The sequence below is a fragment of the Ruegeria sp. CH8 genome (assembly GCF_056536985.1).
Map to the genome: position 1 here is coordinate 55,851 of NZ_JBQFQR010000004.1, position 112,276 is coordinate 168,126.

114 protein-coding genes (1 of these 114 running past the window's edge) are annotated in these 112,276 nt (G+C 59.1%); 47 read left to right on the forward strand and 67 right to left on the reverse strand.

Annotated elements, in window-relative coordinates:
• Window positions 1-24: 24 nt before the first annotated feature.
• From ACR0ER_RS05615 to ACR0ER_RS05625, 3 genes are all read right to left on the reverse strand, one after another.
• Window positions 25-510 (reverse strand): hypothetical protein, encoded by a 486-nt coding sequence (locus ACR0ER_RS05615; RefSeq protein ID WP_480768069.1) that lies wholly within the window; start codon window positions 508-510, stop codon window positions 25-27.
• A 115-nt stretch (window positions 511-625) separates the two neighbouring features.
• The gene (locus tag ACR0ER_RS05620) at window positions 626-805 is read right to left on the reverse strand and encodes a CTP synthetase (RefSeq protein ID WP_170332614.1); all 180 of its coding nucleotides are present in this window, start codon (window positions 803-805) and stop codon (window positions 626-628) included.
• Between the two features lie 112 nt (window positions 806-917).
• Window positions 918-1,238 (reverse strand): hypothetical protein, encoded by a 321-nt coding sequence (locus tag ACR0ER_RS05625; protein ID WP_170332616.1) that lies wholly within the window; start codon window positions 1,236-1,238, stop codon window positions 918-920.
• A gap of 187 nt (window positions 1,239-1,425) precedes the next feature.
• On the opposite strand from ACR0ER_RS05625, the gene ACR0ER_RS05630 reads away from it, so the two are divergent.
• Window positions 1,426-2,373 (forward strand): aldo/keto reductase, encoded by a 948-nt coding sequence (locus ACR0ER_RS05630; RefSeq protein ID WP_480768070.1) that lies wholly within the window; start codon window positions 1,426-1,428, stop codon window positions 2,371-2,373.
• 28 nt (window positions 2,374-2,401) lie between these two features.
• Here the strand turns inward: ACR0ER_RS05630 and lepA are convergent, their stop codons facing one another.
• On the reverse strand, window positions 2,402-4,201 hold the full coding sequence (lepA, locus tag ACR0ER_RS05635; protein WP_480768071.1) for a translation elongation factor 4: 1,800 nt from the start codon (window positions 4,199-4,201) through the stop codon (window positions 2,402-2,404).
• Between the two features lie 162 nt (window positions 4,202-4,363).
• Here lepA and ACR0ER_RS05640 point away from each other — a divergent pair, with 162 nt between their 5' ends.
• From ACR0ER_RS05640 to ACR0ER_RS05650, 3 genes are all read left to right on the forward strand, one after another.
• A complete protein-coding gene (locus tag ACR0ER_RS05640; protein ID WP_480768072.1) occupies window positions 4,364-5,470 on the forward strand; it encodes a Hint domain-containing protein in 1,107 nt (368 codons plus the stop codon).
• On the forward strand, window positions 5,467-5,778 hold the full coding sequence (locus ACR0ER_RS05645) for a hypothetical protein (protein WP_480768073.1): 312 nt from the start codon (window positions 5,467-5,469) through the stop codon (window positions 5,776-5,778). The genes ACR0ER_RS05640 and ACR0ER_RS05645 overlap by 4 nt, the downstream gene beginning before the upstream one ends.
• Window positions 5,779-5,844: 66 nt before the next feature.
• Window positions 5,845-6,786 (forward strand): LysR family transcriptional regulator, encoded by a 942-nt coding sequence (locus ACR0ER_RS05650; protein WP_480768074.1) that lies wholly within the window; start codon window positions 5,845-5,847, stop codon window positions 6,784-6,786.
• On the opposite strand, the gene ACR0ER_RS05655 is transcribed toward ACR0ER_RS05650, so the two are convergent.
• Window positions 6,783-7,226: a low molecular weight protein-tyrosine-phosphatase gene (locus ACR0ER_RS05655; RefSeq protein WP_480768075.1), complete on the reverse strand. Its 444-nt coding sequence runs from the start codon at window positions 7,224-7,226 to the stop codon at window positions 6,783-6,785. The genes ACR0ER_RS05650 and ACR0ER_RS05655 overlap by 4 nt on opposite strands.
• A gap of 28 nt (window positions 7,227-7,254) precedes the next feature.
• Here ACR0ER_RS05655 and ACR0ER_RS05660 point away from each other — a divergent pair, with 28 nt between their 5' ends.
• Window positions 7,255-7,944, forward strand: a complete 690-nt coding sequence (locus tag ACR0ER_RS05660; protein ID WP_480768260.1) for an NAD-dependent deacylase — start codon at window positions 7,255-7,257, stop codon at window positions 7,942-7,944.
• 75 nt (window positions 7,945-8,019) lie between these two features.
• Window positions 8,020-8,628, forward strand: coding sequence for an HdeD family acid-resistance protein (locus ACR0ER_RS05665; protein WP_480768076.1), 609 nt, complete (start codon window positions 8,020-8,022; stop codon window positions 8,626-8,628).
• Between the two features lie 88 nt (window positions 8,629-8,716).
• Here ACR0ER_RS05665 and ACR0ER_RS05670 read toward each other — a convergent pair whose 3' ends face one another.
• From ACR0ER_RS05670 to meaB, 5 genes are all read right to left on the reverse strand, one after another.
• Window positions 8,717-9,196 carry a copper chaperone PCu(A)C gene (locus tag ACR0ER_RS05670; RefSeq protein WP_480768077.1) on the reverse strand — a complete coding sequence of 160 codons (480 nt, stop codon included), beginning with the start codon at window positions 9,194-9,196 and terminating at the stop codon, window positions 8,717-8,719.
• 44 nt (window positions 9,197-9,240) lie between these two features.
• Window positions 9,241-9,636, reverse strand: coding sequence for a hypothetical protein (locus ACR0ER_RS05675; protein WP_480768078.1), 396 nt, complete (start codon window positions 9,634-9,636; stop codon window positions 9,241-9,243).
• Window positions 9,637-9,994: 358 nt separating this feature from the next.
• On the reverse strand, window positions 9,995-10,282 hold the full coding sequence (gene rpmB / locus ACR0ER_RS05680; RefSeq protein ID WP_170326827.1) for a 50S ribosomal protein L28: 288 nt from the start codon (window positions 10,280-10,282) through the stop codon (window positions 9,995-9,997).
• Between the two features lie 119 nt (window positions 10,283-10,401).
• Window positions 10,402-11,586: a Hint domain-containing protein gene (locus tag ACR0ER_RS05685; RefSeq protein WP_480768079.1), complete on the reverse strand. Its 1,185-nt coding sequence runs from the start codon at window positions 11,584-11,586 to the stop codon at window positions 10,402-10,404.
• 112 nt (window positions 11,587-11,698) lie between these two features.
• On the reverse strand, window positions 11,699-12,676 hold the full coding sequence (gene meaB, locus ACR0ER_RS05690; RefSeq protein WP_480768080.1) for a methylmalonyl Co-A mutase-associated GTPase MeaB: 978 nt from the start codon (window positions 12,674-12,676) through the stop codon (window positions 11,699-11,701).
• A gap of 129 nt (window positions 12,677-12,805) precedes the next feature.
• On the opposite strand from meaB, the gene hrpB reads away from it, so the two are divergent.
• The 3 genes from hrpB (at window position 12,806) to ACR0ER_RS05705 (ending at window position 17,425) form a co-directional block, all read left to right on the forward strand.
• Complete coding sequence (gene hrpB / locus ACR0ER_RS05695; protein ID WP_480768261.1) at window positions 12,806-15,259, forward strand: ATP-dependent helicase HrpB; 2,454 nt, start codon at window positions 12,806-12,808, stop codon at window positions 15,257-15,259.
• A gap of 137 nt (window positions 15,260-15,396) precedes the next feature.
• Window positions 15,397-15,855, forward strand: a complete 459-nt coding sequence (locus ACR0ER_RS05700) for an NUDIX hydrolase (protein ID WP_480768081.1) — start codon at window positions 15,397-15,399, stop codon at window positions 15,853-15,855.
• A gap of 91 nt (window positions 15,856-15,946) precedes the next feature.
• Window positions 15,947-17,425 (forward strand): inorganic phosphate transporter, encoded by a 1,479-nt coding sequence (locus ACR0ER_RS05705; RefSeq protein ID WP_480768082.1) that lies wholly within the window; start codon window positions 15,947-15,949, stop codon window positions 17,423-17,425.
• Window positions 17,426-17,431: 6 nt separating this feature from the next.
• Here the strand turns inward: ACR0ER_RS05705 and ACR0ER_RS05710 are convergent, their stop codons facing one another.
• The 3 genes from ACR0ER_RS05710 to ACR0ER_RS05720 form a co-directional block, all read right to left on the reverse strand.
• Complete coding sequence (locus tag ACR0ER_RS05710) at window positions 17,432-18,406, reverse strand: 2-dehydropantoate 2-reductase (protein ID WP_480768083.1); 975 nt, start codon at window positions 18,404-18,406, stop codon at window positions 17,432-17,434.
• A 66-nt stretch (window positions 18,407-18,472) separates the two neighbouring features.
• A complete protein-coding gene (locus ACR0ER_RS05715; RefSeq protein WP_480768084.1) occupies window positions 18,473-19,435 on the reverse strand; it encodes a pirin family protein in 963 nt (320 codons plus the stop codon).
• A 113-nt stretch (window positions 19,436-19,548) separates the two neighbouring features.
• Window positions 19,549-20,379 (reverse strand): phytanoyl-CoA dioxygenase family protein, encoded by an 831-nt coding sequence (locus tag ACR0ER_RS05720; protein ID WP_480768085.1) that lies wholly within the window; start codon window positions 20,377-20,379, stop codon window positions 19,549-19,551.
• Window positions 20,380-20,559: 180 nt separating this feature from the next.
• On the opposite strand from ACR0ER_RS05720, the gene ACR0ER_RS05725 reads away from it, so the two are divergent.
• Together ACR0ER_RS05725 and ACR0ER_RS05730 are read left to right on the forward strand one after the other, a co-directional pair.
• Window positions 20,560-21,048 carry a twin-arginine translocation pathway signal gene (locus ACR0ER_RS05725; protein WP_480768086.1) on the forward strand — a complete coding sequence of 163 codons (489 nt, stop codon included), beginning with the start codon at window positions 20,560-20,562 and terminating at the stop codon, window positions 21,046-21,048.
• 6 nt (window positions 21,049-21,054) lie between these two features.
• Window positions 21,055-21,651 carry a ferric reductase-like transmembrane domain-containing protein gene (locus ACR0ER_RS05730; protein ID WP_480768087.1) on the forward strand — a complete coding sequence of 199 codons (597 nt, stop codon included), beginning with the start codon at window positions 21,055-21,057 and terminating at the stop codon, window positions 21,649-21,651.
• Here the strand turns inward: ACR0ER_RS05730 and argF are convergent.
• Window positions 21,648-22,574 carry an ornithine carbamoyltransferase gene (gene argF, locus ACR0ER_RS05735; protein ID WP_480768088.1) on the reverse strand — a complete coding sequence of 309 codons (927 nt, stop codon included), beginning with the start codon at window positions 22,572-22,574 and terminating at the stop codon, window positions 21,648-21,650. The genes ACR0ER_RS05730 and argF overlap by 4 nt on opposite strands.
• 61 nt (window positions 22,575-22,635) lie before the next feature.
• Entirely contained in the window at window positions 22,636-23,823 is a 1,188-nt protein-coding gene (locus ACR0ER_RS05740) for an acetylornithine transaminase (RefSeq protein WP_480768089.1), read from the reverse strand.
• A 292-nt stretch (window positions 23,824-24,115) separates the two neighbouring features.
• On the opposite strand from ACR0ER_RS05740, the gene ACR0ER_RS05745 reads away from it, so the two are divergent.
• Entirely contained in the window at window positions 24,116-25,006 is an 891-nt protein-coding gene (locus ACR0ER_RS05745; protein WP_170332653.1) for a DMT family transporter, read from the forward strand.
• On the opposite strand, the gene ACR0ER_RS05750 is transcribed toward ACR0ER_RS05745, so the two are convergent.
• Window positions 24,988-25,791, reverse strand: coding sequence for an ABC transporter permease (locus ACR0ER_RS05750; protein ID WP_480768090.1), 804 nt, complete (start codon window positions 25,789-25,791; stop codon window positions 24,988-24,990). The genes ACR0ER_RS05745 and ACR0ER_RS05750 overlap by 19 nt on opposite strands.
• Window positions 25,792-25,916: 125 nt before the next feature.
• Here ACR0ER_RS05750 and ACR0ER_RS05755 point away from each other — a divergent pair, with 125 nt between their 5' ends.
• Both ACR0ER_RS05755 and ACR0ER_RS05760 read left to right on the forward strand, forming a co-directional pair.
• The gene (locus ACR0ER_RS05755) at window positions 25,917-26,492 is read left to right on the forward strand and encodes a GcrA family cell cycle regulator (protein ID WP_480768091.1); all 576 of its coding nucleotides are present in this window, start codon (window positions 25,917-25,919) and stop codon (window positions 26,490-26,492) included.
• Between the two features lie 5 nt (window positions 26,493-26,497).
• A complete protein-coding gene (locus ACR0ER_RS05760; RefSeq protein WP_480768092.1) occupies window positions 26,498-27,142 on the forward strand; it encodes an NUDIX hydrolase in 645 nt (214 codons plus the stop codon).
• Window position 27,143: 1 nt separating this feature from the next.
• On the opposite strand, the gene ACR0ER_RS05765 is transcribed toward ACR0ER_RS05760, so the two are convergent.
• Both ACR0ER_RS05765 and ACR0ER_RS05770 read right to left on the reverse strand, forming a co-directional pair.
• Entirely contained in the window at window positions 27,144-28,220 is a 1,077-nt protein-coding gene (locus tag ACR0ER_RS05765) for a DUF2235 domain-containing protein (protein ID WP_480768093.1), read from the reverse strand.
• Entirely contained in the window at window positions 28,198-30,489 is a 2,292-nt protein-coding gene (locus ACR0ER_RS05770; protein ID WP_480768094.1) for a xanthine dehydrogenase family protein molybdopterin-binding subunit, read from the reverse strand. Before ACR0ER_RS05770 ends, ACR0ER_RS05765 begins: the two co-directional genes overlap by 23 nt.
• A 140-nt stretch (window positions 30,490-30,629) precedes the next feature.
• Between ACR0ER_RS05770 and ACR0ER_RS05775 the strand changes: the two genes are divergently transcribed.
• The 3 genes from ACR0ER_RS05775 (at window position 30,630) to ACR0ER_RS05785 (ending at window position 35,464) form a co-directional block, all read left to right on the forward strand.
• Window positions 30,630-33,791, forward strand: a complete 3,162-nt coding sequence (locus ACR0ER_RS05775; protein ID WP_480768095.1) for a valine--tRNA ligase — start codon at window positions 30,630-30,632, stop codon at window positions 33,789-33,791.
• 137 nt (window positions 33,792-33,928) lie between these two features.
• Complete coding sequence (locus ACR0ER_RS05780) at window positions 33,929-35,092, forward strand: benzoate/H(+) symporter BenE family transporter (protein ID WP_480768096.1); 1,164 nt, start codon at window positions 33,929-33,931, stop codon at window positions 35,090-35,092.
• 39 nt (window positions 35,093-35,131) lie between these two features.
• A complete protein-coding gene (locus ACR0ER_RS05785) occupies window positions 35,132-35,464 on the forward strand; it encodes a DnaJ family domain-containing protein (protein WP_480768097.1) in 333 nt (110 codons plus the stop codon).
• Here ACR0ER_RS05785 and ACR0ER_RS05790 read toward each other — a convergent pair whose 3' ends face one another.
• Complete coding sequence (locus tag ACR0ER_RS05790; RefSeq protein WP_480768098.1) at window positions 35,465-36,247, reverse strand: crotonase/enoyl-CoA hydratase family protein; 783 nt, start codon at window positions 36,245-36,247, stop codon at window positions 35,465-35,467.
• A 132-nt stretch (window positions 36,248-36,379) separates the two neighbouring features.
• Between ACR0ER_RS05790 and ACR0ER_RS05795 the strand changes: the two genes are divergently transcribed.
• A complete protein-coding gene (locus ACR0ER_RS05795) occupies window positions 36,380-37,483 on the forward strand; it encodes a pyridoxal phosphate-dependent aminotransferase (protein ID WP_480768099.1) in 1,104 nt (367 codons plus the stop codon).
• Between the two features lie 7 nt (window positions 37,484-37,490).
• Here ACR0ER_RS05795 and ACR0ER_RS05800 read toward each other — a convergent pair whose 3' ends face one another.
• The 6 genes from ACR0ER_RS05800 to ACR0ER_RS05825 all read right to left on the reverse strand — a co-directional run bounded on the left by ACR0ER_RS05800 (window position 37,491) and on the right by ACR0ER_RS05825 (window position 46,289).
• Window positions 37,491-38,681, reverse strand: coding sequence for a pyridoxal-phosphate-dependent aminotransferase family protein (locus tag ACR0ER_RS05800; RefSeq protein ID WP_480768100.1), 1,191 nt, complete (start codon window positions 38,679-38,681; stop codon window positions 37,491-37,493).
• Window positions 38,682-38,732: 51 nt separating this feature from the next.
• Window positions 38,733-39,365, reverse strand: coding sequence for a bifunctional 4-hydroxy-2-oxoglutarate aldolase/2-dehydro-3-deoxy-phosphogluconate aldolase (locus ACR0ER_RS05805; RefSeq protein ID WP_480768101.1), 633 nt, complete (start codon window positions 39,363-39,365; stop codon window positions 38,733-38,735).
• A gap of 5 nt (window positions 39,366-39,370) precedes the next feature.
• A complete protein-coding gene (edd, locus tag ACR0ER_RS05810; protein ID WP_480768102.1) occupies window positions 39,371-41,176 on the reverse strand; it encodes a phosphogluconate dehydratase in 1,806 nt (601 codons plus the stop codon).
• Window position 41,177: 1 nt separating this feature from the next.
• Window positions 41,178-42,623 (reverse strand): glucose-6-phosphate dehydrogenase, encoded by a 1,446-nt coding sequence (zwf, locus tag ACR0ER_RS05815; protein ID WP_480768103.1) that lies wholly within the window; start codon window positions 42,621-42,623, stop codon window positions 41,178-41,180.
• Window positions 42,624-42,761: 138 nt separating this feature from the next.
• Complete coding sequence (ptsP, locus tag ACR0ER_RS05820) at window positions 42,762-45,005, reverse strand: phosphoenolpyruvate--protein phosphotransferase (protein WP_480768104.1); 2,244 nt, start codon at window positions 45,003-45,005, stop codon at window positions 42,762-42,764.
• Window positions 45,006-45,050: 45 nt separating this feature from the next.
• Complete coding sequence (locus ACR0ER_RS05825; RefSeq protein WP_170332687.1) at window positions 45,051-46,289, reverse strand: aspartate kinase; 1,239 nt, start codon at window positions 46,287-46,289, stop codon at window positions 45,051-45,053.
• A 163-nt stretch (window positions 46,290-46,452) separates the two neighbouring features.
• On the opposite strand from ACR0ER_RS05825, the gene ACR0ER_RS05830 reads away from it, so the two are divergent.
• Window positions 46,453-46,806 carry a hypothetical protein gene (locus ACR0ER_RS05830; protein WP_480768105.1) on the forward strand — a complete coding sequence of 118 codons (354 nt, stop codon included), beginning with the start codon at window positions 46,453-46,455 and terminating at the stop codon, window positions 46,804-46,806.
• Here the strand turns inward: ACR0ER_RS05830 and ACR0ER_RS05835 are convergent.
• From ACR0ER_RS05835 to ACR0ER_RS05855, 5 genes are all read right to left on the reverse strand, one after another.
• Complete coding sequence (locus ACR0ER_RS05835) at window positions 46,800-47,438, reverse strand: SDR family NAD(P)-dependent oxidoreductase (RefSeq protein ID WP_480768106.1); 639 nt, start codon at window positions 47,436-47,438, stop codon at window positions 46,800-46,802. The two genes, ACR0ER_RS05830 and ACR0ER_RS05835, sit on opposite strands and share 7 nt — an antisense overlap.
• A 3-nt stretch (window positions 47,439-47,441) precedes the next feature.
• Window positions 47,442-47,897 (reverse strand): DUF1178 family protein, encoded by a 456-nt coding sequence (locus tag ACR0ER_RS05840; RefSeq protein WP_170332693.1) that lies wholly within the window; start codon window positions 47,895-47,897, stop codon window positions 47,442-47,444.
• Between the two features lie 72 nt (window positions 47,898-47,969).
• A complete protein-coding gene (locus tag ACR0ER_RS05845; protein WP_480768107.1) occupies window positions 47,970-48,434 on the reverse strand; it encodes an NUDIX hydrolase in 465 nt (154 codons plus the stop codon).
• Between the two features lie 119 nt (window positions 48,435-48,553).
• Window positions 48,554-49,297: an EcsC family protein gene (locus tag ACR0ER_RS05850; RefSeq protein ID WP_170332696.1), complete on the reverse strand. Its 744-nt coding sequence runs from the start codon at window positions 49,295-49,297 to the stop codon at window positions 48,554-48,556.
• 53 nt (window positions 49,298-49,350) lie between these two features.
• The gene (locus ACR0ER_RS05855; RefSeq protein WP_367646848.1) at window positions 49,351-49,845 is read right to left on the reverse strand and encodes a GNAT family N-acetyltransferase; all 495 of its coding nucleotides are present in this window, start codon (window positions 49,843-49,845) and stop codon (window positions 49,351-49,353) included.
• Between the two features lie 72 nt (window positions 49,846-49,917).
• Between ACR0ER_RS05855 and ACR0ER_RS05860 the strand changes: the two genes are divergently transcribed.
• Window positions 49,918-50,523: a flavin reductase family protein gene (locus ACR0ER_RS05860; protein WP_480768108.1), complete on the forward strand. Its 606-nt coding sequence runs from the start codon at window positions 49,918-49,920 to the stop codon at window positions 50,521-50,523.
• Between the two features lie 64 nt (window positions 50,524-50,587).
• Here ACR0ER_RS05860 and ACR0ER_RS05865 read toward each other — a convergent pair whose 3' ends face one another.
• Window positions 50,588-52,222 carry a SulP family inorganic anion transporter gene (locus ACR0ER_RS05865; protein WP_480768109.1) on the reverse strand — a complete coding sequence of 545 codons (1,635 nt, stop codon included), beginning with the start codon at window positions 52,220-52,222 and terminating at the stop codon, window positions 50,588-50,590.
• A gap of 206 nt (window positions 52,223-52,428) precedes the next feature.
• Between ACR0ER_RS05865 and ACR0ER_RS05870 the strand changes: the two genes are divergently transcribed.
• On the forward strand, window positions 52,429-53,301 hold the full coding sequence (locus ACR0ER_RS05870) for an S-methyl-5'-thioadenosine phosphorylase (protein WP_480768110.1): 873 nt from the start codon (window positions 52,429-52,431) through the stop codon (window positions 53,299-53,301).
• Window positions 53,302-53,306: 5 nt separating this feature from the next.
• On the opposite strand, the gene ACR0ER_RS05875 is transcribed toward ACR0ER_RS05870, so the two are convergent.
• Window positions 53,307-54,170 carry an alpha/beta hydrolase gene (locus ACR0ER_RS05875; protein WP_480768111.1) on the reverse strand — a complete coding sequence of 288 codons (864 nt, stop codon included), beginning with the start codon at window positions 54,168-54,170 and terminating at the stop codon, window positions 53,307-53,309.
• Between the two features lie 204 nt (window positions 54,171-54,374).
• Between ACR0ER_RS05875 and ACR0ER_RS05880 the strand changes: the two genes are divergently transcribed.
• On the forward strand, window positions 54,375-55,004 hold the full coding sequence (locus ACR0ER_RS05880; RefSeq protein ID WP_480768112.1) for a LysE family translocator: 630 nt from the start codon (window positions 54,375-54,377) through the stop codon (window positions 55,002-55,004).
• Between the two features lie 3 nt (window positions 55,005-55,007).
• Here the strand turns inward: ACR0ER_RS05880 and ACR0ER_RS05885 are convergent, their stop codons facing one another.
• The gene (locus ACR0ER_RS05885) at window positions 55,008-55,181 is read right to left on the reverse strand and encodes a hypothetical protein (protein WP_170332706.1); all 174 of its coding nucleotides are present in this window, start codon (window positions 55,179-55,181) and stop codon (window positions 55,008-55,010) included.
• Window positions 55,182-55,288: 107 nt separating this feature from the next.
• Here ACR0ER_RS05885 and ACR0ER_RS05890 point away from each other — a divergent pair, with 107 nt between their 5' ends.
• From ACR0ER_RS05890 to ACR0ER_RS05900, 3 genes are all read left to right on the forward strand, one after another.
• Window positions 55,289-55,423, forward strand: coding sequence for a hypothetical protein (locus ACR0ER_RS05890; protein WP_302477135.1), 135 nt, complete (start codon window positions 55,289-55,291; stop codon window positions 55,421-55,423).
• 80 nt (window positions 55,424-55,503) lie between these two features.
• A complete protein-coding gene (locus tag ACR0ER_RS05895; RefSeq protein ID WP_170332709.1) occupies window positions 55,504-56,043 on the forward strand; it encodes an adenine phosphoribosyltransferase in 540 nt (179 codons plus the stop codon).
• 168 nt (window positions 56,044-56,211) lie between these two features.
• Window positions 56,212-56,691 (forward strand): fasciclin domain-containing protein, encoded by a 480-nt coding sequence (locus ACR0ER_RS05900; RefSeq protein WP_480768113.1) that lies wholly within the window; start codon window positions 56,212-56,214, stop codon window positions 56,689-56,691.
• A gap of 31 nt (window positions 56,692-56,722) precedes the next feature.
• Here the strand turns inward: ACR0ER_RS05900 and ACR0ER_RS05905 are convergent, their stop codons facing one another.
• From ACR0ER_RS05905 to coxB, 11 genes are all read right to left on the reverse strand, one after another.
• Window positions 56,723-58,138 carry an FAD-binding oxidoreductase gene (locus tag ACR0ER_RS05905; RefSeq protein ID WP_480768114.1) on the reverse strand — a complete coding sequence of 472 codons (1,416 nt, stop codon included), beginning with the start codon at window positions 58,136-58,138 and terminating at the stop codon, window positions 56,723-56,725.
• Between the two features lie 38 nt (window positions 58,139-58,176).
• Window positions 58,177-58,995, reverse strand: coding sequence for an MBL fold metallo-hydrolase (locus ACR0ER_RS05910; protein WP_480768262.1), 819 nt, complete (start codon window positions 58,993-58,995; stop codon window positions 58,177-58,179).
• A 92-nt stretch (window positions 58,996-59,087) separates the two neighbouring features.
• Window positions 59,088-59,672, reverse strand: coding sequence for a GNAT family N-acetyltransferase (locus tag ACR0ER_RS05915; RefSeq protein WP_170332716.1), 585 nt, complete (start codon window positions 59,670-59,672; stop codon window positions 59,088-59,090).
• The gene (locus ACR0ER_RS05920) at window positions 59,672-60,934 is read right to left on the reverse strand and encodes a M16 family metallopeptidase (protein ID WP_480768115.1); all 1,263 of its coding nucleotides are present in this window, start codon (window positions 60,932-60,934) and stop codon (window positions 59,672-59,674) included. The genes ACR0ER_RS05915 and ACR0ER_RS05920 overlap by 1 nt, the downstream gene beginning before the upstream one ends.
• Window positions 60,931-62,319 carry a threonine synthase gene (gene thrC, locus ACR0ER_RS05925; RefSeq protein WP_480768116.1) on the reverse strand — a complete coding sequence of 463 codons (1,389 nt, stop codon included), beginning with the start codon at window positions 62,317-62,319 and terminating at the stop codon, window positions 60,931-60,933. The genes ACR0ER_RS05920 and thrC overlap by 4 nt, the downstream gene beginning before the upstream one ends.
• Window positions 62,316-62,993, reverse strand: coding sequence for an SURF1 family protein (locus ACR0ER_RS05930; RefSeq protein ID WP_480768117.1), 678 nt, complete (start codon window positions 62,991-62,993; stop codon window positions 62,316-62,318). Before ACR0ER_RS05930 ends, thrC begins: the two co-directional genes overlap by 4 nt.
• A 155-nt stretch (window positions 62,994-63,148) precedes the next feature.
• On the reverse strand, window positions 63,149-63,964 hold the full coding sequence (locus ACR0ER_RS05935; protein ID WP_480768118.1) for a cytochrome c oxidase subunit 3: 816 nt from the start codon (window positions 63,962-63,964) through the stop codon (window positions 63,149-63,151).
• Between the two features lie 22 nt (window positions 63,965-63,986).
• Window positions 63,987-64,562: a cytochrome c oxidase assembly protein gene (locus ACR0ER_RS05940; protein ID WP_480768119.1), complete on the reverse strand. Its 576-nt coding sequence runs from the start codon at window positions 64,560-64,562 to the stop codon at window positions 63,987-63,989.
• Window positions 64,562-64,723 carry a hypothetical protein gene (locus ACR0ER_RS05945; RefSeq protein ID WP_480768120.1) on the reverse strand — a complete coding sequence of 54 codons (162 nt, stop codon included), beginning with the start codon at window positions 64,721-64,723 and terminating at the stop codon, window positions 64,562-64,564. The genes ACR0ER_RS05940 and ACR0ER_RS05945 overlap by 1 nt, the downstream gene beginning before the upstream one ends.
• Window positions 64,720-65,676, reverse strand: coding sequence for a heme o synthase (gene cyoE / locus ACR0ER_RS05950; RefSeq protein WP_480768121.1), 957 nt, complete (start codon window positions 65,674-65,676; stop codon window positions 64,720-64,722). The genes ACR0ER_RS05945 and cyoE overlap by 4 nt, the downstream gene beginning before the upstream one ends.
• 73 nt (window positions 65,677-65,749) lie before the next feature.
• Complete coding sequence (gene coxB, locus ACR0ER_RS05955; RefSeq protein ID WP_480768122.1) at window positions 65,750-66,661, reverse strand: cytochrome c oxidase subunit II; 912 nt, start codon at window positions 66,659-66,661, stop codon at window positions 65,750-65,752.
• A gap of 176 nt (window positions 66,662-66,837) precedes the next feature.
• Between coxB and tldD the strand changes: the two genes are divergently transcribed.
• From tldD to ACR0ER_RS05980, 5 genes are all read left to right on the forward strand, one after another.
• On the forward strand, window positions 66,838-68,259 hold the full coding sequence (gene tldD / locus ACR0ER_RS05960) for a metalloprotease TldD (protein ID WP_480768123.1): 1,422 nt from the start codon (window positions 66,838-66,840) through the stop codon (window positions 68,257-68,259).
• A gap of 228 nt (window positions 68,260-68,487) precedes the next feature.
• Complete coding sequence (gene dprA, locus ACR0ER_RS05965) at window positions 68,488-69,615, forward strand: DNA-processing protein DprA (protein WP_480768124.1); 1,128 nt, start codon at window positions 68,488-68,490, stop codon at window positions 69,613-69,615.
• 155 nt (window positions 69,616-69,770) lie between these two features.
• A complete protein-coding gene (gene topA, locus ACR0ER_RS05970; RefSeq protein WP_480768125.1) occupies window positions 69,771-72,389 on the forward strand; it encodes a type I DNA topoisomerase in 2,619 nt (872 codons plus the stop codon).
• A 99-nt stretch (window positions 72,390-72,488) separates the two neighbouring features.
• Complete coding sequence (locus ACR0ER_RS05975; protein WP_480768126.1) at window positions 72,489-73,193, forward strand: CoA transferase subunit A; 705 nt, start codon at window positions 72,489-72,491, stop codon at window positions 73,191-73,193.
• Window positions 73,193-73,819: a CoA transferase subunit B gene (locus ACR0ER_RS05980; RefSeq protein WP_170332740.1), complete on the forward strand. Its 627-nt coding sequence runs from the start codon at window positions 73,193-73,195 to the stop codon at window positions 73,817-73,819. The genes ACR0ER_RS05975 and ACR0ER_RS05980 overlap by 1 nt, the downstream gene beginning before the upstream one ends.
• A 46-nt stretch (window positions 73,820-73,865) precedes the next feature.
• Here the strand turns inward: ACR0ER_RS05980 and ACR0ER_RS05985 are convergent, their stop codons facing one another.
• Complete coding sequence (locus ACR0ER_RS05985; protein ID WP_480768127.1) at window positions 73,866-74,732, reverse strand: lytic transglycosylase domain-containing protein; 867 nt, start codon at window positions 74,730-74,732, stop codon at window positions 73,866-73,868.
• Between the two features lie 354 nt (window positions 74,733-75,086).
• On the opposite strand from ACR0ER_RS05985, the gene ACR0ER_RS05990 reads away from it, so the two are divergent.
• From ACR0ER_RS05990 to pdeM, 15 genes are all read left to right on the forward strand, one after another.
• Window positions 75,087-75,263, forward strand: a complete 177-nt coding sequence (locus ACR0ER_RS05990) for a hypothetical protein (RefSeq protein ID WP_480768128.1) — start codon at window positions 75,087-75,089, stop codon at window positions 75,261-75,263.
• A gap of 141 nt (window positions 75,264-75,404) precedes the next feature.
• The gene (locus tag ACR0ER_RS05995) at window positions 75,405-75,581 is read left to right on the forward strand and encodes a hypothetical protein (protein WP_480768129.1); all 177 of its coding nucleotides are present in this window, start codon (window positions 75,405-75,407) and stop codon (window positions 75,579-75,581) included.
• Window positions 75,582-75,753: 172 nt separating this feature from the next.
• Window positions 75,754-76,626 carry a Flp pilus assembly protein CpaB gene (cpaB, locus tag ACR0ER_RS06000; RefSeq protein ID WP_480768130.1) on the forward strand — a complete coding sequence of 291 codons (873 nt, stop codon included), beginning with the start codon at window positions 75,754-75,756 and terminating at the stop codon, window positions 76,624-76,626.
• A gap of 194 nt (window positions 76,627-76,820) precedes the next feature.
• A complete protein-coding gene (locus ACR0ER_RS06005) occupies window positions 76,821-78,227 on the forward strand; it encodes a type II and III secretion system protein family protein (RefSeq protein WP_480768131.1) in 1,407 nt (468 codons plus the stop codon).
• Window positions 78,228-78,244: 17 nt separating this feature from the next.
• Window positions 78,245-78,874 (forward strand): OmpA family protein, encoded by a 630-nt coding sequence (locus tag ACR0ER_RS06010; RefSeq protein ID WP_170332751.1) that lies wholly within the window; start codon window positions 78,245-78,247, stop codon window positions 78,872-78,874.
• Window positions 78,875-79,074: 200 nt separating this feature from the next.
• Window positions 79,075-80,307: a CpaE/TadZ family protein gene (locus tag ACR0ER_RS06015; protein ID WP_480768132.1), complete on the forward strand. Its 1,233-nt coding sequence runs from the start codon at window positions 79,075-79,077 to the stop codon at window positions 80,305-80,307.
• Window positions 80,308-80,332: 25 nt separating this feature from the next.
• Window positions 80,333-81,766, forward strand: a complete 1,434-nt coding sequence (locus ACR0ER_RS06020; protein ID WP_480768133.1) for a TadA family conjugal transfer-associated ATPase — start codon at window positions 80,333-80,335, stop codon at window positions 81,764-81,766.
• An 11-nt stretch (window positions 81,767-81,777) separates the two neighbouring features.
• On the forward strand, window positions 81,778-82,746 hold the full coding sequence (locus tag ACR0ER_RS06025; protein ID WP_170332757.1) for a type II secretion system F family protein: 969 nt from the start codon (window positions 81,778-81,780) through the stop codon (window positions 82,744-82,746).
• A 10-nt stretch (window positions 82,747-82,756) separates the two neighbouring features.
• Entirely contained in the window at window positions 82,757-83,737 is a 981-nt protein-coding gene (locus ACR0ER_RS06030; RefSeq protein WP_480768134.1) for a type II secretion system F family protein, read from the forward strand.
• 7 nt (window positions 83,738-83,744) lie between these two features.
• A complete protein-coding gene (locus ACR0ER_RS06035; protein WP_480768135.1) occupies window positions 83,745-84,326 on the forward strand; it encodes a tetratricopeptide repeat protein in 582 nt (193 codons plus the stop codon).
• Window positions 84,327-84,355: 29 nt separating this feature from the next.
• Window positions 84,356-85,207 (forward strand): tetratricopeptide repeat protein, encoded by an 852-nt coding sequence (locus ACR0ER_RS06040; protein WP_170332760.1) that lies wholly within the window; start codon window positions 84,356-84,358, stop codon window positions 85,205-85,207.
• A gap of 3 nt (window positions 85,208-85,210) precedes the next feature.
• The gene (locus ACR0ER_RS06045; protein ID WP_480768263.1) at window positions 85,211-85,756 is read left to right on the forward strand and encodes a prepilin peptidase; all 546 of its coding nucleotides are present in this window, start codon (window positions 85,211-85,213) and stop codon (window positions 85,754-85,756) included.
• 116 nt (window positions 85,757-85,872) lie between these two features.
• Window positions 85,873-87,180 carry a P-loop NTPase family protein gene (locus ACR0ER_RS06050; RefSeq protein WP_170332764.1) on the forward strand — a complete coding sequence of 436 codons (1,308 nt, stop codon included), beginning with the start codon at window positions 85,873-85,875 and terminating at the stop codon, window positions 87,178-87,180.
• 40 nt (window positions 87,181-87,220) lie between these two features.
• On the forward strand, window positions 87,221-89,632 hold the full coding sequence (locus ACR0ER_RS06055) for a ligase-associated DNA damage response DEXH box helicase (RefSeq protein ID WP_480768136.1): 2,412 nt from the start codon (window positions 87,221-87,223) through the stop codon (window positions 89,630-89,632).
• Window positions 89,633-89,673: 41 nt separating this feature from the next.
• Window positions 89,674-90,336: a ligase-associated DNA damage response endonuclease PdeM gene (gene pdeM / locus ACR0ER_RS06060; RefSeq protein WP_480768137.1), complete on the forward strand. Its 663-nt coding sequence runs from the start codon at window positions 89,674-89,676 to the stop codon at window positions 90,334-90,336.
• 6 nt (window positions 90,337-90,342) lie between these two features.
• Here the strand turns inward: pdeM and ACR0ER_RS06065 are convergent, their stop codons facing one another.
• From ACR0ER_RS06065 to ybgC, 14 genes are all read right to left on the reverse strand, one after another.
• Window positions 90,343-91,041 carry a LytTR family DNA-binding domain-containing protein gene (locus ACR0ER_RS06065; RefSeq protein WP_480768264.1) on the reverse strand — a complete coding sequence of 233 codons (699 nt, stop codon included), beginning with the start codon at window positions 91,039-91,041 and terminating at the stop codon, window positions 90,343-90,345.
• 250 nt (window positions 91,042-91,291) lie between these two features.
• Window positions 91,292-92,182: a bifunctional methylenetetrahydrofolate dehydrogenase/methenyltetrahydrofolate cyclohydrolase FolD gene (folD, locus tag ACR0ER_RS06070; RefSeq protein ID WP_480768138.1), complete on the reverse strand. Its 891-nt coding sequence runs from the start codon at window positions 92,180-92,182 to the stop codon at window positions 91,292-91,294.
• A gap of 52 nt (window positions 92,183-92,234) precedes the next feature.
• Window positions 92,235-92,540, reverse strand: a complete 306-nt coding sequence (locus tag ACR0ER_RS06075; RefSeq protein ID WP_170332774.1) for a chorismate mutase — start codon at window positions 92,538-92,540, stop codon at window positions 92,235-92,237.
• 58 nt (window positions 92,541-92,598) lie between these two features.
• Window positions 92,599-94,275 carry a formate--tetrahydrofolate ligase gene (locus tag ACR0ER_RS06080; RefSeq protein WP_480768139.1) on the reverse strand — a complete coding sequence of 559 codons (1,677 nt, stop codon included), beginning with the start codon at window positions 94,273-94,275 and terminating at the stop codon, window positions 92,599-92,601.
• Between the two features lie 165 nt (window positions 94,276-94,440).
• Entirely contained in the window at window positions 94,441-95,016 is a 576-nt protein-coding gene (locus tag ACR0ER_RS06085) for an MOSC domain-containing protein (RefSeq protein ID WP_480768140.1), read from the reverse strand.
• A 100-nt stretch (window positions 95,017-95,116) separates the two neighbouring features.
• A complete protein-coding gene (ftsH, locus tag ACR0ER_RS06090; RefSeq protein WP_170332780.1) occupies window positions 95,117-97,033 on the reverse strand; it encodes an ATP-dependent zinc metalloprotease FtsH in 1,917 nt (638 codons plus the stop codon).
• 76 nt (window positions 97,034-97,109) lie between these two features.
• The gene (gene tilS / locus ACR0ER_RS06095) at window positions 97,110-98,363 is read right to left on the reverse strand and encodes a tRNA lysidine(34) synthetase TilS (protein WP_480768141.1); all 1,254 of its coding nucleotides are present in this window, start codon (window positions 98,361-98,363) and stop codon (window positions 97,110-97,112) included.
• Complete coding sequence (gene ybgF / locus ACR0ER_RS06100) at window positions 98,360-99,184, reverse strand: tol-pal system protein YbgF (RefSeq protein ID WP_480768142.1); 825 nt, start codon at window positions 99,182-99,184, stop codon at window positions 98,360-98,362. Before ybgF ends, tilS begins: the two co-directional genes overlap by 4 nt.
• A 4-nt stretch (window positions 99,185-99,188) precedes the next feature.
• Window positions 99,189-99,686, reverse strand: a complete 498-nt coding sequence (pal, locus tag ACR0ER_RS06105) for a peptidoglycan-associated lipoprotein Pal (protein ID WP_480768143.1) — start codon at window positions 99,684-99,686, stop codon at window positions 99,189-99,191.
• Window positions 99,687-99,774: 88 nt separating this feature from the next.
• Window positions 99,775-101,094: a Tol-Pal system beta propeller repeat protein TolB gene (gene tolB / locus ACR0ER_RS06110; protein ID WP_480768144.1), complete on the reverse strand. Its 1,320-nt coding sequence runs from the start codon at window positions 101,092-101,094 to the stop codon at window positions 99,775-99,777.
• Window positions 101,091-102,188 (reverse strand): energy transducer TonB, encoded by a 1,098-nt coding sequence (locus ACR0ER_RS06115; RefSeq protein WP_480768145.1) that lies wholly within the window; start codon window positions 102,186-102,188, stop codon window positions 101,091-101,093. The genes tolB and ACR0ER_RS06115 overlap by 4 nt, the downstream gene beginning before the upstream one ends.
• A 9-nt stretch (window positions 102,189-102,197) precedes the next feature.
• A complete protein-coding gene (gene tolR, locus ACR0ER_RS06120) occupies window positions 102,198-102,674 on the reverse strand; it encodes a protein TolR (RefSeq protein WP_170332792.1) in 477 nt (158 codons plus the stop codon).
• Between the two features lies 1 nt (window position 102,675).
• Window positions 102,676-103,371: a protein TolQ gene (gene tolQ, locus ACR0ER_RS06125; protein ID WP_170332794.1), complete on the reverse strand. Its 696-nt coding sequence runs from the start codon at window positions 103,369-103,371 to the stop codon at window positions 102,676-102,678.
• Window positions 103,372-103,478: 107 nt separating this feature from the next.
• Entirely contained in the window at window positions 103,479-103,904 is a 426-nt protein-coding gene (gene ybgC / locus ACR0ER_RS06130; RefSeq protein WP_480768146.1) for a tol-pal system-associated acyl-CoA thioesterase, read from the reverse strand.
• A 180-nt stretch (window positions 103,905-104,084) separates the two neighbouring features.
• Between ybgC and ACR0ER_RS06135 the strand changes: the two genes are divergently transcribed.
• Window positions 104,085-105,791, forward strand: a complete 1,707-nt coding sequence (locus ACR0ER_RS06135) for a SulP family inorganic anion transporter (protein WP_480768147.1) — start codon at window positions 104,085-104,087, stop codon at window positions 105,789-105,791.
• Window positions 105,792-105,794: 3 nt separating this feature from the next.
• Here ACR0ER_RS06135 and ACR0ER_RS06140 read toward each other — a convergent pair whose 3' ends face one another.
• From ACR0ER_RS06140 to ruvC, 4 genes are all read right to left on the reverse strand, one after another.
• Window positions 105,795-106,418, reverse strand: coding sequence for a hypothetical protein (locus tag ACR0ER_RS06140; RefSeq protein ID WP_480768148.1), 624 nt, complete (start codon window positions 106,416-106,418; stop codon window positions 105,795-105,797).
• A 63-nt stretch (window positions 106,419-106,481) separates the two neighbouring features.
• On the reverse strand, window positions 106,482-107,501 hold the full coding sequence (gene ruvB, locus ACR0ER_RS06145) for a Holliday junction branch migration DNA helicase RuvB (RefSeq protein ID WP_170332799.1): 1,020 nt from the start codon (window positions 107,499-107,501) through the stop codon (window positions 106,482-106,484).
• Between the two features lie 4 nt (window positions 107,502-107,505).
• A complete protein-coding gene (ruvA, locus tag ACR0ER_RS06150; RefSeq protein WP_480768149.1) occupies window positions 107,506-108,183 on the reverse strand; it encodes a Holliday junction branch migration protein RuvA in 678 nt (225 codons plus the stop codon).
• Window positions 108,180-108,677: a crossover junction endodeoxyribonuclease RuvC gene (ruvC, locus tag ACR0ER_RS06155; protein WP_170326920.1), complete on the reverse strand. Its 498-nt coding sequence runs from the start codon at window positions 108,675-108,677 to the stop codon at window positions 108,180-108,182. Before ruvC ends, ruvA begins: the two co-directional genes overlap by 4 nt.
• 334 nt (window positions 108,678-109,011) lie before the next feature.
• Between ruvC and ACR0ER_RS06160 the strand changes: the two genes are divergently transcribed.
• A complete protein-coding gene (locus ACR0ER_RS06160) occupies window positions 109,012-109,224 on the forward strand; it encodes a DUF1127 domain-containing protein (RefSeq protein ID WP_480768150.1) in 213 nt (70 codons plus the stop codon).
• An 88-nt stretch (window positions 109,225-109,312) separates the two neighbouring features.
• Here ACR0ER_RS06160 and ACR0ER_RS06165 read toward each other — a convergent pair whose 3' ends face one another.
• The 4 genes from ACR0ER_RS06165 to ACR0ER_RS06180 form a co-directional block, all read right to left on the reverse strand.
• Window positions 109,313-109,657: a hypothetical protein gene (locus ACR0ER_RS06165; protein WP_480768151.1), complete on the reverse strand. Its 345-nt coding sequence runs from the start codon at window positions 109,655-109,657 to the stop codon at window positions 109,313-109,315.
• Window positions 109,658-109,756: 99 nt separating this feature from the next.
• Window positions 109,757-110,635 carry a 50S ribosomal protein L11 methyltransferase gene (locus ACR0ER_RS06170; RefSeq protein WP_480768152.1) on the reverse strand — a complete coding sequence of 293 codons (879 nt, stop codon included), beginning with the start codon at window positions 110,633-110,635 and terminating at the stop codon, window positions 109,757-109,759.
• Window positions 110,636-110,701: 66 nt separating this feature from the next.
• Window positions 110,702-111,934 carry an MFS transporter gene (locus ACR0ER_RS06175; protein ID WP_170332811.1) on the reverse strand — a complete coding sequence of 411 codons (1,233 nt, stop codon included), beginning with the start codon at window positions 111,932-111,934 and terminating at the stop codon, window positions 110,702-110,704.
• Between the two features lie 79 nt (window positions 111,935-112,013).
• A protein-coding gene (locus ACR0ER_RS06180) for a primosomal protein N' (protein ID WP_480768153.1) crosses the window boundary here: on the reverse strand, window positions 112,014-112,276 show its 3' end. Its footprint extends 1,933 nt past the window's final position; the window shows 263 of its 2,196 coding nt (coding positions 1,934-2,196); its start codon lies off the right edge, out of view; it ends in the stop codon at window positions 112,014-112,016.

A 112,276-nucleotide genomic window follows, 5' to 3' on the forward strand; every position in this document is an offset into this window, starting at 1 on the left:
CCTTAACCCATTGTGAGATTTAGCCTATTCCACCGTTATACTGCCAGTGATTGTGTTCACAAATTTCTTGGTGTCCGGGTCGGTCAGGGATGAGAATGTCCCTCCGCCCGTTGCGCTCGCCCAATTGCCCGAGCCGCCCGAGACGGTCCAGTCCCCGGTCAAAGCGCCATCCGCGCCGAACCCCGAGGCAACCCATGTCATCACCGCCTTTTCCCCTGCGGCAGTGTCGAACACACAATTCCCGGTGCCCGAGACCCCGGCCCCATTGACCAGCAGCGCGCCGAAACACGCACCTGACGCCCCCTCCAGAGGGTGCCCGGCTGCGACCTCGAAGCTGTCATAATTGGTCTGCGTTTTCACCACCGCATGCCCGTCCGCGATACCGTAGACCTCATTCGCATTCATCCCCATGCCTTTGCCTGCGGCGTCATGGGTCTCGGCTACTGCCAGACCTCCGGACAAGCCGAGCGTCAGGGTTGCGGTTGCGGTCGCAATTAAGAACTTGTGCATAATAACCTCTCATTTCTGAGGGGCAGGCGTTGCAAGCATATAAAGAAAAAACCGCCTGAACGCGGTCCCCCGCGCGGAGGATAACACATTCCGATCTTTGCGTCTAAACCGGGCCTCAGCCTTCGAGCTTGCGAGCCACCAGAAACGAGACAGGGAACGCCGCCACAAAGCCAACAACCGCCGCGATCAGCAGAGTTGTCCACGCGGCGTGCCCCATGACCAGCACCGCAATAACCGCGCACCCCGCAAGGGTGGAACCAAGGAAGATGTGAAGGATCAGCGTCAGGGGCGACATGGGGGCCTCGTGTTTTCCAGTGTGTTTCCGGGGACGCTAGTACCGAGGTCGAAAGCGGTCCTTGATCTGGGTCAGACTGCCGGTTGAATTCAGGCAAAATAGCGCGGCGCGATCAGGCCCATGCCAGCGCCGTGCCAACTAGGACAAGGGCAATCCCTACGGCCTCGCGATAAGAGAAGTTTTCGCCAAACAGAAAGTACGAGGCGATGGCGATCAGGATAACTTCGGCCCCCAAAATGCCGGTATAGATGATGCCCAACCGCTCCTCGCGCAGGGCGGCGAGTTCCAGCGTTGCGGCGGCCAGCAGGGTCGCAACGATCAGCAGGCTGAGGCCAACACCGGGGATTTTCCACCAGAACTTCATCGCGATCATGGCAACGGAATAAAGGCCTGCTGATCCAAAAGCGATAAGGGGAACGAGCGATGTAGACATAAGGGCCTCCTGCAAAGGTTGCCGTCAGGTCAACTGTAGCAGATGGGCGGATTTGGGGCTGTGAGGTGGGTCACAGTTTCAGGTTCCATTCTCGCTTTTCTTCTTATGTTTATTTGCCCCCGAACTTGCAGTGATGGGTCGACCTGTTCAAAATTCAATTATTCATATGCGACTTGGGAGGGGTGCAATGACAACACTTTGCGAAATAGGTCAAACCGGAGTGCGAATCCCACGAATTGGCTTTGGATCAACCGGTATAGGCAACATTCCACAGATTTACGGTTACGAAGTTGATGAGAATCGGGCGCGCGAGACCATACGTGCCATACTTGCCCGGCCCGACGGGTTTATCGACACCGCCCGAGGCTATGCGTTGGGGCGTAGCGAGGAGCGCATCGGGAGTGTCATCCGTGAACTCGGTGGCTGGCCGAAAGGCCGCGTTCTGTCCACAAAAGTAGACCGTGACATGGAAACGAGTGTTTTCGACGCCGCCCAAGCGCGGCGGTCCTTTGAACAAAGCCTCAAGGCTCTTGAGGTAGATCGCGTGGACATCCTTCATCTGCACGACCCGGAATACGCTGGTGACGTAACTGAGATTACCCGCAGCGGAGGTGCGCTGGACGAATTATTCAAAATTAAAGAGGAAGGATTGGCAACTGCAGTTGGTCTGGCGGGCGGGCAGTTGGATGTGTTGATGCCAATGCTGCGCGAACGGGATTTCGACGTGGTGATGACTCACAACCGGCACACGCTTGTAAACATGAATGCGGCGCCGCTGATCGAACTGGCCAACTCGAAGGACGTTACGGTATTGAACGCAGCGCCTTACGCCGGCGGAATCTTGGCCAGAGGCAGCGCAATCCATCATTTCTACGTCTATCGGCCAGCAACAGAAGAAACGCTCGCCCCTGTGCGCGCGGTTGAGGAAATCTGTGCCCGGTATGACGTGCCCCTAGGCGCCTTAGCGCTGCAATTCTCGATGCGGGACGCAAAAATAGCGTCAACGGTGTGTGGAGTGACTTGGCCACAGCATGTGAGACAAACACTCGAATGGGCGGATTGGGATATCCCAAGAGCGGTTTGGAGTGAACTCGCGGAACTTGGTCAGAGTGACGCTGATCCTGAGGCCGTATAGAACCGATCAACGGAGAGGAAGGACAGCCTTAGCTGTCCATCTTCAACGCTGAAATAAACGCCTCCTGCGGGATATCGACCTTCCCGAACTGGCGCATCTTTTTCTTACCCGCCTTCTGCTTATCCAGCAGCTTGCGTTTCCGCGTAGCGTCGCCGCCATAACATTTCGCGGTCACGTCCTTACGCAGGGCCGAGAGGGTCTCGCGGGCGATGACCTTGCCTCCGATAGCGGCCTGGATCGGGATTTTGAACATGTGGCGCGGGATCAGGTCCTTGAGCTTTTCGCACATCGCCCGGCCGCGCATCTCGGCCCGGTCGCGGTGAACCATAGTCGACAGCGCATCCACCGGTTCGTCATTCACAAGGATCGACATCTTGACCAGCGCGTCCTCGCGGTATCCGGTCATCTGATAGTCGAACGAGGCATAGCCCTTGGTCACCGATTTCAGGCGGTCGTAGAAGTCGAAGACGACCTCGTTCAGCGGCAGGTCATAGACGACCATGGCGCGGCTGCCCGCATAGGTCAGGTCCATCTGGATGCCACGGCGGTCCTGACACAGTTTCAGCACGTCGCCCAGGTATTCATCCGGCACCAGAATGGTTGCCTTGATGCGCGGTTCCTCAAGGTGGTCGACCTTGGACAGGTCCGGCATGTCGGCGGGGTTGTGCAGCTCGATCATCTCGCCGTCTTTCATGAAGACGTGGTAGATCACCGACGGCGCGGTGGTGATGAGCTCGATATCATATTCGCGTTCGATCCGGTCGCGGATGACCTCAAGGTGCAGCAGGCCGAGGAAGCCGCAGCGGAAGCCAAAGCCCAGCGCGGCCGAGGTTTCCATTTCGTACGAGAATGAGGCGTCGTTCAGGGCCAGTTTTTCGATCGCGTCGCGCAGGTCTTCGAACTCGGCGCTGTCCACGGGGAAGAGGCCACAGAACACGACCGGTTGCGCGGGTTTGAAGCCCGGCAGGGCGACCTCGGTCCCGTTACGGTCATTGGTGATGGTGTCACCGACGCGGGTGTCGCGAACCTGTTTGATCGAGGCTGTCAGGAAGCCGATCTCACCGGGGCCGAGGCTGTCGACCATCTCCATCTCGGGCCGGAAGACGCCGACGCGGTCGACATGGTGCAGGGTGCCGTTCGACATGAACTTGACCCGCATGCCCTTTTTCAGCGTGCCATCCATGATTCGGACCAGAACGATAACGCCGAGATAGGCGTCGTACCACGAATCCACCAGCATGGCCTTGAGCGGCGCGTCCAGAGTACCCTGCGGAGCGGGCAGATGGGTGACGATGGCCTCAAGCGTCTCGTGGATGCCCTGCCCCGTCTTGGCGCTGACCTGAATGGCGTCGGTCGCGTCGATGCCGATCACATCCTCAATCTGTTCGGCCACGCGGTCACAATCGGACGCGGGCAAGTCGATCTTGTTCAGCACCGGCACGATTTCATGGTCGGCGTCGATGGCTTGATACACGTTCGCCAGCGTCTGCGCCTCGACCCCTTGGGTCGAATCCACGACCAACAGAGAGCCCTCAACCGCACGCATGGAGCGGCTGACCTCATAGGCAAAGTCCACGTGGCCGGGGGTGTCGATCAGGTTCAGCACATATTGCTCGCCATTGTCGGCGGTATAGTCGATGCGAACCGTGTTGGCCTTGATGGTGATGCCACGCTCACGCTCGATATCCATGCTGTCGAGCAGCTGTTCCTTCATGTCGCGATCCTTGACCGTTCCGGTCTCTTGGATGAGCCGGTCAGCAAGGGTGGATTTGCCATGGTCGATATGCGCGACGATGGAGAAATTGCGGATATGAGCGAGGTCTGTCATGGATCGGGATATGTCCGTAGATTGGCCCCTCGTCAAGCCGGGAAGCGCGCTGAAAACACACACAGAGCGCGTTATTGGCCAACCGTATTTACAGTAAATTGAGGTCTGAAGGCAATTTTGCTACCAACAGATCCAAACACCAATGAAAGAGCAGTATAGAACATGGCAGACTATTCCATCTTTGTTCTTGGTGAAAGCCAGCTGTCGATCTCGTTGGCGCAGGGGCTTGACGGCATTACCCAGGGTGATGGCTCGCACCTTATTGGTCAAACCATCACGATCGACTCGCGCTCGGCCACCGAAGTGTTCATCACCGATGCAGGAAACGATGCCAGTTTTTCCGATAATGACGGCAATCAGAGATTGGATGGGGATCAGACGATTGACGGGGTACTGTTCACCGATGGCACTCGGGTTGAGGCCGAATACGGCATTACACTGACGGACGGGGTAAATACTTATCAGGCCGTTGCGTTCAATGTGAACAACTCATCCCCGGCCTTTGGAACGGTGGAGGGCCTGGCCTTCATCGGTGGCCCGGGTGCGTTCCCTCCTGCCGATGTGGAGCTGACAGTTGTTGGCACGCAAGAAGGACCTAGTTTTGAGGCCGCCGATTATGTCACACCCATCTGTTACAGCCGCGGGACGCTGATACGCACTGATCAAGGGGACATTCCGATTGAAAAGATAAACCCTGGCGATAGGGTTTGGACACAGGACGATGGGTATGCCCCTGTAGGGTGGATCGGATCGCAGAGCGTAATCGCGACGGGGCGCTTCAGAATGGTTGAAATCCCCGGCGGTGTGCTTTCGAACTTTGCACCGCTTTTCGTGTCGCAACAGCACAGGCTTCTACTCACCCATTCCCTTGCCGAACTGCATTTTGGCATGTCCGAGGTTTTTGTTCCGGCCATCAGTTTCGTGGACGTCGGTCTCGCCGGGCTGTCGGACGAAAAAACGGCCTGCTATCATCACCTTCTGTTGGATCAGCATTCGGTGATCAAAGCCAATGGCGCGGCTTCTGAAAGCCTTCTTGCGACGTCCTCGGGCGCGAGTGATGACCCTGATGCCTTTTTCTTCCCGAATCTCGCCGTGCAAAACTCACACGCGACGCAGACTGCAAGGCTGGCCCTGAGACGTCGTGATGCCACTTTTTTACTGCAGAAAATCTTGTCCATTGATCCAAAGGGCCGTTTGATTCATACTCCCGCCCAGACCGAGAGAGACGATAGATTTCTCCGGGCAGGCAAAAACGAGGCTCGAGCATGAAACAGTTCCTCCTAATCGCACTCTGTGCCGCGTCGATCTCGGCGATGGCACCGCAGGCTGTCGAGGCGGCACAAATCAAACGCGCATGTCTGGCATCCGACCGCACGGCCGCAACGCGGGACCGGTGCAGTTGTATCCAGCGTGTCGCCAATCAGGCGCTTACCCGCAGCGATCAGAAAACGGTCGCCAAGTGGTTTACCGACCCCCATCAGGCGCAAGAATTGAAGATGTCACAAACCGCGCGCGATGATGCGCTGTGGGATCGGTACCGGAACTTCGGCCAGATGGCGCAGGCGATCTGCAGCTAAGCCAATCTCAATCCTTGACCTGATCCGCACTGGGCCTCAGAAAAGGCGCAGCGAAAAGGATATCTGATGGTTATGAAAGGGCTGACCCTGCGCGGGCTCGAAGTGTTCGAGGCCTTGGCGCGGACGGGATCGGTGGCGCAAGCCGCCGAGATAACGGGGCTCAGCCAGCCTTCGGTGTCTCAGCAATTGCGCAATCTGGAAAACGCTCTGGGGACCGAATTGGTCGATCACGGACGCCGCCCGATGCGGCTGACGCAGGCTGGGCGCAGCTTTCTGGCCCGGACCGAAGCGGTGCTGGCCGAGTTGCAGATGGCCCAAAGCGAATTGACCGTGATGGATTTGGGGCACCTGACCACCCTGTCGATTGGGCTGATCGACGATTTCGACAATGACCTGACCCCACGGCTGGCAACTCTTCTGGCCGACAGTTTGACCCGTTCGAACTTCAAACTACTCACCCTGCCCAGCCTGGATTTATTCGAAGAGCTCGAGGCCCAGCGCCTGCATCTGATGGTGTCGGCTCATTCCGGTGAGGTGCTGGAGGGCGTGGTCGAATACCCCTTGGTGCAGGATCCGTTCATTCTGGTGACCCCCAAGGGCGTTGAGAACGCCGTTCAGTACCTGCCCTTTCTACGCTATGCCCGCGAACAACTGATCAGCCGCCAGATCGAGGCTCATCTGGCCCGGCAGCGCCTGGAATACGAAGAGCGGTTCGAAATCGGCTCGCATCTGGCCCTGATGGCGATGGTCGCGCGCGGCCTTGGCTGGGCCATCACAACTCCGTTGGGTTATATGCGAGCCACGCGTTTCCATGACGCGCTCGAAGCCCACCCCGCCCCTTTCGGAGACTTTGCGCGCACGATTTCCCTGTTCACCCGCACCGACTGGTCCGATCAGGTTCCTCAAGAAGTCGCGGGCATGATGCGTCGCCTGATGCGCAACCAGATCGTCGATCCGGCACTGGCGCAGTTGCCATGGCTCACCGACCGCCTGAAGGTGATGGGTTAAGCCCGCAAGTACGCGCCGAGCCCTGCGACGGCGGCCTCAATCAGGTCCAGCGCTCCGTCAAAATCCCGCGTATAGTAGGGGTCGGGCACATGATCAGCCCCTGTCTGAGGCGCGAAATCGGTCAGAATGCGCACCGGAGTATCGTTTCCTGCGGGTCGCAAGGCTTCGATGTTTTTGATGTTCTCGGCGTCCATACCGATGATCAAGTCGAACCGGTTAAAATCCTCGGCCACGAATTGCCGCGCCCGCAGATCGCTCAGGTCGATACCCCGCGCTCGCGCCGCCGCCTGCATCGGCCCATAAGGCGGCTCGCCGATATGCCAGCCCGAGGTCCCGGCACTGTCGGTCTGACAATCAGGCACCCGGGCGCGAAACACGCCCTCGGCGGCGGGAGAACGGCAGATATTGCCCAGACAGACAAAGAGGATACGGTGGGTCATGGGCAAAGGTGTAACGCGTGAGGCCAAGATGGAAAAGATCGTCATTCTGACAGGGGCCGGAATCTCCGCCGAAAGCGGGCTGGGTACATTCCGCGACGAAGACGGTCTTTGGGCCAAACACCGGATCGAAGATGTCGCCACGCCCGAGGGCTTTGCCCGCGACCCGGCATTGGTTCACGGGTTTTACAATGCCCGCCGGGTTCAGGCTGCCGAGGCCCCACCGAACGAGGCGCACAAGGCGCTAGCCCGTCTGCAACGAGATTTTCGTGGAGAAGTGGCGATCGTCACCCAAAATGTTGACAGCCTGCACGAGGCCGGCGGCGCTCAAAATGTGATCCACATGCATGGCACGCTGGCCGGGGCGCTCTGTGCGGCATGTGGGCATCGTTGGACCTCGCCCCCCGAAATGATAGTGGGTGAGCGTTGTCCGGCGTGCAACATGCCTTCGGCGCGACCGGATGTGGTTTGGTTTGGCGAGATGCCGTATCACATGGACGCAATTTACGACCATTTGGCTAGCGCGACTCTGTTCACGGCGATCGGCACCTCGGGTCAGGTCTACCCCGCTGCCGCTTTTGTGCACGAGGCCCGCATGACCGGCGCGCTAACTGTCGAACTGAACCTCGCCCCGTCGGATGGGGCGTCCAGTTTTGATCAAGTCATCCTCGGCCCCGCGTCAGAAACCGTCCCACACTGGGTCGCAGGATTACTGGGGTAGCCCAGATCGCAATCTCCGCAGACAGCCGCGGATTTTACTGTTTATAATGAAGGCCAAACACGCCGGGAGAGCATCATGACAGACCCCCAGTTTCCACGCGAAGAAATCCTGGATGACAGCAGCCTGGATGGCCGCGGCGCGTTGGGAGACCAATTGGCAGGGCTGTGGTGGACGTTTCTTCTGCGCGGCATTCTGGCCGGGGCGTTGGGCATTGCAGCGCTGTTTTGGCCAACGGGCAGCATCTCACTCTTGCTGCGGCTTGTCGGCCTGTTACTGGTTTTCGACGGTGGCCTGACCCTGCTGGGCTTCGGCCGACGCGGATTGATCGGCGGTGTGGGTATCGGCGCCCTGCTAATCGGACTGGTGCTGTTGATCTGGCCCGAGGGCGTGGCCCGGCTGGCCTTTTTCCTTCTGGGTGCGTGGGCACTGATCATGGGGATCGGCTCTCTGATGGCCTGGCGGCAGATGTCGGATCAACACCCCGATGCCGCTTCGGTCCGCAATTCAGGGGTTGTAGCGCTGATAATCGGGCTGGTGCTGATCTTCTGGCCCGGTGGCGGCATGGTGGCGCTTGGCTGGGCGATCGCCTTCGGCGCACTGGCCGTCTCAACCGTGATGTTCTGGCTGACCGCTCGGTTCAAGCGCGCCCATGACCGCGTGGCGATGCGGGTGGTCAATCGCTGATCCATCCACCCGAACGCAAACAGGCCGGGCAAAGCCCGACCTGACGCATGGATAACAGCCGCAACGCGGCCCGAAGACAGGCCTAGCCTCAGTTCGATTTCGAATGCGATCCATGGCCGCCTTTGTCCTGACGCTCCAGATCAACAGGAACCTCGATCTCGACCTCGCCTGCCTTTTCAAAGATCAGGGTCACGGGAACCGACGCACCCTGCTCGAACGGAGCGGTTAGACCCATGAACATCACATGGTCGCCACCTCGTTTTAGCATGTGGGTTTCGCCGGCCGGAATAACAAAGCCTTCCTCAACATGCACCATCTTGGCCACGCCGTTATCGTCGACCTGGTGAGTATGCAGTTCGACCCGAGCAGCCGCATCCGATTCCGCACCGATCAACCGGTCGTCGGCTTCCCCGGTGTTCTGGATCATCATGAATGCCGCGCCTGCCTTGGCAGATTTACCCGACGATCGGGCATATGCGTCATCAACGGAAATTGCATCCTGCGCATAGGCAGTTGTGGCCAAGGTTACGGCAGCCAAAGTGGTCATCAGTTTGGATTTGAGGGACATCGCGCCACTCCTTGTTTAGATATCTGATTGGAATAGGAAAGTTCTTAGAAATGAACGGGAGGCGCACGCGCTGGCCTGTTAGGAACCGGAAGAGCGATTAAGTTCTCGACCTTACGCAGGGGGGCGGGCCGTCCTGTCTCCGGTGCCTCGGGCAAACCGGGTGATGCGACTGCAATCGCGCCCAGCAGTGTCAGCGCATAATCGGGGCAGAAATGCGGGGGATGCGTCGGTTGGCCCTCGGCGTCCATATAGACCACCACCGGACCGGAACCGGTGCACAGCACCATCTGCCCCACCGCACTGTCCATCCCGCGCGATGCGGCCACCCCCTGCCCCGTCAGAAAAACGAGCAGCGACAGTGCTATAGGCAGAAATCTGTTCAGAGCGGTTTTCATGCTGCGACAGATATAGGCCGGACGCAAAGCGGGCTTCAAGCGCATTCGAAAACGCCTGAAGCCCGCAATGAAGAGTTTAGTTTCAGCTGTCCACGCCGGGACGTTTGACAGACCCTTTGGTCAGGCTCGTATGCAACCTGTTCACCTGTCGTTGCATCCGAAAGCATGTCCCAAACGATTTGCCAACAAAGGCAGCCAACGGGGAGAGGTATTCAGATAGTTTGAAAGACATGAAATAGAACTCCGTCAGATGAATATGAATAAACATAAAACAGCCGAAGCAAATAGTATGTGAACAATGTCACCAAAAGAGGAATTTTAGTGCCATTTCACGAACAGCTTACGCAAGAAAAAACCCTGCACCTTGCGGTACAGGGTCGAATTCTTTGCAAGTAAAAAGGGCTTAGGCCGAGGCTTGTGCCTTGGCAATTTCCTTTTTCACTTTCAGCGCGTTCGCGGACAGTTCTTCGTCCTTGGCTTTTGCCAGGAACGCGTCCAGACCACCGCGGTGATCAACCGAACGCAGAGCAGCCGCCGAGATGCGCAGCTTGACGCCACGGCCCAGAGCTTCGGACTGCAGGGTAACGTCGTTCAGGTTGGGCAGAAAACGACGACGAGTTCTGTTTTTGGCGTGGCTGACATTGTTGCCAGTCATCGGGCCTTTTCCGGTCAGTTCGCAACGGCGCGACATGGTTTCTTCCTTTGTTTCTGGAGGCCCGGTGTGATACCCGCGGCCAAATCACAAGGGGCGCAACCCGAAGTCGCGCCCGAAAACTGGTTGGATGCGTGTAGTGGGAATCGCCGGAAGGGTCAAGACGGATCGCGCGAATTCTTTAAACCGACGTCACTGACAGGGTGAATCTTCGTCCGCAACAGCGGTTTGTTGTTCTTTCTGTGCCGTTCCAACAGGTGCGCCTGCTGCCGTCCGCGTGGAATAAGACGCGCAGGCCTCGTTATTAGTCTCATTTCGATCAGTTCAGGAAAAATCTCAAAAATCTCGCGCCTTGCGTCCGCGCCAAGAGATTTTAAGGCCTCAATCCCAGTGAACAGGCTTTCGGTCGGGGCATTTTCGGCGAAGATCACCTGATGACAATCAAACAACAGGTGAAAATACTCGACCTCTGCCACAGTCTCATCAACAAAAATTCCAGGCAAAACGACCAGTTTGATCGCCGGGACCAGCACTTCGGGCGTACCGAACATACGTTCTGCAATCTTTGACTGGACCAGCATCCGGTGTTGACGCGAAACCAACAAGTCCCGACTGGGTAACCCGTTGCCCAGCGCACCGGCTAGAATGCGCACCGGCCAAAGGCGCGGATTCTTCAGCAATTCAGACCGGTCAAATCTGCGGCGGCCGATCCATCGAATACGTTGTGATCCGTGCTCTATCGTGGGGATCATTTCCCCTATCCGCAGTGCCTGAACCGAACGCTCTCCTTCCTGTGTCAGGATCAAAGTATCGCGGGTGAAACACGGAACTCCCGAGCCGTTCTCAAACGCCGAATAGGTCACCACAATGCCGGATGGCAGGGTAAACGTTCCACTGGACACCGAATAGCCGACACCATCCTCGACAGTAATGGTGCCGAAAGTGCTGTCGTTGATGACTGTCCCCACCGGCAGGTTCAGTGTATCCGTTCCGCTGCCACCACGAATATCGCCGCCAACGGACGTACTTCTGAAATTCAGGGTGTCATTGCCGCCGCCCAGCCGAATAGAGCCGACGGTCGAACCGCTTATGTCAACGGTGTCTGCATCCGAACCCGACGCAACGCGACCGTCGATAGTGCTATTGGTGACAGTTATGGTGTCACTTCCGGCGTTGCCGATCACGTTTTCGGCGATAACGCTATTGGTGACGTTTATGTCGTCGTCACCGCCCCGCCCCCGAATATTGTCAATCGGAGATCCTTGCGGGCTTCCATTCAGAGACCCGCTATTGCCTGTGACGTCGATATCGTCGTCGCTATTTGTTCCAGTTATTCTGGGCATTTGGACCGGTTCTGTACATCAGGGGCACCAGAATATCATGTTTCCACGCCACCGTCAGTCCACAACACAACTTTAGGCAGAGACCCTGTCAAGCCTTGGCCAGTCAGCGCGCTCAACGAGGAATGAGTGAGGACAGCATGGTTTCCGCTGCCGCAGAGGGGCTCAGCCCGCCTGCTCTCACTCGGGCGCCCAATTGCTCCATATCAGCCCGCGCCTGAGCGGTGGACAATTGCGCCAGCAGGGCGGCTCGCACCTCCTGCTCAAACCAGTACTGCGCCTGGGCCGCTCGGTTCGTTTCCCAGTGACCCAGATCCCGGCGCGATTGGGTGAGAGACTGCATCTCGGTCCACGCGCCCTCCAACCCGTGTTCCTCGACCGCTGAGACTGTCATCGCCTTGGGGAACCCCTCTGGGTCTTGCGGGCGTTTGCGCAGCAGGCGCAGAGCACCCGCGTAGTCGGCGCAGGTGCGCGTGGCGGTGGCCTTCAGGTCTCCGTCCGCCTTGTTGACCAGAATCATGTCGGCCATCTCCATGATGCCGCGTTTGACGCCCTGCAACTCATCGCCACCCGCCGGGGCAAGCAGCAGCAGGAACAGGTCCGACATTTCGGACACCACGGTCTCCGACTGACCCACGCCCACGGTTTCGATCAGAACCACGTCAAAGGCCGCAGCCTCGCACAGGGCAATCGCCTCGCGCGTGCGGCGTGCGACACCACCCAGATGCGATTGGCTGGGCGACGGGCGGATAAAGGCGTTTCTCTCGCGGCTCAGACGCTCCATCCGGGTCTTGTCACCCAGAATCGAACCACCCGATCGGGCCGAGCTGGGATCGACCGCCAGAACCGCAACGCGCAGCCCTTCCCCGATCAACATCATGCCGAAGCTTTCGATAAAGGTGGATTTGCCCACCCCCGGCGTCCCCGACAGACCAATGCGCAAGGATTGTCGTTGGGACTTGGCCACATGAGTCAACAGTTCGGTTGCCTGCGCCCGGTGATCATCGCGGCCGCTTTCAACCAGAGTGATCGCCCGTGCAAGCGCACGGCGCTCGCCATTCAGAATCCTGTCGCCCAGCTCAGCGGTATTCATGCGCGTTCCTTACCCGATTTTCGCCTTGATGGCGTAGCGGAACGGGGTTTGTCCAGTGCCAAGCGCCATGACAATTGCCGCAGCCTGTCGGAACTGGACCTTGCCGGGCGGTTGGCGGATAAAGCCCGCATGACACGCTTGCCCATCGATGACGCCATCCCCGACCTGCTCGCGGCCCTAAAGGCCTCGGGCCGTGCCGTGCTACAGGCACCTCCTGGTGCGGGCAAGACAACAAGAGTGCCGCTGGCAATGCTTGAAGCGGGCGTGTGTGACGGCAAGATCGTGATGCTGGAACCGCGCCGGTTGGCCGCGCGCGCCGCCGCAGAACGGATGGCGGAAACACTGGGCCAACGCGCAGGCGAGACCGTCGGTTACCGCGTACGCGGCGACGCCAAGGTTTCAAAATCCACGCGGATCGAAGTTGTCACCGAGGGCATTCTGACCCGGATGCTGCAATCCGAGCCCGACCTGCCGGGCGTTGGTGCGGTGATCTTTGACGAATTCCACGAACGGTCCTTGAACGCCGATCTGGGACTGGCGTTGTGCCTAGAGGTCACCGGCGCGCTTCGGGACGATCTGATCCTTCTGGCGATGTCCGCGACGTTGGACGCTGAACCCGTGGGTCGGCTGATGGAGGCGCCTCTGGTGACCTCCGAAGGGCGCAGTTATCCGGTTGAAACGCGTTGGCTGAACCGTCCTTTGGGGGCGAAGGCAAGGCGGCTGGACGCTCTGGTTGATCTGGTGATTCAGGCCGAGCGGGATACGCGCAAAACCTGCGGAGGGATACTGGTGTTCCTGCCCGGTGAAGGCGAAATCCGGCGGGCCGAGGCCGCCTTGTCCGGGCGTTTATCCGGCGATTGCGTAGTAAGGCCCCTGTTCGGCGCGATGCCCTTCGCCGCCCAGCGCGCCGCAATTGCGCCTGTTGAATCAGGCCGCAAAGTGGTGCTCGCTACGTCGATCGCCGAGACCTCGCTGACCATTCCCGACATCCGCGTAGTGGTCGACCTGGGCCAAGCACGGCGGGCGCGGTTCGATCCGGGCTCGGGCATGTCGCGGTTGGTGACCGAGCGCGTAACACGGGCCGAGGCCACCCAGCGCGCGGGCCGCGCCGGGCGTGTCGCCGAAGGCGTCTGCTATCGGCTGTGGTCCAAGGGCGAAGAAGGTGCTTTGGCCGCCTATCCCCCAGCCGAGATCGAAGCCGCCGACCTGACCGGGCTGGCGCTGGAACTGGCGCTGTGGGGCGCAGAACCGAGCGATCTGGCCTTCCTGACACCGCCCCCTGAAGGCACCATGGCCGAGGCTAAAGCCCTGCTGAACATGCTCGGCGCGCTGGATACCAAAGGGCGGATCACCGAACACGGGCGCGCGCTGGCCGCGCTGCCTCTGCACCCGCGACTGGGGCATATGCTGGAACGCGTCGGGCGGGACGCTGCGCCATTAGCCGCGCTGATGGCCGAACGCGATCCGCTTAAAGGTGCCCCGTCGGATATGCTGCTACGGCTGGAAGCGCTGCGCGACGTACGCGCGTTTCAGCGTAATCGAGTCTGGCAGGTAAACGCGGGTGCCTTAGATCGGATCAAGGCCGAGGCCAAACAGTTGCGTACCAAAGGCAACGCCACCGATCTGAGCCCTGCCTCGATGGCCGCGCTCGCCTATCCAGACCGGATCGGGCAACGCCGCAAGGGTGACGTGCCACGCTATGTCCTGTCGGGCGGCAAAGGGGTCGTGCTGGATGCTGGCGACACACTGGCCGCCGCGCCCTATCTGGTGGTCACGGATACCGACGGCAACCCGCGTGAGGCGCGCGTGCGAATGGCGGCCCAGATCTCGGAACGCGAAATTCGTGACCTGTTTGCGGATCAGATCGATTGGGTCGACAGTTGTGAGTGGTCAAAACGTGACCGGAGGGTGGTGGCGCGCCAACAAGAGCGGCTCGGCGCAATCACTCTGAGCGACCGCATCTGGAAAGACGTCCCTGACGATGCGGTAGCGCAAGCCATGCTGGACGGTGCGCGCGATCTTGGTCTGCGGCTGGGCGGCGCTGCGGCACGCCTTGCCGCCCGGGTTGAACTGGTACGGGCCGAGGGAGCGGACCTGCCCGATTTCACCATCGAGGGACTGACAGAAACCCTGGAAGACTGGTTGCTGCCGATGCTCTCAAACGTGCGCAATGCCGAGGAGTGGAAGCGGTTCGATCTGCTGCCCGCCCTCCGTGCCCGGCTGGACTGGAACCAGACACAAGTGCTGGACCGCCGCGCGCCGGGATCATTTGAGACACCGCTGGGGCGCAAGGTACCGATTGATTACGGCGGCGCAGTGCCCGAAATATCGGTGCGCCTGCAAGAGCTTTTCGGTGTCACAAGGCACCCTGTCGTAGGGGGTGAGGCTCTGAAGATCACCCTGCTGTCCCCGGCGCAGCGCCCAATTCAGATCACCCGCGACCTGCCCGGTTTCTGGGCCGGGTCCTATGCTGACGTCCGCAAGGATATGCGCGCGCAATACCCTAAACATCCCTGGCCTGAGGACCCGACCCAGGCCGATCCCACCCTGCGCGCCAAACGGCGGGGACAAAACCGCGATTGACCATTTGTTCAGGGTTTTCGACCAAGAGCCCAAGCCGATGAAAGCGCAGGGAACTCAGAGGGCGCTCATTGAAGACTTGGCCCGTTGTTGCTATATCTCTTCAGCTTGACGTTAACGCGCGCACAAAAGATCAATTTATGACCAAATGGTTGCGAAACATCTGGGAGGAGGTCGCACGACCCATTTTCCTGCGCCCCAAGCGGGTGCAGTTCGCGGCACTGTGCACACGTGAAACCGAAAGCGGGCCAGAGGTTCTGCTGATCACCAGCCGCGACACCGGGCGCTGGATCATCCCCAAAGGCTGGCCGATGGATGGCAAGGACGGTGCTGAAACCGCTCTGCAGGAGGCTTGGGAAGAGGCCGGCGTACGTGCGCCCAGCCCCGCCAAAGAACCGATAGGCTATTTTACCTACGACAAAATCCTGAAAGACGGCTCGGCCCTGCCCGTTCTGACCAGTGTCTACCGGATCGAGGTGCAGGATCTTGCGGATAGCTTTCCCGAAGCAGACGAGCGTAAGCGGGTCTGGGTGGCTCCTGCGATTGCAGCCGAACGCGTCAATGAACCGGAACTGCGCGACATACTGCTCCGATTGTAACAGTTTCTCAAAAATTTGATGACAAAGCGGTTGCCCGCGCAGGTGAAACCGTCTAGCCGCGTGTGTCAACTCAAATAAGCCGCAAATTCCCATGTCGAACATGACCACAAAAACCCGTTGGCAGGCGCTGGATAGCGACCTGCACCGCATCTCGCGTGTCGAAACCGCGAATGTCCATGTGGCGCGCCCGATGCTGGCGCCCGGCATCGCGCTGGCCTTTATCGCGCTGGCCGGTTTGTCGGCAGCCGTGTTTTTCGGACAGGCCGATGGCGGGCTGATTGTTGTCGCGGCAGCGGTTTTCGGGGCCTATATGGCGGTCAATATCGGCGCCAACGACGTGGCCAATAACATGGGTCCGGCGGTTGGGGCCAATGCTCTGACCATGGGCGGCGCCATCGTCATCGCGGCCATTGCCGAAAGCGCAGGTGCGCTGTTGGCGGGTGGGGATGTGGTCTCGACCATTTCAAAAGGGATCATTGATCCGGCCTCGGTCCAGAACAGCAATGTGTTTATCTGGGCGATGATGGCCGCACTGATTTCCTCGGCGATGTGGGTCAACCTCGCCACCTGGGTCGGTGCACCGGTCTCGACCACACACTCGGTCGTTGGTGGTGTAATGGGCGCAGGCATTGCCGCAGCAGGCCTGAGCGCCGTGAGCTGGGGCACAATGAGCGCCATCGCTGCAAGCTGGGTGATCTCGCCGGTTCTAGGCGGAGTGATCGCGGCCGGGTTTCTAGCGCTGATCAAGGCCAAGATCCAGTATCAGGACGACAAGATTGCCGCCGCTCGGCGCTGGGTTCCGATCCTTGTGGCCGTCATGGCAGCGGCGTTTTCCACCTATCTGGCCGTCAAAGGTCTGAAGCGGATCGTTAAGATCGAGCTTGAGATGGCCCTTCTGATCGGTCTCGCCTCGGGCTTGCTGGTCTGGTCGGTGACAGTGCCTTGGGTACGACGAAAATCCGAGGGGATGGAAAACCGTACGAAATCGCTGAAAACGCTGTTTGGCCTGCCTCTGGTCATCTCGGCCACGTTCCTCAGCTTCGCCCACGGCGCCAATGACGTGGCTAATGCGGTTGGCCCTCTTGCGGCGATCGTGCATACGGCAGAGTTCGGCGATTTCGCTTCGAAAGTGGCGATCCCAACCTGGGTGATGGTGATTGGTGCGTTCGGGATTTCCTTTGGTCTGTTCCTGTTCGGCCCCAAACTGATCCGGATGGTGGGCAGCCAGATTACCAAGCTGAACCCGATGCGCGCCTTCTGTGTCGCGTTGTCGGCGGCGATTACCGTCATTGTGGCCAGTTGGCTGGGTCTGCCGGTCAGCTCCACCCACATTGCCGTGGGGGCCGTGTTCGGGGTTGGGTTCTATCGCGAATGGCACTCGGACCGCCGCTGGAAGCAATCGAACCGCCAGCGTCCCGCCGAACAGCGTCTGGCCCGCGAAGAGCACCAACGCCGCAAGCTGGTGCGTCGGTCGCATTTCATGACGATTGTTGCGGCCTGGATCATTACCGTTCCTGCGGCCGCGGCCATGTCAGCGGCAATTTTCGTGTTCCTGACGGCCTTTATCTGACCCTGCCTAAGGCTTTATCTGATCCGGTGACAGAGCGGTTTTCGGCGCTTGTTCGATGAGCGCCTGCACTTTGGCGCAGATCGGGGTCGGCGCCCCAAACTGCTTGCCGAGACGAATGATCTCGCCTTGCAGGCTGTCAATCTCGGTCGGGCGGCCCGCCATCAGATCGTAAGCCATCGAGGTCCGCGCGCTGGGGTCGATGGTCAACATACGCGCCGCGATCCGGGTAAACACCGGCGTCGGCAGGCGCAGGATATGCGGGGTCATCCACGCAGGCAGAGGAGTGGTCGAGGCCACAGGGTGACCTGCCGCCTTGAGCACCGCCAGAGCTTCAGCCATCTGGTCCGCCATCACCCTCCGCCAGTTGCGGTCCAACAGTTGCTCTTTCAGCGTCAGACCAGACAACGCATTCAGCGCGTTGTTGAGATTGATCACCAGCTTGCCCCATTGCACGGCATTGATGTCATCACTTTCGATCACCGGCAGATCGAGGCTGCTGAGCTTTTCACCCAGCGCGCCAGCACCACTTTGAATGACAATCTCACCCGAGGTCGCTCGATGAAAACACGCAGGTTCGGTCGGCACTACGTTGAATGGCACCATCCCGGCACGCACATCGTGGTCCGGCAGAGCAGCTCGCAAAATACGGGCGTTATCCATCCCGTTCTGCCAAGACAGAACCGGGGCTGATGTCGGCTCATACTGGGCGATCCGGGCGGCTATTTCAGCCGTTGCGCCGGTCTTGACGGACACGATTACGGCTTCTGCGGTGGTCAGACAGCTTGCGTTCTCGGTCAGGGTCAAATCCTGCGCAGCCACGTGTCGATTCAGGCCCGAGAAATCAGTGACAGTCAGCCCCCTATCGCGGATCGGGTCCAGAATGCGCGACCGGCCCAATAAGGTTACGTCGTGGCCTGAATGGGCCAGCAAGGCCCCGCAATAACAGCCGATACTGCCCGCCCCTGCGATCACGATCTTCATGGTGCGCCTCCTCGGGGCAAAGGATCGCCGGGATCAGAGCGTCGGGCAAGGCCCCCTTACGTTTGGTCAGCGCGCCAGCCGCGGGCGGGTACGCTCTAACTCTTCCGAGATCGGAATGAACTCCTGATCATCCCCCGGCGGCAGGTGGAACGCGCCATTCGCCCAGTCGGCGGTTTTCCATTCGCGGGTGGCGGCCTCGATCTTTTCCTTCGACGATGAAACGAAATTCCACCAGATATAGCGATCCTCGTTCAGCGTCGCGCCCCCCAGCAGCATCAACCGTGCGCCCAGTGGCCCGGCCTTGATCGACAGATGGTCGCCCGGGCGGAACACCATCATGCGGCCCTCGTCGAACTTGTCACCGGCAATCTCGACTGAGCCTTGAGTGACATAAACGCCCCGATCCTCATGATCGTCCGGCAGGGGAAACGCAGCACCCGGTTCAAGCTGGACGTCCAGATAAAAGGTCTCGGACAGCATCGTGACCGGGCTAGTTTCACCATAGGCCGATCCGAGGATCAGGCGGGCGCTGACCCCGCTATCCTCAATATGCGGCAAGGACGCTTGTTTGTGGTGCTCGAAATCTGGGGCCAAATCCTCATGAGCCTCGGGCAGAGCGATCCAGGTCTGGATGCCGAACAGGCTGTGTTTCTTGCCGCGCGTTTCTGCGCTGGTGCGCTCGGAATGAGTAACGCCGCGGCCGGCGACCATCCAATTGACTTCGCCCGGGTAAATCATCTGATGCGTGCCAAGACTGTCGCGATGTTCGAACTCGCCCTGATACAAGTAGGTGACGGTACCCAGACCGATATGCGGATGCGGGCGCACGTCGATACCGCCATCGGTGATGAACTCGGCAGGGCCCATCTGATCAAAGAAGATGAATGGTCCCACCAGTTGGCGTTTGAGGGAGGGCAGCGCGCGGCGCACTTCGAACCCGCCCAAATCGCGGGCGCGCGGGATGATCAAGGTCTCAAGTGCCGCATTTTCCGACAGGCATTCGGGGGTGTGGGTCGGGTTCCAACTCATTCCAGCTCTCCTGTGATCAGAGGTATTGGGTTCACAAAAGAAGGATATAGGGCGAATTTGCGCTGGAAAACTTGCAATTTTGCACAGTCAGGGTGCAGGAAATTTGCCGATGTCTAGGGCCACAGCCGGGGAAAGAACGGCCCGTCGATGCGGTCGCCTTCACGATAGCCTGCCGCCTCGAACTGCGCGCGTTCATCTTTTGCCCAATCGCCGCGATACCGTATGATCCCGTCCGGTGCTGTCATCCGCAGGGTAAAGCGCCGGACCGTTTCGGTTGGCGTGACAGAAGACAACCCTCCGTGCAGCGTGCGCATGTCGAAAAAGATGCAATCGCCCAACTGCATGTCCCATTGCAGCAGATCATAGGCATCCGGGTTGGCGTTGATATCGGGCGGCGGATGATAGGTCAGGCCTGCAACCTCGGTCGGTTCGTAACTGGGATGCCCGTCCGCGAACCGGACCCGCATGAACAGCTTGTCCCACAGGTGCGAACCCTTGACGAAGGCAATCCCGTTTTCCTTGCTCACCGGCTCCAGAGGCAACCAGAGGACGCACATCGTGCCTTCGAAGTCGAAATAGGACAGGTCCTGATGGAATGGCGGGCGCGAGGTCGACCCGGCTTCGCGCAGGAACCAGTTGTCCATGACAAGGTTGATCGACGGTGCGCCTAACAGTTGCCCCGCCAGCGCGGCGCAAGGGGATTTGCGCACAAAATCGGTGAATTGAGGTATTTTGCCCCAAGCCCAGTAATCCTCGAAATAGGCCGGAGCGCTGGGGTCTTTGGTGTGGCGGGTGAAGTTGTCGGTTGGGTTGGCTAGGTCCGCATCGATCCCCTCGCGCAGCAGCGATAGCCAATGCTCCGAGAATTTCGAGCGCAAGACGACGGCCCCGTCGCGCTTGAAGGCGGCGATTTCGTCGGGTGACACTGTTTGCATATTGTCCATCGGGAGGCCTTTCGGATCGGTATCGCGAGGATGGCACCCCAGTTCACATGGGGTCAAAGAAATTCGCGTTGGATGTTCACAGGGCCGTGAAACCTGCCTCGGAAAAGGCGCGAACCGTGCTATCTTATCGCCGTGGCGCGTTGCGATCCAATTGGATGACGCCTTGCAGGAGGTCCCGACATGACAAAGACAGGCTTTTCCCGTCGTTCCCTGATTGCCCTCGGCGGTGCCGTTCTAGCGACCGGCACAACCGGCTTGCTACTGCCTGCGCGTGCGGCTGGGCTGGCCCCGACACCGTCCATGCGCGGCGGGTCCAACAACTACCGCCCCGGTGCGCCCATCGTTAATCAAATCGGTGGCGGCGGCTTCTGGATGACCGGCACGGTGCGCCGTGCGGGTGACGGAGCCCCCCTGCCCAACCAGCGCATCCAGATCTGGGCGCACACGACCGAAGGCCACGAACGCGACCCGCAGAGCCACGGGGCAACACTGACCGATGCGAATGGAGCGTTTCGGCTCGAGATGCCGCAGATCGTGCCTGCGTTCGGCCAGCCACATGGCCATCTGGCCTATGACAGCGGTGAATTCGAGACCGTGTTCCTGCGGCCGATCATGGCGAGTTCGAAGGACAAGACGCTCGCCGCGCATTTCGTCCTGCAGCCCCTCTGACCTTTCGTGACCCGTGCCCCGTTGATCTGGACGGTTCTGACCCTCGTCCTGGCGGTACCCTTGGTCGCAGCAACGAACAGCCCTCTTCTGGCATGGCGTGATCCTGTCTACATCATCGCCGGGTTTGCGGGTGTGGTCGGTATGGGGTTGCTGTTGATGCAGCCCCTTCTGGCCGGGCGATACCTGCCCGGGCTTTCACCACTGGCCAGCCGCAAGTGGCACCGGTGGGTAGGCATCACTCTGATCGCGACCATCCTGATCCACGTTGGCGGCCTGTGGATCACCAGCCCGCCTGATGTCGTGGATGCGTTGCTGTTCGCCTCACCCACCCCGTTTTCAGCTTGGGGTGTCATTGCGATGTGGGCGAGTTTTGCAGCCGCCTTTCTGGGCCTTTACCGGCAACGTCTGAAGCTTCGGTTCCGGGTCTGGAGGTTGGGTCACACAGTACTGGCTGCTGTGACCATCGTCGGCAGCGTGGTGCACGCGATGCTGATCGAAGGTACGATGGAGATCATGACCAAAACCGCCCTCTGCGCTTTGGTCTTAATGGCGAGCGCTCAGACGCTCGCCAAACTGCGTGTTTGGGATGTGCGTAGGCGTTAAACGCCCAGACACCAGCGCATCACGGCTTTCTGCGCGTGTAGACGGTTCTCGGCCTCGTCAAAGATCACCGAGTTCGGGCCATCCATGACCTCCGAGGTTGCCTCTTCTTCGCGGTGCGCGGGCAGGCAGTGCATGAACAGCGCGTCGGGCTTGGCGTGTGACATCAACTCGGTATTCACCTGATACGGGCGCAGCAGATTGTGGCGACGCTCCTTGGCCGATTGGCTATCGTGCATCGAGACCCAAGTGTCGGCAACCACCAGATCTGCGCCCTCGACAGCCTTGAACGGATCACGCTCGACCACGATTTTTGAACCCTTCTGGCGAGCGAAGCCCATGAACTCTTCCTCGGGGTCGAACTGCGCGGGGCCGGTGAAGGTCAGATCAAACCCGAACTGGCCTGCCGCATGCAGGAACGAGGCGCAGACGTTGTTGCCATCACCTGTCCAGACAACCTTTTTGCCTGCAATCGGGCCGCGGTGTTCTTCGAAGGTCAGCACATCGGCCATGATCTGGCAGGGATGGGTGCGGTCGGTCAGGCCGTTGATCACCGGCACGTCGGAATACTCGGCCATCTCGGTCAGGATCGTCTCATCAAAGGTCCGGATCATGATCATGTCGACATAGCGTGACAGCACGCGGGCGGTGTCGGCGATGGTCTCGCCATGGCCCAGTTGCATGTCCTTGCCAGACAGAACCATGGTCTGCCCGCCCATCTGGCGCACGCCCACATCAAAGGACACGCGGGTCCGGGTCGAGGGTTTTTCGAAGATCAGCGCAACCATGCGGTCCTTGAGCGGCTGTTCGTCATCCAGCGCGGCCTTGGGCTGGCCCAAACGGGCTTGCTTCATCTCACTGGCCTGATTGATCATCGCCCGCAATTCGTCTGCGCCAGTTTTGTGGATATCGAGAAAATGGTTCATTTTGTTTCGCTTTTGACTGTCAGTTGCTGAGGGCACCGCCCTCGCAGAATGTGGTGAAAGATCAGGCCGTAGCCAAATTGCCTTCGACTTGCACGGCGGCTTTGTCGAGGCGGATCATGGCTTGGGCGATGTCATCCTCGGTCAGGGTCAGCGGCGGCAACAGGCGGATCACATTGTCGGCTGCGGGAACGGTGATGACCTCGTTGTCATAACCCGCATTCACAACATCCGTGTTGGTCGCCTTGCATTTGATGCCCAACATCAGGCCAGAGCCCCGCACGTCCTCGAACACTTCCGGGTGATCGGCCACCAGACCTTCCAGCTTTTGGCGCAGCAGACCGGCCTTGCGGTTCACACCCTCCAGAAAGGCGGGAGTGGCGACCTGATCGATCACCGCGCAGCCAACGGCGCAGCCCAGCGGGTTGCCGCCATAGGTCGAGCCATGAGTGCCTGCGGTCATGCCGCTGGCGGCGTCTTCGGTGGCAAGCACCGCACCCAGAGGGAAACCTCCGCCGATGCCTTTGGCAACCATCATGATATCGGGGGTAATCCCCGCCCATTCATGCGCGAACAGCTTACCGGTCCGACCAACACCGCATTGCACTTCGTCCAGGATCAGCAACAGGCCGTTTTCGTCGCAGATCTGGCGCAGGGCCTTCATCTCTGCATCCGGCACCGGGCGGATGCCACCTTCGCCCTGCACCGGCTCGATCATGATGGCAGCGGTGTTATCGGTGATCGCGTCGGTGACACCGTCCAGGTCGCCGAACGTGACATGCACAAAACCCGGCAGCAGCGGGCCGAAACCCTTGGTCATCTTCTCGGACCCGGCCGCCGCGATACCGGCCGACGACCGTCCATGGAACGAGCCGCTGAAGGTGATGATCTCGACCTTTTCGGGTTGACCTTTGTCATAGAAATGCTTGCGGGCCATTTTTACGGCCAACTCGCAGGACTCGGTACCCGAGTTGGTGAAGAACACCGTGTCGGCAAAGGTATGCTCGACCAGCTTGTCGGCCAGCGCCTGCTGTTGCGGGATGTTGTAGAGGTTCGAGACATGCCACAGCGCGTGCGCCTGCTCGGTCAGTGCGTTGACCAGCGCCGGATGCGCATGGCCCAGCGCGTTCACCGCGATCCCTGCGCCGAGGTCCAGAAAACGTCGGCCATCCGCCTCGGTCAGCCAAGCGCCTTCGCCCTTCACAAAGGTCAGGGGCGCACGATTATAGGTCGGCAGAACGGACGGGATCATCGGATCATCCTTTTCGATATGTTGAGCCCCGTGAGTGATACACGAAGGCAGGGTTCGTCAACAGATTTGGTGGGGTTTGCGCGGATTTACAGCGCGCAATGGATCAAACGGGCCGGTTACGCGGCAATGCGTCGGCGTCGGAGTCGCAGGATATGTGCGTGTTTGATCATGCCGCGCCGTATAGCGGGGCGCGGGCGTTGTGAAAACCCTGAAAATCGCGACCTCCGAAATTTCGTTCTGAGACGAATGTTTCCTGCTTGCTATTTTCCCGATGCTGGCCCACCGCTAGGGCATGACACCCGCGCGCCAGAACCCTGCCCTTGCGGCCTTGCTGATCGTGACCGCCAGCGCGTTTATTGCGGGCACCACGCTGCTGGCCAAAGCGCTGGGGACAGATACGCTGGGCCCGGCACTGCATCCGATGCAGATCAGCCACGGGCGGTTTCTGTTTGCCTTTCTGGTGATCGTCAGCGCGGTGGGTATCCTGCGCCCAAAACTGCGTCGCCCGCATTGGGGGCTGCATATCGGGCGGACCAGTTTCGGCTGGGTCGGGATCACGTTGATGTTCGCCTCGGTCGCGTTCATCCCAATTGCAGACGCCACGGCAATCTCGTTCCTGAACCCGGTCTTCGCGATGGTGTTGGCTGTTCCATTGCTGAAAGAGGGTGTCGGCCCCTGGCGCTGGCTGGCCGCTGCAGTGGCATTGGCCGGCGCGCTGATCCTGCTGCGCCCGACACCCGACAGCTTTCAGCCCGCCGCATTGCTGGCGCTGGCCGCTGCGGCGTCGATCGGCATGGAGCTGATTTTCATCAAAAAGCTCTCAGGCCGGGAAATTCCGATCCAGATCCTGTTGGTCAATAATGCGATGGGTCTGACGATTGCCTCGGTCGCGGTCAGTTTCGTGTTCCAGATGCCGACACCCGCGCAATGGGCGGCGTTGGCGGGCATTGGCGTACTGATGGCCTGTGCGCAGGCCAGTTTCGTCAACGGCATGGCCCGCGCGGATGCGTCCTTTGTGGCGCCGATCAGCTATGCGACGCTGATCTTTGCCGCCCTTTACGATTTCGCGGTGTTCGGCGTGATCCCGGATGCGATCAGCCAAATCGGCTCGGCCATCATCCTGACCGGCGGGCTGATTCTAGTGTGGCGCGAAACGCGGCAGCGTCAGGCCTTGAGCCGGTAACCCGTCCGCAGCATCTGCCAGGTGACCGCGCCAATCACCAGCGTCGCGCCGGTGCAGACAACCATTCCCAACCACGGAGAACTGTCGGACACTCCGATCATCCCATAGCGCAGGCCGTCAATCAGGTAGAACACTGGGTTCAGATGGCTCAACTTGTTCAACAGCGGCGGCAGCGCCTCGACCGAGTAAAACGTGCCCGACAGAAAGGCCAGCGGCGTGACGATGAAGTTGGTGATCGCTGCCATCTGATCGAATTTGTTGGCAAAGATGCCAGCAAACAGGCCCAGCGCGCCCATGAAAGCGCCTCCGAGGATCACGAAAATCAGAGTGATCAGCGGGTTCTGCGGCGCGATGGACAGAAATACCAGAAACGCGGCCGCGACGACAAAGGCGATCAGGACGCCGCGGGCGATGCCTCCGGCCAAATAGCCCAACAGAATCTCCAGTGGCGACAACGGAGGCATCAACGTGTCGACGATGTTCCCCTGAATCTTGGCGATAATGATCGAGGACGACGTATTGGCAAATGAATTCTGGATCACCGTCATCATCATGATGCCCGGTGCCAGAAAGACCAGAAACGGAACCCCCATCACGTCGGGCCGCCCCGGCCCAATGGCGATGGTGAAGATCAGCAGGAACAATCCAGCCGTCACCAGCGGTGCCATCAGAGTCTGTGTCCAGACGGCCAGAAACCGCAGGGTTTCGCGTTTGGCCAGCGTATAGAGGCCCATCCAATTGACCGCCCCAAACCGGCGCGCGTCCTGATCGATAAGATTCTGCATGTCTGCCCCATAGCTGATTCGAAGACCGCTTGTAACTCGGCCCGCAGTGATTAAAATAGGGGGCTGAGACGAATTCCCAAGGCGGCCCGAATCCGGGGCCGCTTTCCGCTTTTGAAAGGCAACCAATGTCCTGGACTGACGAGCGCGTAGAACTGCTGAAGAAAATGTGGGGCGAGGGCCAGTCGGCCAGCCAAATCGCCAAGGAACTGGGCGGCGTGACCCGCAACGCCGTGATCGGCAAAGTGCACCGTCTGGGCCTGTCGAACCGCGCAACCGGTGCTGCGCCTGCCAAGGCCGAGCCCAAAGAAAAACCGGCCCCCGCGCCCAAGGCCGAGGCCAAGCCGAAACCCGCACCCAAAACCGAACCGGCGCGCCCGGCCCCTGCCCCGGCGACCGAAGCGAAACCTGCCGTGCCGGCCCGCCGCCAGATCATCCCGGCAGGCCAACCGCTGCCGCCGCAGCCTTCGGCCAACGAGATCAGCCCCGAGGCGCTGGCCAAGGTCAACGAGGTCGAGAAAAAAGCCAAGAAGCTGACGCTGATGGAACTGACCGAGAAGACCTGCAAATGGCCCGTGGGCGACCCCGCGACCGAAGATTTTTGGTTCTGCGGCCTGCCTGTTGAAGCTGGCAAACCCTACTGCGAGGCGCATGTTGGCGTGGCCTTCCAGCCGATGAGCTCGCGTCGCGACCGTCGGCGGTAAAGGCCGTGCGCCAGGATCCGACCGCGATGGAGGATACCTGGCTAACCCGGGCGAAACGCCTGTTGGCGCTGGCCGAAACCGGCCAGCACTTTACTAAAGACCCGTTTGACCGCGAACGTTATGACGAGATCGCCGACATGGCGCAGGCCATGCTGGCCGATCTTGGCAACGTGCCCATTTACCGGATCACCGGGTTGTTTCCAGCGCATGCAGGCGGCTATGCCACGCCCAGCATCGACATCCGCGGTGCCGTCATTCGTGATGGTCGAGTACTGCTTGTGCGCGAACACAGCGATGGCAATTGGGCCATGCCGGGCGGGTTCGCGGATATCGGCAGTTCTCCGGCGGAAAACATCGAACGTGAGGTCTTGGAAGAGGCCGGACTGCAGGTTCGGGCAAGGCAACTTTATGCCTTGCGTCACAAAGCGCGGCACCCATACCCACCAGACACGCGGGATTTCTACAAGCTGTTTTTCCTGTGCGATGAGGTCGGCTCAGATGCCCCTAAGCCGGGGACTGAAACCAGTGAAGCCGCCTTTTTTGCTCCGGATGCAATTCCCGAACTTTCATTGACCAGAAACATTCACGCGGACATATCGGCGGCGTTTCGCGCCTTTGCACAGGATCAGTCTGCAACTCTGTTCGATTGATCTACTGCGCCGGATGCGAGGGCAAATCCGGCATCGGCACCCAGCCCGGCAACTCATCCGGCGCGACCGAGACGTGCAGGCGTTCTGATGGGTCACGCCCAACCTTCCGGTGCTTGCGCAGCAGGAAAATCTTGCCCCAGCCACGCCAGGTGCCGACCGAAGGCGCAGTGGTTGCAGTCGGGAACTGGTCGCGCCAGCCGTCAGGCAGCGGCAAGCCATGCAACTCGGCCTTGTCCAGCATCCAGATCAGAGGGATGTTGCTGAGCGGTCGCGCCTCTTCAAACCCGTTTAACTGGCCGCCGACATCGCCATGGGTGCCGCGGAACCAGACCTGTTCGACATGCCCATTAAAATCGGAAGTGCACTCCCACAGAACCGGCTCATAAACCTCGCGCGTCTCATCCAGCGCCATGGCGTGATAGCCGTGCCGGGTGGCAGGCCCAAGCTGATGGTTGTGAAACGCATGCTTGTCTTCAGCCCAACGCCAAAGCAATGGCAGACGCAAGCCCAGCGCCTTAACCGTGTCCCAGACGCCGATCATTTCAATGGCGATTTCTTCGTGACAGAACTTGCGGCGGAAATCCCGGGCTGCGGTGCCGTCGGGATTGCATTCATAGTGGCGGTAGGCCTGTTTGATATTTCGCACCGTGGCGTGCTCGGCCTTTAGCAGGCCAATCATGTCGATCACCCCGGCCAGGCTGCGCACCCCGTAGGCCCCGCGCGAGTAACCGATAAAGAAGATCCGGTCACCGGGTTTGTAGCGCGACGCCAGATAGCCATAGGCGCGGCGGATCTGCCGGTTGATCCCGCGTCCCATCATCACGTCCAGCGAGGTTTTCCAGCTTTCCCACTGAACGCCCGCCTCATAGAAAACCGAGACCTTGCCGCCCATCTCCTGACACAGGCGGAACGTCTGACCGGCATGGGTTTCAAATCCCGGCTCCAGCGTCGACATGGTGCCGTCGAGGATGATGACATGGCTGACGGGTTCGCGATGAGGCGTCTCGGCCGAGTGTTCGGACCGCAGAGGCCGTCCGAGCCATCCCAGTACCTTTCTACTCAGCCGCGACAGAACCATGTGTCAACAATTCCCAAACTCTGAGGGGTGTGAACGGCATATCCGCCTGTCGCACCCCGTGATCCCAAAGCGCCTCCTGAACCGCGTTTGCCACAGCGGCCAGCGCGCCCACGGTGCCGGCCTCTCCGCAGCCTTTCATCCCCATCGGGTTGGAAGTTGACGGAACCGGCGCCGAGGTAAACTTTATCATGGGTATCTCGGCCGCGCGGGGCAAGGCGTAGTCCATCAACGAAGCCGTGAGCAGTTGCCCTTGCGCATCATGCACAACATGCTCGGTCAGAGCCTGTCCGATGCCCTGAACCACGCCGCCATGCACCTGCCCTTCGGCCAGCATTGGGTTGATAAGGTTACCAAAATCATCAACAACTGTATAGCGGTCCACCCATGTTTCACCGGTGTAAGAATCGATAACGATTTCGGCAACATGTGCTCCGTTGGGGTAACTGCGGGCATCCAGGTTGGCGCGTGCTTCGTGCTGTAGCAGATCGGTGCGACCATCGGCGCGGGCCATCTCGGCCGCCTCGGTCAGGGTGGGCGTCAGGTTGGATCCGGGCGCTCGGAATGTTTCGTGATCAAAGCTCACGTCAGCCTCCTCGACCCCCATCTTATCGGCCAGATAAGGCGTGAATGCGGCGATCATGACGTCGATTGTGGCCAGCGTTGCGGTGCTTTGCACCGTGACCGAGCGTGACCCACCCGTACCGCCACCGTGGGGGAGTTGATCGCTGTCGCCCTGAATGACGGTGATCCGGTCCATGGGAACACCCGTCTGGTCCGACAGAAACTGGGTATAAGCCGTCTCATGCCCCTGACCGTTTGATTGGGTGCCGACGTACAGGTTAACGGCACCATCCTCACAGAATGCAATTTTTGCGTTCTCGGAAGGGGCACCCAGTATGCTTTCGATATAATAACACAGCCCCTGTCCCCGGATCAGGCCACGCTCGGCATCGGCGGCCTTGCGTTCGCAAAAGCCCTGCGTCTGTTCGCCTGCGCGGGTCAGGACCATGTTGAAATCGCCGACATCATAGGTTTCCCCTGTCGCAGACGTGTAGGGAAACCTCTCGGGCTGGATGAAGTTTTTCCGGCGTAGCTCCCACGGATCGACCCCCAATTCACGCGCGGCACGATCCATCAACCGTTCAAGAACATAAATCGCCTCGGGGCGTCCTGCGCCGCGATAGGCATCAACCTGTGTGGTGTTGGTATAGAACCCCTCGACCCGCAGATAGGTGGTTTGAACGTCATAGACCCCCATCAAAACCTTGCTGAACAGGTCGGTCTGAATCGCCTGCCCGAAATGGCTGTTATAGGCGCCGAGGTTGACCTTGCTATGCACCCGGTAGGCGGTGATCTGGTGATCGGCGTCAAAAGCCAGCTCCGCCAGAGAGGTTAAATCGCGACCATGATGATCGGACAGCATCGCCTCGGACCGGTCGGACATCCAGTGGACGGGCTGGCCTAGTTTCATCGCAGCCACGGCGACACAGAAATACTCCGGGTACGGCATCACTTTCATACCGAACCCGCCACCCACATCCGGGGTGGTGACGCGGATGGCGTCGGGTTCAAGCTTCAGCTTTTGTGCCAGTTGCGCTCGCATGGCCCATACACCCTGCCCACCATAGGCAAACTGCAGCCGCCCGTCGGTCCAATGCGCCTGACAGCCGCGCGGTTCCAGCGAGGTTATAATCACCCGATTGTCAGCCACGTTCAGAGAAACGGTATGAGCGGCCTGCTGAAACGCAGCCTCGGTTGCGGCCTCGTCCCCCAGCCCCCAGTCAAAAGCGCGGTTGTCGGGGGCTTCGGGATGCAGCACCTCCCCTCCGGCATCGATATCCAGCTTGGCGGGCAGATCGTCGGTCTCCATCCTGATCATCTCAACCGCATCGCGGGCTTGCATTGGGGTTTCGGCGATGACGACAGCCACGGGCTCACCAACAAACCGCACCCGATCCTTGGCCAGCATGTGCCGGTCCGGTGCCGCCGCTTTGGAGCCATCCCGGTTGGTCACCGTCGCCGCGTTCAAAACCGTGTCGATCCCAGCTTTAGCCAGATCATCCAACGCCATGACCAGCTGAACGCCGTCCGCCTGACACGCCGCGTCAAGATCCAGCGCGGTGATCCGGCCATGGACAAAGGGGCTGCGGAAGAAGGCCGCAAACAGCGCGTCACTCGGCACATCATCATCCATGTACCGCCCCTGCCCGGTCAAAAAGCGCTGATCCTCGGTCCGCTTGACCGGCTGGCTTTTCCCGAACTTTTCCATTGCGTGCTCCTGTCGCTGCCTTGCAGGCGACCTTAGGCTGCCCCGGTTCATTGTCCAGAGCGTCCGCAAACCCTTCCACTTCGGGCCGCGTTTCGTTATTGCAGGCGCTGACCCAAGATTGATGACGCAGGACGCACCCCATGGCGATGGAAAAGACATTCAACGCGGCCGAGGCCGAGGCCCGCATCTACGAGGCCTGGGAACAGGCCGGAGCCTTCAAGGCAGGCGCGAACAAATCGCGCGACGAAAGCTTTACCATCATGATCCCGCCGCCCAACGTGACAGGTGCGCTGCACGTGGGCCACGCCTTCAACAACACGCTGCAGGACATCCTGATCCGCTGGCACCGGATGCGCGGTTTCGACACGCTGTGGCAGCCCGGGCAAGACCATGCCGGCATCGCCACACAGATGCAGGTGGAAAAGATGCTGGCCGCCACTCAGCAGCACGGTCGACGGGAATTGGGCCGCGAGAAGTTCCTTGAGAAAGTCTGGGAATGGAAGGGCGAATACGGCGGCACGATCATCGAGCAGTTGAAACGGCTTGGTTCATCGTGCGACTGGTCGCGCAACGCGTTTACCATGGCCGGTGCTGCGGGTGATCCGCGCACGGGGCACGAGAATTCGGCCAACTTCCATGACGCGGTCATCAAAGTCTTCGTCGATTTGTACGAAAAGGGCCTGATCTATCGCGGCAAGCGTCTGGTCAACTGGGATCCGCATTTCGAGACCGCGATCTCGGACCTTGAGGTCGAGAACATCGAAGTTGCAGGCCACATGTGGCACTTCAAATACCCGCTGGCCGGGGGCGAGACCTATACCTACGTCGAGAAAGACGAAGACGGGAACATCGTGCTTGAGGAAGAGCGCGATTATATCTCGATCGCGACAACCCGCCCCGAAACCATGCTGGGTGACGGCGCGGTGGCGGTTCATCCTTCAGATGAACGTTACGCGCCAATCGTTGGAAAACTTTGCGAAATCCCGGTTGGTCCGAAAGAACATCGCCGTCAGATCCCGATCATCACCGATGATTACCCCGATCCCGATTTCGGCTCGGGCGCGGTGAAGATCACCGGCGCGCATGATTTCAACGACAACATGGTCGCCAAGCGCGGTGGCATTCCGATGTACCGCCTGATGGACACCAAAGGTGCGATGCGGGCCGATGGTGCGCCCTATGCCGACGAAACGGGCAAGGCGCAGGAATACGCGCGCGGGCGTGAGTTCACAGAAAACGAGATCGACGCGATCAACCTCGTCCCCGATCACCTGCGCGGGTTGGACCGGTTTGAGGCGCGTGCGAAGGTCGTCGAAGAGATTACCAATGACGGTCTGGCCGTCATGTGCCGTGCCGATGACACGCGTCTGGGTTCGACGGCCCTGAAGCCCGAGCACGAAGGTGCCGACAAGTTGGTGCCACTAGTCGAGAGCAAGACGATCATGCAGCCCTTCGGCGACCGCTCGAAAGTTGTGATCGAGCCGATGTTCACCGACCAGTGGTTCGTTGACGCCGCAAAGGTCGTTGGCCCCGCACTGGACGCGGTCAAGGACGGCACGGTCAAGATCATCCCCGAGTCGGGCGAGAAGACCTATTACCACTGGCTGGAAAACATCGAGCCCTGGTGTATCTCGCGCCAGCTGTGGTGGGGACATCAGATTCCGGTTTGGTATGGTCTGGACCTGTCCGCAGAAGGGTTCAAAGACGACGAGAACGACGGTGATCTCGATCTGGTCGAATTGGGCCGTTTGCTGAACGAAGGCGGCATGCTGCACCGTGGCAATGTCATGGAATGTGCTGCGAACCTTGACACCGTTACCGAGAAATTCCTCGACGACAACGCCAACATTCCCAGCCCGCTGAGCCACGCGACCGTTGTAGAAGTCGCCGACAAACAAGAAGCGATCCACAAGTTTGCTGAAAGCCTTGCCCAGTATGCGTTGGAGCAGGACCCGACCAAACTGGTCTATCCGGTCTGGCGCGACCCTGACGTCCTCGACACATGGTTCTCTTCAGGCCTCTGGCCCATCGGCACTCTGGGCTGGCCCGAGCAGACAGAGGAACTGGAACGCTACTTCCCCACGGACGTTCTGATCACCGGCTTTGACATCCTGTTCTTCTGGGTCGCCCGGATGATGATGATGCAACTGGCCGTGGTGAACGAAATCCCCTTCCACACCGTCTACCTGCACCAGCTCGTCCGCGACGAGAAGGGCAAGAAGATGTCCAAAACTACCGGCAACGTCATCGACCCGCTTGAAATCGTAGACGAATTCGGTGCGGATGCGTTGCGCTTTACCAACGCCTCGATGGCTGCCATCGGCGGTGTGCTGAAGCTGTCCAAGGAACGCATCACCGGCTATCGCAACTTCGGCACCAAGCTGTGGAACGCCGTCCGCTTTGCCGAGATGAACGAGGTCTTCACCGACGCGGTTCCGCAACTGGACGTGTCCGACCTGAAGCCCAAGGCCGCCGTGAACCGCTGGATCATCGGCGAAACCGCCCGCGTGCGGGAAGAAGTTGACGCGGCGCTGGAAAGCTATCGCTTCAATGATGCCGCCAACGGGCTTTATGCCTTTGTCTGGGGCAAGGTCTGCGATTGGTATGTTGAACTGTCCAAACCGTTGTTGCAGGGCGATGACGCCGAGGCGCAGGCTGAAACCCGCGCCACAATGCGTTGGGTTCTGGATCAGTGCATGGTCCTGCTGCACCCAATCATGCCTTTCGTCACCGAAGAACTGTGGGGCCTGACCGGCAACCGTGCCAAGATGATCGTTCACGCTGACTGGCCGACCTACGCCGCCGCCGACCTGATCGACGCGGAGGCAGATCGTGAGATGAACTGGGTAATCTCGGTCATCGAAAACACCCGTTCGGCCCGTGCGCAAATGCGCGTTCCGGCTGGCCTCTACGTACCGATGCTGGTGACCGAAATCGACGACCACGGTCAGGCCGCTTGGGACCGCAACGAGGCGCTGATCAAGCGCCTTGCACGGATAGACAGCTTGACCAAGGCCGATGAACTGCCCAAAGGCACCATCTCGATCGCCGCCCCCGGCGCGGCCTTTGGCCTGCCGCTGGCAGATATCATCGACATCGGCGCCGAAAAGGAACGGCTGGAAAAAGCCAAGGGCAAGCTGGCCAAGGAACTGGGCGGCCTGCGCGGGCGTCTGAACAACCCGAAATTCGTGGCCTCGGCCCCGGAAGAGGTTGTCGCCGAAGCCAAAGCCAACCTCGCCGCCCGCGAAGAGGAGGAGGCCAAGCTAAACGAGGCCCTCGCGCGTTTGGCCGAAATCGCCTGATCTTCATCTTTTCAAAAATACTCGAATCCAATCCCCATCACCCAATCCGGTGGTGGGGATTTTCTTTTTCGCTCAAAGTGCTTGTCCCCGCTGCTTAACCCTTGTTAGCAAGTGAGGGTTCAATCCCAGAGGTCGATATGGCGCGCGCAGTTCCTCCTATTCAAACGGTCTCAACGGGGCTTGTGGTCGCCATCGTCGGGTTCTTCAGCTCATTCCCCATTGTGTTGCAGGGGCTGGCAGCGATGGGCGCCTCGGCATCCGAGTCCGCCTCGGGCCTTATGATGGCCGCCATTGCGATGGGCCTGACAGCCATTGGACTAAGCCTGTGGTATCGGCAACCTATCAGCGTGGCATGGTCAACGCCGGGTGCCGCGTTATTGGCAGTGTCCGCAATGCCAACGGCGGACTTCGCGGAAGCCGTTGGCGCGTTCCTCTGCGCAGGCGCGCTAACCGTGTTGGCCGGTCTTTGGCGTCCTTTGGGGCGACTGGCCTCGGCAATCCCGACAACCCTGGCGCAGGCGATGCTCGGAGGCGTTCTGCTGCCCCTTTGCATCCTCCCCTTCACGGCTGCCGTTGAGCTGCCCTGGCAAGCCTTGCCCGTGATCCTGACATGGTTCATCGCTGGACTGATAAACCGACTGTTCGCTGTTCCGGCGGCGGTGGTCGCAGCCGCTATAGTTGTGGTTCTGAACGCAGGCGATGCATCCGTTGCACCGTCTCACCTGATGGCAGCACCGGTCTGGATCGTGCCGACCTTTTCTTTGGCATCGATCATTGGCATTGGCATCCCGCTGTTCATCGTCACCATGGCCACACAGAACATCCCTGGCATCGCTGTGATGCGCAGTTTTGGTTACTCGCCCGCTTCGGGCAAACTGTTTTCCTCCGTCGGAGCAGCCAGCATTCTGTCGGCTCCCTTCGGCGCTCCGGCCACTTGTCTCGCCGCCATAACCGCCGCGATGTGCTCCAACGAGGACAGCCACCCTGATCCAGCCCAACGATATTGGTCTGCCGTGATGGCGGGCATATTCTATTGCCTTTTCGGCATCTTCGCGGTGGCTATCACAGGCTTTGCCGTACATGCCGACCCTTTGTTGATGGGAACATTGACGGGCATCGCCCTGATCGGAGTGCTGGCAAATGCGACCCATGCAGCGCTGGAAGTGCCCGCCGAACGCGAGGCCGCTATTCTGACCTTTGCCATCACAGCTTCCGGAATCTCGGTCTTTGGTCTGGGCGCTGCGGTTTGGGGGCTGCTGGCGGGAGGCGTCGCTTATCTGGTCACGAATCGAGCCCGGTAGCCGCTTTCAAAGCCTTAAAGGCTGGGGTATCCTGTCGCTATGTTTGGATCGCTTGGAAAACTGATCGAACGTCAGATCAAAAAGGCCCAAGCCGAGGGCCAGTTGCAGGGTCTGGAAGGCGAAGGCCGTCCGTTGCCTGACCGATCCGGAGAAGCTCAAAGCGACGCAGCCCTAGCAGCTGGCCATAGGATCATGGCTCAGGCTGGGGTGCTGCCGGAAGAGTTCGAGATCAGAAAAAAACTTGATGCGGCACGCAAAGAGTTTGCAGGTCTGACAGATCCGGACGAACGCAAATTGGCCATGGCTCGGATCACTGATCTTGAGATGCGCTACAACATGGCACGCGACGCCCGCCGCGCCTTTATGCGCTAGTTACTTGAAATCGGGCTTACGGCCCTGCATCTGCGCCATCACCACCTCCATCTGATCGGGTTTGCCGATCAGTTCGACCTGTTCAGCGGACTCCTCCAGAAGAACTTCGGCGCGGGTTTTGGTCTCGGCCACTTCAATCAGGCGCTTGGCGGCGCGAATGGCCGAAGGGCTTTGGCCTGCGATATCTTCGGCCAATGCCAGCGCTTCGGTCAGCGGATCGTCTGAGAGTTTCGTCACCAGCCCCCACTCTGCGGCCTGCTGCGCGCCAATTGGACGTGCGGTGTAAGTCAACAAGCGCAGCACGTCCGAGCGCACAAGCTGCGGCAACAGAACCATTCCGCCCATATCGGGGATGATGCCCCATTTCATCTCCATCACCGCCAGTTTGGCCTCGGGGTGTGCGATGCGGATATCCGCCCCTAGCGCGATCTGCAGACCACCCCCATAGGCCACGCCCTGAATGGCGCAGATCACGGGCACCGGGACACGCCGCCAGACCAGGGCCAGTTCCTGCATCTCATTGGCGTCTTCATGGCTGCGGGTCATCAGCCATTCGGTCGGATCCATATGGGCCATCTTGGCAAAGCTCGCCATGTCGAGCCCGGCGCAAAAGCTTTTGCCCTCGCCCGACAGCACCACGGCGCGGGCGTCCGAGGCCGCAACCTCCTGCCCGGCGGACAGCAGCGCCTTGACCATCGCATCATCCAGCGCGTTCATCTTGTCGCCGCGCGTCAGCGTGACATGGGCGATGTGATCTTTGTACTCGACGGATACGCGTGACATGCGGACCTCCCAATTTCTGTTGTCCCAACCATGCCCGGAAGGGTTGCCAAGTTCCACCGCAACGTCGGGGCACGTCTGGCGGCGCGATTACAGGTGGTTGCCTGACAGCGGACCATGAGGTTATCTCGCATCATGACTGACCCACGCTATACCCCGCTTGCCTTGTCATTGCCCGCAACCGTGCCCTTTGTCGGACCCGAGACGCAAGAGCGCCAACGCGGTGCGCCCTTTGTGGCCCGGCTGGGCGCGAATGAGAGCGTCTTCGGCCCCTCGCCCCGTGCGATCGAGGCGATGGTGGCCACAGAAATCTGGATGTATGGCGATCCAGAGAACTTTGATCTGCGTCACGCGCTTGCGGTGCATCACGGCGTACAGCCTGAAAACATCGTGGTTGGCGAAGGCATTGATGGACTGCTGGGGTACCTCGTACGATTGCTGGTCGGACCGGGCGACGCAGTCGTGACCTCGGACGGAGCCTATCCGACATTCAACTATCACGTGGCCGGGTTTGGCGGCGTGTTGCACAAGGTGCCATACCGCAACGACCACGAGGACCCCGCGGCGCTGTTCGCCAAAGCGGCTGAAGTGAGTGCAAAGCTGGTCTATCTGGCCAATCCCGACAATCCGATGGGCAGCTGGCACAGCGGTGCAGATATCGTAAAGGCGATGGAAGCCCTGCCCGAAGGGTGCCTTTTGGTACTGGACGAGGCCTATGTGGAATGCGCCCCCGAAGGGACCGCGGCACCGGTCGCGGCGGATGATCCGCGCGTGATCCGGATGCGCACGTTTTCCAAGGTCTATGGCATGGCCGGGGCGCGGGTTGGCTATGCGATAGGCGCACCGGGGCTGATCGCGGCCTTCAATAAAGTGCGCAATCATTTCGGCATGAACCGGGCCGCACAAGCAGGTGCGCTGGCGGCGTTACAGCATACCGATTGGCTGGCCCATGTGCAGGCGCAAATTAGCATAGCTCGGGAACGGATCAGCCAGATCGCACGGGATAACGGGCTTGAGCCCCTGCCCTCGGCCACGAATTTTGTGGCCATTGATTGCGGCCGGGACGGTGCCTTTGCCAAGGCAGTGCTGGAGGCACTGGTGGCACAGGGCATCTTTGTGCGAATGCCCTTCGCCGCACCACAGAACCGATGTATCCGGGTCAGCTGTGGAGAGGCGGCGGATCTGGACGCCTTCGCGGCCGCGCTGCCACAAGCCTTGGCGGCAGCACGGGCTGAATAGGCCGTGCTTATTGGGATAGAACTGCGGCTGCGGCCTCAAGCGCGCCTTTACCGCGCGGGATATTCTGGGCGGCCATTGCGGTCTCCATCCCACCCAACATCGCCATCACCATCTGACCGTTCACGTGGCCCATATGACCCAGACGGAAAAAGCCGTTCCAATCCTCCATGCCAAGGCCGATGCCCAGCGTCAGGCCGATCTGCGTCTCGGTAAACCGGCGCAACGGCGTACCGCGCTGATCCGTCAAACGCAAAGTGGTGACCGCGTGGCTACGGTGAGCGCGATCAGCCACGTTCAAATGCAGCGCGTCGCCTTCAGCCCAAGTTTCGCAGGCTGTCCAGATTGCAGTGGCAAGGCGTTCGTGGCGGGCCCAGACATTCTCGATGCCTTCTGCGTGGATCAAGTCCAACGCCGCGCGCAGGCCATACAGGTGGTGCGTAGGCGCGGTACCGTTGAAATACTGGTAGAATAGCTCAGGTTTCACCCGCGGTTGCCAGTCCCAGTATTGCGAGACTCGCGGCATCTCGGACCGCTTGGCTTGTGCTTTGTCATTGAAGAAGACAAACCCAACACCCGCTGGCGTCATCAGCCCCTTTTGGCAGGCGGTGACCATGACGTCGACACCCCACGCATCCATCTCGAACCGATCGCATCCTAGCGAGGCGATGCAATCCGCCATCAACAGCGCCGGGTGGTTCACCTCGTCCAGCAGAGCCCGCAGCACCGGGATGTCGTTACGGATCGAACTTGAGGTGTCCACATGCACTGCCAAAACCGCCTTGATCTGGTGACCGGCGTCCGCGCGCAGGGCATCTGCGATGCGTTCCATATCCCAAGGTGAGGACGTGCCGAAATCGATCAGTTCAACCTTGGCACCGATGGCTTCGGCCATTTCGGCCCAGCCATGGGTGAACCGGCCTGACGCCGGGGCCAGCACGGTTTCCCCCGGCGCGATCACGTTGGACAGCGCGGCCTCCCACGTGCCGTGACCGTTGGCGATATAGATGGCGACGTTGTGTTCAGTCCGGGCCACACGACGCAGGTCGTGGGTCAGGGCGGGCATCATCTCGATCAACTCGCCGTCATAGATATTGGGCGACGGGCGATGCATTGCCTGCAGCACCGCATCGGGCATGACCGACGGGCCGGGAATAGCCAGATACTCGCGCCCCTGCGCGAGAGAGATTGGGTTTGTCATGGGGTCAACCTGTGTGAATTGACGCCCACCCTAGCGCAGCAAAAAGTGGCGTCAATCCGTCAGCTTCGCGGCCTCACGCGCAAGTGCTTCGATCCCGGCCCAATCGCCGTCCAGAACCATCTGCTTGGGCGCAACCCAACTGCCACCAGCGCAAACGACATTCGACAAAGACAGGTAGTCTTTCGCATTCGTAGGCGACACCCCACCGGTCGGACAGAAGCTGATCTGCGGCAGCGGCGCGCCAATGGCTTTCAATGCAGGCGCACCGCCCGATGCCTCGGCTGGGAAGAATTTCAGCATATCATAGCCTTGCTCCAAAAGGCGCATTGCCTCGCTGGCAGTGGCGGCACCCGGCAGCAATGGCAGGCCTTCTGCTTCACAGGTAGCGATCAACGCGTCGGTCGCGCCGGGTGAAACACCAAACTGCGCGCCTGCCTCTTTGGCGGCGCGGACGTCATCAGGGGTAACCAGCGTGCCTGCTCCAACGACGCCACCGGGGACTTGCGCCATCTCGCGGATCACGTCCAGCGCCACAGGTGTGCGCAATGTGACCTCCAACGCGGGCAGGCCACCGGCAACCAAGGCCTCGGCCAGGGGGCGGGCGTGTGCGGCATCGTCAACGACCAGAACGGGCACAATCGGCGCCAGGGCACAGATTTCGCGGGTACGTTGGGTTTTCGACATGAGGACTATGCTCCGAATATACTGGCGCCAGCGTCGGCGGAACCGACGTTGTGACGGAAAGCGGCGAACAGATCACGTCCGACGCCATGTTGATTGGCGGACAGATCGGCGGTGACTGGGGTGCGATCCAACACACCGGGGTTGAGGATTTCCAGATCGCCTTTCACAGCGTCTACTCGCAGAAGGTCGCCGTCCTGCAGATAGGCGATAGGACCACCCTCAAGCGCCTCGGGGCAGACATGGATCGCGGCGGGAACCTTGCCTGAGGCGCCCGACATGCGGCCATCGGTGACGAGCGCCACTTTCTGCCCCCTGCCCTGCAGGATCGACAGCATCGGGGTCAGCGAGTGCAATTCGGGCATACCGTTGGCTTTGGGGCCCTGAAAGCGGACGACAACAATGACGTCATCGGTGAATTCACCTGCCTTGAAGGCAGCTTTGACCTCGTCCTGATCGTGGAACACACGCACGGGCGCTTCGACGACCTGATGTTCAGGGGCCACGGCCGAGACTTTCATTACGGCGGTTCCCAGATTGCCGGTCAGCCGTGACAGGCCGCCCGTAGGCTGGAACGGATCCTTGGCTGGGCGAACGATTTTGTCGTTTAGGCTGAGGCCTGCACCCTCTTCCCAAGTCAGCTCATCACCCTTCAACTTGGGCTCTTTGGTGTAGTTGTGCAGACCCTGCCCTGCCACGGTCAGCGTATCGGGATGCAGCAGCCCGTCTTCGAGCAGCGTTCCGATAGCAAAGCCCAGACCGCCAGCCGCGTGGAAATGGTTCACATCGGCCAAACCGTTAGGATAGACCCGCGCAATCAGCGGGACCACGGCAGAGATGTCCGAAAAATCCTCCCAATCCAGCACGATACCCCCTGCGCGCGCCATCGCGATCAGATGGATCAGCAAGTTGGTCGAACCACCTGTCGCCATCAACCCGACGATGCCATTCACAAAGGCGCGTTCGTCCAGTACCTGATAGACCGGCGTGTAGTCGTTCCCCAACGCGCTGAGAGACAGGGCCCGGCGAGCGCCTTCCTTGGTCAGGGCATCACGCATCGGCGTGTTGGGATTGACGAAGCTGGACCCCGGCAGGTGCAGGCCCATGAACTCCATCAGCATCTGGTTAGTGTTAGCAGTGCCGTAGAAGGTACAAGTGCCCGGGCCGTGATAGGCAGCCATTTCAGCCTTCATCAGTTCGTCCCGTCCAACCTCTCCGGCGGCGAATTGTTGGCGGATTTTGGCCTTTTCGTCATTTGGCAGGCCGCTGGTCATTGGGCCCGCAGGCAGGAAGACTGCGGGCAGATGCCCGAACGCCTGCGCGCCGATGATCAAACCGGGGACAATCTTGTCACAAACGCCAAGGAACACAGCCGCGTCATAGGTATTGTGGCTGAGCGCCACTCCAGTCGCCAGCGCAATCACATCGCGTGAGAACAGCGACAGCTCCATCCCTGCCTCACCCTGCGTGACCCCATCACACATGGCAGGCACGCCGCCCGCGACCTGTGCAGTGCCACCGGCCGCACGGATCGCATCGCGGATCAGCCCGGGGTAGCGTTCGAACGGCTGGTGGGCCGAAAGCATGTCGTTATACGAGGTGACGATGCCCAAGTTTCCGGCAGCACCGGTCGCCATCGACTGCTGATCCTGCCCCGCACCGGCATAGGCATGCGCCTGACCACTGCAGGACAGGTGCGCGCGCGCTGGACCCTTTGATCGGGCCTGCTCCATCCGCTTTACATGCGGCCCGCGCAGGTCAGCGCTGCGATCAATGATCCGCTGGGTGACGTCGGTGATAACAGAATGAACCACTTTAACCTCCGATCTGGCGCCAGCGGCGCCCGTCGCGATGCATCAGCATCAATGCTTCTTCGGGGCCTGAACTGCCCTGATCGTACCGTGCAGGGCGATCGCCGCGATCTTCCCAACCCTGAATGATTGGATCGACCCAGGCCCAGGCGGCCTCGGCCTCATCCCCGCGCATGAACAGGGTCTGATCGCCGCGGATCACATCCATCACCAGCCGTTCGTAAGCATCGGGCGCACTGGCCTCAGCGCCCAGCGCATCGGCAAAGCTCATGTCCAGCGCCACGTCAGACAGGCGGAAGCCGCCCGGGCCGGGGTCTTTGATTGTGGTGCGCAGAGTAATGCCCTCATCCGGTTGCAAGCGGATCACCAGCACATTGCCGTGCAGCGGGCCGACGTTCGGAAAAATCGTGTGCGGGGGATCGCGGAAGAACACAGCAATCTCGGATTCCCGCGCCCGCAGACGCTTGCCGGTACGAAGATAGAACGGCACCCCGGCCCAGCGCCAGTTGCCAAGATGCACCTTTAGGGCAATAAAGCTCTCGGTCCGGCTGGCAGGATTGCCGACGTGATCAACGTAACCACCCTCCCCGTCTTTAGCGCGATACTGGCCGCGTGCGATGTCTTTAGGTTCAACAGGTTCCAGCGCCTCGATCACTTTGACCTTTTCGTCGCGCACGGCGTTGGACGAGAATTTCGAGGGCGGTTCCATTGCCGTCAGGCACAGAAGCTGCACCAGATGGTTCTGTATCATGTCCCGCATCGCACCGGATTGGTCGTAATACCCTCCGCGCCCTTCGACGCTGACGGTTTCGGCAACGGTGATCTGTACGTGGTCGATGTGGGTCGAGTTCCACAGCGGTTCGAACAGCGAGTTGGCAAAGCGCAAGGCCATCAAGTTCTGCACCGTTTCTTTGCCAAGATAGTGGTCGATCCGGTAAATCTGATGCTCTTCGAAACAGGCGCGCAAACCTTCGTTCAGCGCCTTGGCAGAAGGCAGGTCGTGTCCGAAAGGTTTCTCTACCACAATGCGGCTGTCTGGCGTGGCCATACCGTGATCATGCAGACGTTGCGCAATCCCCGAAAACAGGCTTGGACCAACCGAAAGGTAGAATGCGCGCACCACGTCAGGACGCAGGGATTTGGCCAGATCGGGCCAGCCAGCTTCGCCCATTGCATCAACCGGGACATATTCAACGTGGCTCAGAAACTGATCCAGTACGTCCTTTTGAAATTTTGGTGCAAATTCCTTCATCGAGGTGCGGATCTGGTCGCGAAACGCGTCGCTGTCGATATCCGACCGGGCAGTGCCGATAATCCGGGCTTCCTCGGGCATCTGGCCCACTTCGAAACGGTGATACAGGCCCGGCAATATCTTGCGCTGTGCCAAATCGCCCGTGGCGCCGAATAAGACAAGGTCAAACGGGTTGACCGGAATTACGCGTGAAACCATCGACGGGCTCCTTCAGTGTTCACCTGCGACACCATAGCACCACTCTTCCTCAGCACTTGCGACACGGGTCATGTTATCGCTAACATTTGCGATCTGAATAGGCAATGCAGCTGCAGAAAGCAAGCCCGGAATTGGAAATCAACTCTGATTGCGTAGCCATTCCATAACGGCGGGCCGCACGGATTGCTCTCCGCGATGGCGCGCGTCAGCAATGATTTTGCGCACGGCTTGCAGATCGGCGCGCAGCAGGACGCTCTTGACCGGACCGATCGAGGCCGGGCGCATCGACAGCGACCGAATGCCCATCGCGGCAAGACACAATGCTTCGACCGGGCGACCGGCATCTTCACCACAGAAGGAAAGCGGCGTATCCGAGATATTGCACCGCTCGACGATCCGCTCGATGAAGGTGAGGAAGCTGACATTCAGCGTGTCATAGCGGCGGCGCACCAATTCGTTCTCGCGGTCAGCAGCAAAGAAGAACTGCTTCAAGTCGTTGCCGCCGATTGAGACGAAATCCACCTCATCAAAGAACTTTTGCGGCGCAAACGCGAGCGACGGGGTTTCCAGCATCGCACCGACCTCGAGTGTCTCGGGCAGAACATGGCCAAGGCGTTTTTCACGCTCGATTGTCTTGTTGACCTCCCACTTGGCTTCTCGGAATTCGTCCGCCTGCGCCACGAAGGGGAACATGATCGTCAACGGACGACCATTGGCCGCACGCAACAGCGCCTGCAGCTGCATCCGCATTACACCGCGCTTATCCAAACCCACACGAATTGCGCGCCAGCCCAGTGCCGGGTTCGGCTCTGCCACGTGTTTCATGTACGGCAGAACCTTGTCCGAGCCGATATCCAACGTCCTGAACACGACGCGTTTATCACCGGCTGCATCCAGAACCCGCTGATATTGCGTCACAAGCTCGGACCGCTTCGGCATCTGGTTGCGGATTAGGAACTGCAACTCAGTCCGGAACAATCCGACGCCCTCGGCGCCGGAGTTGTCCAGGGAGGGCAGGTCGGCCATCAAGCCTGCGTTCATCACCAGATTGATCCTTTCCCCATCCCGCGTCACGGTTGGGGTTTCGCGGATCGAGGCGTAGCGCTCCTGCGCCTTGGCCTGCATCGCAATCTTGTCGCGGAAGGCGCTGACCACAGTATCTTCGGGGCGCAGGTGTACTACGCCCTGATCGCCATCGACCAGTATATGGTCACCGTTCAACGCTTCGGTGGTGATGCGACCGACGTGGACAACCAGCGGAATCGCCAGCGCACGGGCGACGATGGTGGCATGGCTGCCGACCGAGCCTTCTTCGAGCACGATGCCCTTCAACGACCGACCGTATTCCAGCAGATCGCCTGGGCCGATATTGCGGGCGATCAGGATCGGATCGGGTGGCAGGTCGGCCCCATTAGTTTTGCCCTGCCCGGTCAGGATTCGCAGCAACCGGTTAGACAGGTCGTCCAGATCGGCCAACCGCTCACGCAAATAGAGATCGGTTACCTGCCCCATCCGGGCGCGGGCCTGAGACTGCTCTTTCTCGACTGCAGCTTCGGCGCTAAGGCCACGCGCAATATCCTCCTCCATTCGCCGCATCCAACCCTTGGAGTTGGCGAACATGCGGTAGGCTTCGAGAACCTGTAGCTGTTCCTTGTCAGCCCCCTGCGAGATTTCTAGCATCTTATCTACGCCTACACGCAGTTCTTCTACGGCTTCGTTTAGCCGTTCAAGCTCACGATGCGGATCTTCAGCAATGGGGTTGGTCACCACAACGCGCGGCTCGTGCAACCAGACATGCCCCTCGGCCGAACCCTCTTGCGCCGGGCCGCCACTTAATTGCACGGATTGCTGGTGCAGAGGCGATAAAGCGGCTCCTTCACCGACGAAAGCACCCAGTTCGGCCATTTCAGCCAGAACCATGGCGACTACTTCCAGTGCATATACCTCATCCGCCGAGAGCTCGCGCGCTTCGCGGGATTGGACCACCAGCACGCCCAGCTTCTCACCCAGACGCTGAATGGGCACCCCAAGGAAAGACGAAAATCGCTCTTCCCCGGTTTCCGGCATGTAACGGAAGCCTTTGGCTGACGGCGCATCAGCGGTGTTCATCACCTTGCCGGATTGGGCAACGCGCCCCACCAGACCCTCGCCCATGCGCATACGGGTCTTGTGAACCGCTTCGGGCGACAGGCCCTCGGTGGCGCAAAGCTCCAGCGTATCTTCATCGCGGAACAGATAGACCGAGCACACCTCAGCACTGATGCTGTCTGCGATCAGACTGGTAATCCGGTCAAGACGTTCCTGACCGGCGGCCTCGCTCGCCATCTCCTCGCGCAGCCGCCCTAGCAGCTTGCGTGATTCTGTTTCAGTGCCGTCCGCCATGGCCCAACCAAATTAAGGTGTCAGGCTAAACCCTTGGCTGAATGCTCAGGCCGCCTTGTCCAGTTCAAAAGCATCATGCAGTGCCTGAACCGCAAGTTCCATGTATTTCCTGTCGACAAGGACGGAAATTTTAATCTCAGAGGTTGTAATGACCTTGATGTTGATCCCCTCATCCGAGAGCACCTTGAACATTTTGGCCGCAACACCAGACTGAGAGCGCATCCCGATCCCGACAACAGAGACCTTGCAGACATCTTCATCTGCGACCAGTTCGGCGTAGTTCAGCTCACCCGCATCCTTGATCGCCAGCAGCGCCTTTTCCGCGCGGGCAACCTGATCAGTCGGGCAGGAAAAGGTCATATCCGTGCGCCCCTCGTCCGAGATGTTCTGCACGATCATGTCCACATTCACGCCCTCATCGCTGAGCGCGGTAAAGATGGTCGAGGCGATACCGGGGCGGTCCGCCACCGATACGACGGTCATCTTGGCCTCGTCACGGGAATAGGCCACACCGGCCACAACATTGGATTCCATGATATCCTCCTCGTCGCAGACCAGTGTACCGGCCTCGTCGGATTGTTCTTCGAAACTAGAAAGAACGCGCAGTTTCACCTTATAACGCATCGCCAGCTCGACCGAGCGAGTCTGCAGCACCTTGGCCCCCAGCGAGGCCAGTTCGAGCATTTCCTCGAACGAAATGCGGTCCAGCTTGCGCGCCTTTTCACAGATGCGCGGGTCGGTCGTATAGACGCCGTCCACGTCAGTATAGATGTCGCAGCGCTCGGCACCAAACGCAGCTGCAAAAGCCACAGCAGTTGTGTCCGAACCACCGCGTCCCAGCGTGGTAATGCGGCCCTCGGGGCTGATGCCCTGAAAGCCTGCCACAACGGCAACCTTCATACCTTCGCCAAATTTCTGGTTCAGGTTTTCGGTGGGAATTTCCTCGATCCGGGCTTGGCTGTGGGCGCTGGTGGTTTTCAGCGGCACCTGCCAGCCCTGCCAGCTGCGGGCTGGAATATCCATTTCCTGCAGCGTCAGCGCCATCAGACCAGCGGTCACGTTTTCACCCGAAGACACCACGGCGTCATATTCGCGTGCGTCGTACAGCGGCGAAGTCTCATCGACCCAACCCACCAATTCATTGGTCTTGCCGGACATGGCCGAAACGATGACGATCACGTCATAACCCTTGGCCACTTCGACGCCGATGCGTTTGGCCGCGCGGCGGATGCGGTCAAGATTAGCAACCGATGTGCCACCGAATTTCATAACGAGTAAGGGCATGGGGGTGGTTTCTCCGCGCCTTGGACTTCAGGTTCCGTGCGTCTTATGCGAGGGGGGCCGTAAGGGCAAGGGTTCAAAACCGCGCTGCGCGCCACACGGGGCTGCTTTACATCCGGCTGAGGGGGTGTCAGCCTTAGGCATCGCATTTTCCAAGAGGTTTTCCATGCTCCGCCTTGCTATCGCCGCTGTCCTGCTGTCTTCACCCGCATTGGCGCAAGTGGCCACACTGGCCGCAACCGATGGCAAGAACGCCCTGGGCACGGTGCCCTGCGCCTCGGGCGGCGAACCGCTGAGCAGCTGCCATGCCGAATTGCGCCACCATGACGATGGCACCACGACACTGGCTGTCTCGTTGGGTGGTGGTGAGGTACGCAGCATCTATTTCACAGATGGTGTCCCGAATTCCAGCAGTTCGCCCGCCCGGATCAGCCACGAAACCCGCGGTGACCTGACGGTGGTATTCATCGATCCCGATGAAGTTTACGAAATTCCCTCAGCAGCGCTGATCCGTCAATAAGCGTGCGGACGACCATCCCAGGTTTCGAAACAGCCCGTATTGTCCAGTGACAACGCATCAAACTGCTCGATCAGACCCTCTGTGGCCTGATCCGAAGTAATTTCGGCATCAGGTCCGCCCATATCCGTTTTTACCCAACCCGGATGATAGATTCCTACGGCGATGCCGTCCGCGCGCAGATCGGTCGCCAGATTCCGCCCCAGATTCAGTGCTGCAGCCTTTGAGGCGCGATAAATGTAGCTACCGCCCGGTGCACGCGTGTGCGACGCCATTTGCGAGGACAGAATGGCAACCTTGCCGCGGGCCGCGCGAAGGTTGGGCAGCAAGGCCTGAACGGTCAGGAACACGCCAGTGACATTGATGGCAAAGCTCTGCGCCCACATCTCTGCCGGATAGCCCTCGATGCCCTGCCCTTTGTCCAGATAAACACCTGCATTGCAGATCAGCAGATCAACCGGCTGGCCTTCCAGTTGCGCCGCCATGTCCGCGTGCTGCGACGCGTCGGCGACATCCAACACAACTTGCTCAGAACCGTCTCGCGCGGTACCGGTCAACGTATCACCCCGCGCGCGAAAGCGATCAGCCAGCGTTCGGCCTATTCCCCGACCCGCACCAGTGATCACAACATGCATGAATCAGTTGGTCTTTCTGCTGGGAACAAATGGCAGCGGAGCCACCGGTACCCCGTCATCAATCAGGGCCTGCGCGTCTTCCGGCCTTGCTTCGCCATAAATTGCCCTTTCGGGCGCGTCGCCCAAATGAATCTTGCGCGCTTCGCTGGCAAAATCCTTGCCGACATAATCGGAATTCTCTTCAACCTTGCGACGCAGTTCTGCCAACACCTTTTCGACGTCGGGTGCTGGCGCCGCCACCTCTATAGTGTCGGCCTCAGGCGTCGGAACCAAGGTCCGCGCTTCGGCATTGCGAGCAGGGCGCACACGCGGCGTCATTATGGCCTTTTCGACATGCGCGCACCCGCACACCGCGCATGTCACCATGCCTGCGGATGCCAATTTGTCGTAAGCGGCGGCCGATTTAAACCAACTGTCAAATGTATGGCCGTTGCTGCATTTCAAGGCGTATTGAATCATGTTCCGTCCAAAATGTCGGTTGCCAAATAGATACCGGGGCACAAGACAATATCAAGCCCCTCCAGGGGCAACTCAGTGCCTAACAGGCTCAAGCTTTCGTAACAATAGTGCCAGTTCGTGTGAATTGACCTTTGAGGCGGCTTTTTTAGGCGAAAACCACTTTCGATCCCGTTGCCTGCACTCAGGAAAACGAGATGCGACCGATTGCACCAGCAAGGGGAATACATCAACCGCGCACAATACCGGCCCCTTTTTGTTGCGATTCTTCTGGTAATAGAACCGCCCCACCGCCTGGGCTTCGCACAGTCCGCGAATACCAGCCTCTTCCCAAGCTTCCTGGCAGGCTGTTTCGGACGGGCTCAACCCGTTGATCAGCCATCCTTTGGGAATGATCCAACGACGGGATTTACGTGTCGTTATCAGCAACACCTCAGGGCGCCCCAGCTCGATGCGATAGCACAGTGCAGCCGATTGCTGCAGCACCGGGAGGTGCCGGGTTTTTCGCGAAACATAGGGCGCAAATTTGGCGTCAATCACGCTAGCCGCCTTTCAAAAGTAATCCTTGCCTGTTTTCCCGCGGTTTTTTTGCCTATTTAGCGGGACCTCAGACCACTGATACCATATGAAGCGTTTTCCTCCAAGCCCTTGGCTTTGGATCACATGCGCGTCGCCAGTTTTCGCACCAAATCATCATGCGGAATATCGGCATCAATCGCCAATCGCCGCAGGCCAAAATGCACGCGGGCGATCTGCTGGTAATAGCGTGTATAGACATAGTTGGTGCCGCCCCCGGCAATCGCCCCCAGTACCGGCACGGACTGCGCAGCCAGTTTCTGCCCCAGCACGACGGACAGGCGCGGAGCAACCGTCGCGATCAGCTTTTGCATGGCCGGACCGGTCAGCGTCAGCCTGACGGAAAAGAACCCAAGATCGGCACCATCGTCGCTGGACAAGGGCCCTGCAGCCGACAGTACACGGACGCAGTCGAACTTCACCCCCTCTTCCGATGGGTCGAAACCCTCGCGGGCTGCGGCCCCTTGTATGGCACGCAACAGCATCGCGGTGGTCGCAGGTAGTTCCATCAAGGCGGTAGATATCCCACCCATTCCTCCGGCTGCGCCCATGGCGGTGGTCACTGCGGTGTTAACCCAAGGATGTTGATCGGGAACCGCGCGACGCGAGCCTTCTGCTGCGTGCATTGCCAACCACAGGGCCTGTTCCGTGGCTCCTGTCAAACCCTGCCTGATCGGTTCAGGCAATTGCTCGAGCAAGGATTCTGCCGACCCGCCCAGACTGTTCAGCAGCTTGACGCCCGGACCGCCCGCAGATCTGTAATACCCGGCCAAACGGTCCAATTCGGCCTCGGCGTCCAGTTTTTCGACAAGAACCACGTCCTGCATAAGTACCCTCCTGTCCTTTAGACATCGGGGCTTACGGCAAGCGTTTCAATAGCTCAGAGCCTCCAGCGGGTCACGGGACCACGAATGCCCTCCCAAACGCCGGGCGACAACTCCACTCCCAGAACACGGTCCGGGTTGGTGGGGGGCGGCATCTCGACCCCGCTGAGACGCGTAAATCCGAACCGGGCATAATACGGCGCATCACCAACCAACATGACACGATCCCAGCCCAATGAGCGACCGGCCTCAAGGCCTTCGTGGATCAGAAAACCGCCCAGCCCTTCGCCTTGGTGGGTGGGGTGCACAGCCACCGGCCCCAGTAGCAGCGCATCGTGGTCACCCACATGCACCGGCCAGAACCGGATGGCCCCGGCCAGAATACCCTGCCCGTCCCGCGCCACCAGAGACATCCCGGCTACAGGCGGCACATCATCGCGCAGACGATATGAGGACAGCGCCTCGCGCCCAGGCGCAAAGCACAGGTCATAGAGGGCCTCGACCTCCCACCAATCATCCGGCTCTTCCGGCCTGATCCCGAACTGCTGCACCCCGGCCCTCTTTTCCTTGCTGGCATTCGCCCTAGCACTTCGGTACGCCTTGGGCAAACGCTTGGAGTTCATATGTTCTACCGCCCCGAAGACGGCCACGGCCTGCCGCACAACCCGTTCAACGCCGTCATCACGCCCCGCCCGATCGGCTGGATTTCCACCCGCAGCCCGGAGGGGATCAACAATCTGGCGCCCTATTCGTTCTTCAACGGCGTCGCCTACACCCCACCACAGGTGATGTTCGCGTCAACCGGCACCAAGCACGATCAGGAAAACGGTAAGGACAGTGTCGCCAATATCGAGGCAACTGGTGTGTTCTGCGTCAACGTCGTCGCCCATGCGCACCGGGACGCGATGAATGCCAGTTCCGCAGGATTGCCCAAACACCACGACGAATTCGATCACGCCGGTCTGACACCCGTTGAATGCGAGACCATCCCCTGTGCCCGGGTCGAGGGTGCTCCGGCCGCGCTGGAATGCAAATTGACGAAAATCGTTACCCTGCCGGGAGAGTCAAACCGGGTCGTGTTTGGCGAAGTCTCCGGTGTTCACCTGCGCGACGACTGCCTGAAGGACGGCATTTTTGATGTCACGGCTTTCCAGCCGTTGGCCCGATTGGGATACCGGGATTATTCGGTTGTCACCGAACTGTTTTCCCTTAGCCGCCCGGACGACTAAAAAAAGCGGGGATGTTATCCCCGCTATTCTTTGATCAACGTCCCTAAGGCAGAGCCGTTCGGTATCAGTGGCCGCCCAGGATACCGGTGCGGACTGAGTAATCCACCGCCAGTTCGTAATCCGGGTCGTCATCACTATCGACCATCAGGTGACCTGCTTTGGTAAGAAGTTTGTGACAGTCACGGCTGAGATGGCGCAGCATCACGCGCTTGCCTGCGGCCTCGTATTTGGCGGCGATGTTCTCGATCGCCTGTAGCGCGGATTGGTCCACAACACGACTTTCGGCAAAATCCACGATCACCGTTTCCGGGTCATTCGGCACGTCGAACAGTTCGACAAATCCTTCGGATGAACCAAAGAACAGCGGGCCTTGGATTTCATAAACCTTGGCACCCTTTTCGGTCGAAGACTCGCGGGTAACGGCGTGAATTCGTTTAGCATTGTTCCAAGCATAGGCCAGTGCCGAGACGATAACACCGACGACAACGGCAACTGCCAAGTCTTCCATCACGGTCACAACGGTCACCAGAACGATCACGAACGCATCGGTCAGCGGCACTTTGCGCAGGATCTTGAACGAGTTCCAGGCAAAAGTTCCAATCACCACCATGAACATCACCCCGACCAGCGCGGCCAGCGGGATCTGCTCGATCAGAGGCGAGGCGAAGAGGATGAACACCAGCAGGAACACCGCCGCCGCAATACCAGCTATACGGGTACGACCGCCGGATTTCACGTTGATCATCGATTGCCCGATCATCGCACAACCGCCCATGCCACCAAAGAAACCTGTGGCCACGTTTGCGACGCCCTGCGCGATACACTCTTGCGAGGCTCCGCCACGTTTACCGGTGATTTCACCAACAAGGTTCAGGGTCAGCAGCGATTCAATCAGGCCGATGGCTGCCAGAATAACGGCGTAGGGCAGAATGATTTCAAAGGTTTCCCAATTCAGCGGCACCATCGGGATGTGGAACGCGGGCAGTCCGCCCTCGATCGAGGCCAGATCGCCAACGCGCGGCACATCCAGCCCAAAGCCGATCACCAGCGCAGCCACAACCAGAATACCCGCCAGAGGCGCAGGAACGATGCGCGTAATACGCGGCATGACCCAGATCACCGCCATGGTCAGCGCCACAAGACCCAGCATCGTATATAGCTGCAGACCTGAGAGCCACTCACCCCCACCAACGCCGTGGCCAGTGTTTTCCATGGTGCCTGGCACCTTGAACTGGCCCAATTGCGCCAGGAAGATCACAATCGCCAGACCGTTCACAAAGCCCAGCATCACCGGATGCGGGACCAGACGGATGAACCGCCCCCAGTGCATGGCCCCGGCAATCACCTGCAGGATGCCCATCAGCACAACGGTCGCGAACAGGTATTCGACGCCGTGTTCGGCCACTAACGCGACCATCACTACGGCCAGCGCCCCGGTTGCGCCCGAGATCATGCCCGGACGGCCACCGATCAGCGCTGTGATCAGACCGACCATGAAAGCTGCATAGAGTCCAACCAGAGGATGCACCCCGGCAACAAAGGCAAAAGCCACGGCCTCAGGCACCAGCGCCAGTGCCACCGTCAGACCGGACAGCAGTTCAATCCGCAATCGTGAAGCGGTCAGCCCCTCGTCCGGCACCCAACGCAAATCGGGTTTGGCTATACGATTGGCAAAGCTTGCCAGCATGGCTCGGGGCATAGGACGGTCCTGTCGGTCTGTTTTGTTCGCGCGAAAGGGGCCTTTTAGCGGTCAAACCCCACCTGAGATACCGCGCCAGACGGGACCCTGATATGCGTCAGACGCATACCCGACCAGCATTTAACACAAACCGTTGAAGCCACTTGCCAAATCCTCTGCCGCCCCGCAGAAATTCCCCAACGGATTTTTTTATGCGGAGCACGGCCATGACCCAGACCAAAATCGCCATCATCGGTGGATCAGGTATTTATGAGATCGACGGGCTGGAGAATGCGGAATGGGTGACTGTCGAAACCCCATGGGGCGATCCTTCGGATCAGATCCTGACTGGGTCGTTGAACGGTGTCGAAATGGCGTTTCTGCCGCGCCACGGGCGCGGCCATGTGCACTCGCCGACCGAAGTGCCCTATCGCGCCAATATCGACGCGTTGAAACGGCTGGGGGTGACGGATGTAATCTCGGTGTCGGCCTGCGGGTCGTTTCGCGAACACATGGCGCCAGGCGATTTTGTGATCGTCGATCAGTTCATCGACCGGACTTTTGCGCGCGAGAAAAGCTTTTTCGGCACCGGATGCGTTGCCCATGTCAGCGTCGCCCACCCCACTTGCCCGCGCCTGTCCGATGCCTGCGAAACCGCGGGCAAGGCAGCGGGTATCACCATTCACCGTGGCGGCACCTATCTGGCAATGGAAGGGCCGCAGTTCTCGTCCCTGGCGGAATCCAAGATGTATCGCGAACAATGGGGATGCGACGTGATCGGCATGACCAATATGCCCGAAGCGAAACTCGCCCGCGAGGCCGAGCTTTGTTATGCCTCGATCGCCATGGTCACCGATTATGACAGCTGGCACCCGGACCACGGTGAGGTCGACGTGTCAGCCATCATCGCGACCCTGACAGGCAATGCCGAGAAGGGCCGGGCGCTGATCAAAGGCCTGCCCGATCTGCTGGGGGCCGAACGTGCGCCTTGCCCGCATGGCTGCGACCGGGCGCTGGAATACGCCATTCTTACTGCACCCGAAAAACGTGATCCGGCGCTGTTGGCCAAGCTGGATGCGGTTGCCGGTCGGATTCTATGATCTGGCTATTGCCCCAGCACGCTTTGTACTTCGGCCCACAGCCCATACGACCAGAGGTCGTTATGGGTACCGCCGGGGATGACGTGCAATTGCGCGGTGTCCCCTGACATCGCCGCCAGCGCCTCGCTATGATGCAGCGGGATGGTTTCGTCCTCGGTGCCGTGGAAGATCAGGGTTGGCACGGTGATGCTGTCGGTCGAGTCCCGGGTGGCGAATTGATCCTTCATCAGGACCGAGACCGGCAGAAACGGATAGCGCTCGGCCGCCACATCCACGGTGGCGGTAAACGGCGCCTCAAGCACCAACAGTTGCGCATTCGGGCGTTCTTCGGCCACCGCAGCCGCCACGCCGGTTCCAAGGCTCTGGCCGTGCAGAACAATTTCCGCACCCTCAGCATCCAGCCGGTCAAACAACTGAATCCCGTCCGAGATCAGCGCCAGTTCCGAGGGCTCACCCTCGCTGCCCGGGAAACCGCGATAGCTGGGGGCAAGAAGGCCATAACCGCTGTTGAGGATTTCGCGCATACGGTCCGCCCGGTCGCCCAGATTGCCGCTTTGACCATGAAAAAACAGAACAGTCGGTGCGCCTTCGATTGCCGGAGGCGCGGTCCATGCGGTCAGTACCACGCCGTCGGGCATGGGGAGCTTAATCACATCCACGTCGGCTAGCCCGACTGTTCTGGGGTCGGGCAGTTCCCCAGAAGGCTTGTACAGCAGCGCGTTCTGATTTGCGTACATGTACCCCACGATTCCGGCGTAAAATACGCCACCGATCAGAAGCAAAAGGACCAGCACACGCCTCAACCGTCCGGTTTTCGACCGAGACATATCTTCGAACACTTTCGAATAGTCGGGATGCGTCTGCGACACGATAGCCTCCAATCCTCACTTAATCCAAGTTTGGAAGGTCAGACATTTGTTTCAAGGAAGATGTAGAAGCCTTAACAATATCTTTATCTGTCACGCGCCCCTTCGATTGGCCCCTGGAAACAGACTCGCTGCGCAATTCACGAATGACTTGACCTTGCCGCCGCGTCGGGGCTTGGTGAGGGCAACATCAAAACAGGAACCCCCATGTCCCTCGACCTCTGGCTGGCCTTTGTGGCCGCATCGACCGCCTTGCTTCTGATCCCCGGGCCGACCGTTCTGCTCGTGCTCAGCTATGCCCTGTCGAAAGGACGCAGCGTCGCCGTGGCCTCGGCCACCGGGGTCGCAGTGGGGGATCTGGTGGCCATGACCGCCTCGTTGCTGGGCTTGGGGGCGCTGGTTCTAGCTTCGGCCACGCTGTTTTCCGTGCTGAAATGGGTAGGCGCTGCTTATCTGGTATGGCTGGGCATCAAATTGCTGCGCAGCGCGCCTGCGGGCGGGTTGCAGACAGTGGAGACCGGGCGCGATGTCAACGCCCGCAGCGTCTTTGGCCACGCGGCCGCCGTCACTGCGCTGAATCCGAAATCCATTGCGTTCTTCATTGCGTTCGTGCCGCAATTCCTGCGCCCGGCAGACCCCTTGGGCCCGCAATTCGCCATCCTGATCGCAACTTTCGTCGGCCTCGCCTGGCTGAACGCGCTGGCCTATGCACTGCTGGCCGACAGGCTGCGCCGGATGATCGGGAGGGCCGGCGTCATTACCGCGATGACCCGGTTCGGAGGGCTGACTCTGATCGGTATGGGGGTTGCGACCGCCGTCCTGCGCCGCCCGGCCTGAGGATCACTCCTCGGCGTGTTCCTTCATGAACCCGCGGATAAACCGCCGGATTTCCCGCGCGGCTGAGGTATCCAGTTCCTTGCACAGTTCAACAAAAGCGTCGCGCTCATCCTTGTCCAGACGCAAGACCAACTGACTGTTTTTCTTGGTAGAACTTTTACCGTCTTTCTTAGCCACGCGCCTTTACCCCGTTCAGCTCTTGATTCCAACCGAGATGCAATGTATATACATAGCATAGAAGTTGTAGTTATCGAGCACCTAACAATAAAAATGGGATTATGGCAATGAACCTTCATGCTGCTCAGGCATTTCTTTTACGAGACCAGCGCAACTGGCGCAAACCGCATCTGTCGTGGCTGCCTGCCGCGCTCTATCGGTACAAAAGCCTGCCGAACTCTGTTTCGCAGCGTCGCAAGTAAGGCGACGGTAATCTTTCCTTGCAAGGCTGACCCCAATGGGCCAAACACGCCCGCGTGTTTTGACGCCAGAGGGGTTGGCCATGTCCAGAAACAAGTCGGTCAAGGATTACATCCGAACCATCGTCGATTTCCCGCACGAAGGAATCATGTTCCGGGATGTCACCACCCTGTTTGCCGACCCACGCGGGTTTCGGATGGCAATCGACCAGATGCTGCACCCCTATGCCGGTGAGCGGATCGACAAGGTTGTGGGCCTTGAGGCGCGCGGCTTTATCCTCGGCGGCGCAATCGCGCACCAACTGAGCGTCGGCTTTGTCCCTATCCGCAAAAAGGGCAAGCTGCCCGGCACTACCATCAGCCAAGATTACAAGCTGGAATATGGCGAGGCCATCGTCGAGATTCACGATGACGCCATCCAGCCGGGCGAGAAAATCCTTGTGGTCGATGACCTGCTGGCCACCGGAGGCACCGCCGCCGCCGGGATCAAGCTGATCGAACGGCTGGGGGGTGAGATCGTCTCGTGTTCCTTCATCATCGACCTGCCGGAACTGGGTGGCCGCAAGGTGCTGGAAGAGATGGGTATGGACGTGCATATTCTGTGCGAATTCGAGGGGCTGTAGGCACCCTGCGTTCACAAGACTGTGAGTGGAAATCAGGCCTCGCGCAGGCTTAGCGCGGCGCGTCGCGATTTCAACCCGGTCCCACAGACACATCCGGTGATCTTGTTGCGAGGATCACCCGTACCCCTGTTGATGCCACCTGAGGCATTTCAACAAGGGATTTGTATCATGTTCCGCAACCTCGCTATTGCTGGCGTGACCAGCCTGTTCGTCGGCACATCCGCTTTCGCAGATGGCCACTCGAAAGATATCGTCGACACGGCCGTCGGCGCTGGCAGTTTTGAAACCCTCGTCGCTGCCGTGCAGGCCGCTGATCTGGTGGACACGCTGAAAGGCGAAGGCCCGTTTACCGTATTCGCCCCAACAGATGAGGCTTTTGCCGCTCTGCCCGAAGGCACGGTAGAGACACTGTTGATGCCCGAGAACAAGGATCAATTGGTCGCGGTGCTAACCTATCACGTGGTGCCCGGCAAAGTGATGTCGGGCGATCTGTCCGACGACATGACTGCAGCCACGGTTCAGGGCGGTGACATCACTATCGATCTGGACAATGGCGTGATGGTGAATGACGCCAATGTGGTTCAGGCTGATATCGAGACCTCGAACGGCGTCATCCACGTCATCGATAAAGTCATCCTGCCTCAATAAAACGAACCGGCCCGGTTATCCCGGGCCGTTTCTACGACCGCAAAACCGCGCCCGGATTCATGATCCCCAGAGGGTCCAGCGCGATTTTGATAGCGCGCATGGCAGCCAGCTTTGTCGCATCCCCATATTTCTCAAGATCGTCAGTTTTGAGCCGCCCGACACCGTGCTCGGCGCTGACGGACCCGTGGAATTCGTTCACAAGGTCATGCACGGCGGTTTTTACAGCCTGCCTTTTCCCATCGAACTCCGACCGTTCATGTCCCAGCGGCGGGAACACGTTGTAGTGTAGATTGCCGTCCCCCAGATGCCCAAAGCAGTTAATACGGAACGGACCAAGCGCCGACACCACCTCGGCGCCGCGAACAATAAACTCGGGAATCCGCGAAATCGGGACCGAGATATCAAGGCTCGACACCGACCCAATCAACCGGTTCGCCTCGGGGATACGTTCGCGCACCGCCCATAAGTCCAATCGCTGCGCCTCGCTCTGGGCGATGACCGCATCGCCGACAAGGCCAGCCTTGTCCGCAGCGGCGTAGAGCGTTTCCAATGCTTCAGATGGCGATTGCCCGGCAAACATCCCCAATTCGATCAGCACGCACCATTCGGGCTGGGTGGCAAAAGGCTGCCGCACATCCGGCAGCACCTCGGTCAGGAACTGCAGTCCCTGACGGTGAATCAGTTCAAACGTGCTGACCGCGTCACCCAATTGATCCCGCGCCAGTGCCAGCAACTCAATCGCCGCCTCGGGCGAAGTGACCTGCACCATCGCCGTTCCTACAGCTTCGGGTCGCGGAAACAGATCTAGCGAGGCCGCCGTTATGATCCCCAGGGTGCCCTCAGACCCGATCAGCAGGTTCCGAAGGTCATAGCCGGTGTTGTCCTTGCGCAACCGGCTGAGCCCATGCCAAATCTCACCGCTGGGCAGAACTGCCTCCAACCCCAGACACAGATCACGCGCATTGCCATAGCGCAGAACATTCACCCCGCCCGCGTTGGTGGCAAGGTTGCCGCCAATCCTGCAAGACCCCTGCGCCGCCAACGCGAGGGGGAATAGCCGGTTAGCATCCTCGGCGGCGGTCTGCACATCAGCCAGAATCGCGCCCGCCTCGGCAATCAGGATATTCTCGGTCGGATACACCGCTCGGATCGCCGTCATCCGCTCCAATGAGATCAACAGCGGCTCAGGCCCATCGGGCACAACCTGCCCGCCCACCAGCCCGGTGCCACCGCCATAGGGCACCACCGGCACCCGCGCGTCGGAGGCCAGCCGGACCAGCGCGGACACGTCCTCGACCGTTCGCGGCAGAGCAAGTAGCCCCGCGTGCCCAGCAAACCGGCGGCGCGGTTCCTCCAGGTATCGCTCGGTAACAGAGCGTAGAATATCGTCACCCAGGTTGGCCCGGATCAGCTTGGCAAGGGTCTCATCGGCAGGATTCAGTGTCATACCTATTCCTTGCCCAAGCGGTGCGGTCGCGACAAGCCCTATTCCAATTCAATCAGATAGCGCGGCTCAAGCACCACCACCGTGGGCCGGTCCGGCAGCGTCTTCAAAGAAACAACCAGTTCCGACACCCCGCTTCGCTCAACCGGAAAGTCATTGCGGATATCCACCAGGAACCGGTCCAACGAAAAGCCTGAAAACCAGTGCATCGGGATAATGACTGAGCTTTTCAGCCGCTTCAGAACCGAGATCATGTCAGGCAGCGGCATTGTCGTGCCACCGTCAACCGCAGCCATCACCACATCCAACCGCCCCAATGCCGCGAATTGCTCGTCCGATGGGACGTGGTGCAGGTGGCCGAGATGACCGATGCACAGCCCCTCAATCTCGAACACAAAGATCGAATTGCCGCGCTCTTCCACCCCACCATAGGGGGACCGAATATCGGTCGAGACATTGCGCACCAGCATCTCACCTAGATCAAGGTGATGCTCGATCCCCTGCCCGAACTCTCCCCAGCCAGGCAGCACATGCGGAATGGCTGGATCGGGATGGGCGGTCCAGTGGGTACTGTGGGCGTGGTTCATCGTGACCACATCCGGGATCAAGTCAGCGCTGCCGATGAAGCCAGTGAAATCGGTCACCGCGTTCAACCCGCCCTGCGTCTGGATCAGGAACGAGGCATGGGCGATATAGCTGATCCGAACTGAATACTCCGGGATCGGGTCCGTCCACGCAGCCTTGTGAATGTACTCAATACCCGGCGCGGCATCCGCGATGGCGATACAATGGCTCGGCCGCCGCTCCTGCGCCGCAGCTCCGCTCGAAATCACCATCAATGCCGCAAACACCCAGCGCATGTCCAGATTGTAGCGCAAGCTCCAACCAAGTCATGCCTCTTGTTCATCTGGCTATAAATTTCTTGGGGGAGTCGCGGCGGGGGCAGAGCCCCCTACCCCGCGTCGGTCTTCCCGCGCCGGTCCGACCGCAGGCTGGAATACAGGACATGCGTCCGCCAACGCCCGTTGATCTGCAGATACGATTGCGCCACACCCTCGTATTTGAAGCCCGAGCTTTCCAGCAATCCACGTGAGGGTTTGTTCTCGGGCAGGCATGCGGCCTCGATCCGGCTCAGGTCCAGACGTGTAAAGGCGTGGTGCACCACGGCCCCAATCGCCTCGTGCATATAGCCGTTGCGGGCAAAGGCTTCACCGGTCCAATACCCAAGCGTTCCAGCCTGTGCCGGGCCACGGCGGACGTTGTCCAGCGTGATCGCACCCACCAGCACGTCATCCGAGCGTCGGAACAGGAACAAAGGGATCGCCGTACCGCTGGAAACCGAGCGCTGCGCCCAATAGACCCGATTGGTAAAGGATTTCCGACTCAGATGATCCTTGGCCCAGACCGGCTCCCACGGGGTCAGGAATTCCCTGGACGCGCGCCGCAGCGCCGCCCAGTCGTTGAAGTCGGAATGCACGGGCGGGCGCAAGCTCAGGCGCTCGGTTTCGAGTTTCAGCTTGCGTCTGCCCAGAAGCATCACGCCGCACGCCTCTCCTGCAGTTCCGCCAAGCTGGGCGCGCCTGACACCGGACCATAAAGCGCCAGCGCCGCCGGGGCCTTGACGGCCATGTCTTCGGCAAAGGCACGCACGTCCTCGGTGCTGACCGCATTGATCTTGGCGACCGTATCCTCAAGCGAGGGCACCCGGCCCCAAATCTGCACCAACCGCGCCAGACGTTCGGCGCGGTTCGACGGGCTTTCCAGCCCCATCAGCATCCCGGCCTTCATCTGCGCGCGCGCACGGGCGACCTCTTCGGGGCTCATGTCATCGGCAGCGCGTTTCATTTCGTCAATGGTGATGCATGCCAGTTCCGCGACCTGTTCTGACGACGTTCCGGCATAGATCGTGGTCGTCCCGGTATCGGCGTAGGCACCGGTCTGCGCGAAGATCGTGTAACACAGCCCGCGCGTTTCCCGCACTTCCTGAAACAGGCGCGAGGACATACCGCCGCCCAAAGCAGTCGAATAAATCTGCGCTGTGTAGATCGCATCGTCGCGGTATCCGGGGCTTTCCAGTGCCAGCGCGAAATGCGCCTGTTCCAGCTCTTTCTCCTGCCGCGCTTCACCGCCTGTAAATCGAGCCGTTTCGGGGATCAAGCCCTTGCGCGGTTGCAGGTGGCCAAACATCTCTTCGGCCATTTTCATCAACGCGTCATGATCCACGGCCCCCGCCGCAGACAGGATCATCTGCTCGGGGCCGTAATGCTCGGCCACGAATCCAGAAAGGTCCTCTCGCGAGAAGGAACTCACCCGCTCAGTCGGGCCAAGAATTGTCCGGCCCAGAGGCTGATCGTGATAGCTCTGCTCCTGCAGCCAATCAAAGATCACATCGTCTGGCGTGTCATAGGCCTGACCGATCTCCTGCAGGATCACGCCCCGCTCGACCTCAATCTCTCGAGGATCAAAGATCGGGTTCAGAACGATATCGCCAATCACATCCATCGCCAGCGCCACATCGTCTTTCAGCACGCGCGCGTAGTAGGCCGTCACCTCGCGTGAGGTGTAGGCGTTGATATATCCGCCCACGTCCTCAATCGCCTCGGCGATTTGCAGCGCAGAACGCCGCTCGGTTCCCTTGAAGGCCATATGCTCAAGGAAATGCGCGATACCGTTCTGCTCGATCCGTTCATGCCGCCCGCCGGCGGTCACCCAGATGCCGATGGCCGCAGATTGCAGCCCCGGCATGTGTTCACTGACGATACGAAAGCCGTTCTTCAGTTGGTCTTGTCTGACTGTCACTCAGCAATATGCCTTTTGATATGATCCTCGAGGGTACCCAGATCGTTGGCAATTCGGGTCACCCGTTCCGGACGTTCATACAGATCAGACATGCGGGATGGAAGAGGCGGATGTTCGCCACTGGCCTTCTCGACCGCAGCCGGGAATTTTGCCGGGTGTGCAGTGGCCAGAGTGATCATCGGCACGTCCGCCGCGCGATACTCTTCGGCAACTTTGATGCCAACAGCCGTATGCGGGCAGACCAGTTCGGCGCTGTGGGCCAGAGTGTGCTTGATCGTCGCCAGCGTTTCGTCTTCGGACACGCGGCCCGAGTCAAAACTTTCGCGCAGCGCTTCCATTGCGCCCTGGCTGACGTTGAAGCCACCATTCTTCAGTTCATCCATCAACTGAGCGACGGCGCTACCATCCTCACCATAGGCGTAGTACAGCGCACGTTCAAAATTCGAGCTGACCTGAATATCCATCGACGGGCTGATCGAGGGGATAGTGTCGCCCTTGAAATACCCCTCGCCCGACAGGCAGCGATGCAGGATGTCGTTCTGGTTGGTTGCCACGACCAGACGGTCGATCGGCAGGCCCATACGCTTGGCCAGATAACCCGCGAAGATGTCGCCGAAGTTACCGGTGGGCACAGTGAAGCTGACCTTGCGATGCGGCGCGCCAAGGCTGACCGCCGCCGAGAAGTAGTACACGATCTGCGCCAGAACGCGGGCAAAGTTGATAGAGTTTACGCCAGCCAGTTTGACACCGTCACGGAAATCAAAATCGTTGAACATGTCCTTCAACGCGGCCTGGCAATCGTCGAAATCACCATCCACGGCCAGCGCGTGCACATTACTGTCCGCAGGTGTGGTCATCTGGCGGCGCTGCACCTCAGAGACACGGCCATGTGGGAACAGGATGAACACATCCACTGCATCCAATCCCCGGAACGCCTCGATAGCGGCCGAGCCGGTGTCACCGCTGGTCGCACCGACGATGGTCACCCGATCCCCGCGCCGTTTCAGAGCCACCTGGAACAGTTGACCGATCAGCTGCATGGCAAAGTCTTTGAAGGCCAGCGTCGGGCCGTAGAACAGTTCCAGCAGGAAGTGGTTTTCGTTCAATTGCTTTAACGGCGCACGTGCGTCATGGCCGAACCCTTCATAGGCCCGGTCGATGATCGCCTTAAACTCATCCTCTGCAAACGAGCCGCTGACATAGGGCCACATCACCCGAAACGCGATTTCCTCATAGGGCAGACCGGCAAGCGCTGCGATTTCATCCTGCGACATCACCGGAATCTCTGCAGGCAGGTACAGGCCGCCGTCGCGGGCCAATCCGGTCAGCATCGCCTCTTCAAAGGTCAGTTCGGGCGCTTGGCCACGAGTCGAGATGTATTTCATTGCTCTTCACTTTCAGAAGGGGCGCGGTTGCGCCACAGGAAATAACCGGTCATCGCGGCCCAGACCAGAGCCAGACCAAACCATGTGATTGCATATTGCAGATGATCGTTGGGAATGCCCGCCGTATCCACCGGCAGAGGTGTGATGTTCGGGTCGGTTTCCGAGCGCGCGATCAGAAGCACCGGCTCAGCCCCCAATGCAGCGGCCAAGGCAGGTACGTCCCGGGCAAACCAGATGTTGTCGTCGATATCCGCCTCGGGCGTATAGCTGTCGATCTCATCCGGCCAGTGCAAGTTGCCTGTGACCTCCATCGAGCCGGTCAGGCGATCAACCTGCTTGGCGGTCGTCGGCACAAAACCACGGTCTACAAGAATAGTCCGATCTTCTGTGCTGAAGGACTGAATGATCCGATACCCTGCCCCGACCTGCTTGACCGAAACCAGAACGTGGATTTCCCCCGGCTCCATGTCTCCGACCACCGTAACGGGAAGAAACTTGTCGTCTTCTTGGGAAACAGCCTTGGGCAGACCAATCGGATCAGCCGCAATACGCGCTTCGATTTCGGCCAGAACATCCTGCTTCCACGCCAGCCGCTGCACCTGCCAGACGCCCAGCCAGATCAGCACGCCCAAACCGGCGAGTCCGAAGATCAGCAGGAACAGAATACGGCGCATGTCGGGGCGAGACCTTGTTACAGAAACCGGCGTCTTGTTAAGGGGGGCGCAGGTCGAATTGCAACCACGCAATTGTATCGGGCGCAATCTTGCGCCCTTATCGAGAAAAAGCCGCCCCTAAGGGCGGCTTTTGCAATTGAACGGCCTGATCGGCGTTACATCAACGGTGCCTGACCCCAGATGTAGACGGCGAAGAACAGGAACAGCCAGACAACGTCCACGAAGTGCCAGTACCAGGCCGCTGCTTCAAAGCCGACATGTTTCTCGGGGGTAAAGTCACCGCGCAGCGCACGGATCAGGCACACGGACAGGAAGATCGTCCCGATGATCACGTGGGCACCGTGGAACCCGGTTGCCATAAAGAAGTTCGAATAGAACTGGTCGCCACCGAATTCCCAGCCTTCGTGAGCCAGCAGCTCGTAGTATTCGAATGCCTGCAAGAAGGTAAATGCGATACCCAGAACGATACCAATGGCCAGACCCTGCACCAGCGCCTTGCGGTCATTGTTGTGAACCAGAGCGTGGTGTGCCCAAGTGATCGCACAACCCGACAGCAGCAGAACCAAAGTGTTGATCAGCGGCAGGTGGAACGGATCAACCGCGTGGATATCCGGCTGAATATACTCGGTGCCGGCATAGTCGTACATCGGGTACATGCGATGTTTGAAGAACGACCAGAACCAGGCGAAGAAGAACATCACCTCGGACATCACGAACAGGATAAAGCCATAGCGCAGGCCGATGCGCACAACTGGTGTGTGATCCCCGGCGCGGCTTTCGGCCACCACTTCGGACCACCAGGCAAACATTGTGTACAGAACCGCAACCAGCCCCATCCAGAACATAAACGAGGTGATGCCGTGCATCCACAGGACAGCTCCGAACAGCATCACGAAGCCGCCGAGCGCGCCGATCAGCGGCCAGATCGACGGGGCCAGAATGTGATAATCATGGTTTTTTGCGTGTGCCATCAGCGTCCCTCACCTACAGGCGTTAGTTCGTGTTTGTATCTGCCTGCGCTTCAAGGGCGGCATAGCCCTCTGGCAGGTCAATTTCGTAGAATGTATACGACAGAGTGATCGTATGAACATACTTGGCTTCCAGATCGTCGACCATTTCAGGATCGACAAAGAAACTTACCGGCATCTGAACCCGTTCACCGGGTTGCAGCACCTGCTCTTCAAAGCAGAAACAGGCTATTTTCTGGAAATACCCACCGGCTGAATAGGGCGCGACGTTGTAGGACGCCTGCCCAGCGATCGGGCGGTCAGTCGGGTTATAAGCCTCGTAGAATGCCAGCCCGGTTTCACCGATGCGCACGTCCATTTCGCGCTCGACCGGCTTGAACTCCCAAGCCATGTCCTTGGCTTTCGAGGCATCGAACCGGACGGTCACGATGCGGTCCAGAATTTCCTCGGGCGCGGTCGCAGCCACGCCGGTGGTGCCACCAAAACCGGTGACACGGCAAAACCAGTCGTAGAACGGCACCGCGGCCCAGGCCAGGCTGCCCATCAGGACAACCACACCCACCGTCTGCGCCACCGTTTTCTGCGGACCGGTCAATGCCATCAGTTCTGCGCCTCCTGCGCCGGAACACCCATGCTGGTGCCCGAAACCTTGACGATGGTCAGGCCGAAGATGATCACGATAAAGGCCGCCAATGTCAGGCCAACTCCCAGATTACGGCTAAAGCGGCGTTCGTGCAGCTCGTGGCTTTTGCGCATGCTCATGACCAACCTCCCAAGCCATAGGGTTTCAGCAGCGCTTCGGCCAGAATCGCACCGAAGTGCAGGAAAAGGTAGAGCAGCGACAGCCTGAAGAAAGAGCGCTCGACCTTGAAATTATCCGCCTCTGCATCGTCCTCGGTCCGGCGCGAGATCTGCCACGCGCCGCGCAGGAACAGCGCGTTCATCACCACCGCAACGGTCAGATAAATCGGGCCACCAATGCCCGAGAATGCGGTGCCAACCGCCAGCGTCGCCAGCAGCCCGGTATAGATAAGAATATGCCAGCGGGTTGCGCGACGCCCGTGGGTCACGGTCAGCATCGGCACGCCCGCATCGTCGTAATCCGAGCGCATGAACAGCGCCAGAGCCCAGAAATGCGGCGGGGTCCACATGAAAGTCAGGGCGAACATCAGCCACGGCTCAAGCGTCATTGACCCGGTGGCCGCCACCCAGCCGATCACCGGCGGGAAAGCCCCTGCTGCGCCGCCGATCACGATGTTCTGGGGCGTCGAGCGCTTCAGCCACATCGTGTAGACAACGACGTAAAAGAAAATGGTGAACGCCAGAAACGCACCCGCAAACCAGTTCGTCGCCAGCCCCAGCATGATGACCGACATGCCCGACAAAGCCAGACCAAGCGCCAGCGCCTCGCCCTCCTGCACCTTGCCGGAGGGGATCGGGCGGCCCTTGGTGCGTTTCATCACCTTGTCGATATCCGCGTCCCACCACATGTTCAGCGCGCCGGACGCGCCGCCGCCAATGGCGATGAACAGGATGGCGCAGAATCCTACAAACGGGTGCACCGGAACTGGTGCAGCCAGCAGTCCGACCAGAGCCGTAAACACGACCAGAGACATCACCCGGGGCTTCAGCAAGGCGAAATAATCGCCAAAGCTGGCCTCGTCCGCGTGCGCCGAGGCGGTCACTGTGCTGGCGTTGATGCTTGCGTCGCTCATTTCCGGTCCTTCTGGGGCGAAAGCTGCGCGATCACCGCGCAGCCTGCGTGTGTTTACCTAGGCCTTTACCGGCTTAGTTCGAGGCAACCTTATAGGCAGCAGGCTGGCCCGCATACTCTTCCAGGGCGCCCTGCAGCCATTGTTCATACGCCTCTTCGCTAACCACTTTGACGGTGATCGGCATATAGGCGTGGTCCTTGCCGCACAGCTCCGAACACTGGCCGAAATACACGCCTTCTTTGTCCGCACGGAACCACAGTTCGGCCAGACGTCCCGGCACACCGTCCTGCTTTACGCCGAAAGATGGGATCGTCCACGAGTGGATCACGTCGGACGCTGTTACTTGCATGACGACAATTTTGCCAACCGGAACAACAACAGCAGTGTCGGTGGCCAACAGCCATTCATCGTCGCTGTAACCTGCATCAGCCAGTTTGGCGCGCATCGCGTCATCCAGAACAAACGGCGTTACGTCGGCATCCGCAGGGCGGGCACCTTCGTCCAGTGTCGCCGGGTGGCCCAGCAGATAGCTGTCGAATGCAAAATCGTGATCGACATATTCGTAGGTCCAGTACCACTGGTTGCCTACAACCTTGATCACGACGTCGCCCTCGGGGATCTCCTGCTGCTTGAACAGCACCGGCAGAGAGAAGGCACCGATAAAGACCAGAATCAGGATCGGCCCCAAGGTCCAGGCAATCTCAACCGGGGTATAGTGCGAGAAACGCGCCGGCGTCGGGTTCACACGCTGGTTGTAACGCACGATGCAGTAAACCAGCAGAGCAGCAACGAACACGCAGATCACGGTGATGATCACCAGAATCATGCTGTCCAGCCGTTGAATCCCGTCGGCAAGGCTGGTGGCGGCGGGCTGGAAACCCATGCCGCCGTCAACCGGTTTGCCAATAATCTCAAGCTCCTGAGCCATGGCGGGAAGGCTGGAGAGGGCTGTCATAAGCCCCGAAAGCATCAAAGCATTCTTCATTTTCTGTCCTGATCGTTTGATCTTTGCGTCCCTGGCGAAAAGGTGTGAATCGGTCGCACCTCTCCCGTTGTCTTTGGCAAAGTTAAAAACCATATTCCGGATGTTAGATAAAGCAAAATGCTTGCGTCAAACAGACGCTATTTTTGATCTGGATCAAACCCGAAAGGTTCCAAGTGATGCCCAACGACCCGTTTCGCCCTTTTGAATGCGCTCTTCCACAGGACGAAGCACTTGCGGTTCTACAATCTGCCACTGCCGGGGCCGAGGACGGAGAGCTATTCGTCGAACGTCGTAAATCCGAGTCTCTGGTCTTTGACGACGGGCGTTTGAAGACGGCGTCCTATGATGCGTCCGAGGGGTTCGGCCTGCGTGCGGTGCAGGGAGAGGTGGCAGGTTATGCCCATTCCACCGATGTCTCGATTCCCGCGCTGAAACGGGCGGCGGAAACTGCCCGCCTCGCGGTTGGCGACGGCGGCGGTACGCTAGCCGAGGCACCGCGTGCCACCAATACACGGCTTTATACGGATGAAGACCCGATCGAATCCGCCAGTTTTCCGGTGAAGATCGAAACTCTGCGTGAGATCGACGCCTTTGCCCGCGATTTGGATCCCCGCGTTGTGCAGGTCAGCGCATCGCTCATGGCTTCTGTGCAGGAGGTCGAGATTCTGCGCCCCGATGGCGTTCTGGTCCGCGATGTGCGGCCTATGACCCGCCTGAATGTTTCCGTGATTGTGGAACAGAACGGCCGCCGCGAAAGCGGCTCGGCGGGCGGAGGCGGTCGAGTTGGTTTGGACGGGCTGATTGACCCGTCGGATTGGCAGGACAAAGCCCGCGAGGCACTGCGCATCGCGCTGGTCAATCTAGACGCCGTCCCTGCCCCGGCCGGAGTGATGGAGGTTGCCCTTGGCCCCGGCTGGCCCGGTATCCTGCTGCACGAAGCTATCGGGCACGGGCTTGAAGGCGATTTCAACCGCAAGGGCAGTTCGGCCTTTGCTGGGCTGATGGGTCAGCAGATCGCGTCCAAAGGCGTGACCGTCGTGGATGACGGCACAATCGCGGACCGGCGCGGCTCGATCACGGTGGATGACGAAGGCACGCCCAGTTCGCGGACCGTGCTGATCGAGGATGGTGTCCTGACCGGTTACATGCAGGACCGCCAGAACGCCCGCCTGATGGGGGTTGCACCCACCGGAAACGGGCGGCGGCAGAGCTATGCGCACAAACCCATGCCGCGCATGACAAATACGGTGATGCTGGGCGGGGACGCTGATCCTGCCTCCTTGGTTGCAGACATCAAAGACGGCATCTGGGCTGTGGGTTTTGGCGGCGGTCAGGTGGATATCACCAATGGCAAATTCGTGTTCTCCTGCACCGAGGCTTATCGCGTCGAAAACGGCAAGATCGGCGCTCCGGTTAAAGGCGCGACGCTGATCGGCGATGGGCCGTCCGCGCTGAACCGTATTCGCGGGTTAGGCAACGACATGGCGCTTGATCCGGGCATGGGGACATGCGGCAAGGATGGTCAATGGGTCCCGGTGGGCGTGGGTCAACCCACAGTTCTGATGGATGGGCTGACGGTAGGCGGATCCGCGGCCTGAGAGAGAATCGGTCGTCGTCACGGTTAACGCCGCGCTTTTGGCAATTCCGTTTTCCTGCGTCCGCTTGGCAATCACCCCAAGCGGGCGCATTTATTTTATGATTTGAAATCAAATCCTTGCAAGGTTCCACAATTCAAATCACGAAAATTATCCGAATAATTTGAAAGGATTCACAAGCTGTTAACTCCTGCAGCCGTAAACCAGTTATGCAATCAGGCGGAGCAACGGATGACCGAAGAGCAGCTTTCTTCCTATCACCCCACACTCCCACCCACCACGGAAGAGGATCGGTTTTCCTGGCTTCGTCTGTTGCGCTCGCGCAAGGTCGGCCCGGCGACATTTCGTCGGCTGCTGCGGGAACATGGCTCGGCGCAGAATGCGCTGGCCGCGCTGCCTGAAATGGCACGCGCTGCCGGAATCGAAGGGTATGAAGTTTGCCCGCCCGGCGTGATTGAGGCGGAACTCAAGGCCGCAAAAGCCGCCAACGCGCGGCTTTTGTGCCTTGGGTCCGCTGATTTTCCTGATGCTTTGAATGATCTGTCCGACGCCCCTCCGATGCTGTGGGCAATTGGCGATGTGTCTTTGCTGCACAAACCCTGCATTGCGATGGTCGGCGCACGAAACTGTTCGTCGCTGGGTGCGCGGATGGCCCGTGGACTAGCTACCGATCTGGGAAAACAAGGATATGTCGTTGTGTCCGGGTTGGCGCGTGGCATCGACACTTCGGCACATATGGCGGCACTGGATACGGGCACCGTGGCGGTCATGGCTGGTGGCGTAGACGTGATCTATCCGGCTGAGAATACCGATCTGGCCAAAGACATCGCCCAATCAGGGTTGCGCGTGTCCGAGCAACCGATGGGCGTGACCCCGCAGGCCCGGCACTTTCCGCGCCGCAACCGGATCATTTCGGGTCTGGCGCGGGCCGTTGTGGTTGTCGAGGCGGCTGCTAAATCCGGCAGTCTGATCACCGCACGCGACGCCTTGGATCAAGGGCGCGAGGTTCTGGCCGTGCCCGGCCATCCCTTTGATGCCCGCGCCGCCGGGTGCAACCTGCTGATCCGTGACGGGGCCACCCTGGTGCGGTCTGCAGAAGACGTGGTCGAAGCACTGCCGCAGCAGCAGGCAGACTTGTTCGAAGCTCCAACGCCCGTAGCGCAAGCAGAACCAGCCCCAACGGGTGCAGCGCTTCACAGTGAGATACTGGCTCGGCTAGGACCGTCGCCAATTGCCGAAGACCAGTTGATCCGCGACATCGCTGCTACTGCGGGCGAGATCGGCCCGGCTCTGGTCGATCTGGAGTTAGACGGTCGCATTCAGCGCCAACCCGGCGGGTTGTTGTCCCTGACCGCCTGATACGGCGGGGGCACGCTGAGATTTCCACGTCTACAACGCTGAAATCACCGTTAAATTCCGGTTTTTCAAGGAACGCATTGACAATTCGCTCTTGCCCTACACATTTTGCACGATCATAGAAGGCGCCCAATTCGTCGAGCGAGGTTTTCCCTTAAATGCCTGTAGTTGTTGTAGAATCCCCGGCAAAAGCCAAGACAATCAATAAGTACCTTGGCCCCGACTACACGGTTTTGGCGTCTTATGGCCATGTAAGAGACCTGCCTCCCAAGGACGGATCCGTCGACCCCGAGCATGAATTTGCGATGAAATGGGAGGTTGGGAATGACAGCCGCAAACATGTCAAAGCCATCGCCGACGCGCTGAAAGAAGACAACGCCCTGATCCTCGCCACCGACCCCGATCGCGAGGGTGAGGCGATCAGCTGGCACCTGCAGGAAGCGCTGACCAAGCGCCGCTCGATTAAAAAGGACACACCGGTCAGCCGCGTGACCTTCAACGCGATTACCAAGGACGCCGTGACCGAGGCGATGCAGAATCCGCGTGAGGTCGATATGCCTCTGGTCGAGGCCTATCTGGCCCGTCGCGCGCTGGACTATCTGGTGGGGTTCAACCTGTCTCCGGTTCTGTGGCGCAAACTGCCCGGCGCGAAATCGGCAGGCCGGGTGCAGTCTGTTTGCCTGCGCCTGATCGTCGAACGTGAGATGGAGATCGAAGCGTTCAAGCCAGTCGAATACTGGTCGGTGCGCGCCCTGTTCGAAACACCGCGCGGTCAGACTTACGAGGCCCGGCTGGTCACATTGGCCGGTAAGAAACTGGACAAACACGATCTGGCCAACGCCACTCAGGCCGAGCTGGCCGTGCAGGCCATCACCAGCCGCGCGCTCAGCGTCACCTCGGTCGAGGCCAAACCCGCCTCCCGCAACCCCAGCGCGCCGTTCATGACCTCAACCCTGCAGCAAGAGGCCAGCCGCAAATTCGGTATGGGCGCACGTCACGCGATGCAGGTAGCGCAGCGGCTGTATGAGGCGGGTTACATTACCTATATGAGGACCGACGGTATCGACATGGCGCCCGAGGCCGTGGCCGCCACTCGCGATGCGATCGCGGATCGTTATGGCGACGAATACGTGCCGGACAGCCCCCGGATGTACAAAAACAAGGCCAAGAACGCGCAAGAAGCGCACGAATGTATTCGCCCCACGGATATGGCGCGCGACGCCAAGGCGCTGAAGGTCACGGATGAGGATCAGCGCAAGCTGTATGACCTGATCTGGAAACGCACCATCGCCTGCCAGATGGCCGCCGCGCGGTTGGAACGGACGACAGTTGAGATCGGCAGCGCAGATGGTCAGGTTGGCCTGCGGGCCACCGGTCAGGTGGTTCTGTTCGACGGGTTCATGCGCGTCTATGAAGAAGGCCGTGATGATGTGGCCGATGATGATGAAAAGCGCCTGCCGCAGATCATGCAGGGCGACCCGGCTCCGTTTGCGAAAACCTCACTGAAGGATCAATTTGCAAAGGCGGAAGACAAAGCCGCCATTCTGTCCGACAACGAAGCCGTGCTGGCGCTGCAGCACCACACCCAACCGCCGCCGCGCTATACCGAGGCAACTCTGGTCAAGCGGATGGAAGAACTGGGGATCGGACGTCCGTCAACCTATGCCTCGGTCGTGACCACGATTCAGGACCGGGAATACGTGCGCAAAGACAAGAACCGGCTGATCCCCGAGGAAAAGGGCCGGATCGTTACCATCTTCTTGCTTAATTTCTTCCGGCAATATGTGGGTTATGAGTTTACCGCAAATCTGGAAGAACAGTTGGACGACGTCAGTGCCGGAGACCGCGACTACAAGGACCTGCTGGGCAAGTTCTGGCGCGATTTCTCAGCGGCCATCGGCGAAACGTCTGAGTTGCGAATTTCCGAGGTGCTGGACAAGCTGGACGAAGTACTGGCGCCGCAGCTCTATCCCCCGCGTGAAGATGGCTCCGACCCGCGTATCTGCCCGAAATGCGGAACGGGCCAGCTGCATCTGAAAACCTCACGTACCGGTGGGTTCGTAGGCTGTGGTAACTATCCTGAATGCACCTATACCCGCCCCATTGCCGGTGAAGGCGCCGCGGGCGACGAACGTTTGCTGGGCGAGGACTCGGGTGATGAGATCTGGCTGAAATCCGGCCGGTTCGGACCTTACGTTCAGCGCGGCGAGCCCACACCGGAAAACAAGAAACCCCCACGTGCCTCCCTGCCCCGCGGGTGGAGCAAGGATGACATGGATCTGGACAAGGCGTTGACCCTGCTGTCCCTGCCCCGTCAGATCGGTGAGCACCCCGAAGGTGGCATGATCAGTTCGAATTTCGGGCGTTTTGGGCCTTACATCATGCATCAGTTGCCGGAAGAGGCCAAACCCGTCTACGTCAATGTCAAAGACCCCAATGACGTGTTTGAGATCGGCATGAACCGCGCGGTTGAGATGCTGGCCGAAAAACGCGCCAATCCGGGGCGCGGGCGGCGGGCAGCCGCGAAGCCGTTGAAAGAACTTGGCGAACATCCCGATGGCGGGGCGATGCAGGTTCTGGACGGACGGTACGGGCCGTATGTGAAATGGGAAAAGATCAACGCGACGATTCCCAAGGACATCAAGCCCGAGGACGTCACGCAGGAAATGGCCATCGAATTGGTCAATGAACGCGCGGCCAAGAAAGGCACCAAGAAAAAGGCCGCGCCGAAGAAAAAAGCGACCGCCAAGAAAACCACCAAAAAGGCGGCCAGCTAGGGGGATAGGTAGAAATACCACCAGCCCCTTGGATTCGTTGACTTCCCCGTGACGTGGCGGCAAAACCTGCCCATCACCATGTCATTGGGGGAGTTTTCCATGAAGAAAATCTATGCCAATGCCACCGAAGCGCTTGATGGAGTGCTGACGGATGGCATGCTGATTGCCGCAGGCGGTTTTGGCCTGTGCGGTATTCCTGAATTGCTACTGGAGGCGATCAAGGACTCGGGCGCGCAGGACCTGACCTTTGCCTCGAACAACGCCGGCGTCGATGATTTCGGCATCGGCATCCTGCTGCAGACCAAGCAGGTCAAGAAAATGATCAGCTCGTATGTCGGCGAAAACGCGGAATTCATGCGTCAGTACCTGGCCGGAGAGCTTGAGCTGGAATTCAATCCGCAAGGTACTCTGGCCGAGCGTATGCGCGCCGGTGGCGCCGGTATCCCCGGTTTCTACACCAAGACCGGTGTGGGCACCGTGATCGCCGAAGGCAAAGAGCACAAGGACTTCAACGGCGAAACCTACATCATGGAAGAAGGTATCTTTGCCGATCTTTCGATTGTCAAAGCCTGGAAAGCCGATGACACCGGCAACCTGATCTTCCGTAAGACAGCGCGGAACTTCAACGTCCCCGCCGCGACCTGCGGCAAGATCTGCATCGCTGAGGTCGAAGAGATCGTCCCGCGCGGCTCGCTGGACCCGGACAGCATCCACCTGCCCGGCATTTATGTGCACCGTCTGATTCAGGGCGATCACGAAAAACGTATCGAACAGCGTACCACCCGTAAGAAGGAGGAAGCATAATGCCCTGGGACCGCAATCAAATGGCCGCTCGCGCAGCTCAAGAGCTGGAAGACGGCATGTATGTGAACCTCGGCATCGGTATCCCGACGCTGGTGGCGAACTATGTTGGTGACAAGGACATCACCCTGCAATCCGAGAACGGCATGCTTGGCATGGGCCCCTTCCCGTTCGAGGGCGAAGAAGACGCCGACCTGATCAACGCTGGCAAGCAGACGATCACCGAACTGTCGCGCACTTCGTATTTCGACAGTGCCACATCCTTTGCCATGATTCGGGGCGGCAAGATTGCTGCGGCGGTTCTGGGTGCGATGGAAGTGGATGAGGAAGGCGACCTGGCCAACTGGATGATTCCCGGCGTGCTGGTCAAAGGCATGGGCGGTGCAATGGACCTTGTGGCCGGTGTTGGCCGTGTGATCGTTGTGATGGATCACACCAACAAACACGGCAAATCCAAACTGCTGAAGAAATGCACCCTGCCGCTGACCGGTAAAAAGGTGGTGGACCGGATCATCACCAATCTGGGTGTTCTAGACGTAGTCGAAGGCGGATTGAAGATCGTCGAAATCGCTGAAGGCGTGACCGAGGACGAAATCCGCGCTGCGACCGAAGCCAAGATCGTCAACTGATCTTCGTAAACCAACGCAATGGCCCGCCGGAACTGGCGGGCCTTTTTCAATTCAGTGTTTGGAACACACACCCGTCTGAAATCAGCTCGGGTGGCGTTGAACACAAGGCCTTGGCAATCTGGAAGGCTGCCAACACCTTGGGCACATAGTCCCGCGTCTCGGCATAAGGCGGCACGCCGCCATGTTTGCGTACAGCCCCTTCTCCTGCATTATATCCAGCCAGAACCATAATCGGGTCATTGCCGAATTCTTCCATCAGCCAGCTTAGGTATTTCACACCGCCCGAGATGTTCTGAGAGGGCTGAAAGCTGTCTTTTACACCAAACCGCTTGGCAGTGGCCGGCATCAGCTGCATCAATCCCTGTGCACCTGCTGAACTGACTGCATCCGCGCGACCCGCCGACTCGACGGAAATCACAGCCAGCACCAGAGCGGGCGAAACTTCCGTCCCTACCGTAGACCGAAGGATTTCGATCCCCTGTTGCTGCGCGATATTCTGAAGGGTTTGCAGCCGTGGTGATGCAACATTAGTCGCAGCCAAAGCATTTATGGCGTTCGTCAAACGCCCCGCGCCCGACGCGGAGAGTGCGGGGGATACTTTGTCCCAAAAGGCCTTATAGGACCCAACCGGCTTGCCCTTAGGTCCGGCACCGGGAACGCTAGGGGGTACTACCTTCGTGCGCGAGATAATCTCGGGAACTTCGATTTCTGCCCCGGTGCTTGGCGCGAACGGCGCCGCTGCATGTTCTTCGGGCGATATCTGAACAGTCACCTTGGGACGCCCCCCTGGTTTTGGCGCCTTTACTCTCTTGTATACGCCTCTGGGTTCACTCTCAGCTGCGCCAATTGGCATTGGTGCTGCCCCCATCAACGCCAATATACCGGCGCAGGTTATTGCGTCCCGGAGTTTCATTTTGCCTGCCTCGTGCTTTTTCTTTTTCGTAGTTTGAACCGCGAATCCCTTTGAAAAGCCAGAAAAACACAATGAATTGGGGCGGTTTTGCCTCATTTGCCGTAATTTTGCATCGCCCACATTGGTCACCGCCCTCGATATACGTTTTTTAAATGTTATTTTTCAATGAGTTACCAAAAACTCTGAGAAAAAGTTAAGCCCTGAAGGAAAAAAGCGGTGTTTGGCCCAATTCCTGCCATGCCGGACAGGCAAACATAATGCCATACCGAGACGGACGGGAGCGGACTGAGAGAGAAAGCTCTGTTAGACGCCGAGGTTAAAGTAACTTTTTTGATCCTTTAGGAGGGACGTAACATGATCAAGTTCTTCAAGAACTTCCGCAAAGATGAAGACGGCGCCGTAACTGTTGACTGGGTTGTTCTGACCGCAGCCGTTGTCGCCCTGGCCGCTGTCGCCTACGGCCAGATCTCGACCGGCACCTCAACTGCTGCATCGAACGTATCGACCAAAATGGGCACCGCTACTCAGTAATAAAGCAGCGGCTACAAATAACCCGCAAGGTTGAACCAATTGTAGGGCCTACGCGGGAGCCGAGGAAATCTGATAAAGGCCGCGCCTGACAAGTGGGGCGCGGCCTTTTTCTGTTGAAGCATGCCGTACCGGAGAGAAATGATGAGTGAAACCCGCAAAAGTTTCATCCGCGACGAAGACGGTGCTGTCACCGTTGACTGGGTTGTTCTGACCGCTGCCGTCGTGGCCCTTGCTGGAGTCGCAATTACTGCAATTCATGGCGGGACTGGGAATGTTGCAACAACGGCCAGCGATCGTGTCATGTCAGCAACCAAGTAGCTGAATAAGAGTAATCCCGGCTTTGTTGAACATTCGCCACAAATAGCGCAAAAACCAAAAATCAAGCCAAGTTTATCCCCCTTTTCGACACAATCTACTTTTATTCAAAAACGATCTTCGTCGTAGATTGTACGCCGAACCAACCAGAACAAAGTGATAAGAGGGGACACGCATGCGTTTGGTTTTTGGACTTGTCCTGATTGTCGGCGTCGCATTGGCCGGAGGCGCAGTATACTTGGCGCGCGACTACATCTCGGAATATCAGGCTCAGCTTGACCGAGAACGCCAGGCAACACAGGACGCGCTGGCAAGCGCCAAAATCGTGCCTTTAGTTGGTGTTGTTGTCGCGAACCGCACCATGAAATATGGTGAGCGGCTGTCTGAAGATGATGTCCGAATTGTAAACTGGCCTGAAGATGCTGTCCCGGAGGGCACTTTTTTGGATTTGGCTGCCTTGTTCCCGGAAGATGCCGACGGGGATCGCTTCATCAGAAGAGTGATGGAAAAGGACGAGGCGTTGATGGAAGTCAAAGTCACCAACCCCGGTGAGCCGGCTGGCTTGATATCGCGCATCGAAAAAGGCATGCGCGCTTTTGCTATCCGGGTCGATGTCGCGTCCGGCGTGTCGGGTTTTCTGCGTCCCGGTGATAATGTCGACGTCTACTGGACTGGCTCCGTCAGCGCCGATCTCGAAGGTGGTAATCGCCAAATTACGCGCTTGATTCTAACAAATGTCCAGTTGATTGCGGTCGACCAGCTTGCAACGTCGGACGTATCAGATACTACCATCGCGCGCACAGTGACAGTAGCTGCAACACCGGAACATATCGCAGCTCTGGCTCAGGCGCAGAATACCGGACGCATGTCGTTGGCCCTGGTTGGCGCTCAGGACGACACCGTCGCTACGGCGGTTGAAGTGGATCAGCAGAAACTTCTTTCAATCGAAAAGGCTGTCGCTCCAGTCAAAGTCGAGAAAAGAGAATGCTTCACTAACATTCGGCGTGGTGGGGAAATTGTCCAAACCCCGATTCCCTGCACAAACTGACGTTAAATCATATATTTACAACCGCAAGCCGCGCCCTGTGCGCGGCTTGTTCCGTTTTGGATGTTGCGCATTGTCCACATAAGGAAAATTCCGGAAACCCTTGATTATTGCAATAAATTATCAATTCGCGCAATGTTAACCGGCATAGGGCAATAGACCCGAAAAAACGAAGCGTGATCGGAGAGGCAGGTCACATGACAATACGTTCTTGGATCAGCGCAACCCTGCTTGGGTTAGCGCTTTCAGTTGGTCCGGTCGGGCAAACGGCCTGGGCTGAAACTTTACGCGTAGTGAAGAATGGGACAGCGGAAACGCTGGACGTTCCGATGAACCGCGCAATAGTCGTAGAAAGCGAAGAACCGTTCGCCGAGCTTAGCATCGCAAATGCGGGCATCGCAGACATCTCATCGCTTTCGGATCGCACGATTTATGTGTTGGGCAAGGCTCCGGGCCTGACAACGCTGACTCTGTTTGACGGCGCAGGTAATCTGCTAGCGAACGTTCGGGTTCGTGTATCGCCGGATGTTTCCGAATTCAAAGAACGGTTGCGGCAGATTCTGCCAGCTGAACCAATCGAGGTGCGTACTGCCAATGACGGCATTGTGCTTTCGGGTACGGTATCAAGCAGCGCAAAACTGGCACGAGCTCTGGAGCTTGCGGAGCGTTATGCGCCCGAGCGTGTCTCGAATCTGATGTCCGTCGGTGGCGTACAGCAGGTGATGTTGAAAGTACGCTTTGCTGAAATGAACCGCTCGATAGCGAAAAGCCTGACGGCCTCTCTTGGTTTTGGCGGTAGCGACGCATCCGGTGGTTTCAACACTCTGAACAACCTGCCTGCGCTGAATAACGCATTGAACAACAACATCCCCGCTGTTCAAACAAATACAGGTGCAATCCTGTTTGGGTTTGGTGCCGGATCAACGCAGGTGCGTCTACTCTTGGAAGCACTGGAGAACAAAGGTCTTGCGCGCAGCCTCGCGGAACCCAACCTGTCCGCACTTTCGGGGCAGGAAGCCGAATTCCTTGCTGGCGGCGAGGTCCCGATTCCTGTTCCATCGGATGACGGCAACATCGCTATCGAATACAGGGCGTTTGGTGTAGAGGTTCTGTTTACTCCACGCGTCGTGGATGGTGACGTGATCAACCTCGAAATGGGCACATCCGTTTCCAGCATCGATCCGAACTCGGATTTCTCGATTGCAGGTACCACCGTTCCTTCCTTCATTACGCGCCGTACCAAAACAACGGTTGAGCTGCGGGACGGTGAGAGCTTTGCAATTGCAGGGCTTATTCAGGACGACTTTGCAGACCTGAGTAATCAGGTGCCTTGGCTTGGCGATGTTCCGGTACTTGGCGCCCTGTTCCGGAGCGCGCAATATCAGCGCCAACAAACCGAACTTGTCGTTATTGTAACCGCGCATCTGGTTTCGCCGACCCGTGGCGAAGCGCTGGCATTGCCAACCGACCGCGTCAAGCCGCCCAGCGAATTCGATCTGTTTATCAATGGTAAGACCGCACGCACCATCCCTGTGGGCTCTGGTGGGGCATCTGAAGTCGCTAAGCAGGACTTTGGTGGCTCGTACGGCTACGTCCTGGAATGATACGGAGGATAGGACCAATGCAGAAGTGGATCATCGCACTGGGTCTTTCGGTCGCTGTCACTGCGTGTACGCGTGAGGCCGGATACGAAGTCGACGCAGGCGCGTTCGGGAATGCAACCCTGAACAACATCCAGGTCATGAATGGAGAATTGACCTACGCTCAAATTCTGGGTCAGCGATTCGCGGCCGAAGTACCGACGCAGATTAACTTTGCCTTTGACAGTGCTCAGTTGGATGCATCGGCCCAACGAATACTGCTGCGACAAGCGGACTGGATCAAACAGTTCCCCGAGGCACGCTTCCGCGTTTATGGACATACCGATGCTGTCGGTTCCGCGTCCTACAACAAAGCGCTGGGTCAAAGACGTGCCAATGCGGCCGTCGCTTTCCTGACGAGACAGGGCATCTCCCGCTCTCGCCTTGAAGCCGTCGTTTCGCTAGGTAAAACGCAGCCGCTTATCGCGACTTCGGAACGGGATCGTCGCAACCGGCGTACCGTGACCGAAGTGTCTGGATTCTTGGGTCGAAACCCGCTTGTTCTGGATGGCAAGTACGCCGAAATCGTCTATCGCGAGTATGTCGAAAGCGCGACGCGCGAAAGCTACATTCAGACCGAAGATACTGCCAGCACCGGCAGTAATGAGTAAATAATCACTGGAAATGGGCGGCATCGTCGCCCGTTTCCCTACAATTGGTTCTTTTGCGCCCAAATCTTGCCTAAGTTCCAAGCCAAATTTTCAACAATTAGGTGACCTGCGGCCAATCTAGGCCGCAATGGGGCAAGGACGAACCAGACAAAGCCTTCAGGCTGACTGAGTTTGCCTGTTTCCGCGACGAGGATTGGTTAATGACGAGCGCATCGCCACAAGACGATAAGAATGCCATTCTGGCCTGTACCATCAGCCGTGATGTCCAAAACTTCGATCTATTGATCGAAGACATGGAGGCCGCACTTGGAGAGCGGTGGGGGGATCTGGGCTTTGCCGAAGCTCTGGCATTTTTTAGCCAACCCGATGCAGATAACCTGGAATTTGTCGCATTGGCGATTGATGGCGAGGACGAAGACAACCTGTCATTGATGGGTGAAATCATCGCCCGCGCGAAAGAAAAGAAAATCAAGATCGTTCTGATCGCCGAAGACGTCTCTCCGGCCTCTCTGCATCAACTTCTGCGCAAAGGGGCTGACGAATTCGTGCCTTACCCGCTGCCCGAGAGCGAGTTGCAGGAAGCGATTGCCCGGATGAAACAACCCGACCCGGTTGCAGTTCAGCAGGCAGCCGCGCCCCTGGCGCAAGGTGAATCAAAGGAAGGTGCCCTGTTCGTTGTACACGGCTTGGCTGGTGGCGTAGGATCGACCACGCTGGCAGTCAATCTGGCTTGGGAACTGGCCACCGTATCTGACAAAGAAGCGCCTTCTGTGTGCTTACTGGATCTGGACCTGCAGTTTGGCACGGTGTCCACCTATCTGGACTTGCCGCGCCGCGAAACCGTTTTTGAGATGCTGTCGGACACGGCCTCTATGGATGAAGAAGTGTTCTCGCAGGCGCTGCAAAACTATGAAGAAAAGCTTCAAGTTCTAACAGCACCGTCAGACATGGTGCCGCTGGACCTGATTACACCGGAAGACATCGAACGTGTGATCGACACGGCCCGCCGCCACTTTGATTATGTCGTCGTGGATATGCCTTCGACACTTGTTCACTGGTCGGAAAACGTCCTTCAGGCCGCACACGTGTATTTCGCACTGATCGAACTGGACATGCGTTCGGCCCAGAACGCTCTGCGTTTGAAACGCGCCTTGCAGGCTGAGGAACTGCCGTTCAACAAGTTACGTTTCGCCCTGAATCGCGCCCCGAAGTTTACCGACCTGAACGGCAAGAGCCGCGTGAAGCGGATGGGGGAAAGCCTGGGTATCTCCATCGATCTTCAACTGCCTGATGGCGGCAAGCCCGTCATGCAAAGCGGCGATCATGGACAGCCGCTGGCCAGTGCAGCGGCCAAGAACCCTTTGCGTCGGGAAATCGCGAAACTTGCAAAATCGCTTCACAGCCTGGGCAGCAGCGACGCTGAAGCCGCGTAAAACAATTTGAAGGGGAAGAACCGCCGTGTTTTCAAGATACAAGAAACGGCCCGAAGGGCAGCCGGTTCAATCCCCAGCTGCAGAGCCCAAACCTACTGTCGAGACAGCGCCGAAGGCTACCGCAGTCGCCCGACGCCCTATCCAGAAAAAAGCTGCCGAACCAGCCAGCGCTGATCGTGACCGCAAGCGCAAAGAGCGTCTTGGCGAAATCAAGATCGAACTGCATCGGGAGCTGTTGGAGAACCTGAACCTCGCGGCGCTTGAGAACGCCGGTGAGGCAGAACTGCGTGCGGAAATCAGCGCCATTTCCGGTGAAATTCTGGAATCCCGCAACATCGTATTGAATCGCGAAGACCGCACTCAACTGACTAAGGAGTTGTATGACGAGGTAACTGGCCTTGGCCCGCTTGAAACCTTGCTACAGGACGACACAGTCAACGATATTCTGGTCAACGGCCCGCAACAGATCTTTGTGGAACGACATGGCAAGCTGGAAATCAGCGACATCACCTTTAAGGACGAAAAGCACCTGATGCGGATCATCGACAAGATCGTGTCCGCCGTGGGTCGCCGTGTTGACGAATCCAACCCTTATGTTGACGCCCGTCTGGCCGACGGTTCACGTTTCAATGCGATGGTGCCGCCGATTGCGGTGGACGGTTCGCTGGTATCGATTCGTAAGTTCAAGAAAGACAAGCTGGGCATCGACGACCTGGTCAACTTTGGAGCTTTTACTGAAGAGATGGCCGCCTATCTGCAGGCCGCCGTGTCGACTCGGCTGAACATCATCGTGTCGGGCGGTACAGGTTCCGGTAAAACAACTACGCTGAACGCACTCTCCAGCTTCATTGACGACGCCGAACGCATCCTGACAATCGAGGATACCGCGGAACTTCAGCTACAGCAGACCCATGTGGGCCGGATGGAAAGCCGCCCACCCAACGTCGAAGGCAAAGGTGAGGTCAGCCCACGCGACTGTTTGAAAAACGCCCTGCGGATGCGCCCAGACCGCATCATCGTGGGCGAAACGCGTGGTGCCGAGGTGATCGACATGCTGCAGGCCATGAACACCGGCCACGACGGCTCGATGACTACGATCCACGCCAACTCTGCCCGCGATGGTATCTCGCGTCTGGAAAACATGATCGCGATGGCCGGGATCGAGATGCCGATCAAAGCGGTCCGCAGTCAGATCTCATCAGCTGTGAACCTGATCGTTCAGGCCAGCCGACTACAGGACGGGTCGCGCAGGATGACCTCGATCACCGAGATCACCGGTATGGAAGGCGACGTGATTTCGATGCAGGAAATCTTTAAATTTCAGCGTGTTGGCCTGACACCGGACAATAAGATCATCGGTCACTTCACTGCCACCGGCGTGCGCAGCCACTTTTCCGAGCGTTTCCGCCTGTGGGGCTTTGACCTGCCCTCTTCGATCTACGAACCAACGAAAATGTAGGAGATCTGAATATGCAACTGCCTATTGAGGCGCTCATATATGTCGTGATCTTCGCCGCGGTATTCGCCTTGGTGGAAGGTATCTACCTTGTCGCGTTCGGAAAATCCATCAGCCTGAACAGCCGCGTTAACCGCCGGTTGGATATGCTCGACAAAGGTGTCGGTCGTGAACAGGTATTGGAACAGCTGCGCAAGGAAATGCGGCAGCATATGAAGACGCAGAGCATTCCGCTCTATTCGTTGCTGGCGGACAAAGCACAAAAGGCTGCCATTGCCTTCACTCCGCGACAATTGATCGTCGTCATGGCTTTGCTGTCTTGCTTTGCCTTTGTTGGCCTAAGCATCGGCACCGCGACAGATATGGTTCTACGAGTGGCCTTGTCGGTATTTATCGGTGTGGGGGGTGTCTATGCCTGGGTAAACAACAAGGCAAAAAAACGCATGGCCCTGATGGAAGAGCAACTGCCGGATGCGGTTGAGTTGATGGTACGCTCGCTGCACGTGGGCAACCCGTTTGTATCCTCTGTCCAGATCGTCGCGAACGAAGTGCAGGATCCACTGGGCACGGAATTTGGCATCATCGCGGACGAATGCGCTTACGGCCGCGACGTGGGCGAGGCGCTCAAAGAGATGGCGGAGCGTCTGGATATGCAAGACCTTCGATTCTTGGCTGTTGCCGTCGGTATCCAGCAGCAGTCAGGTGGCAACCTGGCCGAAATCCTGGCTGGTCTGGCAAAGGTGATCCGTGCCCGTTTCCGTCTGTTCCGGCGCGTAAAAGCGATCACTGCCGAGGCGCAATGGTCCGGCAAATTTCTTTCCGGTTTTCCTCTCTTTTGCCTGGTTTTCATTTTGGTAAACGACCCCACGTACTATGACGAAGTGGTAGATCACTCCTTGTTTATCCCGCTCTGTTTCTTTGTCGGTATCATGCTGACACTGAACCTGATCGTGATGCGCATTCTTACTAACATCAAGGTCTGAGGATATCTCAATGGAATTTCTGAGCCAAATCAACGACCTGACCAAACAGCACCTGGGTGAATTCGGGCCTCTGATCATAATCGGCGTTCTGGGGTTATTCATGATCCTGATTGCCGTATCTCTGATACTAAGCCAGCCAGAAGACCCGCTTAAAAAGCTGCAGAAATCGAATTCGGCGCCTAAGCCAAACAAAAAGTCCAAGAAAGACAAGCTCCGCACTGCCAGCCGCAACGAGCAACTTGAAAAGTTTGCCACCTTCCTTGAGCCGAAGAACGAAGACGAACTTTCGGCTATGCAACTCAAGCTGCGGCAGGCCGGATATCACTCCAAAGATGCGGTACGGTTCTTTCACTTTGCACAGTTTGCGCTGGGCATTGTCGGTATTCTTGTAGGCGTAATGCTGATTACAGTACTGTCCGGCGGGCAGGAATTCACCGGCAACCAAATAGCGATCCGCGTTCTGATCCCAGCCGCTGCAGGGTATTTTCTGCCGCGATATTGGATCACCCGGCGCGTCGAAGAACGGAAGGAATCGATTACCGCCGGATTTCCCGATACGCTGGATCTTATGCTTGTCTGTGTCGAAGCAGGTCAGTCTCTGGATCAGGCCATTGTTCGGGTTGCCAACGAGATGAAATCCTCCTACCCCGACATCGCTCAGGAATTCCAGATTGTAGCATATGAGTTAAAGGCGGGTAAGGACAAGGACTCGGTGCTGCGTGACTTCGGAACTCGCTGTGGCGTTCAGGATGTCAACGCCTTCGTGACCGTGATGATTCAATCGGCTACTTTCGGGACATCCATCGCAGACGCACTGCGCGTTTATGCCGGCGAGATGCGTGACAAACGCGTGATGCGGGCCGAAGAAGCCGCGAACAAGTTGCCAACCAAGATGACACTTGCCACAATGACGCTGACGGTGCCGCCTTTGCTGGTAATTCTGGTTGGACCTTCGGCAAAAGGGATTGCAGATTTTGCAGGTGGCGGCTGATACCTCCATGACATCCAACTTCGTGCGTATCCTATCCACGATACGCCAAACTCTGAAGGCCGCCTTGGTGATCGCCATGGTGGCCTCTTGTTCGGATACGGGCCTGTCAGATGATCTGGATGCCCCCGGGATAAACCCAAAAGGCCAAAATGCGGACGAAATAGCAGTCGGCAACCGTTTGATGGCCGCCGGTGAATACGAACTGGCGCTGAATTCTTTCTCTCGTGCTGCACTGGACCAAGGAATGACAGCAGAGATTTTGACGTCGATGGGCACAGCTAATCTGGGCCTTGGTCGTCTGGGACAGGCCGAACCGCTGTTGCGTCGTGCTGTAAAAAATGCCCCCGAATGGTCGGTTGCATGGAACAACCTTGGCGTGTTGCTGATCGAGACTGGCGAATACCCAGAGGCTACTCAAGTCTTTAAACGCGCCTACGCGTTGGACAATGGCGAAAGTGACGCAATCCGGGACAATCTGCGCTTAGCACTCGCAAAAATGGAAAATCCTGTTAATACTGAGGCCGAAGAACAAGAATACACGCTGGAGCGGCAAGGCGACGGGCAATATACGCTGCGCAAGCTCCCATAAAACAGGCAAGGGCAGTAAAGGACGCAAAAATGCGCCAACAATTCTTGATTGCGCCGATGATGATGTGCGGGTTGATATTGTCTGCCTGCGAAAAAGAAACCGAGGAAGAAAAAGTCGAGCGTACCTACCAAGAGGTCAACGTCATCGAAGAGACGAACCTGAGCGAGGTACTTCTGACTGCTGCTGACCCGAATGAGGCGGTCACTTACTTCCAAGGTGCTGCAGCTAAGAACCCGGACAGGATAGACCTGCAACGAGGTCTGGCAATCTCTCTTTCCCGCGCGAAGCGCTCGACCGAGGCCGTCGCCGCTTGGAAAAAAGTAACGACCATGAAGGGATCTGGTAATGTCGACAAAGTCGAGTATGCCGACGCCCTTGTTCGTGCCGGCAACTGGGGACAAGCCAAAACCGTTCTGGATTCTGTGCCGCCCACTTACGAGACCTTTAAACGCTATCGCCTAGAGGCGGTTGTGGCCGACTCCAAAAAAGACTGGAAACGTGCGGACCACTTTTACGAAACCGCGATCGGCCTGACCACTCGGCCAGGCGGTGTGATGAACAACTGGGGTTATTCCAAGCTCTCACGTGGCCAGTACGAGGAAGCCGAGCGTTTGTTCACCGAGGCGATCCGGCAGGACAAGTCCCTGTTCACCGCCAAGAACAATCTGGTTCTGGCCCGTGCCGCTCAGGGCAACTACAATATGCCGGTTGTTCCAATGACTCAGGTCGAGCGCGCCGTGCTGTTGAACACAATGGGGATTTCTGCGGTCAAGCAAGGGGATGTGGCAACCGCCAAGAACCTTTTCCGTGAAGCCATCGCCACCCATCCTCAGCACTATGATGAGGCTGTCCGTTCGCTCCGCGCGCTCGAGGATGCCTGATTGATGAACATTCCCGCGCATGTTGCGTTGTGGTTTTTGCCCTTCGTTCTGCCGATTTGCCTCTACGTGGTATTGGTGGATCTGCGTCATATGTTGATCAAGAACCACGCTGTGAAAGCACTGTTTGCAGTGTTTGTGGTCGGCGGGCTTTTCGCACTGCCACCGTGGTCAACGGAATGGACAACCGCCACGGTGGGGTCGTGGACTATCTCGCTGCCACCCTACATCTGGCATTTGCTGCATGCCGTGCCAGTTCTGATTTTTGGCATATTGTTCAACGCAATCGGTGCATTGGGGGGCGGAGACGCCAAGTTTCTGGCCGCAGCGTCGCCCTTTGTCTGGCCCGGTGACTATCTTTTGGTTCTACTCATTCTGACAACGATGAACGTAGCCGCCTTGGTCGCTCACAGGCTGGCCCGCGCAACGGCACTGCGTAACTTCGCGCCCGATTGGGAAAGCTGGGAAAAGACCAGACATATACCGATGGGGCTCTCTCTGAGCGGCAGCCTCGTTGTCTACCTGGTCCTCGGAATTGTTTACGGCTCGTGAACTATCACCAAGCCGCCTTTTCCCTGCCTTGGTGCTGACACAAAGCCGGGACAGATTTTCCCAAGTGGCCCTTTTCGGGGCCTTTGGCGTGAATACTGGATAGACGGGCGACGCTCATGAATATGCAGACCACCTCGGTAATGGCTCCCCCTGCCCCCAAGGGTCTGGGCGAAATGCAACTGCCCATCGTCATGATGCGAGACATCTTGTTGAAGACGATTTTCCGCAAAAACGTTAACACCGTTTCCGAGATCGCCGAAGCGATTTGTCTGCCGGGTTCCGTCACACAGGAACTGATCGACATGGCTCGAGAGCAGAAGCTGGTTGAGGCCACCGGTACCCTGAACGCCAATAGCGGAAACGAGATGGGCTATCAGTTAACCGATGCCGGCAAGGCCCGCGCGCTGGACGCGCTGAGCCAGTCGGAGTACTTCGGTGCCATGCCCGTGCCGCTGGATGTCTACCGCGAGCAGGTCAAGCGTCAGTCGATCCGCAACATTCAGGTAACCCGCGATCAACTGGTCGGTGCCATGGGCCATCTGGTTCTGCCCGACACCCTGCTGGACCAGCTCGGCCCGGCGGTCAGCGCTGGACGTTCGGTTCTGATGTACGGCCCTCCGGGCAATGGTAAATCCTCGATCTCGAACGGGATCAGGGATGCACTGGGTGACAATGTCTACGTGCCCTATGCCATTGAATACGCCGGTCAGGTGATCACTGTTTACGACCCGATCGTGCACACCGCGATCGAGCAGGAACCCGATGACCCAAACAGCCTCCGCCGCCGCAAACGGTTCGACTCGCGTTATGTCCAGTGCGAACGCCCAACTGTTGTGACCGGTGGTGAGTTGTCTCTGAGCATGCTTGATCTGGTCTACAACCCAACGGCACGGACCTATCAGGCACCATTGCAGTTGAAATCAACCGGCGGCATCTTCATCGTGGACGACCTTGGCCGTCAGCAGGAACCACCACAAGCACTGATCAACCGCTGGATTGTTCCGCTGGAAGAGAACAAGGACATCCTCGGCTTGCAATCGGGTGAAAAGTTTGAAGTTCCCTTCGACACGTTGGTCATCTTCTCGACCAACTTCCACCCGAACGAGATCTTTGACCAAGCGGCCCTGCGCCGGATCTTCTTCAAGATCAAGATTGACGGCCCGAACCAGGAGAACTTCCTGAAGATCTTCGCTATGGTCGCCCGCAAACGCGGTATGCCACTGGATGAGGCTGCACTGGTGCACCTGTTGAAGGTCAAATACCCAACCATAAACAATGTCTACGCGAACTATCAGCCAATCTTCCTGATCGACCAGATGATCTCGATTTGTGAATTCGAGGGCATCCCATACCAGATGAGCCCCGACCTGATCGACCGCGCGTGGTCCAACATGTTCGTTAAAGACGAGAAAATCGTCAAATAACGCCGTGCCAATTCGGTGATGAGCCGGGTAGTCTGCACGCATGACGCAGATTCCCGCCCGGATCACCGATTGGTTCACCGCCAAAGGCTGGTCCATCCACCCCCATCAGCAGGACACGTTCAACCGGGCATTGGACCCGGCCACTTTGCTGATTGCGCCGACCGGTGGTGGAAAGACCATGGCGGGGTTCCTGCCCACCCTGGCCGAGTTGGCCGAGCGGGACCACGCTGGGTTGCACACGATATATGTCTCGCCCCTCAAGGCCTTGGCCGCCGATATCCGTCGCAATCTGCGCGGACCTGCAGATGAGATCGGCCTGCCCATCCGGATCGAAGATCGCACCGGAGACACCTCGGCCACGCAGAAGAAACGCCAGCGCGTGGATCCGCCACATATCCTGCTGACCACTCCGGAAAGCCTGGCTTTGTTGACCTCATACGAGGACGCACCACGGATGTTTGCCGGCGTGCGACGGGTGATCGTCGACGAAATCCACGCCCTGGCCGAAAGCAAACGCGGCGATCAACTGATGCTGGCTTTGGCGCGGCTGCAATCGCTGTGTCCTGACCTGCGCCGGGTCGGTCTGTCGGCCACGGTCGAAAACCCCGATGCCATCGCGCGCTTTCTGGCCCGGCACCCCGACCCCTGCCAGATCATTCAAGCCGATCCCGGCCCAGACCCAGACATCCGAATGCTGGAAACGCAGGAAATGCCCCCGTGGTCAGGCGGAGGTGCAGCCTATGCGATCCCTGCGGTGTTGGAACAGATCAAGCAACACAAGACGACACTGATCTTTCACAACACCCGCGCACAGGCCGAGATTTTCTTTCACAACCTCTGGCTCGCCAATGAAGACGGCCTGCCCATAGGCATCCACCACGGCAGTCTGGACCGGCAACAACGCGAGCGGGTTGAGGCCGCGATGGTCCGCGGAGACCTACGCGCCATCGTTTGCACCGGCAGTTTGGATTTAGGTATCGACTGGGGCGATGTGGATCTGGTGATCCAGATCGGTGCCCCCAAGAACGTTAAACGTCTGGTGCAGCGGATTGGGCGAGCGAACCACCGCTATAACGCACCCTCCAAGGCCCTTCTGGTGCCCGCAAACCGGTTCGAGGTGGTGGAATGTGTCGCTGCGCTTGAGGCCGCGAAAGCACATGATCTGGACGGAGAACCTCGTGGCACGGGTCCCCGCGACGTCCTGTGCCAGCATATCCTGATCGCAGCAGCAGCCGGGCCCTTCGACGCGGATACGCTGTTCACAGAAATGACTGCCGCCGGGCCTTATGCGGAACTGAAGCGCGCAGAGTTCGACGCCTGTCTAGAGTTCTGTGCCACCGGAGGCTACGCCCTGCGCGCTTATGACCGCTGGCAGCGGCTGCAACAACGTGCCGATGGCCTATGGCAGTTGCGAGACCCACGCGCGGCGCAGCGCATCCGCATGAACCTCGGCACCATTCAGGACACAGACACGCTCAAGGTGCGCCTGAAACGTAATCGTGGCGGTAAGCCTCTGGGTGAGGTTGAAGAAGCCTTTGCTGCCTCGCTCACTCAAGGTGACACATTTCTAATCGGCGGTCAGATCGTGCGTTATGAGGGCCTGCGCGAGATGGTTGTAGAGGTCAGCCGCCGCGCGGATCGCAAGCCCAAGGTGGCAGTCTTCTCGGGCACAAAATTCGCCACCTCAACGCAGCTGAGCGACCGCATTCTGCAGATGTTCGCGCAGCCCGACTGGCCGCAACTGCCCAAGCACACGGCCGACTGGCTTGCCCTACAGCGCGATATGTCCCGCCTGCCCCAACGCGACCGTCTGCTGATCGAGAGTTTTCCCAATGACGGGCGCGAGAACCTATGTGTCTACGGTTTCGCCGGACGCAACGCACAACAGACGCTGGGCTTGTTGCTGACCAAACGGATGGAGGAAACAGGCTTTGCCCCGCTGGGGTTCGTGGCCACCGACTATGCCACACTGATCTGGGGGCTGGATGCCGTCACGGACCCCCGCCCCCTTTTCCGACTGGACGCTCTACGCGAGGGGCTAGAAACTTGGTTGGCCGGGAACGCGGTGATGAAGCGCACCTTTCGCGCTTCGGCCACAATTGCCGGTCTTATAGAACGCAACACCGGCGGGCAGCGCAAAAGCGGACGTCAAGCGACGTTCTCATCGGATATCCTCTATGACACCTTGCTGAAGTATGATCCCGACCACCTGTTGATGCAGATCACCCGCGAAGAGGCCATGCGCGGACTGGTGGACTTCGGGCGTATCGAGGCGATGGTTGAACGTATCGGCGACCGGATTGATTTGCTGAGGCTGGATCGCGTCTCACCGCTTGCGGCACCGCTGTTCCTTGAAGTCGGCAAGGTGCCGGTCAAGGGTGCGGCAGAGGAACGTCTGCTGGCCGAAGAAAGCGCCCGCCTGTTGCAGGCCGCAGGGCTGGAACCCGGCTGATACCGCTTGCACCCCCGACCGAAACGCGCAAAGAACGGACCATGAACAGCATAGCGTTTTCTTTTGCCGGGCAAAGCCTCAGTGCGCTGGGGTCCGGGGCATTGTGGTGGCCCGAGCAGAACCTGCTCTGTGTTTCTGACCTGCATCTGGGTAAGTCTGAACGTATCGCCCGGCGCGGCGGCCCGACCCTGCCGCCTTATGACAGTCAGGAAACGCTGACCCGTCTGACTGCCGACGTCACGCAAACCAATCCGGGCACCGTGATCTGCCTGGGCGACAGCTTCGACGATCTGGATGCGTCCATGGCGATAGGTCCGGATGAGAAACGGGATATCACCGCCTTGCAGGCCGGTCGCCGCTGGATCTGGATCGAAGGCAACCACGACCCCGGCCCGATTGATCTGGGTGGGTCGCATCTGTCTGAATGCAGTATCGGTCCGCTGACGTTTCGACATATCGCGCAGACAGAGGCCCAGGCCGAGGTGTCCGGCCATTACCACCCCAAAGCCCGGTTGCAAACACGCGGGCGCGCGATCACCCGCCCCGCCTTTCTGATCGATCAGACCCGGCTAATCCTACCCGCCTACGGCACCTATACCGGCGGGTTGCGCAGTTCGGATCACGTGCTGAACTCATTGATGGATGATGGGGCTTTGGCCATCCTGATCGGCCCCAAGCCGCAGATCATTCCCATGCCAAGGTGAATTGGCTCAGAGGATCCCATCCTGTTCCAGCATCGGTTTGTATTTTCGGCTGACGGGAACCAGATCGCCGTTCTTCAACCGCACAAGGGTCTTCCCAGACTGCCGTTCGACCCCCGCGATGGCCGCATCCACTACCCAGTGCGAGCGATGCGTACAATGACCCGGGACCGGCTCCATCTCGGCAATCGCATCGGTGAAGCGTAACCGGATGGTAAATATTCCCTCGGACGTCACGACTTCCACGGCATGATCCCGGACAGTCAGGCGGTAAATCTGGCCCTTAAATGTATCTGGCAACCGTTTCGCAAGCCGCGGCGCCACAGATGCGACCTCTTCCTCCGATAGCTCAGTCTGGCTATGCCCCCGCACTAAAACCAACCCGGTCGCAAACAGCGCCCCATACGGAGCAACTGACAAGAAGCCCGGTGCTTGCTGCCCAGTGACGGTGATTAACAAGTATGACAGCAACCATAGAGACGGAACGAAGAGCCCCAGTATGACCAGAACCAGCGCAGTATCACGCCAGGAAAAATGGGCGTCTGCAAAGTAGGTATGCGTCACCTTCCTGGCAATCCGTGCGACACACAGGGCCAGCGACAGTACCCCGATCCAGAACACAAGGCGTTGGGCAAAAATCAGGTCGATGGCTGGAAACGGCTGAAATGCAGACGCAAGCAAAGGAGGGAAAACTAAAGCCGCAATCACTCTGCGCAATGTGATCTCGGCGTGAATTGGGCTTAGTGTTACTCTCATACCTACTTAAAAATGCCTGCGGGGCCAGCTAATCCCCGACGGCTTACACCTTCACTATATAACAGGTTGGATTTACATGTTTATCACTGAATCTGTTACATTCAAAGTCCGAGATTTAAAACTTAATGCGAGCTTAGTGAAACTATTAGACCGAGGAGTTTTCCACTCCTCGGCCCTTAAACCGGTAAAGGTACGCTAAAGATCAGGCGGTCAGGCCTTCGGGCTCTGGCAGGTCATTTGCGCGGCAGCAGGCGGTCAGCGTGTTGGCGAGCAGGCAGGCGATGGTCATCGGTCCCACACCCCCCGGAACCGGGGTGATTGCGCCCGCGCGCTCGGCAGCGCTGGCATAGTCGACGTCGCCGACCAGCTTGTTCTTGCCGTCACGCTCAATACGGTTGATGCCCACGTCGATTACGGTGGCACCTTCCTTGATCCAGTCGCCCGGCACCATCTCGGGGCGGCCAACAGCGGCAACAACGATATCGGCGCGGCGGACGACGTCCGGCAGGTCCTTGGTACGCGAATGCGCGATGGTCACGGTGCAGCTGTCGCCTAACAGCAGTTGCGCCATCGGTTTGCCCACGATGTTCGAACGGCCAATGACAACGGCGTCCATGCCCGATAACGAGCCGTGATAGTCGCGCAGCATCATCAGGCAGCCCAGCGGGGTGCAAGGCACCATCGACTTCTGACCGGTGCCCAGCAGGCCCACGTTTGAGATATGGAAGCCATCGACGTCCTTAGCCGGATCGATGGAGTTGATCACCAGATCTTCGTTCAGGTGCTTGGGCAAGGGAAGCTGTACCAGAATGCCGTGCACAGCGGGATCGTTGTTCAGCTTGTCGATCAGCGCCAGCAGGTCTTCTTCCGAGGTCTCAGCGTCCAGTTTGTGCTCGTACGAGTTCATACCGACTTCGACGGTCATCTTGCCCTTGGAGCGGACATAGACCTGGCTCGCCGGATCCTCGCCCACCAGAACCACCGCCAGACCGGGGGTGATGCCGTTTTCTTCTTTCAGCCTTGCAACCTGATCGGCAACCTGCCCCCGCACTTTGGCGGCAAAGGCCTTCCCATCGATAACCTGCGCTACCATCCTTTGATCCCTTCTATCAAAAACGGAACGGGCGCATGGGGCGCCCGGTCATTCAGTCAGGGCCGAGCACGCGTTCTTCGCGGGCAATCGACCAGTCAATCAGAATGCGCCAAAGCCGCTCGGCAAGATCGGGGTCCATCCCTAGCTCACCTGAACTTGCGCGCACGCGCTGCACCACTTCTTCGACGCGCTCCGGAATGCGGGCCGGCAAGCCCTCGCCGGGTTTCAACAGCGAAGCGCGGTCAATGTAACCAGCGCGCGTCACCAACATCTCGATCAGTTGGCGATCCAGCTTGTCGATCTGAGCCCGCAATTCCTGCATCGATTGGCAGTCTTGCGGCGGTGTCAGAGTGGGCATTGCGATCTCCTCATGGCCCGGGGATATCCCCGGACCACGAGATGTCCTATTCGGCGGCTTAGAACAAGCCCTCGATCTGGCCTTCTTCGTTGAGACGGATTGTCTCAGCGGCCGGTTTGCGGGGCAGACCGGGCATGGTCATGATCTCACCGCAGACAACCACGATGAAGCCGGCACCTGCGGACAGGCGAACCTCACGCACCGGAACCGAGTGGCCGGTGGGAGCGCCGCGCAGGGTCGGGTCTGTCGAGAACGAGTACTGGGTCTTCGCCATGCAGACCGGCAGGTTGCCATAGCCCGCTTCTTCCCACTCGCGCAGTTGGTTGCGGATCTTGTTGTCTGCCAGAACTTCGTCAGCGCGGTAGATGCGCTTGGCGATGGTTTCGATCTTCTCGAACAGCGGCATTTCATCGGGGTAGATCGGTGCGAAGTTCGCAGTGCTGCCTTCAACGATTTCGACAACTTTCTCAGCCAGCGGCGCCGAGCCGTCCGAACCCAGTTCCCAGTGGCGCGACAGAACCGCTTCTACTCCGTGGTCGGCGCAGTAGCTCTTGACCGCTTCAACTTCGTCATCAGTGTCGGTGACAAAGTGGTTGATAGCGACAACAACCGGAACACCAAAGGACTTCACGTTCTCGATGTGACGGCCCAGGTTGGCGCAACCGCTGACCACGGCATCGACGTTCTCGGCACCCAGATCGGCCTTGGCAACACCGCCGTTCATTTTCATCGCGCGCACGGTGGCAACCAGCACAACGGCCGACGGTGCGATGCCTGCTTTGCGGCACTTGATGTTCATGAACTTCTCGGCACCCAGGTCGGCACCGAAACCAGCTTCGGTCACGACATAATCAGCGACTTTCAGAGCGGTCTTGGTCGCGATGACCGAGTTACAACCGTGCGCGATGTTCGCGAAGGGGCCGCCGTGGACGAAGGCCGGGTTGTTTTCCAGCGTCTGAACCAGGTTCGGCTGCATCGCGTCCTTCAGCAGGACGGTCATTGCACCTTCGGCTTTGATGTCGCGGCAGTAAACCGCGGTCTTGTCGCGGCGGTAGGCCACGATGATGTCGCCCAGGCGCTTTTCCAGGTCTTTCAGGTCGGTCGCCAGACACAGGATCGCCATGACTTCGGACGCCACCGTAATGTCAAAGCCGGTTTCACGCGGGAAGCCGTTCGACACACCACCCAGCGACGCAGTGATCTGACGCAGAGCGCGATCGTTCATGTCGACCACACGGCGCCATGCAACACGGCGTACGTCGATTTCAGCTTCGTTGCCCCAGTAGATGTGGTTGTCGATCATGGCCGACAGCAGCGAGTGGGCCGAGGTGATCGCGTGGAAGTCACCTGTGAAGTGCAGGTTCATCTCTTCCATCGGAACAACCTGCGCATAACCGCCACCTGCAGCGCCGCCCTTCATGCCGAAGTTCGGGCCAAGCGAGGCTTCGCGGATGCAGATCATCGCGTTTTTACCGATGCGGTTCAGACCGTCACCCAAACCAACGGTGGTGGTGGTCTTACCTTCACCCGCCGGAGTCGGGTTGATCGCGGTGACCAGGATCAGCTTGCCGTCTTCACGGTCCTGAACCGAGTTGATGAAGTCCTGGCTGACTTTGGCCTTGTCGTGGCCATAGGGCAGCAGATCGGCGGAATCGATGCCGATCTTGGCACCGATTTCCTGAATCGGCTTCTTGTTCGCTTCGCGAGCGATTTCGATGTCAGATTTATAGCTCATTGGGCAGGGTCCCTGATTGAATGCCGTGCAAAACCGGCGCGGAGCGTCGGCGCTGCGCAATCCATACCGTCGTGTACCAAACAGATGGCCGTGGATTCCGACATAATTGTGCCGCGAAACGGCGTAGTGACATTTCAGCGGTTTCAGATCGGAAACGAGTGCCCCTTATGGTGCCCACGCCCTTTGGTCCGGCACAAACAAGGTCATCCGGTCGCCCAGCCCCAATTCACCCGGCCGCTCGACCCATGCGGTGACCCCGCGCCGCCCCTTTGCAGCCGGTTTGAATGCAACTCCATGTCCGGGCAGATCCGCCTCAATCTCGCGCCCGGGGATCACGCAGGGACGATTTTCCATATCAACCGTGATGGTGACGCCGCCCGCGACCTGCAGCCGCGAAGAGGGTGGGATGTGGGTAAAGTCCGGGATACCACGCAACACGATGCTGGCGCCCAGAAAGGACGGGTCCAGTTGATCCAGCGCCATTTCTTGCGCGGTTGCCTCGATCTCTTCCGCCGATAGCACCGACAGTTGCCGCACATTGCGGATTTCCGTGCCCTGCGGGTAGAGGTTCTTCATCCGCACGCATGACGCCCGGTTCACCCCTTCGTGCCGCGCGCCGCGATCCCCGGAAAAGCCAAGGTCCAGCGCCTTGACCGCATTGGCGCGGATCGAGCCGCCTGCAGGCACATGGCCCAGCCAAACCACTTCGCCCTGATATTCAGTCTCGCGCATCACCGGCATTATTGCCCCTTTCCCTGACGTTCCTTCGCCTGGCAATAGAGGGCAGTCGATCCGGATTGGAAAGAAAAAAGACCCGGGACTTTGCCCGGGTCTGATGTCGTTACGCTGAAGGTTCCGGCTCCATCCCGCCATCGGGCGGAGACTTCTTGACCTTCGTCTTCGGGATCGCCGTCACGCTGGGCGCGCTGCCTTCGTCCGGCTTGTCGCCTTCGTCATCACCTTCGCTGGGCGATTCCCCGTTCATGACGCGCTTGATCTCATCCCCGGTCAGGGTCTCGTATTCCAGCAGGCCCTGGGCCAGACGCTCCCACTCCTCGTTCTTGTCCGTCAGAATCTGGTGGGCACGTTCGTAACCTTGCTGGATCAGGCGCTTCACCTCTTCCTCGATCAACTCTTTGGTATGAGCCGAAACCGAGAAACCGGCGGTGTTACCCTGATAGCCTTCATGGGCTTCGGCATAATCGATGTTACCGACCTTGTCCGACATACCCCAGCGCATCACCATGGCGCGTGCCAACTGGCTGGCCTGCATAATGTCGCCCGCCGGGCCGTTCGAGACGTGGTCTTCGCCGTATTTGATGACCTCAGCAGCCTTACCAGCCATGGTCATGGCCAGCTTCTGCTCACACTCATCACGGTGATAGTTCAGGCGGTCCATTTCCGGCAGCGACACAACCATACCCAGCGCACCACCGCGCGGAATGATCGTCGCCTTGTAGACCGGATCGCACAGTGGCAGTTCCAAACCAACGACGGCGTGGCCAGCCTCGTGATAGGCGGTCTTTTCCTTCTGGTCCTGGGTCAGCACCATCGAGCGGCGCTCGGCCCCCATCATCACCTTGTCCTTGGCGTTCTCAAAATCTTCCATGGTGACAAAGCGACGACCAACGCGGGCAGCCATAAGCGCGGCCTCGTTCACGAGGTTTGCCAGGTCAGCACCCGAGAATCCCGGCGTACCACGCGCAATGATACGCAGATCAACATCAGGACCCAGAGGTGTCTTGCGTGCGTGCACGCCCAAAATCTTCTCACGGCCTTTGATATCGGGGTTGCCGACGGTCACGTTGCGGTCAAAGCGACCCGGACGCAGCAGCGCGGGGTCCAGAACGTCCTTACGGTTGGTCGCGGCCAGAATGATCACGCCTTCGTTAGCCTCGAAACCGTCCATCTCGACCAGCAACTGGTTGAGCGTCTGTTCACGTTCGTCGTTACCGCCGCCGTAACCTGCGCCACGGTGGCGACCCACAGCGTCGATCTCGTCGATAAAGACGATACAAGGCGCGTTCTTCTTGGCCTGTTCGAACATATCTCGCACACGAGATGCACCGACACCGACGAACATCTCAACAAAGTCGGACCCCGAAATGGTGAAGAACGGCACACCCGCCTCGCCTGCGATGGCACGGGCCAGCAGCGTTTTACCGGTACCCGGAGGGCCGACCAGCAGAGCACCCTTCGGAATCTTACCGCCGAGTCGCGAGAATTTCTGCGGGTTGCGCAGGAATTCGACGATCTCTTCCAGCTCTTCCTTGGCCTCGTCGATGCCTGCAACGTCATCAAAGGTCACGCGGCCATGCTTTTCGGTCAGCATCTTGGCTTTGGATTTGCCAAAGCCCATCGCGCCGCCTTTGCCGCCACCCTGCATCCGGTTCATGAAGTAAATCCACACACCGATCAGCAGCAGGAAGGGCAGTAGTGTGATCAGGAAGGACTGGAACCCGGATTGCTGCTGTTTCACCGCCTGAACAGGAATATCTTCCTTGATCAGCAGTTGGGTGATCTCGGCATCATCAGGCTTGATGGTGACATAGGTTGCGCCGCTTTGCGTGGTATAGCGAATCTGCTCACCATCCAGCGTCACGTTCTTGACTTCGCCGCTTTCGACTGCGGTAACGAAATCGGAATAGGTTTTTTCATTGCTCTGAAGTGTTCCGCCCTGACCGCTGAAGAAATTGAACAGTGCAAGGATCAGCAGAAACAGAACGACCCAGAAGGCGATGTTACGAGCGTTGCCCAAGGAAAATCTCCCAAAAGATTTCGGCAGATGGGGACCTGCCGGGTTGCTCTATAAAATAGAGATGATTCAAGCATGTTCAATGCGATAAAAGCGAAGAGTAAAACTCTGGCTTTTGCGGGGCGAATTCAGCGGTCCAACCGTTTGAATAGTCTGCCAGAGGTGCAGCCAGCAGGTTTTCCCCACTCCAAACCGCCGGCGAAGACAACAACGCCTGACGCGGTTTGCCCAAGGCGCGCCAATCGGGCACCTGCGGCAAACCGGCCTCTCCCAACGCACGGACCTCAGCGCCTGCGGTCTGCGAGCCGGACAAAACCCAGCGTTTGTCCCACACCTCTAACGGCGCGGCGGTTTCCGTCGCCACTGCGTTTAGCTCCCTGCAAAACCACGTTTTATCCTGATGCGAGATCAGCAAGCAGCCCGCGAGGGTCAGCGTCCGCCCCTCACCAACGGCAGTCACGGCCTGATCAACGGCTGCCCCGCGCGGCGGATAGCCCTGCCCCGCAATCCAGGCGATGGCTCCGACAACCAACCGCCTTTGGATTTCCACTGGAAGCAGTCCAAAACCGTTACGGTCGATACAGACATCCCCACCGTCCACTTTCGCAATCTTGCGTGCGGTTTCCTGCGTATAAAGCGCCAGTGCCTCACGCGCTTGTGCAAGATTTTCAGCGACCCGGGCCAAAGATTGAGCAGAAATCCCAAGCGGACCAAGTTCCGTCAGCGCCCCGCGCGCCTTGATCCGGTCAAATTTCTGGTCGTGATTCGACGGGTCTTCGATCCAGCTCTCGCCATGCTGTGACAGGTAGTCTCGCAGGCTTTTACGCGTAATCCCTAACATCGGGCGCAAAAGCGTGATGCCGATTTGATCCCGCGCGTACGGCATACCCGAAAGGCCATTAAGACCGGACGCCCGGCCTAACCGCATCAGCACCGTCTCGGCCTGATCATCTGCGGTATGGCCCAAAGCAATCATCGGAATGTCATTGCGCAATGCCCATTCGGTCAGTAACCGATACCGCGCCTGCCGGGCCTGATCTTGCAGGTTGCCCGCACCATCCCAACCCTGCCACAGCAGTGTTTCGTGGGGGATGCCCAGACGCGCAGCTAGTTGGGCTACCTGATTGGCTTCGACAGCAGCTTCGGGCCGCAAACCGTGATTCACCGTTGCAGCGAACAGCCGGGTTTGTTCGGTCTGTGTGATGTCATACAGCAAGTGCAGCAGGGCAACCGAATCTCCACCGCCAGAGACGGCGACGCCTAAACGCAGCGGCAACCGGTCAGGCAGCCGCGCGCGGAGTTCGGATCGAAGAGTTTCGGCCTGATCGGTCAAGAACAGCCCAGCGACGCCATTTCCTGCGTGGCGGCGGGTACAGTGTCCGACGCCGGAAAGCGCACACCGACCTCGGACAGGGTAATGCAGGCCTGATCGGTCTGACCCAAACGTCCCAACGCGGCACCCAGTTCAAACAACGCTTGGGGTGCCAATGCCCCCTCGGAGTCACCTGTAAAGCTGGCAAGGAACGCCCGCGCGGCTTCGCGCGTGTCACCCAGACCTTCCAGCGCCTGCCCGCGTTTCAGGTTGGCTTCGGGCGCAAGAGGGCTGCCGGGATATGAGGTTTCGAACTGCGCGAACTGATCAGCAGCAGCCTGAAAGTTCCCCTCGGCCAAGGCCTGCGCGGCTGCGTCGAAATCTGCCTGTTCACCTACGGCCAGCTCTCCCTGCTCGGTGATAGCTGGGGCGACTGGTGCAGCAGGTGCAGCTGCGGTGATCTCGGTTTCACCACCAAGGGTCGAAGTTTCACCCAATGTGCTCAGATCACCGCCTTCCAGTTCGACCAGACGGAATTCTAGGTCACCTATCCTGTTGGTGCCATCGGTCACGATGTTCTGCACCCGCTGGTTCAGCTGTTCGGTCTGGCTTGTCAGTCGCTGCAGTTCGGCCTCGATGGCGTCCACACGCTCCAAAACGGAACTGCCGGACAGGTTCGGGGCCGGTGAACCGGTGGTCGAAAACTCACGCTTCAGGCGCTGAATCTCCACATGCAAAACCGTCAATTCCTGACGGATATCCGCCAGGGTCTGCTGATCCTGTGCTTGTGCCATACCGGCGGTCGCAACAACCGCAGCCAGAACCCATCCTGCAACTTTCATCGTCTTACCCCAAGGTTGAACCGGTCAGCACCGTTACCGCACGGCGGTTCTTGGAATAGCAATCCTCGGTGCTGCAAATCTCGATCGGACGTTCTTTGCCATAGCTGACCGTTGTCAGACGGTTGCCTGCCACCCCGCGCGAAATCAGAAACTCACGCGCCGCATTGGCCCGCTTGGCACCAAGCCCGAGGTTGTATTCCCGCGTGCCCTGCTCATCCGCATGACCTTCGATGGTGGCCACATAGTCCGGGTTCGCCATCAGCCAATCTGCTTGCCCCTGCAGGACTTGCTGTGCCTGAGGTGTCAATGTCGACTGATCCACGGCGAACAACACCCGATCGCCGATGGTTTGCTGGAAATAGGCTGGTGAGCGCGGATCGCTGGGCGAACCCGGTGCAATCGCGCCATTCGCGCCACCGCCCAGTGCGGATGGATCGTTGTTTGTACAAGCGGCCATCACGCTCAGCGCGCCCAAGGCCAGGAGTTTGCCCAATACGTTCATTTCAAGTGCCTCGTTGTTTTGTCGGTTTATTGCCGTCTCTGTAGCATAGTGCAGGTTTTTTGTGAACTTTTCCAAGCCCCTGCCCCGATCAATTCTGCAATGGCCCCCATGACGGATCGCTGCCACCATCCGGGGTGCGCACCGGGCGCAGGTTTCGGCCCGAGATATCTACCGAATACAGCGTCGCACGGCCGCTAGCCCCCTGCGTTTCGCGGGTGAACATGATAACGCGGCCATTGGGCGACCATGTCGGGCCTTCATCAAGGAACGACGAGGTCAGCAGGCGTTCTTCACTGCCATCGGTGCGCATAACGCCGATATGGAACCGGCCCTTGTTCTGTTTGGTAAAGGCGATCAAATCCCCGCGCGGCGACCAAACTGGCGTGCCGTAGCGGCCTTGTCCGAAACTGATCCGGGTCGCCTCGCCACCATTTGCGGGCATGATATACAGCTGCGGCGTACCGGACCGGTCGCTTTCGAACACGATCTGAGAGCCGTCCGGCGAATAGCTAGGCGCGGTTTCAATCGCTGGCGTGTTGGTCAGGCGAACGCTCTGGCCCGAGGCGATATCCATCTTCCACAGATCGGTATTGCCGCCCTGAATCAGCGAATAAACGATCGAGCGTCCGTCAGGTGAGAAACGCGGAGAAAAGCTCATCGTGCCGTCTTGCGTTGCCAACTCAGTCCGGCGGACGCGGTCCACGTCCAGAACATAAATGCGCGGCTGGCCGGTTTCATAGCTTGTATAAAGCAGCCGGTCGCCCGTCGGCGAAAAGCGCGGGGCGAGAACAATGGCGGCGCTATCGGTCAGGTACTGCACGTTTGCGCCGTCGTAATCCATGATCGCCAAACGTTTCTGACGCTGATCCTTGGGTCCGCTTTCCGACACAAACGCCACACGGCTATCGAAGTAGGCACCCTCACCAGTGATCCGGCTATAGACCTGATCAGCCACCTTATGTGCCATCCGCCGCCAGCCGTCAGTGGTACCTGCAAATTGCAGACCATTGCCCAGTTCCTGACCCGAGAACACATCCCACACCCGGAACCGTACCGTCAGGCGGTTGCCCGAGACGCTCACGGCGCCTGTCACCAGCGCCTCGGCATTGATGGCTTTCCAGTCGGCAAACTGAACCGGGGCCTCGAAACTGCTGACCCGGCTGATGAACGCCTCGGGTGAGATTTCGCGGAACAGCCCAGTACCGGTCAGATCGGCAGCAACGACCCGAGAGATGTCGTTGGCGAATTGCGTCGCCGCAGGCCCGTCGGGCACGAAGTTCGGCACGGCAAAAGGCAAGGGTTCGATGATCCCCTGATCCAGTTCCAGACGCAGCGGTCCGCTCTGGGCGTGTACCGGTGCTGCCAAAATCGTCAGGCCAAGCAACAGGCTGGTCAGAAATCTCATCATTTGATCCGCATCCTCTCGGGATTGAATGTAATCTCAATATCCCGCCATTGATCATATTTGTCAGCGGGCAGGGTGTATCCTTTGGCGCCGCAGCGCAAAATTGCTCGTCTGGCAGCCTCATAGGCTTGTTTCGCCGCTCCGGCAGACCCGCCAGAGCTATCGATCATGCGCAGGCTACCGCCGACGATCTTGCCGTCCTGAGTCAGCGAAAACCCTACGACCACAACGGTTTGAAGCGCATCCGTGGACAAGGACCCCACATTCCAGCACTTCGAAACAGCCAGACGCATGGCGTCTTTCTCACCGCTGGTCAGCGGCGGGCCTGAGGGTTCACTGCCCTGCCCCAACGCTTCGGCTAAGGCATCGTCAATTGCGGTGTCGCTCTGCGCAGGCTCGGGCGGCGTCTGCTCCTGCTCCTCGGCCACTTCGGGTTGCGCCGGAGGTGCAGGCCGGTTCGGCCGCACCCGAGGCCGCGGAGAGGTGCGCGGAGCGTTCTCTTTTGTTTCTTCAGCCTCGGTCACGATCTCATCGGTCGCCTCTTCCGGGGCGGTCTGATCCTGCTGTTCCTCTTGGGTTTCGGCCCCTTCGTCCAGCGACACGGCGGGCGTCTCAACCTCATCCGGCTGCGCCTCGGGCGGTGGCGGGGCGATGGGTTCCGGTGCGACCTTGTCGGCAGGGCGCGGCTGCGCCTCGGGGCCCGGGGGCACCGGCAGCACTTCGGTTACAGGCTCGGGCTGCTCAAGCGTCAGGGGTTCCTCGACGACTTCCGGTTCAGGCGGTGCTTCCACAGGATCGGGTACCGGATCGGGTTCCGGTTCAGGGGGCGTCACGACTTCGGGCGGTGTCAGTTCCTCTTCCACCGTCTCAGGTGGGACCACCTCGTCCTCGGGCGTTTCGGGTTGCTGCAAAGCAGTAGGGGTTGGCACGTCGGGCGCGTCACGTTGTGCTGTCATCGCTGCGAATTGTTCACCCGTGACCACCGACACCTCCTGCACCGCCATAGGCAAGGGTTCGGACCGGAACGTACCGCCGAAAAAGGCCCATCCAATCAAAGCGACGTGGGCAATTGCCGAGATCTTGGTGCCGGTATCCACCGCGCGGCCTCACTCTCCACCTTCGTCCAGCGCTGGCCCGCCGGTGTCCGTCACCAGGCCCACATTGGAAAACCCGCCCGCGTTTAGCGCACCCATGATCTGCATCACCTGTGCATAAGGGATCGCCCCGTCGGCTCGCAGGAATACGCGGTCACTGCTGCGTTCGGACGCGATGGCACGCAGCTTGCCAATGAGTTCTTCACGCACAACATCCGTGGTTTGAATCTGCACCCGCCCATCCGCGGTCAGAGTTACAGTCAGGGGTTCTTCGTTGTCGCCGGGCAAGGCACTGGCCGCCGTTTTCGGCAGATCAACCGGCACACCAACAGTCAGCAGAGGGGCAGCCACCATGAAGATGATCAGCAGCACCAGCATGACGTCCACAAACGGCGTCACGTTGATCTCGGCCATCGGCTGCGCGCGACCGCGACGGCGCCCGCGTCTACGCCCGTTCCCGCCGCTGTTTTGCTGAACCGCCGCGCCCATGTCAGCTGTCCAACTGCCGCGACAGAATAGTGGCGAATTCGTCAGCGAAGGCCTCATAGCCGCCGACGATCCGGTCACTGTCCGCGCTGAGCTTGTTGTAGAAAATCACCGCCGGAATCGCGGCCAGCAGGCCGAGCCCGGTGGCCAGCAGCGCCTCGGCAATACCCGGTGCGACGACGGCCAAATTGGTGTTCTGCTGTTCGGCAATCTCGATGAAGGCGTTCATGATACCCCAAACGGTACCGAACAGACCGATAAACGGCGCAGTTGAGCCGACAGTCGCCAAAATGGACAGACCCTTTTGCAACCCCTCAGCCTCTTTCGCGATGGCCACGTCCATCGAGCGGTCGATCCGTGCCGTGGCCCCTGCAATCAGCCCGCCATCGGTGCGATGAGACCGCCGCCATTCAATCATGCCTGACGCAAATATTTTCTCGGAACTACCGTCTGGCTGAGTACCGATCTGTTCGAACAACTCATCAAGAGGATTTCCCGACCAGAAGCTTTCGTCAAACACCTGCGCCTCACGACGGGCAGCGCGGTAGTTAATGAGCTTTTGAATGATGATCGCCCAGGACCAGATCGATGCGCCAACCAGCATCAGCATCACCAGTTTGACGATAAAGGTTGCGCGGGCATAAAGCCCCCACAGGGAGAAGTCGATCTCCTGCGCCAGCGCCAGCGTTTCAGCTTCCATGAACCTGCTCTTTTTTGCCTGATAGCCGTTGGTTTGGCTTTGTTTTGCCAAACGCTAACCCAGATGGTCCTGAAAAGCCAACAGAACCACCCCAACGCCGCAATTTGTTACAATAATGCGCGAATCTCTGCCGGAAGCCTCACCGGTTTACCCTGCGCATTCATGCAAACAGCGGTGACTGTGGCGCGAAAAACCTCGGTCTCGCCCCGCTTTATCAACTGCCCCATGGTCAGCCGCACGCCCGAGCGGGACAGAAAGCGGGTTTCGATGGTCAGTTCGTCCTCGAACTTGGCGGTTGCCAGATAATCCGCCTCGATCCGCCTAATGACCCAGACAATCCCGTCGTCGCGCATGGCGTTCTGATCATTACCCAGACGACGCACATAGTCCGACCGAGCCCGTTCGATATATTTCAGATAATTCGCGTGATAGACCACGCCGCCCATGTCGGTATCTTCATAATAAACCCGAACCCGGTAGATATGCGTGTGCTCTGCTGAGGTGCTTTCGGCCATGGTCACGAATCCGATCATTCAATCATCTTTAATCGTCTGGCTCGGGACGAGCCGCACCCTCAACAGATGCACGCGCGTCAACGGTCCTGCAATCCCTGCGGGACTACAATTTTCACGCCACACGGTACTCGGTATCGAAATCCCAAAGATTGCCGACTAACCTGCCCAAATTGGGATGCGAACGTAACAGGTGATTGAATGGCCGGATATCACGGAAAAAAAGGCAAATTTTCGCTTCCCATCCTGCAGGGTGTCCTGCCAATCAATCGCTCATCCCTGCCAACCGAAGTTCTGGCCGGACTGACATTTGCTTGTCTCGCGATCCCCGAGGTCATGGGCTACACCAAAATCGCCGGCACCCCAGTGGTAACGGGGCTGTACACGATACTGATCCCGATGGCCTTGTTCGCCTTGTTCGGATCATCGAGGCACCTTGTGGTGGGGGCGGACTCGGCTACAGCGGCAATCACGGCATCGGCGCTGGCAGGCATGGCGGTGTCCGGATCGTCCGAGTATCTGGCACTGGCTTCGCTTCTGGCACTGATGGCGGCGGTTCTGTTGATTGCCGCGCGGCTTGTCGGCCTTGGGTTTCTGGCGGATTTTCTGTCACGCACGGTGTTGGTCGGCTTTTTGACAGGCGTGGGTATACAGGTGGCCACCGGCGAAATCCCCGGAATGCTGGGGATCGACGGCGCAGGCCACGGCACCATCGCCAAGCTCAGGGACGTCGCCCAGCAATTCGGTCAGACACACTGGCCAACCGTTGCCGTATCCATGGCAGTGCTGGCGGTTGTCATCGGGTTCAAACGCCTGTCACCTAAGCTTCCCGGCCCCCTCTTCGCTATTCTGGGCGTCATTCTGTGCAGCTGGGCCTTTCAGTTCAGCACATCCGGAATTGGCGTTCTTGGCACGGTTCCCGGCGGCCTGCCCGCCCTGTCGATCCCGAATGTGGATTGGAGTTGGTCTCTGTTCAAACAACTGCTCCCCACCGCGTTGTCCATCTTTGTTGTGATCCTGGCGCAAAGTGCTGCGACCTCGCGCGCCTATGCTGCGCGATATGAAGACAAGTTCAGCGAGAATACTGATCTTGTCGGGCTGGGGTTGGCCAATCTGGGGGCGGCCTTTACCGGAACCTTCGTGGTCAACGGTAGCCCCACCAAGACCGAGATGGTGGCCAGTGCCGGGGGGCGCAGCCAGATCGCACAACTCACCACGGTTGCGATTGTCCTTGCGGTGCTCCTGTTTCTGACCGGCCCACTCGCGTTTTTGCCAAACGCCGCGCTGTCAGCCGTTGTGTTCCTGATAGGGGTCAAGCTGATCGACCTCAAAGGGCTAGCCGCCATATACCGGCAGGCCCGGTCCGAATTCTGGATCGCTATCGCCACCGCCGCCGTGGTCGTTTTGGTTGGCGTCGAACAAGGGATACTCTTTGCAATGGTCTTGTCGCTGATCGACCACACGCGTCGGGGCTATCGCCCTAAAAACGCCGTGATCGTCAAAAGCACTGATGGTGGCTGGCACACTCAACCCATTAAAACGCCGAACCAGTTCGAACCCGGACTGGTAATCTATCGGTTCTCTCACAGCCTGTATTACGCCAACACGCAACGCCTGTCGGATGAGGTCGCAATGATCGTGGACCAATCCGACCCACCGCTGCGCTGGTTTTGTATCGAAGCCTCTGCCATTGATGATATCGACTTTACTGCAGGTTACACACTGCGCAGCATTCACGACCTGCTAAAGTCCAGAAACATCAAACTGGTCTTTTTGCTCGCCGAACCCAATGTCCGTAAGGAACTCGATCGCTACGGAATCACTGATATGGTCGGGACAGACGCTTACTTCGAAACAGGGAACGCCTTGGTCGAGGCGTTTCATCAGGCGAACAAACCACCTGCCTAAAGCTTATTGCACCGGTTTCATCCGCGCAAACAGCCGCAACGCATGTGATGCGTCCTGTGCCGCCCCCGGCAGGACCGGATCATAGGCCGCCCGGATCAATTCGGCGATGTCAGGGCGCAGAACTGTTGTGCCTCCGGCCACGGCCAAAGGGGACTGAGACCGAAACGCGGTATCCGACCACAGCAAAACCGTCTGTACAACTTGGCTCAGCGCCATTGTCTCAGCAGGAACCTTAGACATCTCTTTGTCCATCCGCAGAAAGACAAAGGCCGCACGAATCATTCCATCACCCTCGAACCGGAAGACTCGGTATTGGTTGGCATCCGCAGCAACCAACCGCTCCACCAGAGGCGCAAGATCAGGGATCAGCCGGTCCAGATCGGGAACCTCCAGCAACTCCTGCCAGTCGCGGAAGAAAAAGACCATGCTGTTGGCGCCAAGTTCGGGATCGGTCTCGGCCATCTTGTGCCCGGCCAGCGCCACCACCGCCTCGAACGCGCCTTTGACGGTGGCCAGAGTTTCATCCTCAACGCCAAAGACGATGGGCACGATGGGTCTTCCCCAGCGGGCAAACAGAAACTCACCACTCTCGCGGGTGAACAAAGCCTGGATGTCTTCGGGGGTCACGCCCAATCCTTCATCTTTTCGACAATACTGTTGCCGAAGGCATAAAATCTCTGACGCCCGGCTTCAACCAAACAGATCGCTTTGCCCCCTAGGGGCAGCCATTCCGAGATGCGTCCACGCCTTTTGCGCCAGCATCCGACCGCGCGGCGTGCGCTGAATCAAACCCTGTTGCAACAGATAGGGCTCAATCACCTCTTCCAGCGAATCCCGGCTTTCCGACAGGGCCGCGGACAAGGTCTCAATCCCCACCGGACCACCTGCATAGTTCTCGGCGATCAGCTTCAGATATCGCCGGTCCGCACCATCCAGACCCAGATTATCGACGCCCAACCGGGTCAACGCCCCGTCTGCCAGTTCACGAGTGATCCGACCATCGCCTTCGACGATGGCGAAATCCACCACACGGCGCAGCAGCCGTCCTGCAATCCGTGGGGTTCCACGAGACCGGCGGGCGATCTCGCGTGCACCCTCATCATCAGCGGGCGCTCCCAGCTTGCGGGCGTTGCGGGTGACGATCTCGTGCAACTCATCGACCGTGTAGAACTGCAGGCGCGTCGGAATACCGAACCGGTCGCGCAGAGGCGTGGTCAGCAGGCCCATTCGCGTTGTCGCACCGACCAGCGTAAAGGGCTGCAGCTCGATCCGAACCGTGCGCGCTGCAGGGCCTTCGCCGATCACCAGATCCAGCTCGAAATCCTCCATCGCCGGGTACAGCACCTCTTCGACCGCCGGGTTCAGACGGTGAATTTCGTCGATGAACAGAACATCCCGCGATTCCAGATTGGTCAGGATCGCCGCCAGGTCCCCTGCCTTGGCCAGCACCGGCCCCGAGGTCATGCGGAAATTCACCCCCAACTCGCGCGCCATGATCTGAGCCAGCGTGGTCTTGCCCAACCCCGGAGGGCCATGGAACAGCGTATGGTCCATCGCCTCGCCCCGCTGTCGGGCGGATTGGATAAATATACGCAGGTTGGCGCGTGCCTCGGCCTGACCTATGAATTCGTCCAACCCCTGCGGACGCAGGGCGCGGTCATTGTCCTCGGGCAGCGGGTCCGGGCGCAGGGCGGGATCGGCATCTACCATTCAGTCACCCTTTCGGTGCAAGCAGTTTCAGCGCCGCGCGGATCAGATCGGCCTCACCCGCATCTGGCAGGCTCGCCGCTGCTTCGGCCACGGCAGAGGCGGCGTCAGATGGTCCATACCCCAGATTGGACAGGGCCGACAATGCGCCTGCCGACGCCGCAGCCGACCCCGAGGCCGGTTTCGCCGCCCGCTTTGGCGTCGGTGCGGGTTCGGACGACTCGACCACCTCCAAGGCGGGTCCGTCCAACGCCTCGGTCACGGTTCCGCCCATCGCCATCACACCCGGCGCCTTGTCCTTGAGGTCCAGCACGATCCGTTGCGCCGTTTTCGGCCCCACGCCCTTGGCCGCCTTGACCGCACCCCAGTCACCCAGAGCAATTGCCCGGCTGACCCCATCCGGTCCTAGCGCCGACAGAATGGCCAGCGAGACCTTGGCCCCAACGCCCTGAACCGAGCACAATAGGCGATGCCATTCCTTTTCGACCAGCGACAGGAAACCATAAAGCTGCATCAGGTCTTCGCGCACAACCATATCGGTATAGATCGAAACGTCCTCACCCACACCCGGCAACGCCGCCATGGTCCGGTCCGAGCAATAAACGATGTACCCAACCCCGCGCACGTCGATCAGCACGTGATCCGCCGCGCGATAGTCCAGCCGCCCTGTCAGTTTTCCGATCATGCCCGCACCTCTTTCATCCGCGCCTGTGGCGCTGCGCCGTAATACGAGTGACAGATGGCAATCGCCAGAGCATCCGCCGCGTCCGCGCCCTTGGGCTGACAGCCCGGCAATTGCAGTTTCACCATGTGTAGAACTTGCTCTTTCTCGGCATGACCGACACCAACGACAGTTTTCTTGACCCGGTTGGGCGCATATTCCCCCACCGGCAACCCGGCCTGCGCCAAGGTCAGCAACGCCACGCCACGGGCCTGACCCAGCTTCAACGTCCCGGCGCCGTCCTTGTTGACGAAGGTCTGCTCGATGGCAGCTTGGTCGGGCTGATGTTCGGCAATGACCTCAACGATCTGGTTGTGCAGCGACAACAACCGTTCGCCCAGGTCATCGCCATCGGATTTGCACAAACCATTCGCAACATGGCTCAGGCGGCTGCCATGCGATTCGATGACGCCCCATCCCAGGGTCCTGAGCCCCGGATCAATGCCCAGAATTCGCATTTTTTGCCTCAGCCTGCTCGGGTTTTTGTGATCTTTCTTTCGGATTAGCACGAAGCGTGAACATTTTCCAAGCGAATTGACCCCACGCCTGAAAACGACACGCCTGTCTCAGGGACGACAAAACGGCCTGTTTGCGACTGCAGAAAGTCTGAATTCGACAAGTTGTATGAACGCCTAATGGTCTATAAATTAACGGTTTTTAAGGATTGAGTACCCTTGCAAAAAACGCATAGGACACATGCAATTTCCGCACTTGCACGACCAGATCGACAGGACTAGATGGCGCGTACATCAGATGATCAAAAATTAAACACTAACCAGAAGGAAACAGGATATGGCTGCACTGGACACCACCCGCACCACCACTGGCTCGTTCGGCCTCGTCGGCCGTATCGGCGTAACTTTCGCATCGGTCGTAAACGCCGTTGTTGAATGGAACGACGCCCGCGTCACACGCAACGTGCTGAACGGTCTGACGGATCGTGAACTGGAAGATATCGGTATGTGCCGCGGTGACATTGACCTCGTGGCAGACGGTCGTCGCTAAGAGACACCGACCAATCATTTGCCCTCTGGGCACAGCAGAACGCCGCGCATTTCACAATGTGCGGCGTTTCTCGTTCATATTGACTGGTTCAGTGGAGATAGCTGTTAACTTGCGCCGCGAGAAATTCCGAGATCGGGTCGACCTGCATCACCCATGCCCCCGCCTTTTCAACAGAGGTGCCTTCGGCCAGGCTTTCGACGCGGTATTGATAGGCCGATGCACCGAGACTTGTCAGCAGAAAGACCTTGAAGGCGAACAGGCCCAGGAAACACCCCATAAGCGCCTTAAACGGTACTGCGGATTTGACTCGCTGCGGTTTCATTACCACAAGGCCATCCCTGCGCATCGTGGCGCGATAGCCCCGGCTCAGCTTGGCGTGCTTTTTGTTCAGGCGATGAACGCGCTGATCGAATTCCAGTTGTTTTCCCGTCATGGCAGCCTCCAAAAAAACCGCCCCCGTAACCACGTCATGACGGTAGCCACAGATTGCGACAAAAAAGAGGCGAGAATCCACGAAACTCCTGCAAATGGCCTAATTTGCGCCCTGTTTGCTTAAGATTAGCGTCGTCCACTCACCAATCTCGTCTCTTTTGACCAAATTGAACTCATTCTGAGAATAAACCGAGACCACATCGTCGGCTTGTTCATTGAGGATTCCCGACAGGATCGCATACCCACCATCCCGCAGATTCGCTGCGATTTCGGGAGACAAAGCCACCAGCGGGCCTTTTAGAATATTGGCAAAAATCAGGTCATAAGGAGCGTGCGACTGCAAGTCCGGGTGGTCGAATCCGGCGGCCTCGACGCAAAGCACCTGTCCGGACATGCCGTTAGCTTTCAGATTGGCTTCGGCCACATCCACCGCAACCTGATCGATGTCGCTGGCGATGATATCACCATCCCAAATCCGCGCGGCAGCCATTGCAAGAACAGCGGTACCGCAACCGATATCGGCCACTTTGGTCGCTGCAAACCCTTCGTCCAACAGATGATCCAGTGCCTTGAGGCAGCCCAGCGTTGTACCGTGATGACCGGTGCCAAAGGCCATAGCGGCCTCAATCAGCAGCGGGATGCGTCCTTCCGGCAGCTTGTCGGCGTCGTGGCTGCCATAGACGAAGAACCGCCCAGCCTCAACCGGGGCCAGTTCACGGCGCACATGGGCCACCCAATCGGTTTCGGGCAATTCCGAGACGACAAACGGCTTGGCCTCGAACGCGACCGCCAGAACCGCCAGAGCGGTTTCGTCGGGCGCTTCGGTGAAATAGCCGCCAACCTCCCACAGTCCTGAGCCATCCTCGACCTCGAAAACGCCGACGCCGGTGGGTTCCGGGTCCATACGCTCCATCGCTTCGCCCAGACCTTCGGCGGCCTTCTTGCCGGTCAGAGTGGTAAGCGCAGTAAATGTTGGCATGGGGGCCTCCTGTCTCAGTTGAGACAGCGCCTAGGGCCACAAGTGGGCAAGGTCAAGCGTTGGCACCTATTCCGCAGGGGCCGGAGCGTATTTCGAAAGAATGGTTTCATTGCCCGGCTCGGGGTGGCGCGGGATCAGCAGCGACAGGGCAAGCGACACCAGTGCCATTGCGGCGGCCAGACCAAAGACCGCGCCGGGTGATACCACCCAGAGCAGGCCCAACAGCGCGGGCAGGAACACGGCTGCGATGTGGTTGATGGTAAAGGCCACGGCCGCCGTGGGCGCGATATCGGCCGGGTCAGCGATTTTCTGGAAGTAGGTTTTCAGCGCCAGCGCCAGCGCAAAAAGCACGTGGTCAATCACGTAGAGTATCGCCGCCAGTAATACGCCCCAGCCGAACCAGTAGATGCCGCCATACGCTGCGAAGACAATGGCCAGCCCCGCGTATTCGAAAATCAGCGTGCGCCGCTCGCCAAACATTGACACTGCTTTGCCCAGCATCGGGGCGGCGGCCATGTTGATCACAAGGTTGATTAGATACAGGCTGGTCAGCTCATGCACTTCAAAGCCGAACTTCTCGACCATCATGAAACCCGCAAAGACGACGAAAATCTGCCGCCGGGCACCGGCCATGAATTGCAGCGCGTAATACAGCCAATACCGTTTGCGCAGGACCAGCTTTTTGGTCTGCGGCGTGGGCGCATCGAATTGGGGATAGGCAAACAGACAGAACAGAGCCAACAGTGCCGTTACCCCGCCTGCGGCCATGAACACGAAATTGTAGGACAGATCCAGCCGATCCCAGGTCAGCACGATTAGCCCGTAAACCACCGCAGTGGACGCCGAGCCTATTGCCACCAGCCAGCCCAGCACCTGTGGCGCACGGTCCTTGGGCAGCCATTGAAGTTGCAGCGACTGGTTTACCGTTTCGTAGTAATGAAAACCAATCGAACTGAACAAGGTCACGAACAGCAACCCGCCCAGGCTGGGGAACCACGCCGTCACCGCCGTCGCCACACCCAGCATCATTAGCGAGATCATCGCCAGAACCTGTTCGCGCACGAAGATGATCACTGCGATCACACCGACAGCCAGAAAACCAGGAATCTCGCGCACCGTGTGCAGCAGACCGATATCCGCCCCGTCGAAATTGGCCACTTCGATGACGAAGTTATTGAGCAGCGCGCTCCACGCGTTGAAGGCGATAGGCATGGTCAGCGCCATCACGAACAAGAGCGTGATGGGGCGACGCCAGAACGGCAGGCTCTGCGCCTCGGATAGGGGCATGGGTTTCAGCATGGGACTCCCTCTACGCCTATTTTCTTGGTTTGGCGAGGGCCAAGGATGCCGCGCACACTGGCTCTGCGTTGGCGCAGGTTCAGTAAAAGTTTTGCGGATCGATATCGACGGTCAAGCGGATATCCCCTTTCAGGCGCAGAGGAGCGATCCAGCGGGCGATAGCATCCTGAATGGGCGCGCCCTTGGGGGCCTTGACCAGCAGGCGCACGCGGTGACGTCCCCGGATACGCGCAATTGGTGCCGGGGCGGGACCGAAGACCTGCGCACCGATATCCCGCAAATGCGCATCGTTTCGGGCCATCGCATTGCCGATATCGAAAACCGGCCCGACCTCTGACCCCG

Excerpts from the sequence above, each read along its gene's own strand:
- ACR0ER_RS05715 (WP_480768084.1), bottom strand. The coding sequence starts at position 19,435 with ATGAGTTGGAACCCGACCCACACCCCCGAATGCCTGTCGGAAAATGCG.
- cpaB (WP_480768130.1), top strand. The coding sequence starts at position 75,754 with ATGCGTTTGGTTTTTGGACTTGTCCTGATTGTCGGCGTCGCATTGGCC.
- ybgC (WP_480768146.1), bottom strand. The coding sequence starts at position 103,904 with ATGATCGGATTCGTGACCATGGCCGAAAGCACCTCAGCAGAGCACACG.
- ACR0ER_RS06170 (WP_480768152.1), bottom strand. The coding sequence starts at position 110,635 with ATGCCAACATTTACTGCGCTTACCACTCTGACCGGCAAGAAGGCCGCC.
- thrC (WP_480768116.1), bottom strand. The coding sequence starts at position 62,319 with ATGAAATACATCTCGACTCGTGGCCAAGCGCCCGAACTGACCTTTGAA.
- ACR0ER_RS06050 (WP_170332764.1), top strand. The coding sequence starts at position 85,873 with ATGAATATGCAGACCACCTCGGTAATGGCTCCCCCTGCCCCCAAGGGT.
- ACR0ER_RS06010 (WP_170332751.1), top strand. The coding sequence starts at position 78,245 with ATGCAGAAGTGGATCATCGCACTGGGTCTTTCGGTCGCTGTCACTGCG.
- ACR0ER_RS06035 (WP_480768135.1), top strand. The coding sequence starts at position 83,745 with ATGACATCCAACTTCGTGCGTATCCTATCCACGATACGCCAAACTCTG.
- ACR0ER_RS05705 (WP_480768082.1), top strand. The coding sequence starts at position 15,947 with ATGTCGAACATGACCACAAAAACCCGTTGGCAGGCGCTGGATAGCGAC.
- ACR0ER_RS05670 (WP_480768077.1), bottom strand. The coding sequence starts at position 9,196 with ATGTCCCTCAAATCCAAACTGATGACCACTTTGGCTGCCGTAACCTTG.
- ACR0ER_RS05650 (WP_480768074.1), top strand. The coding sequence starts at position 5,845 with ATGGTTATGAAAGGGCTGACCCTGCGCGGGCTCGAAGTGTTCGAGGCC.
- rpmB (WP_170326827.1), bottom strand. The coding sequence starts at position 10,282 with ATGTCGCGCCGTTGCGAACTGACCGGAAAAGGCCCGATGACTGGCAAC.
- ACR0ER_RS05915 (WP_170332716.1), bottom strand. The coding sequence starts at position 59,672 with ATGCTTCTGGGCAGACGCAAGCTGAAACTCGAAACCGAGCGCCTGAGC.
- ACR0ER_RS05630 (WP_480768070.1), top strand. The coding sequence starts at position 1,426 with ATGACAACACTTTGCGAAATAGGTCAAACCGGAGTGCGAATCCCACGA.
- tolB (WP_480768144.1), bottom strand. The coding sequence starts at position 101,094 with ATGATGAGATTTCTGACCAGCCTGTTGCTTGGCCTGACGATTTTGGCA.
- ptsP (WP_480768104.1), bottom strand. The coding sequence starts at position 45,005 with ATGGCGGACGGCACTGAAACAGAATCACGCAAGCTGCTAGGGCGGCTG.
- ACR0ER_RS05840 (WP_170332693.1), bottom strand. The coding sequence starts at position 47,897 with ATGATTCAATACGCCTTGAAATGCAGCAACGGCCATACATTTGACAGT.
- ACR0ER_RS05945 (WP_480768120.1), bottom strand. The coding sequence starts at position 64,723 with ATGAGCATGCGCAAAAGCCACGAGCTGCACGAACGCCGCTTTAGCCGT.
- ACR0ER_RS05900 (WP_480768113.1), top strand. The coding sequence starts at position 56,212 with ATGTTCCGCAACCTCGCTATTGCTGGCGTGACCAGCCTGTTCGTCGGC.
- ACR0ER_RS05745 (WP_170332653.1), top strand. The coding sequence starts at position 24,116 with ATGACACCCGCGCGCCAGAACCCTGCCCTTGCGGCCTTGCTGATCGTG.
- ACR0ER_RS05785 (WP_480768097.1), top strand. The coding sequence starts at position 35,132 with ATGTTTGGATCGCTTGGAAAACTGATCGAACGTCAGATCAAAAAGGCC.
- ACR0ER_RS05710 (WP_480768083.1), bottom strand. The coding sequence starts at position 18,406 with ATGAAGATCGTGATCGCAGGGGCGGGCAGTATCGGCTGTTATTGCGGG.
- ACR0ER_RS06165 (WP_480768151.1), bottom strand. The coding sequence starts at position 109,657 with ATGACGGGAAAACAACTGGAATTCGATCAGCGCGTTCATCGCCTGAAC.
- ACR0ER_RS06055 (WP_480768136.1), top strand. The coding sequence starts at position 87,221 with ATGACGCAGATTCCCGCCCGGATCACCGATTGGTTCACCGCCAAAGGC.
- pdeM (WP_480768137.1), top strand. The coding sequence starts at position 89,674 with ATGAACAGCATAGCGTTTTCTTTTGCCGGGCAAAGCCTCAGTGCGCTG.
- lepA (WP_480768071.1), bottom strand. The coding sequence starts at position 4,201 with ATGACAGACCTCGCTCATATCCGCAATTTCTCCATCGTCGCGCATATC.
- ACR0ER_RS05645 (WP_480768073.1), top strand. The coding sequence starts at position 5,467 with ATGAAACAGTTCCTCCTAATCGCACTCTGTGCCGCGTCGATCTCGGCG.
- ACR0ER_RS05615 (WP_480768069.1), bottom strand. The coding sequence starts at position 510 with ATGCACAAGTTCTTAATTGCGACCGCAACCGCAACCCTGACGCTCGGC.
- ACR0ER_RS05800 (WP_480768100.1), bottom strand. The coding sequence starts at position 38,681 with ATGACAAACCCAATCTCTCTCGCGCAGGGGCGCGAGTATCTGGCTATT.
- ACR0ER_RS05775 (WP_480768095.1), top strand. The coding sequence starts at position 30,630 with ATGGCGATGGAAAAGACATTCAACGCGGCCGAGGCCGAGGCCCGCATC.
- ACR0ER_RS06045 (WP_480768263.1), top strand. The coding sequence starts at position 85,211 with ATGAACATTCCCGCGCATGTTGCGTTGTGGTTTTTGCCCTTCGTTCTG.
- folD (WP_480768138.1), bottom strand. The coding sequence starts at position 92,182 with ATGGTAGCGCAGGTTATCGATGGGAAGGCCTTTGCCGCCAAAGTGCGG.
- ACR0ER_RS06085 (WP_480768140.1), bottom strand. The coding sequence starts at position 95,016 with ATGCCGGTGATGCGCGAGACTGAATATCAGGGCGAAGTGGTTTGGCTG.
- ruvC (WP_170326920.1), bottom strand. The coding sequence starts at position 108,677 with ATGCGAATTCTGGGCATTGATCCGGGGCTCAGGACCCTGGGATGGGGC.
- ACR0ER_RS05620 (WP_170332614.1), bottom strand. The coding sequence starts at position 805 with ATGTCGCCCCTGACGCTGATCCTTCACATCTTCCTTGGTTCCACCCTT.
- tolQ (WP_170332794.1), bottom strand. The coding sequence starts at position 103,371 with ATGGAAGCTGAAACGCTGGCGCTGGCGCAGGAGATCGACTTCTCCCTG.
- ACR0ER_RS05660 (WP_480768260.1), top strand. The coding sequence starts at position 7,255 with ATGGAAAAGATCGTCATTCTGACAGGGGCCGGAATCTCCGCCGAAAGC.
- ACR0ER_RS05985 (WP_480768127.1), bottom strand. The coding sequence starts at position 74,732 with ATGAAACTCCGGGACGCAATAACCTGCGCCGGTATATTGGCGTTGATG.
- ACR0ER_RS05865 (WP_480768109.1), bottom strand. The coding sequence starts at position 52,222 with ATGCCCCGAGCCATGCTGGCAAGCTTTGCCAATCGTATAGCCAAACCC.
- ACR0ER_RS05655 (WP_480768075.1), bottom strand. The coding sequence starts at position 7,226 with ATGACCCACCGTATCCTCTTTGTCTGTCTGGGCAATATCTGCCGTTCT.
- ACR0ER_RS05665 (WP_480768076.1), top strand. The coding sequence starts at position 8,020 with ATGACAGACCCCCAGTTTCCACGCGAAGAAATCCTGGATGACAGCAGC.
- ACR0ER_RS06075 (WP_170332774.1), bottom strand. The coding sequence starts at position 92,540 with ATGCCCACTCTGACACCGCCGCAAGACTGCCAATCGATGCAGGAATTG.
- ACR0ER_RS05890 (WP_302477135.1), top strand. The coding sequence starts at position 55,289 with ATGAACCTTCATGCTGCTCAGGCATTTCTTTTACGAGACCAGCGCAAC.
- ACR0ER_RS06135 (WP_480768147.1), top strand. The coding sequence starts at position 104,085 with ATGGCCGGATATCACGGAAAAAAAGGCAAATTTTCGCTTCCCATCCTG.
- ACR0ER_RS05750 (WP_480768090.1), bottom strand. The coding sequence starts at position 25,791 with ATGCAGAATCTTATCGATCAGGACGCGCGCCGGTTTGGGGCGGTCAAT.
- ACR0ER_RS06080 (WP_480768139.1), bottom strand. The coding sequence starts at position 94,275 with ATGAGCTATAAATCTGACATCGAAATCGCTCGCGAAGCGAACAAGAAG.
- ACR0ER_RS05850 (WP_170332696.1), bottom strand. The coding sequence starts at position 49,297 with ATGCAGGACGTGGTTCTTGTCGAAAAACTGGACGCCGAGGCCGAATTG.
- ACR0ER_RS05910 (WP_480768262.1), bottom strand. The coding sequence starts at position 58,995 with ATGCGCTGGGTGTTTGCGGCATTGATGGTGATTTCGAGCGGAGCTGCG.
- ACR0ER_RS05740 (WP_480768089.1), bottom strand. The coding sequence starts at position 23,823 with ATGATCCCGTCCGTTCTGCCGACCTATAATCGTGCGCCCCTGACCTTT.
- ACR0ER_RS05790 (WP_480768098.1), bottom strand. The coding sequence starts at position 36,247 with ATGTCACGCGTATCCGTCGAGTACAAAGATCACATCGCCCATGTCACG.
- ACR0ER_RS05860 (WP_480768108.1), top strand. The coding sequence starts at position 49,918 with ATGTTCTACCGCCCCGAAGACGGCCACGGCCTGCCGCACAACCCGTTC.
- ACR0ER_RS05700 (WP_480768081.1), top strand. The coding sequence starts at position 15,397 with ATGACCAAATGGTTGCGAAACATCTGGGAGGAGGTCGCACGACCCATT.
- ACR0ER_RS05685 (WP_480768079.1), bottom strand. The coding sequence starts at position 11,586 with ATGCCCAGAATAACTGGAACAAATAGCGACGACGATATCGACGTCACA.
- ACR0ER_RS06175 (WP_170332811.1), bottom strand. The coding sequence starts at position 111,934 with ATGCTGAAACCCATGCCCCTATCCGAGGCGCAGAGCCTGCCGTTCTGG.
- ACR0ER_RS05805 (WP_480768101.1), bottom strand. The coding sequence starts at position 39,365 with ATGTCGAAAACCCAACGTACCCGCGAAATCTGTGCCCTGGCGCCGATT.
- ACR0ER_RS05765 (WP_480768093.1), bottom strand. The coding sequence starts at position 28,220 with ATGGTTCTGTCGCGGCTGAGTAGAAAGGTACTGGGATGGCTCGGACGG.
- ACR0ER_RS06040 (WP_170332760.1), top strand. The coding sequence starts at position 84,356 with ATGCGCCAACAATTCTTGATTGCGCCGATGATGATGTGCGGGTTGATA.
- ACR0ER_RS05905 (WP_480768114.1), bottom strand. The coding sequence starts at position 58,138 with ATGACACTGAATCCTGCCGATGAGACCCTTGCCAAGCTGATCCGGGCC.
- ACR0ER_RS05870 (WP_480768110.1), top strand. The coding sequence starts at position 52,429 with ATGACCCAGACCAAAATCGCCATCATCGGTGGATCAGGTATTTATGAG.
- tolR (WP_170332792.1), bottom strand. The coding sequence starts at position 102,674 with ATGGGCGCGGCGGTTCAGCAAAACAGCGGCGGGAACGGGCGTAGACGC.
- ACR0ER_RS06025 (WP_170332757.1), top strand. The coding sequence starts at position 81,778 with ATGCAACTGCCTATTGAGGCGCTCATATATGTCGTGATCTTCGCCGCG.
- ACR0ER_RS05725 (WP_480768086.1), top strand. The coding sequence starts at position 20,560 with ATGACAAAGACAGGCTTTTCCCGTCGTTCCCTGATTGCCCTCGGCGGT.
- ACR0ER_RS05995 (WP_480768129.1), top strand. The coding sequence starts at position 75,405 with ATGAGTGAAACCCGCAAAAGTTTCATCCGCGACGAAGACGGTGCTGTC.
- ACR0ER_RS05835 (WP_480768106.1), bottom strand. The coding sequence starts at position 47,438 with ATGCATGTTGTGATCACTGGTGCGGGTCGGGGAATAGGCCGAACGCTG.
- ACR0ER_RS06005 (WP_480768131.1), top strand. The coding sequence starts at position 76,821 with ATGACAATACGTTCTTGGATCAGCGCAACCCTGCTTGGGTTAGCGCTT.
- cyoE (WP_480768121.1), bottom strand. The coding sequence starts at position 65,676 with ATGAGCGACGCAAGCATCAACGCCAGCACAGTGACCGCCTCGGCGCAC.
- ACR0ER_RS05770 (WP_480768094.1), bottom strand. The coding sequence starts at position 30,489 with ATGGAAAAGTTCGGGAAAAGCCAGCCGGTCAAGCGGACCGAGGATCAG.
- argF (WP_480768088.1), bottom strand. The coding sequence starts at position 22,574 with ATGAACCATTTTCTCGATATCCACAAAACTGGCGCAGACGAATTGCGG.
- ACR0ER_RS05825 (WP_170332687.1), bottom strand. The coding sequence starts at position 46,289 with ATGCCCTTACTCGTTATGAAATTCGGTGGCACATCGGTTGCTAATCTT.
- ACR0ER_RS05990 (WP_480768128.1), top strand. The coding sequence starts at position 75,087 with ATGATCAAGTTCTTCAAGAACTTCCGCAAAGATGAAGACGGCGCCGTA.
- ACR0ER_RS05980 (WP_170332740.1), top strand. The coding sequence starts at position 73,193 with ATGCCCTGGGACCGCAATCAAATGGCCGCTCGCGCAGCTCAAGAGCTG.
- ACR0ER_RS06160 (WP_480768150.1), top strand. The coding sequence starts at position 109,012 with ATGGCTGCACTGGACACCACCCGCACCACCACTGGCTCGTTCGGCCTC.
- ACR0ER_RS05935 (WP_480768118.1), bottom strand. The coding sequence starts at position 63,964 with ATGGCACACGCAAAAAACCATGATTATCACATTCTGGCCCCGTCGATC.
- ACR0ER_RS05975 (WP_480768126.1), top strand. The coding sequence starts at position 72,489 with ATGAAGAAAATCTATGCCAATGCCACCGAAGCGCTTGATGGAGTGCTG.
- ACR0ER_RS05640 (WP_480768072.1), top strand. The coding sequence starts at position 4,364 with ATGGCAGACTATTCCATCTTTGTTCTTGGTGAAAGCCAGCTGTCGATC.
- ACR0ER_RS05720 (WP_480768085.1), bottom strand. The coding sequence starts at position 20,379 with ATGGACAATATGCAAACAGTGTCACCCGACGAAATCGCCGCCTTCAAG.
- pal (WP_480768143.1), bottom strand. The coding sequence starts at position 99,686 with ATGAACGTATTGGGCAAACTCCTGGCCTTGGGCGCGCTGAGCGTGATG.
- ACR0ER_RS05830 (WP_480768105.1), top strand. The coding sequence starts at position 46,453 with ATGCTCCGCCTTGCTATCGCCGCTGTCCTGCTGTCTTCACCCGCATTG.
- coxB (WP_480768122.1), bottom strand. The coding sequence starts at position 66,661 with ATGAAGAATGCTTTGATGCTTTCGGGGCTTATGACAGCCCTCTCCAGC.
- ruvA (WP_480768149.1), bottom strand. The coding sequence starts at position 108,183 with ATGATCGGAAAACTGACAGGGCGGCTGGACTATCGCGCGGCGGATCAC.
- ACR0ER_RS06015 (WP_480768132.1), top strand. The coding sequence starts at position 79,075 with ATGACGAGCGCATCGCCACAAGACGATAAGAATGCCATTCTGGCCTGT.
- ACR0ER_RS06030 (WP_480768134.1), top strand. The coding sequence starts at position 82,757 with ATGGAATTTCTGAGCCAAATCAACGACCTGACCAAACAGCACCTGGGT.
- ACR0ER_RS05780 (WP_480768096.1), top strand. The coding sequence starts at position 33,929 with ATGGCGCGCGCAGTTCCTCCTATTCAAACGGTCTCAACGGGGCTTGTG.
- ACR0ER_RS05895 (WP_170332709.1), top strand. The coding sequence starts at position 55,504 with ATGTCCAGAAACAAGTCGGTCAAGGATTACATCCGAACCATCGTCGAT.
- ACR0ER_RS05625 (WP_170332616.1), bottom strand. The coding sequence starts at position 1,238 with ATGTCTACATCGCTCGTTCCCCTTATCGCTTTTGGATCAGCAGGCCTT.
- hrpB (WP_480768261.1), top strand. The coding sequence starts at position 12,806 with ATGACACGCTTGCCCATCGATGACGCCATCCCCGACCTGCTCGCGGCC.
- ACR0ER_RS05795 (WP_480768099.1), top strand. The coding sequence starts at position 36,380 with ATGACTGACCCACGCTATACCCCGCTTGCCTTGTCATTGCCCGCAACC.
- zwf (WP_480768103.1), bottom strand. The coding sequence starts at position 42,623 with ATGGTTTCACGCGTAATTCCGGTCAACCCGTTTGACCTTGTCTTATTC.
- ruvB (WP_170332799.1), bottom strand. The coding sequence starts at position 107,501 with ATGGTAGATGCCGATCCCGCCCTGCGCCCGGACCCGCTGCCCGAGGAC.
- ACR0ER_RS05880 (WP_480768112.1), top strand. The coding sequence starts at position 54,375 with ATGTCCCTCGACCTCTGGCTGGCCTTTGTGGCCGCATCGACCGCCTTG.
- tldD (WP_480768123.1), top strand. The coding sequence starts at position 66,838 with ATGCCCAACGACCCGTTTCGCCCTTTTGAATGCGCTCTTCCACAGGAC.
- ybgF (WP_480768142.1), bottom strand. The coding sequence starts at position 99,184 with ATGAAAGTTGCAGGATGGGTTCTGGCTGCGGTTGTTGCGACCGCCGGT.
- dprA (WP_480768124.1), top strand. The coding sequence starts at position 68,488 with ATGACCGAAGAGCAGCTTTCTTCCTATCACCCCACACTCCCACCCACC.
- ACR0ER_RS05930 (WP_480768117.1), bottom strand. The coding sequence starts at position 62,993 with ATGCGCCGTATTCTGTTCCTGCTGATCTTCGGACTCGCCGGTTTGGGC.
- topA (WP_480768125.1), top strand. The coding sequence starts at position 69,771 with ATGCCTGTAGTTGTTGTAGAATCCCCGGCAAAAGCCAAGACAATCAAT.
- ACR0ER_RS05755 (WP_480768091.1), top strand. The coding sequence starts at position 25,917 with ATGTCCTGGACTGACGAGCGCGTAGAACTGCTGAAGAAAATGTGGGGC.
- meaB (WP_480768080.1), bottom strand. The coding sequence starts at position 12,676 with ATGAATACCGCTGAGCTGGGCGACAGGATTCTGAATGGCGAGCGCCGT.
- ACR0ER_RS05675 (WP_480768078.1), bottom strand. The coding sequence starts at position 9,636 with ATGCGCTTGAAGCCCGCTTTGCGTCCGGCCTATATCTGTCGCAGCATG.
- ACR0ER_RS05940 (WP_480768119.1), bottom strand. The coding sequence starts at position 64,562 with ATGGCATTGACCGGTCCGCAGAAAACGGTGGCGCAGACGGTGGGTGTG.